This window comes from Streptomyces sp. BK79 (genome assembly GCF_044142145.1).
Taxonomy (GTDB): Bacteria; Actinomycetota; Actinomycetes; order Streptomycetales; family Streptomycetaceae; genus Streptomyces.
Window position 1 is genome coordinate 57,525 of record NZ_JBHVOC010000008.1, and the last position, 112,293, is coordinate 169,817.

A 112,293-nucleotide genomic window follows, 5' to 3' on the forward strand; every position below is an offset into this window, starting at 1 on the left:
ACGGGGCTCACCGCCGCCGCGGGCGACACGTTCGCCAAGAAGATCAGCGCCCGGGCCGAAACCAAGGCCGGCGAGGCCGTCGGCAAGGTGCGGATCCGCTTCACCGTCCTCGGCGACACGGACGCCACCTTCACCGGCGGCGACAAGTTCGCCGCGGTCACCACCAACGCCTCCGGCGTGGCCGTCGCGCCCGCGCTGGTCGCGGGTGAGAAGACCGGGGCGTTCACCGTCCGCGCCACCGTCGTCGGCCGCACCGTCCCGGGCCTCGACTACCGGGCCACCGTCACCGAGCGCGTCGCCGACACCCTGGCCCGCACCGGCGACACCGCCCTGACGTGCGCACCGGGCGGCGAGTTCGCCGGCCAGGTCGAGGTGAAGGCCACCTACAAGGGCGCCGCGGCCGGCAAGGTCGCCGTCACGGCCACGCTCACCAAGTCGGCGCTCGACGCGAGCGCGAACGACAAGGGCCCCTACTTCAAGGGCGCCGACGGCACGCCCGTCCGCACCCTCAGCGGCCTGAAGACCGACGCCAAGGGCCTGCTGACGCTGCCGAAGCTGTACGCCGACGACACCACCGGCACGTTCGTGCTCCGCCTCACCACCGCCGGTGGCGCCACCCTCGCCGTCCAGCTGAAGGTGGCCGCGGCGGAACCCGCGCCGAGCCCGTCCACCGAGTCGCCCGCCGCCTCGCCCAGCCCCTCCACGGAGCCGTCGACCGAGCCGGACGCGTAGTCCGCGTCCGCTGCCCGTACGACCGAGGGGCCCTCCGCCGCGGCGGAGGGCCCCTCGACGCCTTCCCGGACGTCCGTCACCTGGCGAGCCGCGCCTTCGTGTGCCGCGTCGGCTCCGCCGTGGCCGGGTCCTCGGGCCACGGGTGCTTCGGATACCGGCCGCGCAGCTCCGCCCGTACGCCCTTGTAGCCGTCCCTCCAGAACGAGGCCAGATCCGCGGTGACCGCGGCGGGGCGGCCCGCGGGGGAGAGGAGATGCACGAGGAGCGGCACCCCGGCGACCTCCGGCGAGCGCTGCAACCCGAACATCTCCTGCAGCTTCACCGCGAGGACGGGCTGCGCGGGGTCCTCGTAGTCGATCCGGATCCTGGACCCACTGGGCACGGTGATCCGCTCCGGCGCCAGCTCGTCGAACCGCGCCGCCTCACCACCGGCCCAGGGCAGCAGCCGCGCCAGCGCCTGCCCCGCATCGATCCGGGACAGGTCGGCCCGGCGCCGGGCCCGGCTCAGCTCGGGCTCCAGCCACTCGTCCACGCGCGCGTGCAGCGCGTCGTCACAGACGTCGGGCCAGGGATCCCCGAGGTGCCGCCGCAGAAAGGCGAGCCGCCTGCGCAGCACCAGAGCCTCGTCCGACCAGCGCAGCAGCCCCAGCCCTTCCCGCCGCAGCCCCTCCACCAGCGCGTCCCGTACGAGCCCGGGATCGGCGTCGGCGAGGGGCCGCACGGTGAGTTCCACCGCCCCGAGCCGTTCGACGCGCCGCGCCACCACGTCACCGTCGCCCCAGCGCACCTCGTCCCGCTCCTCCAGCAGCGCCCCCGCCGCGAGCCGGGCCGTCGCCTCGTCGACGACCGCCCCGAGCCGCACGCGCGCGTGCCCCTTGCCCACGGGCCGGTCGGCCACGGCGACCGCGATCCACGGCGCCCCGCGCAGCGCGGACGCCTCCGCCGGCTCCGCCCGGGTCCCGGAGGCCATCAGATATGAACCGCCGTCCTTCCTGGCCAGCCGCTCCGGAAAGGCCAGCGAGGCCACCAGCCCGGCGAGACGGTCGTCCGTGACGTCCCGCGCCACCCGTCCGGCCCCCTCCACGGCGGCCTCCAGCCGGCGCACCTCGGCCCGCCACCGCGCCCCGTACGCGTCACCCCCGCGCCGCGCGGCCCGCAGCGCCGCCACCAGATCGTCCCCGTACTCCCGCGGCGGCTCCTCACTGAGGAGGGCCACCACTTCGGCCGCCCCGCCGTGCACGCCCGCCGCGTCGAGCAGCGCCCGCCCCAGCCGGGGGTGCAGGCCCAGGCGGGCCAGTCGTGCGCCCCGCTCGGTGGCCCGTCCGGTGTCGTCCACCGCGCCCACGGCCGTCAGGACCGACCGGGCCGCCGCCATGGCCCCGCCCGGCGGCGGATCGAGCAGCGCCAGCCCGGAGGCGTCCGGATCGCCCCAGCAGGCCGTCTGGAGCGCGAACGCCGTCAGGTCGGCCACCTTGATCTCCGGTGCCGGGAACAGCGGCAGACGGGCGTCCTCCGCCTCCGTCCAGCAGCGGTACACCGTGCCCGGCGCCTCACGCCCCGCCCGGCCGGCCCGCTGCCGTGCCGCCGCCCGGGACGCGCGCACCGTCGTCAGGGCGCTCAGCCCCCGCGCGTGATCCACCCGCGGCTCCCGCGCCAGCCCCGCGTCCACCACCACCCGCACGCCCGGCACCGTCAGCGACGACTCGGCCACCGAGGTCGCCAGCACCACCCGGCGCCGCGCCCCCGGGGACAGCACCGCGTCCTGCACCGCCGCCGGCGCCCGCCCGTGCACCTGGAGCACCTCGACGTCCCCCAGGTCCCCGAGCCGCCCGGCGACCCGGGAGATCTCGCCGACGCCCGGCAGGAAACACAGCACGTCCCCGTCCCGCTCGGCCAGCGCCCGCCGCACCACCGAGGCCACGTGGGCCAGCAGCTCCGGATCGACCCGCATCCCGTGCGGCGGCCGCACCGGACGCGCCGGCGGCGCCCACACCACCTCCACGGGGTACGACACGCCGCTCGCCTCGACGACCGGCGCCCCGCCCAGCAGCCGGGACCACCCCTCCGCGTCCGTCGTCGCCGACGCGGCCACCAGCCGGAGGTCGGGCCGCAGCGCCTGGCGCACGTCCCACAGGAACGCCGCCGTCGTGTCCGCGTCCAGATGCCGCTCGTGGCACTCGTCGAGCACGGCCACGTCGACACCCGTCAGCTCCTGGTCCCGCTGGAGCCGCTGGAGCAGCACACCGGTGGTGACGACCTCCACGCGCGTGTGCCGTCCGACCACCCGCTCACCGCGCACCGTGTACCCGACGCTCGCGCCGGGCCTCTCGCCCAGCAGCCACGCCATCCGCCGCGCCGCCGCCCGCGCCGCGATCCGCCGCGGCTCGGCCACGACCACGCGCCGCGCGGGGCCCTCGCCCAGCAGCCCGGCCAGCGCGAGCGGCACCAGCGTCGTCTTGCCGGTGCCGGGCGGCGCGACCAGCACCGCGGTGCCGTGCCCGGCCAGGGCGTCGTGCAGCGCGGGCATCGCACCGCGTACGGGCAGGGCGTCCAGGGCGTCGTAACGGATCACGCCCCCAGTGTCGTACGCCGGGGGAAAGGCCCTTCACGCGCGCGTGCGCACCCATGGGAGGACGAGGAGCCGTGGGCTCAGTCGCGCTCGCAGACGAAGATCGCCGTACCGGGGACGAGATGCCCGCGCAGCGGCGACCAGCCGCCCCACTCGGAGGTGTTCCAGTCCGGCCACTCCGGCTCCACCAGGTCCACCAGCCGGAACCCCGACGTCACGACGTCCCGGACGCGGTCGCCGAGCGTCCTGTGGTGCTCGACGTACACCGCGCGGCCGTCGTCGTCCTGCTCGACGTACGGCGTGCGGTCGAAGTAGGAGGAGGTCACCGTCAGCCCCTCCGGGCCCGGCTCGTCCGGGAAGGCCCAGCGCAGCGGATGCGTCACGGAGAAGACGAAGCGGCCCCCGGGCCGCAGCACCCGGCGCACCTCCCGCAGCACCTGCCTCGGATCGGCGACGAAGGGCAGCGCCCCGTACGCCGAGCAGGCCAGGTCGAAGGAGCCGTCCGCGAACGGCAGCACGGCGGCGTCGGCACAGACCAGGGGGAAGGGGGAACCGATGCGCAGCGCGTGCTGGAGCTGGCGGTGCGAGAGGTCCAGCGCCACGGGACGGGCACCCTGGGCGGTCAGCCAGCGCGAGCACTGGGCGGCGCCGGCGCCGATCTCCAGGACGTCTTTGCCCTTGAGGTCCTCCGGCGGGCCGAGCAGCTCGGCCTCCACCTCGTCCAGGCCCTCGGGACACCACACGAAGCGGTCGTCGCCGAGGAAGGTGCCGTGCTCGGTCTGGTACTCGTCCGCGTTGCGGTCCCACCAGCCACGGTTGGCGCGGGCGCTCTCCGTGACGCCGGCGGCACGCCGGGTGGCCTCCGGTTCGGCCGCTTCGGCCTCGGACGTTACGGGCTCTTGGATGGCCGGCTCCCTCGTACTAGTCTGCGGTGCTTCCGCGCCGCCCGCCCCGCGTGTCGCACAAGGGCGTCCAGGAGGTCCATGTGGCCTTGGAGGACGGCTTTTGTGCCGGGTATGCGGCGTTCTGCCCCGGGTGGGCGGCTTCGCGCATTGACCCTGCCCGGCTGCCCCCGTATGCTACAAGTTGCGCTGCGGGCCTGCGCACCTCAGACGTAGCAGGTCGCGCTCGCATCTGTTGTATGTCCCCTCGGTTCTCGAGGCGTCACCAGCATTTTTCGGTGGCGCTTACTTGGCTGTCCGGCTTCTGCAGAGCGAAACGGGCTCCCGGCGTAAGCAGTACCTACGACTTCAATGTCCGTACCGGAGCCCTTTCCCACATGACGAGCAGCACCGAGACCACCGCCACCACCCCGCAGGTAGCGGTCAACGACATCGGTAACGAGGAAGCCTTCCTCGCCGCGATCGACGAGACGATCAAGTACTTCAACGACGGCGACATCGTCGACGGCGTCATCGTGAAGGTCGACCGGGACGAGGTCCTGCTCGACATCGGTTACAAGACCGAAGGCGTTATCCCGAGCCGCGAGCTCTCCATCAAGCACGACGTCGACCCCAACGAGGTCGTCGCCGTCGGTGACGAGATCGAGGCCCTTGTTCTCCAGAAGGAGGACAAGGAAGGCCGCCTGATCCTCTCGAAGAAGCGCGCCCAGTACGAGCGTGCCTGGGGCACCATCGAGAAGATCAAGGAAGAGGACGGGATCGTCACCGGTACCGTCATCGAGGTCGTCAAGGGTGGTCTCATCCTCGACATCGGCCTCCGTGGCTTCCTCCCGGCTTCCCTGGTGGAGATGCGCCGCGTCCGCGACCTCCAGCCCTACGTGGGCAAGGAGCTCGAGGCCAAGATCATCGAGCTGGACAAGAACCGCAACAACGTGGTCCTGTCCCGCCGTGCCTGGCTGGAGCAGACCCAGTCCGAGGTCCGCCAGACCTTCCTCACCACCCTCCAGAAGGGCCAGGTGCGGTCCGGCGTCGTCTCCTCGATCGTCAACTTCGGTGCCTTCGTGGACCTGGGTGGCGTCGACGGTCTGGTCCACGTCTCCGAGCTCTCCTGGAAGCACATCGACCACCCGTCCGAGGTTGTCGAGGTCGGCCAGGAAGTCACCGTCGAGGTCCTCGACGTGGACATGGACCGCGAGCGCGTCTCCCTGTCGCTGAAGGCGACCCAGGAAGACCCGTGGCAGCAGTTCGCCCGCACCCACCAGATCGGCCAGGTCGTGCCCGGCAAGGTCACGAAGCTGGTGCCGTTCGGTGCGTTCGTCCGCGTGGACGAGGGCATCGAGGGTCTGGTCCACATCTCCGAGCTGGCCGAGCGCCACGTGGAGATCCCGGAGCAGGTCGTCCAGGTCAACGACGAGATCTTCGTCAAGGTCATCGACATCGACCTCGAGCGCCGCCGCATCAGCCTCTCGCTGAAGCAGGCCAACGAAGCCTTCGGTGCCGACCCGTCGACGGTCGAGTTCGACCCGACCCTGTACGGCATGGCCGCGTCGTACGACGACCAGGGCAACTACATCTACCCCGAGGGCTTCGACCCCGAGACCAACGACTGGCTCGAGGGCTACGAGACCCAGCGCGAGGCGTGGGAGACCCAGTACGCCGAGGCGCAGCAGCGCTTCGAGCAGCACCAGGCGCAGGTCATCAAGTCCCGCGAGGCGGACGAGAAGGCCGCTGCCGAGGGTGTCGACACCGCGGGTGCGGCTCAGGCCGCGTCCGGCGGCGGTGGCGGCGGCGGCTCGTACTCCTCCGAGGGCGGCGACAACTCCGGCGCCCTGGCGTCGGACGAGGCGCTGGCCGCGCTGCGCGAGAAGCTGGCCGGCGGCCAGAGCTGATCGCACGCTGAGCTGAAGCTCCTCATCGAGCGGTAGCTCGTGAACCGAGGGCCCGCATCCCTTCCCTGGGGTGCGGGCCCTCGGCGTGTCCGCCGCCGCGGACGGGAATGACCGCGCCCGTACCCGCGTTGTCCAGTAGGAACACGAGGAGGGGAGCGGTCACTGTGCTTGATCCGCAGGGTTTGTACGCATGGGAGCCGAAGGGCCTGGCAGTCGTCGACATGGCACTCGCCCAGGAGTCGGCCGGACTGGTCATGCTCTACCACTTCGACGGATACATCGACGCCGGTGAGACCGGCGACCAGATCGTCGAGCAGGTGCTCGAGTCGCTTCCCCACCAGGTCGTCGCCCGCTTCGACCACGACCGGCTCGTGGACTACCGCGCGCGCCGGCCGCTGCTGACCTTCAAGCGGGACACCTGGACGGACTACGAGGAACCCACCATCGAGGTGCGGGTCGTCCAGGACGCCACCGGGGCGCCCTTCCTGCTGCTGTCGGGCCCCGAGCCGGACGTCGAGTGGGAGCGGTTCGCCGCGGCCGTCCGGCAGATCGTGGAGCGGCTCGGCGTGCGCCTGTCGGTCAACTTCCACGGCATCCCCATGGGCGTCCCGCACACCCGCCCGGTCGGCATCACCCCGCACGGCACCCGCACCGACCTCGTGCCGGGCCACCCCAGCCCCTTCGAGGAGGCCCAGGTCCCCGGCAGCGCCGAGGCCCTCGTCGAGTACCGGCTCATGCAGGCCGGACACGAGGTGCTGGGCGTCGCCGCGCACGTGCCGCACTACATCGCCCGTTCCCCGTACCCGGACGCGGCGCTGACCGTCCTGGAGGCGATCACCGGGGCGACCGGTCTGGTCCTGCCGGGCATCGCGCACTCCCTGCGCACGGACGCCCACCGCACCCAGACCGAGATCGACCGGCAGATCCAGGAGGGCGACGAGGAGCTCACCGCCCTCGTCCAGGGCCTGGAGCACCAGTACGACGCCGCCGCGGGCGCCGAGACCCGCGGCAACATGCTCGCCGAGCCCGTCGAGATCCCGTCGGCGGACGAGATCGGCCGCGAGTTCGAACGCTTCCTGGCGGAGCGGGAGGGCGAAGGCTGATCCGGTAATCTGGCGGATGACCGTGCCCCACCTGTCCCACCTGTCCCCGCCGTGGCGGGGATGCTCCGGTGGGCCCGACCGGCGGGATCGGAGTCGGTAAGTTGCTCCCCGCACCTGCGGGGATCGGTGAGATGGAGGCGCGGTCGTGCTGTCCGTGGGCCTGACCGGCGGGATCGGCGCCGGCAAGAGCGAGGTGTCGCGGCTGCTCGTCGGGCACGGCGCCGTACTGATCGACGCGGACCGGATCGCGCGCGAGGTCGTCGAGCCGGGCACCGAAGGGCTCGCCGCCGTCGTGGCGGCGTTCGGCGAGGACGTGCTCGCCGAGGACGGTGGCCTGGACCGGCCGAAGCTCGGCTCGATCGTGTTCTCCGACCCGGAGAAGCTGGCCGTGCTGAACGCGATCGTGCACCCCTTGGTCGGCGCCCGCACCCGCGCTCTCGAAGAGGCCGCGGCCGAGGACGCCGTCGTCGTCCACGACGTCCCCCTGCTCACGGAGAACGGCCTGGCCTCCCTGTACGACGTCGTGGTCGTGGTCGACGCCGACCCGGCCACCCAGCTCGACCGGCTCGTACGGCTGCGCGGCATGACCGAACAGGACGCCCGCGCGCGCATGGCCGCCCAGGCGACCCGCGAGCAGCGCCGGGAGATCGCGGATGTGGTCATCGACAACGACGTACCGCTGGAGGAACTGCGGCGCCGCGTCGACGAGGTGTGGGACGAGTTGAGCCGTAGGGCGCACGCGCCGCGCTGAGCGCCCCGGTCACACCCTGGCGGCTCCGGTCCGCCCCCGCGACCCCAGGAATCCCCAGGAATCCCCAGGAATAGCGTTCCCCGCGCGGGCGTTGATCCGTTCCAGCGAGGGAAGGACTCTGCCGTGCCCGAGACCAGCGGTCCGACCGGACGTACTCCGGAGACGGACGTCATCGACTTCCGCGCCGCCGAGCAACTGCTCGCGGCGCGAGACCCACGGGGCGCGGTGAAGCTGCTCGACCAGGTCATCGGCGCCCACCCGGAGAACACGGCCGCGCGGCTGCTGCGGGCGCGTGCCTTCTTCGCGGCGGCGCAGCTGAGACCGGCCGAGCTGGAGTTCACCATCGTCCTGGAGCGCGAGCCGGACAACGCCTTCGCGCACTTCGCGCTGGCCCGCACCTACGAGCGCCGGGGGTGCCCGGAGCAGGCCCGGCGCCACTTCCGGCTGGCCGCGGCCCTGGACCCGAACCCGGAGTACCTGCAGCAGGCGCGGTTCGAGTCCTGACGGACGGGCGGACCGCTGACGGGCCGGGTACGGACCGTCGAGGGCTGCCGGGCAATCCCCGAGGGCTCAGGACTCAGGGCTCAGGCAGGGCTCAGGGCCTCGGGGGCCGGTACGGCGGGACGTCCGGTCCCGGCTGGTAGTGCGGGCCCTGGCGGATGTGCCGGACGATCACGGCCAGGTCGGCCATGACGACGAGCCACAGCACTCCGCACGCGACCGCCCAGCCGGGTCGCCCGGCGAGCGCGAAGGCCACCGTTCCGAAGACGGCCCACACCAGTCCCCACACGCTCAGCCAGAAACGCGTGCGCAGCGCACTGCGCGCGGTGGCCGGTTCACTTCCGGTACGCATCGGATCACCACTCCTATGGAAAACGTACTCCGGGAGACGACGGGGAAGAAGCGCCGAGGGACACGCTGAGGGAAACGCCGAGGGGAGACGACACGTGCTGCCGGACGCCGGTGATCTGCCCGACGTGCTGCTCGACCTGGCGGTGCCGCACGAGGACATCAACCCGCTGGTGCGGCTGCTCAGCGGCGTGACCCGGGACGCCGGCACGACGCGGCTGCTGGAGGAATGCGTCCGGGAACTGACGCGAGACCTCGGGGAGGCGGGCGCGAACGCGGACGGCGTGCGGCGCTTCGGGGAGCGGCTGGCCGAGGGCCCGAAGAAGCTGGGCGGCTACTTCGCCGCGTTCGTGTTCGTCGCCGCGCTGCCGTACACACGGGCGTACCACCAGGAGCGCGGCATCCCCGCCGAGGTCACCCGGCGCACCCTCGCCGACCTGGGCCGGAACATGGCGAGCCACCGCCGGCGGTACGGCACCGGCGGGGTCCGGGCCCCGCGGTGGCTGGTGCACCACTTCCGGGGCGAGCTGTACCAGCTGGGGCGGCTGCAGTTCGAACGGGCCGCGGTCGGTCAGCGCACGGCACCCGCGCTGCGGTCGGCCGGACTCGACGCCGTGCCGGGCGAACCCTGCCTGAACCTGCACGTCCCGGACTACCGGGGGCCGCTGACGCCGGCCGCCTGTGACCGTTCGCTGGCGCTCGCCCGGGAGTTCTTCCGCCGGCACTTCCCCGAGGAGCCCTACCGCGCCGCGGTGTGCCACTCCTGGCTCCTCGACCCGCAGCTCAAGAGGTATCTGGCCGCGGACTCCCACATCGTCCGGTTCCAGGAGCGCTTCCGGGTGGCCCGCGAGGACGCCGAGCCGGCCGACGCGGAACCCGTCCGCTTCGTCTTCGGCAACCCGGAGCTGTCGGTGGAGGAACTGCCGCGACGCACCTCCCTGGAGCGGGCCGTCGGGGACCATCTGCGGGCGGGGGGTCACTGGTACATCGGGAACGGGTGGCTGCCCTTCTGACGCGCACGGCGCCTGGAGGGGCGGCGGGGCATTCAGGGCGGTGAGTCACTCGGACGGGTGAACCGATGCCGGACGGGAACGGGTGTGCGGGGACGGCCCGTTGGACGGGCATGGAGCTGAGAATGCGAGAAGGACACCAGGGGACGGGACCGGGGCCCATCACCCCGGACGGCTGCGCGGTCGAGCTCTACTCGCGGCTGCCCGCCGGTGCCGAGCCGGGCATCGTCGCCGCCGCCGTGCCCGAGGGCGCGCGCGTCCTGGAGCTGGGCAGTGGCGTGGGGCGCATGACGCATCCGCTGGTGGAGCGGGGTTTCGCGGTCACCGCGGTGGACGAGTCCGCCGAAATGCTGGAGCACGTGCGCGGGGCGCGCACGATACGCAGCCCGATCGAGGACCTGGACCTCGGCGAGCGCTTCGACGCGGTGCTCCTGGCGTCGTTCCTCGTGCACGCCGGGGACGTCGAGGTGAGACGGGGACTGCTGCGCACCTGCGCCCGGCATGTCGCGGAGGACGGCTGCGTACTGATCCAGCGGGAAGGAGCGGACTACCACACGAACCTGCCGCGCGAGCGGATCGATCCCGCCGGTTTCACCGTGCGGATCCTGTCGTCGGAGCCGGTCGGGGACGGAGTCCACTCGGTCCGCGCCGTGTACGAGTTCCCGGACGCGGTCTGGACCCAGACCTTCCGCGCCCGGCCGCTGACCGAGGCCCAGTTCGAGGAGGCGCTGGGGGAGGCGGGACTCCGGGTGGACCGGTATCTGACCGACGACGGGACCTGGGTGAGAGCCGTCCCCGTGCCGTAGAAAAAGGGGCCGGTGCGGCGATGAGTTACGGGGCGGCCTGCGGTCTGAACACCTGACCGCAGCACGGAACGTCCAGCTCAGGAGACCTGCATGTCCGAGACCATCGCGTCCACCGCACCGGCCACGACCGTCACCGCCGCGACCCCGGCCACGCCGGCCCGTGGGCGTGGCGCACGGATCGCCCTGCGTGTCGTCCAGGTGCTCCTGGCGCTCTTCTTCGCCGTCGCGAGCGCCGGACCCAAGCTCGTCGGACACGCCTCGGCCGCCGACGTCTTCGCCGAGATGGGCTGGGGCGCCACGGGTATGTACGCCATCGGCGTCCTGGAGCTGGCCGGGGCGATCGCGCTGCTGGTCCCGGTGCTCCAGTCGGTCGCGGCGGCGGCCCTGAGCGCGCTGATGGTGGGCGCGTTCGTCGTCCAGCTCACCTACTTCGACGGAGAGCAGGCCGCCACACCGCTCATCCTGCTGGTGCCGCTCCTGCTCATCGCCCGGGCCCGCCGCGCGCACAACGAGGACCTGCTCCGACGGGTTCGAGGCCGGCGCGGCTGATCAGCGACCGGGCGGGTGCCGGCCCGTCAAGGCCGCTGCTCGGCGTCCCGCCGGGCGCGGCTCAGCCCCTCCAGGCCACGCAGGCGCTCCAGCTCGCGTCGGTCGCGCTTGGTCGGGCGGCCGGCGCCTCGGTCCCGGATGCCGGCCGGGGCGACGGCCTCCCGGGGCGGGGGCGGCGGGGAGTTGTCCTGGTAGCACTGGGCGGCGATCGGGGCGCCGACGCGCTTGCGGATCAGCCGCTTCACGACGACGACGCGTTCCCGGCCCTCGTGCCGCAGGCGCACCTCGTCGCCGACGCGCAGCGAGTAGGCGGGCTTCACGCGCTCGCCGTTCACCCGGACATGGCCGCCGCGGCAGGCGGTCGCGCCGAGAGAGCGGGTCTTGATGAGGCGGACGGCCCAGATCCAGCTGTCCACGCGCACACTCTCGCCGCTCTTCGGTCCGGCCGCTTCGGCGGCGGCGATCGCGGCAGCGGTCTTCGGGTCGGGGGCCGGGTCCGAGGCCGGGTCCGGCGCCGGGGACCGGTTCGCGGAAGCGGCGCCGTCGGCCTCGCCGTCTTCGCCTTCGCCGACCGCACCGCCGCCCGCGCCGGGCTCCCGCGCGGGCGCCTTCCGGCCGCCTTCACGGACGCTCACCCGGTCGGTCGTCGCCCCCGCCTCCGCCGCAGCCCTCGTCCCGGCGGCGTCCTGTGCGTCGCCCGCCCCGCTGTTCCCGTCCTCGTCGTGCTCGCAAGCCATGCCTCGACCTTAACCGTCCGGCGCGGTGAGGTGGGCGGCTATTTCCGGGGCCCAGGGCGCCCCACCGGAGCCGGTCCGACCGAAGGCCGGGACCGGGCCGGGGCCGGGCCGAGGACTGGCGTCAGGGCAGACCGAGGGGCCGGTGGTGTCGCCAGGGGGCGACGGCCCCGCGTTCCCTCACTTCCGGGCAGTGGTCCTACGGTGGGTGCATGAACACCGGTGGCCTCCCCGTACTCGACCGACGGATCGCGGGCTGCCGGGCCTGTCCACGGCTGGTCGACTGGCGGGAAGAGGTGGCCCGCACCAAGCGGGCGGCCTTCGCCGACTGGACGTACTGGGGCCGGCCGGTGCCCGGTTTCGGACCGCCGGACGCGCGTCTGCTCATCGTGGGGCTCGCCCCCGCCGCGCACGGCGGCAACCGCACCGGGCGGATGTTCACCGGCGACCGCTCCGGGGACGTGCTCTTCCAGGCGCTGTACGACGTGGGCCTGGCGTCGCAGCCCACCGCGGTCTCCGCCGACGACGGCCTGGAACTCCACGGCGTGCGCGTCACCTCCCCCGTGCACTGCGCCCCGCCCGCCAACAAGCCCACCCCCGCCGAGCGCGACACCTGCCGGCCCTGGCTCGTCCAGGAACTCGGGCTGCTGCGGCCGACGCTGCGGGCCGTGGTCGTGCTGGGCGCCTTCGGCTGGCAGGCCGCGCTGCCGGCGTTCTCCGAGGCGGGCTGGACCGTCCCCCGGCCCCGTCCCGTCTTCGCGCACGGCGGCCGCGTGTCGCTCGACGCCACCGAGGGCACCGGGACCGGCCTGCACCTCTTCGGCTGCTTCCACGTCAGCCAGCGCAACACGTTCACCGGCCGGCTCACCTCCGAGATGCTCCGGGACGTACTGAGCACGGCGGCCGAGTCGGCCGGGCTGCGGCCCGGGACGTAGGCCATAACCGGGTGAGGGGCGCGAGCCGACGGCGCTACGGTGCCTGGATGGGCCTGTATCCGGAGATCGAACCGTACGACCACGGCATGCTCGACGTCGGTGACGGCAACCGCGTCCACTGGGAGACCAGCGGGAACCCGCGCGGCAAGCCCGCGGTGGTCCTGCACGGCGGGCCGGGCTCCCGCACGAGTCCGAACCTCAGACGGTACTTCGACCCGGCCGCGTACCGGATCGTGCTGCTCGACCAGCGCGGAGCCGGCCGCTCGACGCCGCCGGCGAGCGACCACGGCACCGACATGAGCGTCAACACGACGGCGCACCTCATGGCGGACCTGGAGCGGCTGCGCGCACACCTGGGCATCGAAAGGTGGCTGGTGTGGGGCGTGTCGTGGGGGTCGGTACTGGGACTCCGGTACGCCCAGACCCACCCCGGGGTGGTGTCCGAGCTGGTGCTCACCGGAGTCGCGACCGGCTCCGACGCCGAAGTGGCCCTCCTGACCCGCGGCCTGGGAAAGATCTTTCCCGAGGCGTACGCCCGCTTCCTCGCCGGGCTGCCGGCGGACGAGCTGGGCGGCAACCCGGCCGCCGCGTACAACCGGCTGCTGGAGTCGCCCGACGCCGCGGTCCGCGAACGGGCCGCACGCGCCTGGACCGACTGGGAGACGGCGACGATCCCCGCGCCTCCCCGCTCGGTGGCCCGGTTCGAGGACCCGGACTTCCGCTTCGGGTTCGCGCGCACCGTCACCCACTACTGGGGCAACGACCACTTCCTCGGTGACGGCAACGACGAGGGCGTGGTCCTCAGGGACGCACACCTGCTGAAAGGCATCCCCGGCACCCTGGTGCAGGGCAGCCTCGACTTCGGCAACCTCCTCGGCATCGTCTGGCGGCTCCACCACGCCTGGCCGGACAGCGACCTGGTGATCGTGGACGAGGCCGGACACGACGCCGGCGCGATCGGTGACGACGCCCTGGTGGCGGCGACCGACAGGTACGCCCGCACCGAAGCGTGACCCCGTCCCCTCGTACGGCGGCCGGACCACTGCCCGCCCTCCCGTGCTACGGCCGCCACACGTACCGCACGTCCGGCTCCCGCTCCTCGTTGCGGGCGCCGTCCGTCCACTCCACGGCGGTGAAACCGTGCCGTTCGTAGAAGCGGTGGGCGGGCGCGTTGACCTGGAAGGTCCACAGCGACAGTCCTTCAGGGACGCGTCGCTTGGCCAGCGCGACGAACCGGTCGCCGATGCCGTGCCCACGCCGCTCCGGGACGAGGTACAACTGCGACAGCTCCCCCTCCTCCAGCACCATCACGCCGACGACCTCGCCGCCCGGCGCCTGAGCGACCCATGCCTCGCGCAGGGGCACCACCACGTGGCGGAAGTAGTCCCGGACCTCTTCGTCGGTCCGGGGCCGGATCACGGAAGGCAGCGCGGCGTCGAAGGAACGCAGCCAGACGTCGGCGGCGGCGCGGGCGTCCTTCGCCGTCGCGCGCCGCAGGACGACCGGCGCGTCCTCTTCCTCGCTCACGGACGCGTCTCGTCCGGCACGGCCGCCGTCGCCGTGATCTCCACCAACTGGCCCGGGTACCCGAGGCAACTCACCCCGAGCAGCGTCGACGCATGCGGGCCGGCGCTGAGTCCGGACGCCTCGACCACGCTCCACACGGCGGACAGCGCGGCGGTCTCGTCGCTCACCACGTACACATCGGTCGACAGCACGTGCCGCAACTCGCTCCCGACGGCGCGCAACTGCTCCGTGAGGTTCGCGATCACCTGCTCGGCCTGGCGGACCGGATCTCCCTCACCGACCAGCTTCCCCTCCGCGTCGAGGGGGACGGACCCGGCCAGGAAGGCGAGCCTGGTCCCGGCCTCGACGACCGAGGCATGCGAGTAGACGGGCGGCGGGAAGAGTCCGGGCACGGTGACGCGCTGGATCACGAGGGCTCCTGGGGAGGCGAACGGTCGACCTCCCGATCCTCCGTTCCCCGGCCCCCCGCCGCACCCGAGTTTCCCCTCAGCCCTCCGCCCCGCAGCTCCCCGCCCCGCAGCCCTCCGCCCCTTCCCTCCCCGCCCCACCAGTCTCCGCTTCGCTCGGTGATCCGCGCCCGCAACTCCCGCCTCCTGCGCCGAGCGGACGTCCGCACCGCCAGGGACCGCCGCGCGGCGGCCGCCGACGCGGCCCGGAACGCCGCGCCGCGCTCCACCGCCTCGACCCGCTCGACGGCGTACAGACGAGTCGGCGGCGCGGCGCGGACGTACGGATGCGAACGCAGCAGATCGGGCTCGCCGAGGAGCCGGCGGACCATCTCCACCGTCCAGCCCCTGGCCCGCAGCCCGGCCGCCGACACATGCGTGCGCCTCGGCTCCCGCTCGGTCCCGCCGGGCGCCCGCGGCCCGGCGACCGCGCGCTGCCTCCCGACCGGCCCCGGACCTCCCGCGTCCCGCTCCCACGACGTCATCACGACCTCCCCCGTCATTACGCTCAGTGACGACTTCATTGATAACGCGCGCCACTGACAATCGCCTCGTGCCGAGGCCCCGTTCGCGCGTACCCTTCCGGCGTCCGCCCACCACCCCCACGCGTCAGGAGCCCTCAGCAGTGCCCTCCCTCACGGACCAGGACTTCCTCGACAGCACCGCCGACCGGCTCGCCGCCCTGCCCGCGGTCCGTGCGGTCGCCCTCGGCGGCTCACGGGCCCAGGGAACCCACCGTCCCGACAGCGACTGGGATCTGGCGGTCTATTACCGCGGCGCCTTCGACCCGGACGACGTCCGTGCCCTCGGCTGGCCGGGGGAGGTCTCCGAGATCGGCGCCTGGGGCGGCGGCGTCTTCAACGGCGGCGCGTGGCTGACGGTCGACGGACGCAGGGTCGACCTGCACTACCGCGACCTCGACGTGGTGGAGCGCGAGGTGGCCCAGGCGCGCGAGGGACGGTTCGGCGTCGAACCGCTGATGTTCCACCTCGCCGGAATCCCGACGTACCTGGTGGTCGCGGAACTCGCGATCAACCGGGTGCTGCGCGGCGCCCTGCCCCGCCCCGCCTACCCGGCGGCCCTCCGCACCGCCGCCCCCGAGCGTTGGTACGGCTCGGCCACCGCCACCCTCGCCTACGCCAAGGCCGGGCACGCCCCCAAGGGCGCCGTCACCCAGGTCGCCGGGGCGATCGCCGTAGCGGCGACCCAGACGGCACACGCGGTGCTGGCGGCACGGGGGGAGTGGGTCACCAACGAGAAGGGGATGCTCCGACGGGCGGGGCTGGACGGGCCGGACGGGATCGACGGGCTCTTGGCGGGTCTGGCACCGGGACCGGAGGCACTGACGCGGTCGGTCACCGACGCCGAGGCACTCCTGCGCGCGGCCGTGGAGGAGAGCCGGAGGCACTGAAGCGGCGCCCTGCCGCGCACGCCGCCGGTCTCGCAGGCCGCCGGTCTCGCAGGCCGCCTGCCTCGCACGCCTCCGGCCTCACACGTCTGGATCGCGCGGATGAGGAACGCGCTGTTCCGGCCTGCTGTCACCTCGCCGAAACACGCCCGTCCCCGCTCCTTCGACAACACCCCTTAACGTGGGAAGCGCACCGCACCCCCACAGCCCGGCCACCGTCGCCCGAAGGCTCACCCCCGCCCTCGACCGGACGACAGGAGCCCGCGTCACGTGTCCCGCCCCGCCCACCTCGCCCGCCGCGCCGGCCTCCCTCTCCCGCCCTGGCTCGCCCACGCCCTGCGTGCCCAGCGCGGACCCGTGCCCTGGAGCGCGGTGACCCGGGGCGCGTTGGCCGGCGGACCGCTGCTGTGCGCCGCCCTGCTCGCCGGCCGGGCCTCCCTGGGAGTCGTCGCCGCCATCGCCGCGATGCTGGCCGGCATCAACGACCGGCCGGGCAGCCGCCGTACCTCCGTGCGGCGGATCGGCGTACCCGCGCTCGCGGGCGCCGCCGGACTGCTCGTCGGGACGTACGCCGGACAGCATCTCGGTGCCGTGCCGCTGACCTTGGTGCTGACCGGGCTCGGGCTGATCGCCGGCGGGGTCAGCGCCGCCGGCACCGTGGCGTCCGGGGCGGGGACGCAGTTGCTGGTCGCCACCGCCGTCGGGGCCGGGATGCCGTTGCCCGACCCCGGGTGGCAGAGGGGCCTGGCCTTCCTCGCCGGTGCGGGATGGCTGCTCGCGCTGCGTCTGGCCCTGCCCACGCCCGGTTCGCTGACCGGGGACTCCCGCCTCGACTTCCGCTTCGACGGGGAGCGGGCCGCCGTCGCCGACGTGTACGACGCCGTCGCGGCGCTCCTGGACGCGGCCGGCACCGAGCACGCCGTCGTCCGCCGGGCCGCGCTCACCGCCGCCCTCGACCACGCGCAGGACGCGCTCGCCGGGCCCCGGCTGCGGCGCTGCGCCTCGTCGGCGGCCGAACGGCGGCTGCACGCCCAGTACGCCGCCGCCCTGCCCCTCGGCGAGGCCGCGACCGCGCTCGCCTGGGCGGGGAAGGCCGTCCCCGCGCGCGCGGCCGAGGGGCCCCGACGGCTGGCCGCGGCCGTCCGCGGCGGCGTTCCCGCGGGACCCCTGCCCGCGCCCTCCCGCACGGAGCCCGCCCTGCGCGCGCTCGACGACGCCCTCCTGCACGCGGCGGAGGCATTCGACCGGGGCGGGGGCCGGGACCTGCACACCCGAGGGCGGACGGTCGTCTCCCTGGCCCGCACCGCGCTCGGCGCCGGCGGACGGGAGTACGGGCTGCGCGTCGGCCTGTGCTTCGGCGCCAGTGCCGCCGTCGCCCAGGTGCTGCACCACGGGCACTGGCACGGGTCCCACGCGCACTGGTACTGGCTGCCGGCCACCGCCGTCTTCCTCGTGAAACCCGACCTCGGCCCGCTCGTGTCCCGGGTCCTGTGCAGGGCGGCCGGGACCGTCCTCGGGGCGCTCCTGTTCGCCGGCTTCGCGGCCGTGCTGCCCCGGCCGGAAGGGCTCGTCGTGCTCGTCGCCGTGTGCGGTGCGCTGGTGCCGGTCGCCGCGCGGCACTTCGCCGCCCAGACCGCGGTCGTCACCGTCCTCGTCCTCGCCCTGGTCATGGTGGGCGGCGAACCCCAGGCCTCCGCCAGCCGTATCGGGGAGACGCTCCTGGCCTGCGCGATCGTGCTGGTCGTCGGGCACCTGCCGGTGCCGGGGCAGCGGGGCGGCGGGGTCCGCGCCCGGATCGACGCCGCCGACGCCGCGGCACACGCCTACCTCGCCCACGTACTGAACGGGTCCGAGGACCGCGCCGCCCGCTGGAGGCTGCGCCGCGAGGCCTACCGCACCCTCGCCGAGGCCCGCGCCGCCAGCGCCCTGGCAGGCGCCGAACTGCCCGCCCTCGCCCGGTACTCCGCGGGCGCGGACGAGGTCGCCGGAGTCCTCGAACGGCTCGTCGACACCACCACGGCGTGCGCCGTGCACCTCGACGACTCCGGCCGGCTCACGCCCCGCCACACCGAACGGCTCGCCGCGCTGCGGGAGGAACTCGCGCAGCGCCGCGCACGCGTGGGCCGGCACCGTACGTTGGCGGGATGACTCCTTCTTCCCCCGAGAAGCCCACGGAGCGGCCCGCCGACCTCGTCATCACCGGCTGCACCGTCCTCGTGCACGACGACGGGGAACGGATCGGTTTCGAGGAGGACGCCGCCGTCGTCGTACGGGACGGAGCCGTCGCCGCGGTGACGTCGGCCGCCGCCGTGGAGGACCTCGCCGCCGCCGACCGCATCGACGCGCGCGGACAGGTCGCGCTGCCCGGCCTGATCAACTGCCACACGCACGCGCCGATGGTCGCCCTGCGGGGGCTCGCCGAGGACCTGCCCACCGAGGAGTGGTTCAACGACGTCGTCTGGCCCGTCGAGTCCAACCTCACCGAGCGGGACGTGGAACTGGGCGCCCGGCTCGCCTGCGCCGAGATGATCCGCGCGGGCGTGACGTGTTTCGCGGACCACTACTTCGCCATGGACACGGTCGCCGACGTGGTCGCCGCATGCGGGATGCGGGCGCTGCTGGGGCAGGCGTACTTCTCCTCGCAGGGCCCCGAAGGGCGCCGGGCTTCGCTGGAGTTCGCGCTCCGGCACCGCGACAGCGCGGGCGGCCGGATCACGACCGCCCTCGCCCCGCACGCGCCCTACACCGTGACCGAGGCCGACCTCGCCGCCACCGCCCGGCTCGCCCGCGACCACGGGCTGCCCGTGCACCTCCACGCCGCCGAGAACCGCGAGCAGACCGACACCAGCCTCGCCCGGCACGGGGCCACGCCGATCGGGATCCTGGAGCGCACCGGCGTCCTCGACACCGACGTGCTCATCGCCCACGGCACCGGCATCACCGAGGACGATCTGCCGCTCCTCGCGCGCGCGGGCGGTCGTACGGCCGTGGCGACCGCGCCCCGCGGCTACCTCAAGTTCGCCTGGCCCACCACCACGCCCGTGCGCGCCCTGCGCGACATCGGCATCCCCGTGGGGCTCGCCACCGACGGGGCGGCCTCCAACAACTCCCTCGACGTGTGGGAGTCGATGGCGCTCACGTCCCTGATCCAGAAGTCGGCTGAGGGCGACCCCCGCTGGCTCACCTCCCGCCAGGCCCTGCACCACGCCACGCTGCAGAGCGCCCGCGCGGTCGGCCTGGGGGACACGGTCGGCCGCATCGCGCCCGGGCGCCGGGCCGACCTCGTCCTCGTCGACCTCACGGGGCCGCACACCCAGCCCGTGCACGACCTCGCCGCGACCCTCGTGCACAGCGCGCGGTCCGCCGACGTACGCACGACGATCGTCGACGGGCGGGTCCTCATGCGGGACCGCGAACTGCTCACCCTCGACGTCCCCGCGGTGGTGCGGGAGCTGGGGGAGCGGCTGCCCGGCCTGACGGACCGCGGACACGGTCGGCGCATCCAGCGGTACGACACCTGAACGCCCAGGTCAGCGGCTTTGTGGCGCCCTTCTGGAAAAAATCTTGCCGAGCCGCGATGAGTTCCGCTCCCCCTGGCGGTCACCACCCGCGAGGGACCGTGCTGTGTCGCACAGGAGGAGCTGGATCGCATGTCGTTGCCCGAGATCGTCACCCGCGCGGACTGGCGCGCGGCGCGCGAGGCGCTGCTCGTCAAGGAGAAGGCGGCCACCCGCGCGCGTGACGCGCTCAACGCCGAGCGCCGCGGGCTGCCGATGGTGGAGGTCGACAAGGAGTACCTGTTCGAGGGCGGCGACGGCAAGGCCACGCTGCTCGATCTCTTCGAGGGACGCGATCAGCTCGTCGTTTACCACTTCATGTTCGCCCCCGAGTGGGACGCGGGCTGCCGCAGCTGCTCCGCCTTCCTCGACCAGATAGGGCACCTCGCGCACCTGAGGGCACGCGGCACGTCGTTCGCCGCCGTCTCCCGGGCGCCCTACCCGAAGATCCTCCCGTTCAAGGCGCGGATGGGCTGGACGCTGCCCTGGTACTCGTCGTACGTCAGCGACTTCAACACCGACTTCGAGGTGACCCTCGAACACGAGGGCGAGCTGGTGGAGCGGCCGGGGCTCAGCTGCTTCCTGCGCGACCGCGACCGGGTCTTCCACACCTACTCGACGTACGAGCGCGGCCTCGACGGGCTCGGCTCGACCACCAGCCTGCTCGACCTGACCGCCCTCGGCCGGCAGGAGCCGTGGGAGAAACCGGAGGGACGCGCGTCGGCCCTGGGGGCCCCTGCGGGAAGTGAGCGGATCCGTTATCACGACGAGTACGAGTACTGACACGGTCCGTGGCGAACAGGTCCGAACGGGCGAGGCGAAGCTCACCCTTTGCGGTGAACGAGTGTCAACTATGTCTCAGTACCACCACCGCGCGAGGCTTTGGCTCCATGGTTGGCGTTTAACTCTACGAGTGCAGCGCTACATGGAGGTGCAGGGTGAACGGGCGAACGGTGCTCGAACGCTTTCCCGCCGGCGGACCGCGTGGATCCTGGCCGGCGGAGGAGTTCGCCAACGCGCGGCGTCTGGAGGGCCTGCCCGCCGAGGTCGTCATGGACCTCGCCACGGACATGTTCCTGGTCGTCGTCCGCGCCGGTGACGCAGCGGGTGACGCGGCCGCCTGACCCGCGGACCGCGTCCTGTCAGCCCGTCTTCGGGGCGGGCACCGGCGCCCCGGCGAACTGCTCCGCCTGCAGGGAGTACAGCTCCGCGTAGACGCCGCCGGTGGCCAGCAGCTCGTCCGGAGTCCCGGACTCCACGAGCCGGCCCTGGTCGAGGACGTGCACCAGGTCGGCGTGGCGCACGGACGCCAGCCGGTGGGTGATCAGCACGACGGTCTGCCCGCTGCCGGCCAGGGCCCGGATCTTCTCGAACACCTCCAGCTCGGCGCGGGCGTCCAGGGCCGCCGTCGGCTCGTCCACGATGAGGATGCGGCCCTGCCGGTACGCCGCGCGGGCGATCCCGATGCGCTGCCACTGGCCGCCGGACAGCTCGTGGCCGCCGCTGAAGTTGCGGGCCAGCAGCGTGTCCAGGCCGCGCGGGAGGTCCGCGACCACCTCCTCGGCCCCCGCCTCGGCGACCGCGTCGGCCACGCGGTCGTCGCCGAGCGGTAGCGAGGAGCGGCCCACCGCGACGTTCACCCGCGCGGTGAACGGCCAGCGCTTGAAGTCCTGCGCCACCATGGCGACGCGTTCGGCGAGCGCGTGCCGGTCCGCCGTCGCCGCGTCCACGCCGTCCCAGGTGATCCGGCCCCGGTCCGGCGTGTACAGCCCGGCGAGCAGTTTGACCAGGGTCGTCTTGCCCGAGCCGTTCTCGCCGACGAGCGCCACGATGCGGCCCAGCGGCAGCGAGAGCGTCACGTCGTCGAGCGCGGGACGGGCGGCGTCACCCGGGTAGCGGAACGTGACGTTCTCGAACCGGATCTCCTTCGGGTCCCGCGGCAGCGCGACACCGCCCGCGGGAATGGCCCGGCCCGCGGCCTCCACGTGCAGACGCTGCAGGTCACCGACGAACAGGGCCTCCTCGTGGAGCGCGTTCATCTCCACGACGAGGGTGCCCAGACTCTGCGAGCCGGTGCGGATCGCGATGACGGCCGTACCCGCCACCGACAGGGCCATCGCGCCGCCCAGGAGCAGCCCGCCGAGCGTCGCGTACGTCGCCGCCGTCGCCAGCCCCGTCCAGGCCGCCGCGATCAGTCCCGTACGGGCCGCCAGCCGGGCCAGCCTGGCCTGTTCCGCCTCGGCGGTCTCCGACATCGCGCGAAAGTGCCGCAGGAGGAAGGGGCTCACTCCGTGCACCCGGATCTCGGGGGCCGCGGCGGGCTCGATGAGCAGACTGCCCAGCAGCCGCCCCGCGCGCTCGTGCTGCACCCAGGCGTGGAACGACTCGTACCGGCGACGGGCGAGGGTCAGCGCGCTCCAGGCGCTCGGCAGGGTCATCGTCACCAGTAGCGGCAGCAGCGCCGGGTGCAGCACGGTCAGGACCCCGGCCGCGGCGATCAGCGAGATCAGCGCGTTCACCACGCGCGTGCCGTACATGATCATGCGTCGTGCGGAGGCGGCGCCGTACTGGGCGGTGTCCAGGAGCTTGTGGAAGGCGTGGTCCTCGATCGCCGACAGCTCCACGGCCGCCGCCCGCTCCAGGTACCGCTCGGTGGCCACCCGCTCCACCTTGGGTTCCAGCCGCCCGGTCGCGTACGTCGAGGCCGCCCGCAGCAGGGCGGCGACGAGCATCACGACGGCCACGGTGACCAGTGCCGGGACGGCACCGCGCAGGCGTTCCCCGATCGGCCCGGCGGCCATCAGTCCGGCCAGCACACTGTTCACCGCGAGGAGACTGACGGCCTGCGCCAGGCCCCTGCCCACCTCGGCCGCCAGGACGGTCCGGGCGGCCCGCGGGTCGGCCTGCCGGGCGAGCCGGAGGCTGGACGCCAGCAGGGACGGCAGCCGGGTCAGCATCGCCCGGAAGCCCAGCTCCAGGAAAGCGTCGGCGTGCTGGTTCCAGCCCATGTCGTAACGCAGCGGGCCGCCGAACAGCAGCCGTTCCGACTCAGACACCCCCGCCGGTTCCGTGCCGTCCGTGCCGTCCTTCCTGCGCACCGTCTGCCTCCCCCGCTCGTGGACGGACGGCCACTATCACCGGGGAGGGGTGCCCGCGGGCAGGGCGCGGGCGGGGGAGGGCGGAGCGCGCCGGTGCACGCGCGGCCGGAGCAGGCCGCGAGGGGGCGCGCGGGGTGGCGCCGGGGAGCGGGACGGGCCGGAGGGCGCTCGGGCGCCTACGCCTGCCACCGAACCTACGCGTTCACCGCGCCTACGCGTTCACCTGGCGTGACCACGTCGGTGTCGTGTTCGTCAGCCGGCACAGGGCCAGGTAGAGGGGGATGGGCGGGGTGTAGGGGACCGTGCCGTCCGGACGGTGGATGAGGCCGGGCACGCCCGGGGTGTCCGGGACGACCGCGCCGGTGGCGTAGCGCGCGGGCGCGGGCCATTCCAGGGCGTAGTCGGAGTCGGACGGGACGATCCACCACCAGTGCGCGTCATCGGCGTACACGCACCCCACGCGTGGCAGCCGGGGCAGGACGAGGGGGCCGAAGCGGGCGGGTACCGCCACCGCGTCGCAGCCCAGCGGCGCCGTCATGCCGTCCGGTACGGGCAGCCGCCGGGGCGTCCCCGGGGAGCGCAGTCCGCGTTGGAGGCGGACCAGGGTGTCCAGGCCGAGCGGCCGGATGCCGGACGCGGCGCTCATGGTCATGCGGTCCCCGTTCCACGGCGCGCCGGGAGGTGGCGTCCCTCCGCCTCGCCGTCGTCGTCCGTGTCGTCGGCGGGGCCGGGCTTCGGACGGGCGCCCCAGCCCAGGTCGTTGCGGGGTTCCGAGGGATCGCGCGGGGCGTCCGCCTTGCGCGGCAGCTCGGCCCAGACCAGTAGTCCGGGGCCGTGCTCGTGGGCGCCCCAGGCGTCGCACAGGGCGTCCACGAGGAGCAGCCCCCTGCCGTGCTCGTCGTCGGGCTGCTGATCGGCCGCCGGATGTGGCTGACCAGGGGCGCACCCCTCGTCCCGCACGGCTATGCGGACCAGTTCGGCCCCGTCGTGCAGCTCGCACACTATGTGTCTGCTCGCCGTGTGCACGATCGCGTTGGTCACCAGCTCGGAGACGACCAGAGCCGCGGTGTCGCAGGTGTCCTCGCACACCGACCAGCCGTTCAGCCGGGCGCGGGTCAGGCGTCTCGCCTGCGCGGGCGAACCCGGATGTGCGGCCAGCTCGAAACGGAACCGGCGCTCGGCGGCGGCAGCCCCCGCGGGGCCGGCTCCCATGGCGGCACCGAGGCCCAGGGAGCCCGCGGTGGCGTCTGTTCCTAAGGGCGCGGACGGAATCACGCTTGCCACTATCGCCCCGCCGTGAACACTTGGCAAGTGTCACTCTGAAAAATGCAGAGTGCTGTGTGACGGTCTGGACGGCCGTGGCACACTGCTCGCAACAGCACGTCGAGCGGCGCCACTTCAGATCACCGGAGGCCTGCACAGGCTTTCGAACGGGTCTTCGAATGGCGCCGCCGGGCTGTCCGCACATGGACGCTTCGGCATGTACAGGTCTCTCCAGGAGGTGGGCGGTGAGCGAGCCTCGGTCCGCGCCGACGGTCGGCCAGGTCGTTCTCGGCCGGCGCCTGCTGGACCTTCGGGAACGCGCCGGTCTCAAGCGGGAGGAGGCCGCCCGCATCCTGCGTGTCGCTCCCGCGACGGTCCGACGGATGGAGATGGCGGAGGTCGCCCTCAAGATCCCTTACCTCCAGCTCCTGCTGAAGGCGTACGGCATCGACGACGAGGAGGCCGAGGCCTTCGTCCGGCTCGCCGAGGACGCCAACAGGCCCGGATGGTGGCAGCGCTTCCACGACATCCTGCCGAGCTGGTTCTCCATGTACGTCAGCCTGGAGGGCGCGGCGGCCCTGATCCGCTCCTACGAGCCCCACTTCGTCCCCGGGCTCCTGCAGACCGAGGACTACGCGCGGGGTGTGCTCCGCTCGGGCGCCATCGGGCAGACCCGGCCCGACGACATCGAGCGCCACGTCGATCTGCGCATGCGACGCCAGGAACTGCTCACCCGCGAGGACGCGCCCCGGCTGTGGGTCGTGATGGACGAGACCGCGCTGCGGCGCCCCGTCGGGGGCCCGGAGGTGATGCGTGCCCAGATCGACAGGCTGCTCGACGCCACGAAGCTGTCCAATGTGACGCTCCAGATCGCCCCGTTCTCCAACGGGCCGCATCCCGGCACGTACGGGCCCTTCGTGCTGTTCCGATTCGCCATGCCGGAACTGCCGGACATGGTCTACAGCGAGTACCTGACCGGCGCCGTCTACCTCGACGCGCGCCCCGAGGTGGCGACCCACCTCGAGGTCATGGACCGCATGGCGGCGCAGGCCGCCACGGCACATCGCACGAAGGAGATCCTCCGGGATCTCCGCAAGGAGCTGTGAATGAATCGCATCGAGCCCCAGCGCTCGCCACGGACCCGCGGTGAGCGGATCTACAACGGCATGCCCGCCCGTGACCTGGGCAACGAGGGCTGGCACAAGCCGTGGAGCGGCGGGAACGGGGGCAATTGCCTGGAGGCGATGAAGCTCGCCGACGGCCGGATCGCGGTGCGTCAGTCCACCGACCCCGACGGTCCGGCCCTGATCTACACCTCCGCCGAGATGACCGCCTTCATCGAGGGAGCGAAGGCGGGAGAGGCGGACTTCCTGCTGTCCTGAGCCGCGCACTGCCTTGATGTTTGTTCTTAAGCTGCTTGAGCTGTCTGACACCTGGTCGATCACTGCCCATCGGAAAGAACTCAACACCTCGGGGCCCGGCCGAGTGGCCGTCACCCGGTCAGGCCGTCATCGGCCGGTCGTACGGGCCGACCGGTGACGGCAGCCGCGTACCGCCGCCGGACAGATGGCGGTCGACGGCCGCCGCCACCGCCCGCCCCTCCGCGATCGCCCACACGATGAGCGACTGCCCGCGCGCCGCGTCCCCGGCGGCGAACACCCCGGGGACGTTGGTCGCGAAGCCCCGGTCCCGGGCGAGTGTGCCCCGCGGCTCCAGCGCCAGCCCCAGCCTGTCGATCAGCCCGTCCCTCCGGTCCGGCCCGCTGAAGCCCAGCGCGAGAAGGACCAGGTCGGCGGGGAGGGACCGCGCGGTGCCGGGCAGCGGACGGCGCCCGGCGTCCACCCCGACCAGGTGCAGCGACCGCACATGCCCGTCCGCGTCGCCGGTGAGGCGCAGCGTGGACGCCGCGAAGAGCCGCGCGTCCGCGTCGGCCGCGGGCGCGGACCGCAGGTCACGTGCCTCCTCGTGCGCGGCCGAGAGCCGGTACAGCCGCGGATACGTCGGCCACGGCTCGGCCTCCTCGTCCCGCTCCGCACCCGGCCGCGCGTAGATGTCCAGCTGGGTCACGGACGCGGCCCCCTCCCGTACCGCGGTGCCGAGACAGTCCGCGCCCGTGTCGCCACCCCCGACGATGACGACGTGCTTCCCGGCGGCGGACAGCGGGGAGCGCTCCATGTCGCCCTCGCACACCCGGTTGGCCAGTGGCAGGTACTCCATCGCCTGATGGACCCCGGCCAGCTCCCGGCCCGGCACGGCCAGTTCGCGCCACGCGGTCGCGCCGGTGGCGACCACCACCGCGTCGTAGCGGGCGCGCAGCCCGGCGGCGTCCACGTCCCGCCCCACCGTCACCGACGTGCGGAACCTCGTCCCCTCGGCCCGCATCTGGTCGACGCGCCGCTCCAGGTGGCGCTTCTCCATCTTGAACTCGGGGATGCCGTACCGCATCAGCCCGCCGACCCGGTCGTCCCGCTCGTAGACGGCGACCGTGTGCCCGGCCCGGGTCAACTGCTGTGCCGCCGCGAGCCCGGTGGGCCCCGAGCCGATCACCGCCACCGTCCTCCCGGACAGCCGCTCCGGCGGGCACGGCGGGGTGAGCCCCTCCTCCCACGCCCGGTCCGCGATCGCGCACTCGACATTCTTGATGGTGACGGCCGGCTGGTTGATGGCGAGCACACAGCCCGCCTCGCACGGCGCGGGACACAACCGGCCGGTGAACTCCGGGAAGTTGTTCGTGGCGTGCAGCCGCTCGCTCGCCGCCCGCCAGTCCGACCGGGCGACCAGGTCGTTCCAGTCCGGGATCAGGTTGCCGAGTGGGCAGGCCTCGTGGCAGAAGGGGACGCCGCAGTCCATGCAGCGGTCGGCCTGCGCGCCGACGATCGGCAGCAGCGCCCCCGGGACGTACACCTCGTCCCAGTCCCGGACCCGCTCCTCGGCCGGCCTGCGGGGCCACTCCTCGCGGGGTGTGGTGAGGAAACCCTTGGGATCGGCCATGGCCGTCGTCCTTGCGTGGGGAGTGACTGGCCGGGCGTCGGCGGGCGGCGCTCTTCCGGTCACGATACGTCCCCCCGGTCCCGCGCGCAGGGCGCCGGACGGGTCCTCTCCCGGGTGCCGCGGGCCCGGCGGTGCCGGCCCTCCCGGGCAGGGCCCGGCCGTTCCCGTCAGGTGAGGGCGAGCAGGTACGCCAGCGCCGCCGCGGCCGAGGCGACCGTGCGGACGTGGTTCCACGCCGTCCACTCGCGCACGTACGCGGGCCACCGCCCGGCCGCCTCGGCGGTGCCCGGCTCCAGCCGGAGCAACGCGGTGTTGCGCGGCACATTGGCGGCCGCCGTCACCCCGAACGACCCGAACAGGTACAGGGCGCTGCCCAGCAGCAGTTCCACCGCGGCCCCCTCCGGCCACAGCACGAACGTCACCACGGCGATCACCGCGGCCAGCACCGCCGTGCCGAGGAACACGAGCATGAAGGCCGGCCGCACCGCGGCCGTGTTGACCGCGTTCATCGCCGCGACACCCTGCGCGGGCGGCAGCGAGGCCAGCCCTCGCATGACGAACGTCGAGAACGCACAGAAGGCGCCCGCCGTCAGACCGGTCCCGAGCACGCCCAGCACCGTCAGCACGAAGTACGGTCCGTCGATCACGTCCAGTCAGCTCCCACCCGTCGAGTCGATGCCCGCCCGGCACCATCGGCCGTCGACCAGCCCGAGTCAACCCTCGTACGGGCACGGTGACCATGGCCGATCGGCGCGGACGCATACGCGAGCGTCCAGACGAGCGGCCCGGAGGGCGGCTGAGTGGGCGGTCGGGAGGATGGCTGAGAGGGGGGTCGGGAGGATGGCTGGAAGGGGGGTCGGGAGGGATGTCCAGGGGGATGCCCGGGGGGATGTCCGGAGTGCGTTCTGACGGCTGACGCATCATGGTCGGGTGCGACTGGAAGCGATCACCTGGGAGAGGCTCGGCGACCGGCTCGCCGAGCGCCTGCTCGACGTCGAGCCCGCCGACGGCGGTGCCCGGCCGCGCGTCGCCCTCGACGGCGCCCCGGCAGCCCGCCCCGGAGACCTCGCCGAGCGGGTCCGCGAAGCGCTGCGCGTACGCGGCCGCCCCTCCCTCGTCGTCGGCACCGAGGGCTTCCTGCGCCCCGCCTCGCTCCGCCTGGAGTACGGGCACCATGACGTCGAGTCCTATTACGGCGGCTGGTACGACACCGGCGCCCTCTGGCGCGAGGTCTTCGACCCGCTCGGGCCCGAAGGCGACGGGCGGGTCCTGCCCGACCTGTGGGACCCGGTCGCCGACCGCGCCACCCGCAGCCCCTACGTCCACCTCCCGCCCGGCGGTGTGCTGCTGCTGCACGGGCCCTTCCTGCTGCGCCACTGGTTCCCCCTCGATCTGAGCGTCCACCTCCTCCTCGGGCCGGGCGCCCTGCGCCGCCGCACCCCCGAGAGCGACCACTGGACCCTGCCCGCCTTCGAGCGCTACGAGGAGGAGACCGACCCCTCCCGCACCGCCGACGTCCTGGTCCGTGCCGACGATCCACGGCATCCGGCGTGGAACGGCTGATCCGCCCGCTGGACGACACGATCGGCCGTGACGTGACGTGACGTGACGTGACGTGACGTGACGTGACGTGACGTGCCGTGACGTGCGGGAGCCCGTGTCGGCGTGCGCGTGAGAGTGCGGCCTTCTCGGCCTCGCGCCCCCGGCCGTCCGTCCTCAGAGCCAGCCGTTACGCCTGAAACCCCGGTGCAGTGCCAGACAGGCGAGCGCTATCACGCCGATCACCAAGCCGTAGCCGTACCGCCAGCGCAGTTCCGGCATGTGGTCGAAGTTCATGCCGTACACCCCGCAGACCATCGTGGGCACGGCGATGATCGCGGCCCAGGCGGTGATCTTCCGCATGTCCTCGTTCTGCGCGACCGTCACGCGGGCGAGGTGCGCCTGGAGGATGGAGTTGAGCAGTTCGTCGAACGCCGCGAGCTGCTCCGTGGCCCGCAGCAGATGATCGGCGACGTCACGGAAGTAGGCCTGTATCTCCGGCTCGACCACGCGGGTCGGCCGCGTCGCCAGCTCCTCCAGGGGCCGGCCGAGCGGTACCACGGCCCGCCGCAGCTCGAGGAGTTCACGCTTGAGCTGGTAGATCCGCCCCGGATCGACCCGCGCGCCGTGCTCGGCGAACACCTCCGTCTCCACGTGGTCGATGTCCGACTGGACCGACTCGATCACGCTCAGGAAGTCGTCCACGACGTGGTCCGCGATCGCGTGCAGGACCGCCGACGGCCCCTTGCGGAGCTGAGCGGGATCGGACTCGAGTCCTTCCCGCAGCGGCCCCAGCGAGCCGTGCCGCCCGTGGCGCACGGTGATCACGAAGTCCTGGCCGACGAACACCATGATCTCGCCGGTGCTCACCACCTCGCTCGTGGCCGTGAGCTCCTCGTGCTCCACGTAGCAGACCGTCTTGAACACCGCGAACAGCGTCTCGCCGTACCGCTCCACCTTCGGACGCTGATGGGCCTCGATCGCGTCCTCGACCGCCAGCGGATGGAGGTCGAAGAGCTCCGCGACACCCGAGAACTCCTGATCCGTCGGCTCGTGCAGACCGAGCCAGACGAAACCGGTTCCCCGCTCGCGCATCCGCCTGATCGCACTGATCGGATCACCGCCCTCGGGAGTGCGGACGCCGTCCCGGTAGGTCACGCAGTTCACCACCGAGGAACCCAGCGGGGAGCGGGCGGGGTGGCTCAGGTCCACGCGGGGGCGCCGCCGGGCCAGCCGTGCCACCCTGCGCAGGCCGCCGGCCCTTCCCAGGTCGGTGACCTTCCGTAGATTCCCTGCCATCGTCATCCGTGTCTCCCCCGAGTGAGTCCTCTCGCGCCGTGCTTCTCGCGCCCTGGCGTGCCAGTCTGCCAGTCCGGCGGGAAGGGCGGGCAAGCCTGTGGGTAGCGAGCGTTCCGCTTGGTTCCCGCCGGTGGACGGTCCGTTCGGACCGCCCACCGGCGGCCCCGGAGCGTCGACCACTTCCGGCAAGCCGGACAACTGGGATGATCGCGGCATGACGCGAACCGACGGATACCTCCTCGACAACCAGCGGACCGAGGCGGCGGAGCGCTTCGAGGCCTTCGCCGCCCTCTTCGACCCCACGACGTTCCGGCATCTGCAGACACTCGGCGTCGGGCCCGGCTGGCGCTGCTGGGAGGTCGGAGCCGGAGGCACGTCCGTGGTGTCCTGGCTGGCCAAGAGGGTGGGGCCGACCGGAAAGGTCCTCGCGACCGACATCGACACCTCGCGGGTCGCCCCGGCCGGCCGGCCTCCGGTCGAGGTGCGGGTGCACGACGTGGGCGAGGAGGAGCCGCCGGGGGACGGCTTCGACCTCGTGCACGCCCGGCTGGTCCTCGTCCATGTCCCGGACCGGGAAAGGGCGCTGCGGTCGATGGTCAGGGCCCTGCGTCCGGGCGGCCGCCTCCTGGTCGAGGACGCCGACCCCGCGCTGCAGCCCCTGCTCTGCCCCGACGAGCACGGTCCCGAGCAGCAGCTGGCCAACCGGCTCCGGCACGGCTTCCGCCAGTTGCTGACCCGTCGCGGCGCCGACCTCACCTACGGCCGACGGCTCCCTCGGCTGCTCCGGGAGGCGGGGCTGCGCCGAGTGGAGGCCGATGCCTACTTCCCGGTCACCTCACCCGCGTGCGCCGCTCTCGAGTCCGCGACGGTACGTCAGGTCCGCGACCAGCTGGTCGCCGCCGGGGTGGCCACCCACGAGGACATCGACCGTCACCTCGCGAACGTCGCGTCCGGGGACATGGACCTCGCCACCGCTCCGATGATCTCGGCGTGGGGCCGCAAGGCGTAGGCGGCGGGGCCGGGGCCGGCACCCGCGCCCCACCACCCGGGGACCACGGCCCGGGGGCCCACTGCCCGAAGGCCCGCGCCCTCCCCGCACCTCCCGTCACACCCCCGACTCCCCGCCTCTCGCCCCTCTCCGCGCTGCGCCTCCTGGGCCGGCCCTCGTACCTCCCGCCCCTCGTACCTCCCGCCCCTCGTACCTCCCGGCCCTCGTACTTCCCAGCCCTCGCCCCTCGGCCCCCGGCCCAGGCCGTCAGTCAGCCGGCCGCGCCGGACTCCCCGGCGGTCTCGCGCCCACCTGTCCGACCGCCGTGGCCCCCGCCCGGCAGCCCGCGGCCGCCGCCTCCTCGGGCCGCGCGCCCCTGAGCGACGCGGCGAGAAACGCTCCGGTGAAGGCGTCACCGGCGCCGGTGCTGTCCCGCGGCGACGCCGAGGCGGCGGGGACACGCGCGCGGACGGTTCCGGAGCGGGCCACCAGGGCTCCCGAGGCCCCCTGCTTGACGATCACCAGCGGCACGTGCCGGCTCAGCTTCACCGCCGCGTCCGCCGCGTCGGGCAGCCCGGTGAGCAGGCACGCCTCGTCACGGCTGGGCAGCAGGACGTCCACCCCCTCGACCAGATCCAGGAAACGGTCGACGCCCAGTCCGGCGAGGAACCCCGCCGACGCCGGGTCCAGGCTGACCGGCACCCCACGCGCGCGGGCCGCGGCCAGGGCGACCCGCACCAGGGCGCGGCTCGGTTCCGAGAACAGGAGATAGCCCGACAGGTGGAGTCGGGCGACGCCGTCGAGCAGCGTGTCCGACCAGTCGGCGGGCCCGATCCGCAGCGACGCCCCGCTGTCGGTCAGGAACGTCCGTTCGGCCGAGTCGCCCGTGTCGACCAGGCAGATCACCGTCCCCGTCGGCGCCTGAGCGTCGACGGCCAGGAAGGGGCGCACGCCGTGGGCCACCAGTTCGCGCTCGTGCCAGGCCGCCGCGTCGGCGCCCACCCGCCCCAGCAGCCGTACGTCCCCGCACCCGCCGTACGCGGCCCAGCAGGCCACGTTGGCGCCCGCCCCGCCGGGCAGCCGGCGGATCGAGGCGGCCGTGTCCGTGCCGACGGCCAGCGGCCCCCGGTGCCGGGCGACGACGTCCGTGATGACGTCTCCGACGACCAGCAGCGCACCGTCCGGCCCCGCGGTCATGCCTCGGCCCAGGCCGCCGCGACGCGTGCCGCCAGCCGTACGTTCCCGCGCACCGCCGCCAGATTGGCTGTCAGCGAGGCGCCGTCGGTGTGCCGCACCAGGTGGTCGAGCAGGAACGGCGTCACGGCCTGGCCCGTGACGCCCTCCTCCTCGCACGCGTGCAGCGCGTCGGCCAGTACGCGCGCGTGCAGCGCGGGATCGAGCTGCTCCTCCTCGGGGACGGGGTTGGCCAGCACCAGCGCGGACGGCGGTCCGTCGAGCGTGTCCTGGGCCCGCATGACCGCCGCCACCTGCTCCGGGGTGGTCAGGGTCCAGTCCACCGGATGTCCCGAGTCGGTGAGGTAGAAGCCGGGGAAGCGGTCCGTCCCGTACCCGGCCACCGCGACGCCCAGTGTCTCCAGCCGTTGCAGGGTCGCCGGCACGTCCAGGAGGGACTTCACGCCCGCGCAGACCACCGTGATCCGGGTGCGGGCCAGCAGACCGAGATCGGCCGACTCGTCCTGCGTCACGGTCCACTCCCGGTGCACGCCGCCGAGCCCGCCGGTCGCGAACACCCGGACGCCTGCCAGCGCCGCCAGGCGAGCGGTCGCCGACACGGTGGTGGCGCCGCTCGCTCCGGTCGCCACGGCGAGCGGCAGATCCCGGTGTCCCAGCTTGCGGATGCCGTCCTCGTTCGCGACGCGCTCCAGCTGCTCCTTGTCCAGGCCGACGTGAGGGCGCCCGTCCAGCACGGCGATCGTCGCCGGTACGGCGCCCTCCCGCCGTACCGCCTCCTCCAGCTCCCGCGCCACGTGCAGATTGCGCGGGCGCGGCAGGCCGTGCGCGATGATCGTGGACTCCAGGGCCACCACCGGGCGACGCGCCTCGACCGCCGTCCGTACCTCTTCCGACATCACCAGCGTCACGCGTGTGCCTCCTGTCCGTCGGTTCTCCCTCATCTCTGGCGGGCGCGGGAGCGGGCCAAACCCTCCGCGGGCCCGGGACCGCGCCGGACGGGCAGGAGAGCCGTGCCGGGCACGGGGGCGACCCGGGCCGTACGTGCGGGAGACGCGCGCCCGGGATGTCCGGACCGCCTCTTGCGGCCCTTGCGGCGGACCCCGAGCCTGAGACACATGACGATCAACACGGCACGCCTCGACCACGTCGTCCTCTGGGTGCGCGACCCGCTCGCCGCTGCCGACTTCTACGAGAAGACCCTGGGGACGGAGCCCCTGAGGGTCACGGAGTACGCCGCGGGAACCGTGAGCTTCCCCTCCGTGCGCCTCAACGAGGAGACCATCCTCGACCTCGCGCCGTACACCCTGGCCGAACGCATGCGGATGGTCCCCGGCGCCGAAGGCAGTGCGGGCCACCCCGTGAACCACGTCTGCCTGTCGCTGTCGCCGCACGACTTCGACGCCCTGCGCAGCCGCCTCCAGGAGCGGGGCGTCCCGGTCTCGGAACTCTCGTACGACGCCTACGGGGCACGCGGTATGGCCCGGCGCAGCTTCTACTTCGCCGACCCGGACGGCAACATCTTCGAGGCGCGGCACTACGAGTAGCCCCTCGCCGCCCCGGGGCGGCCGGACCGTCAGAACAGCGGCTCGGGCAGCACGCCCTCCAGTGCGAGCAGCCGCCGCTTGGTGTCCACGCCGCCCCCGAAACCCCCGATGCCACCGTCGCTCTCGACGACCCGGTGGCACGGCACCACGACCGGCAGCGGATTGGCGCCCATGGCCATGCCCACCGCCTGGGCGCCGCCCGGCCGGCCCACCCGGTCGGCGAGGTCGCCGTAGCCGACAACAGAGCCGTAGGGGACGCCGGTGGCCAGCTCACGCAGCACCTCACGGTTGAATCCGGAGATCAGCGACCAGTCCAGGGGCAGGTCGAAGGCGCGGCGCCCGCCCGTGAAATACGCCCTCACCTGCCGTATCGCCTCGGTCAGCAAGGGGGAGCGGGGTGCCTCGACGGGCTCGCTGCCCAGCCGCTCCCGGAGCCTCGCGAGCGCGCGGTCCCGTGCGGTGTCGGTGGCGTGGAACACGACGTTGACCAGGCCGTCGCGGGTGGCGGCCAGCAGGAGCGGACCGATGTCGGTGCCGACGACGGTCCACACGACCCGCTGCTCGTACTGCCCATGGCTGTCCATGCGTCCACGGTACGGCGGGCCACTGACAACGCCCGGACGGGCGGCGGAGGCGGTCACCTCCGCCGCCGTCCCGGCGTCACGGGGTCACCGGCCGGACGAGTCCTCGTCCTCGTCCTCGTCGTCCACGGCGTCCCGCACCACGTCGGGCTTGTTGGTGATGATGCCGTCGACCTCGTACCCGGCGACCCGACGGGCGGTGTCCGCGTCGTCGACCGTCCAGGTGAGGACCTCCATCGGCCTGCCGTGCGGCCCTTCGAAGGCGTGGACGGAGGAGACGTAGCTCAGGGAGAGGGAGCCGTGCGAGGGATTGATCTGGTCGGTGAACTCGGCGTACTCGGGCAGGTCCGAAACGGGGGGCGTGCCGAGGAAACCGGTCTTGACGGCCGGCTTGAGCGCGTGCACGGTCCGGATGCTGTCCGCGCTGAAGCTCTGCACCACCAGCCGGCCCGCCACATGGCGCCGGTCGAGCCAGCCCTCGTTGGCGAGCACCTTGAGGGTCTCCTGCTCGATGCCCGGGTACAGCTGCGGGTTCTTCAGCTCCAGCAGCAGTTTCTGGTGGTTGTGCTCCACGCGGTCCACGTACTGCTCCAGCGTCGGCACGCGCGCGCCCGCGTACTCGGAGCCGAACCAACTCCCCGCGTCCAGCCTCGCGATCTCCGCGGCGGTGAAGTCCTTCACCTTCCAGGGCGACCGGTCGGGGAAGACCTCTTCCACATCGGTCGTGCGCCGCAGGCTGTCGTCGTGGAGGACGACGAGTTCGCCGTCCCTGGTGCGCTGGACGTCGTTCTCGACCCAGCGGATGCCCAGCTCGGCCGCCTTGTCGACGGCGGCCAGCGTGTTCTCCGGCGCGTACCCGGAAGCGCCCCTGTGGGCGACGACCGTGGGTCCGTCGTCGTCGGCGTCCTGGGCGTGGGAGAGCGGCGTCAGCAGGGCGACCCCCAGGAGCGCGGTGGTCGTGACGGCAACTGCGCGCGCGTGCATGCGTACTCCTCGCGTCGAGCGATCACGGACAGCACCACTGTGACACCGGAGAGTCAACAGAACAGGGGTGCAGAATGGCCACGAGCTGAATGGAGTTGCTCAACTCCGCTCACGGGGGCCGCACAAGTGGGGCAGGTCCGTGATTCTTTGCCGGAGAATCGTTCGACCATTCCGGTGGGCGTCATACTCTCTGCCTCGACCCTGACCGTTCGCGCGGTGCTGGGAGGGGGTGCACATCAGGAAATTCCGGGACGTAACCGGGGCGCAAGAAGGCGGAAGGGCAGCCGCAGATGCAAGGCACGGTCGACGGATTCAGCTACGGACTCGTCACACCAGTGGTGGCCTACCTCATGGCCAGCCTCGGTGGCGCGCTCGGGCTGCGCTGCGCCACCAGGACCCTGCGGGTCGCCCGCTCCTGGCGCCCGGGGTGGCTGGCCCTCGGCTCCGCGGCGATCGGCTCCGGCATCTGGACGATGCACTTCATCGCGATGATGGGGTTCACGGTCGAGCACACCCCCATCCGCTACGACTGGCTGATGACCTTCGCCAGCCTGGCCGTCGCCATCCTCATGGTGGGCATCGGGATCTTCATCGTCGGCTACCGGGGCGCCCGGGGAACGGCGCTGTTCACCGGCGGCACCATCACCGGCCTGGGCATCGCCTCCATGCACTACCTGGGCATGGCCGGCATGCGCCTGGACGGGCAGCTGACGTACAACACGTTCACGGTGTCCGTGTCCGTCGTCATCGCCATGGCCGCCGCCACCGCCGCCCTGTGGGCGGCCGGACAGGACCGGGGCTTCCTGTGGAGCGTGGGCGCCAGCCTGGTCATGGGACTCGCCGTCACCGGCATGCACTACACGGGCATGGCCGCCCTCGACGTCCACGTCCACGGCACGTCCGAACCCGCCTCGGGGGGCTCGCCCGCCGAACTGCTCGCCCCCATGCTCATCGGCCCCCTCGCCTTCCTGCTCCTCGCCGGAGTCGTGGTCATGTTCGACCCGCTGATGATCGCGGGGAAGCCCGCCGACGCCCTCGCCGAGCGGAAGCCGGGCGTCCCCGCCCACACCGCGGCCCCGCGCTCGGTCCGCCACCCGGCACATCCCCCCGCGCACCACACGCGCCGCCCGCTCGTGCGCAGGCGCTCCCGCACCCCGCAGAACCGCTGATCCGGACCCGTTGTCAGTGCGGGGTCGTACGGTGGAACCCATGCGGCCCGTTTCCCAGATCGAACGCACGGTGGCGCCCTTCGAGGTCGTCAGTCCCTACCAGCCGAACGGCGACCAGCCGGCGGCCATCGCCGAGCTCGCCCGGCGTGTCGAAGCCGGCGAGAAGGACGTCGTCCTGCTCGGCGCGACCGGCACCGGCAAGTCCGCCACCACCGCGTGGATGATCGAGAAGCTCCAGCGCCCCACCCTCGTGATGGCGCCGAACAAGACCCTGGCCGCCCAGCTGGCGAACGAGTTCCGCGAACTCCTGCCGAACAACGCCGTCGAGTACTTCGTCTCGTACTACGACTACTACCAGCCCGAGGCGTACGTCCCGCAGTCGGACACCTACATCGAGAAGGACTCCTCGATCAACGAGGAGGTGGAGCGGCTGCGCCACTCCGCGACCAACTCGCTGCTCACCCGCCGCGACGTCGTCGTGGTCGCCTCCGTCTCCTGCATCTACGGCCTCGGCACCCCGCAGGAGTACGTGGACCGCATGGTCCCCCTGAGGGTCGGCGAGGAGCACGACCGGGACGAGCTGCTGCGCCGCTTCGTGGACATCCAGTACACGCGCAACGACATGGCCTTCACCCGGGGCACCTTCCGCGTGCGCGGCGACACCATCGAGATCTTCCCGGTCTACGAGGAGCTCGCCGTCCGCATCGAGATGTTCGGCGACGAGATCGAGGCCCTGTCCACCCTCCACCCGGTCACCGGCGAGATCATCAGCGACGACCAGCAGCTGTACGTCTTCCCGGCCTCCCACTACGTCGCGGGCCCCGAGCGCCTGGAGCGGGCGGTCAACGACATCGAGAAGGAGCTGACCGAGCGGCTGGCCGAGCTGGAGAAGCAGGGCAAGCTCCTGGAGGCGCAGCGGCTGCGCATGCGCACCACGTACGACATCGAGATGCTCCGCCAGATCGGCTCCTGCTCCGGCGTGGAGAACTACTCGATGCACTTCGACGGCCGCTCGCCCGGCTCGCCGCCGAACACGCTGCTGGACTACTTCCCGGACGACTTCCTGCTCGTCATCGACGAGTCGCACGTCACCGTCCCCCAGATCGGCGCCATGTACGAGGGCGACGCCTCCCGCAAGCGCACCCTGGTCGACCACGGCTTCCGGCTGCCGTCCGCCCTCGACAACCGCCCGCTGAAGTGGGAGGAGTTCCAGGAGCGCATCGGGCAGACCGTGTACCTGTCGGCGACCCCGGGCACCTACGAGCTCTCCCGGTCGGACGGTGCCGTCGAGCAGATCATCCGCCCCACCGGACTCGTCGACCCCGAGGTCGTGGTAAAGCCCACCGAGGGCCAGATCGACGACCTGGTGCACGAGATCCGCAAGCGGACCGAGAAGGACGAGCGCGTCCTGGTCACCACGCTCACCAAGAAGATGGCCGAGGACCTCACGGACTACTTCGTGGAGCTCGGCATCCAGGTCCGCTACCTGCACAGCGACGTCGACACCCTGCGCCGCGTCGAGCTGCTGCGCGAGCTGCGCGCCGGTGAGTACGACGTCCTGGTCGGCATCAACCTGCTCCGGGAGGGCCTCGACCTCCCCGAGGTCTCCCTCGTGGCGATCCTCGACGCCGACAAGGAGGGCTTCCTGCGCTCCGGCACCTCCCTGATCCAGACCATCGGCCGCGCGGCGCGCAACGTCTCCGGCCAGGTCCACATGTACGCCGACCGGATCACGCCGGCGATGGAGAAGGCCATCGACGAGACCAACCGCCGCCGTGAGAAGCAGGTCGCCTTCAACAAGGCGAACGGCATCGACCCCCAGCCGCTCCGCAAGAAGATCAACGACATCGTGGCGCAGATCGCCCGCGAGGACATCGACACGGAGCAGTTGCTCGGCTCGGGCTACCGCCAGTCGAAGGACGGCAAGGGCGCGAAGGCTCCCGTGCCCGCCCTCGGCGGTCAGTCCGCGGCAGGCGCCAAGGCCCCCAGGCGCAAGGGCAAGGAGTCGGTGCCGACCGACCGGCCCGCGGCGGAGCTGGCCGGGCAGATCGAGGACCTCACCACCCGCATGCGGGCGGCCGCCGCGGACCTCCAGTTCGAGATCGCCGCCCGGCTGCGCGACGAGGTCTCCGAGATGAAGAAGGAGCTGCGCCAGATGAAGGAGGCCGGCCTGGCCTGACGGCCCACCCGGGCACGCGCTGTGTTGCAAGACCGACACAAAGTGCGGACCGGGGTACGGCACTGTCAGTGCCCCTGCGTAGGGTTCGGGACAACCGCGGGCGCCGCGGCAACAGGGGACAGCTCGAGAGGGGAACTGCGCGTGACCGTCAACATGACCAAGGGTCAGGCCATCAGTCTGCAGAAGGACGACGGCGGCAGCCTGACGTCGGTGCGCATGGGTCTCGGCTGGCAGGCAGCTCCCCGGCGGGGCCTGTTCGGGTCGCGTACGCGCGAGATCGACCTCGACGCCTCCGCCGTCCTGTTCGCGGACAAGCAGCCCGTCGACGTGGTCTTCTTCCGTCACCTGGTGAGCGACGACGGCTCGGTGCGGCACACCGGGGACAACCTCGTCGGCGGTGTCGGCCAGGGCGGCGACGACGAGGCGATCCTCGTGGACCTGCAGCGCGTCCCGGTCCACATCGACCAGATCGTCTTCACGGTGAACTCCTTCACGGGCCAGACCTTCCAGGAAGTGCAGAACGCGTTCTGCCGCCTGGTCGACGAGACCAACGGCCAGGAGCTCGCCCGCTACACGCTGGCCGGCGGCGGTGCCTACACGGCCCAGATCATGGCGAAGGTGCACCGGGTGGGCCAGGGCTGGTCGATGACGGCCCTGGGGTCCCCGGCCAACGGCCGCACCTTCCAGGACCTGATGCCGGCGATCCTGCCGGTCCTGTAGCAGGCCGGCGCAGACCGTCCCCCTGGGGGAGCAGGGCGGGCGAGCGCCGCACGCACGACACGGCACAGTGACGCACGACTGACACAGGGGGAAGGCGATGACGGCCGAGCTGACGCGGGGACAGAACCACCCGCTTCCCCGGGCCCGTCTGGAGGTCCGGGTCTCGGCCGGTACGCCGGTCGTGGCCGGAGCCACACTCGGCGACGAGGACGGGACGATTCACGGCGACGAGTGGGTGGCCCACCCGGGCACCCCCACCCTGCCCGGTGTCGAGGTCTCCCGGCAGGCGGCCGCCGACCACCGCCTCGCGGTCGACCTGGACGCCGTGCCGGACGCCGTGCACCGCGTCAGTGTGCTGCTGGCCCTGCCCGTCGGCGGGACCGGCCCGGCGCGCTTCGGGGCCGTCGCCGCTCCGTTCGTCGCCGTCACGGATCTCGACGGCGACGAGGTCGCCAGCTACACGATCACCGGTCTGGAGGCCGAGTCCGCCGTCGTCGCGCTGGAGCTGTACCGGCGGCAGGGCGCCTGGAAGGTGCGCGCCGTCGGCCAGGGCTACGCCGGGGGTCTGCCCGAGCTCCTCGCCGACCAGAAGCTGCCCGGGGCCCACCAGCTCGCCGGCCGCATCCAGGAGGCGGTGGCCGCCGGGCTGGCCCGTTCGGTGCCGGCGCCCCCGGCACGCACGGCCGAGGGCGACCGTTCCCGGCAGGCGGCCACCTCCGCGCACGGCCCGGACCTCGGCCCCGCCGCGTCCCACGGTGCCACCGGGCCCGTACCGCCGGTGTCCCCGTACGACACCCAGGGCGCGACCGGTGCCCAGACGTCCGGGATACCGGGAGAGCACGGGGGGCAGCCGCCGTATGCCGGCGCGCCGGGGGACTCGGCCACCGCCGGGCAGCCTTCCGCGCACACCGGCGGCGGCCCGGTCGACTACAGCCACCCCCGCCGGCAGACCGCGGCTCCGCCTCCGCCCCCGCCGGCCGCGCCCCCGGCCGCGCCCGGGCAGCCCGCCCGCCCCGTCGCGGGCGACGCCACCGGCTGGTCCATGGACGAGCGGCTCTACAACCAGGTGTGGGGCATGTTCGAGGACCTGGCCCGCACCACGGCCGCGTACCGCAGCGCCGTCGACTTCGCCGACTCGCGCATGGACAAGGAGCTCGACCAGGTCCTGTCCGACCCACGCAGCCGGATCGGCGGTCAGGGAGACGCGGCCCGGGAAGCGGCCCGCGCCCGGCACGGCGAGCTGGTGTCCCGTGCCAGGGAAGCCCTCGACCGTGACCTCGCGCAGCTCGCCGAAGAGGCCGAGGTCGTCGAGCCCGCCCTGCCCGCGGCCTACGCCCGCTGGGACAGCCCCGTCTGGCACGCCTACCGCGTACCCATGGAGATCCCCATGGCGCTGCGGCTGGGCGACCTCCATCTGCCCGAGGCGGACGGCATACGCATCCCGATGCTGGTCAGGCTGCCGCTGGAGCGCGGCCTGTGGATCGACAGCGGGCGTTCCCCCTCGCTCGACGGTTCGTTCGCCGACGCCCATGACATGCGGAGGCTGGGCCTGGAGACCGCGGTCGCGCACGCCGCCCGGCTGCTCGCCGTCTACCCGGCGGGCGAGTTCACCGTGCACGTCATCGATCCGGCCGGATCGGGGACGCGGGCGCTGGCGCCCCTGGTGCAGACGGGAGTGCTCGCCGCGCCGCCCGCTCTGGGAGCCGGCGGAGCGGCGGACGTGCTGGCCCGCCTCACCCAGCGCGTCGACCTGGTGCAGATGGCGTTGCGCGCGGGCGCTCCCGACGCGCTGCCGCCCGGTGTCGACACCTCCCAGCAGCTCCTGATCGTCAACGACTTCCCGCACGGTTTCGACGACCGGGCGGTGACCCAGCTGCGCTACCTCGCGGACGAGGGGCCGGCCGTCGGTGTCCACCTGATGATGGTCGCCGACCGCGAGGACTCCGCCGGGTACGGGCCGCTGCTCGACCCGCTGTGGCGCTCCCTGCTGCGGCTGACTCCGGAGGCCGACGACCACCTCGCCGACCCGTGGGTGGGGCATGCCTGGACGTACGAGCCGTCGCTGGTGCCGGCCGGCAGCCAGGTGCTCCAGCAGGTGCTGACCCAGGTCGCCGAGGCCCGCCGTTCGTGGCGACGGTGAGCGTCTCCGAGCTGGCCTTTTGAGCTTAATTTGCGAATCTCTTTACCATCCCTTGGGGAATGGGTTACAGTCGTTCGTACGGAGGGGAGTACTCCCTGTCTGTGCGGCGTACCCGTCAATACGGATCAGGCCAGATCCCGGGGCGTCGGCCCGTGGGCTCCGAACGCGTCACGCGTCCCGGACCCGGGTGGAAGAGACCTCCGGCAGCGACGACGCTGACATCTGCCGTGTGACGTACTGCCGGAGGCGTACTAGTGGAAGTTTCCCTGACCCTGTGGGTCCTGACCGTGGCGGGCCTTGCCCTGCTGATCGGGGCCGACTTCTTCATCGGCCGCAAGCCGCACGACGTATCGATCAAGGAAGCCGGGATCTGGACGGCGGTCTGGATCGCCCTCGCGGGCCTCTTCGGAGTCGGCCTGCTCGTCTTCGGCGGCGGCCAGCCCGCCGGCGAGTTCTTCGCGGGCTTCATCACCGAGAAGTCCCTGAGCGTGGACAACCTCTTCGTCTTCATCCTGATCATGGCGAAGTTCGCGGTCCCCTCGCAGTACCAGCAGCGCGTGCTCCTCATCGGTGTCCTGATAGCCCTGGTGCTCAGGGCCATCTTCATCGCGGCGGGAGCCGCGATCATCGCCAACTTCGCCTGGGTCTTCTACATCTTCGGCGCCTTCCTCATCTACACCGCCTGGAAGCTCATCCAGGAGGCCAGGGCCGACGAGGGCGACGAGGAGTTCGAGGAGAACAAGCTCCTCAAGGCCGCCGAGCGCCGCTTCGGTGTCGCCGACCGGTACCACGGCACCAAGCTGTGGATCGAGGAGAACGGCAAGCGCATCATGACCCCGATGCTGGTCGTGATGCTCGCGATCGGCACCACCGACGTGCTCTTCGCCCTCGACTCCATCCCGGCGATCTTCGGCCTGACCCAGGACCCGTACATCGTGTTCACGGCCAACGCGTTCGCCCTGATGGGTCTGCGCCAGCTGTACTTCCTCCTCGGCGGTCTGCTGAAGAAGCTGGTGCACCTCTCCTACGGCCTGTCGGTCATCCTGGGCTTCATCGGCGTCAAGCTGGTGCTGCACGCCCTGCACGAGTCCGGGGTCCACGTCCCCGAGATCAGCATTCCGGTCTCGCTCGGCGTGATCTGCTCGGTCCTGATCGTCACCACGATCACCAGCCTCCGGGCCTCCAAGAAGCAGGCCGCGGCCGAGGCGGCCGACGGCAGCGACGACGCCCGGAAGGACAGCGTCGAGGCCTGACCCCGCGCACCGGCCGCCGGTCGGACGCAGGTGACCACCGGGAGCGGCGGGCGGCGAGTAGCCGCCCGCCGCTCCCCGCGTCGTGGCCGGGGCGGACAGCCGCGCCCCGAGTCTGCGAGGAGGCGACGGCGGGCGTTCCCCGGTCCGCACGACAGGGCATGCGGGGCCCGCCCCCCTCTGCGACGATCGCCGCATGATCACTCGTCCCAGGGAGCTCGTCGCACAGTGGACGACCGTGACGCCCGTGGTCGCGATCGTGCTGCTGGTCCTCACCTGGGGCCGCGATCTGCCCGGGGCGCTCGTCGCCGTCCTGACGGTCGTCCTGGCGGCGTCCGTACTGGCCGCGGTGCACCACGCCGAGGTGGTCGCCCACCGGGTCGGGGAACCGTTCGGGTCCCTCGTCCTGGCCGTCGCCGTCACGGTGATCGAGGTCGCGCTCATCGTGACCCTGATGGCGGACGGCGGGGACAAGAGCGCCACCCTCGCCAGGGACACGGTCTTCGCCGCCGTGATGATCACCTGCAACGGCGTTGTCGGCCTCAGCCTCCTGGTCGCCTCCCTGCGGCACGGCATCGCCGTGTTCAACCCGGAGGGCACCGGCGCCGCCCTCGCGACGGTCGCGACGCTGGCCACGCTCAGCCTGGTGCTGCCGACGTTCACCACCAGCGCGCCCGGACCGGAGTTCTCCACCGTCCAGCTGACCTTCGCGGCGCTCTCCTCGCTCATCCTCTACGGCTTGTTCATCGCGACCCTGACCGTGCGGCACCGCGACTACTTCCTGCCGATCACCCGGCACGGCGAGGTGGTCACCGTGGAGGACCACGCCCACGCGCCGTCCGCCCGCACGGCCCTGCTCAGCCTGGTCCTGCTCGGCCTGGCCCTGGTCGGCGTGGTCGGCCTGGCGAAAGGGGTGTCGCCCACCATCGAGGACGGCGTGGCGGCGGCCGGCCTGCACCACGCCGTCGTCGGCGTCGTCATCGCCCTGCTGGTCCTGCTGCCCGAGACCATCGCCGCGCTGCGCTCCGCGCGCCGGGACCGGGTGCAGACCAGTCTGAACCTCGCGCTCGGCTCGGCGATGGCCAGCATCGGCCTGACCATCCCGGCCGTGGCCCTTGCCTCCGTGTGGCTCTCCGGACCGCTGCTCCTGGGCCTCGGCGCCACCCACATGGTGCTGCTCGCCCTGACCGTGGTGGTGGCCTCGCTGACGGTCGTGCCGGGCCGTGCCACGCCCTTGCAGGGCGGCGTCCACCTGGTGCTGTTCGCGGCCTACCTGGAACTCGCCGTCAATCCGTAGGGCCGCCGATCCGTGGGGCCTGGGGCGGACGGGGCCGGCGTCCCACCGCGCGGAGGCGGTCAGTAGGTGACAGTGATGCGCCGGGCGGGTCCGTCGACCCGGACGGTGCCCCCGTACGGGACGACCACCTGCGGATCGGTGTGGCCGAAGTCCACGTCGAAGACGATCACCGCGTCGGGGGCGTAGTCCCGCATGGCCCGCAACACGGCCTCACGCTGCTCCGTCGCGTACCGGACACCCTCCTCCGGGCTGGTGGGACGCTCGAGGGACCACGTCTTCGGGCGGGCCATCAGCAGCGCGGAGAAGCGGTGCAGCAGGCCGCGTTCACCCATGGCGCGCAGCATGCGGAAGACCTCGACGGCGCCCGGCATCTCCTCGGAGGTCTCCAGGAGCAGCACGCCGCCGTCGTACTCCGAGAGATCCCGCGCGATCTCTCGGCCGGCCGTCACCAGCCGGTCGAGGATCTCCAGACAGCCGCCCCAGGCGCGCCCCTCGACCACGCGGTCGGCGTTCACCCAGGACCAGCCCGCCCCGGGCCGCATCCGGGGCTCCTCGTCGAAGGTCGCGGGGTCGGCCCAGTCACGGTCGACGTCGTTCCACCGCTCGGCGGGCCGCAGTTCGTAGGGGCCCGAGGTGAAGAGGGCCGCGCGCAGGGAGTCGGAGGTCCGCGGGTTCATGGCGCCGGGACGCCCCAGTTCGACCATGACGCTCGCGCCGTGGTAGCCGACGATGCCCGTGTTGTACAGGTAGGCGAGCAGGTTCGTGTTGTCGCTCATGCCGAAGAACGGCTTGGGACCGGCTCGTATCAGTTCCCGGTCCAGCAGGGGCAGCACCGTGATCTGGTCGTCGCCGCCGATCGACGCGATGACTGCCTTGATCGTGGGATCGGCGAACGCCGCGTGGAGGTCGGCGGCCCGCTCCTCGGGGCTCGAACCCATCTTCCGGGTGGCCGGGTACTCGACGGGCTCCAGCCCGTACTCCTCGCGCAGCCGCTCCAGGCCCAACTCGTAGGGGCGCGGGAAGAGTCCGGGCAGGCCGGCGGAGGGGGACAGCACCGCGACACGGTCGCCGGGCGAGGGCTTGGGAGGGTAGGCGAGCGTCGTCATGGACGGAGGGTAGGGCCGGCCGGGGCGTCGGCGCACCGTGATAGACCGGGGACCGAGCAGCGGTCGCGCAAGAGCCGCCGCACCCCGAACGGACCGGAGGAACCGTGCCCCGCACCCTGGCCAACGCCCCCATCATGATCCTCAACGGCCCCAACCTGAACCTGCTGGGCCAGCGTCAGCCGGAGATCTACGGCTCCGACACCCTGGCGGACGTGGAGGCCCTGTGCGTGAAGGCGGCCCAGGCCCACGGCGGCACGGTGGACTTCCGGCAGTCCAACCACGAGGGTGAACTGGTCGACTGGATCCACGAGGCCCGGCTGAACCACTGCGGGATCGTGATCAACCCCGCCGCCTACTCGCACACGTCCGTCGCCGTCCTGGACGCGCTCAACACCTGCGACGGGCTGCCGGTGGTGGAGGTCCACATCTCCAACATCCACCAGCGCGAGCCGTTCCGGCACCACTCCTACGTCTCGCAGCGCGCCGACGGGGTGATCGCGGGGTGCGGTGTGCAGGGGTACGTGTTCGCCGTGGAGCGGATCGCGTCGCTGACCGGGGAGGGGCGGGCCACGGCCTGAGCGAGCGGGGCCGCCGGCCGAGGGCGGGACCGTCGGCCCGCGGCGGGACCCGCGGAGCGGGCGGCCCGTGCCGCGCCGGATCCGTCGTCCCCGCGTCGGACAGGGCAGGCCCTGGGAAACTCGGGCCCCTTGGGGGGCGCTGTCCGCGCCCGACCACGCCCCAGGCGCTCCTGGCGCGCCCGACCACGCCCCGGCACGTGCGCCGGGGCGCCCGGCGTTCACCAGCCGCGTGCGCGCCACTCCGGCAGGTGCGGCCGCTCCGCGCCGAGGCTGGTGTCGTTGCCGTGCCCCGGATAGACCCACGTCTCGTCCGGCAGCGCCCCGAAGATCTTGGTCTCCACGTCGTGGATCAGGCTCGCGAACGCCTGGGGATCCTGATGGGTGTTGCCGACACCGCCCGGGAAGAGACAGTCACCCGTGAACACGTGCGGATGCCCGTGCGGGTCGTCGTACACCAGGGCGATGGAGCCCGGCGTGTGCCCGACCAGGTGGCGCGCGGTGAGTTCCACCTGGCCGACCCGGATCGTGTCGCCGTCGTCGACCGGGACGTCGGTCGGCACGGGGATGCCCTCGGCGTCGAGCCGCCCGGCGTGGGTGCGGGCCCCGGTGGCCGCGACGACCTCGGCGAGCGCCTGCCAGTGGTCGCCGTGCCGGTGGGTGGTGACGACGGACGCGATGCCGTCGGCGCCGATCATGCCGAGCAGCGTGTGCGCGTCGTTGGCGGCGTCGATCAGCAGCTGCTCGTCGGTGGCCCGGCAGCGCAGCAGATAGGCGTTGTTGTCCATCGGGCCGACCGCGACCTTGGTGATCATCAGGTCCTTGAGCTCGTGCACGTCGGCGGGCCCGCCGACCCTGACCTCTCCGCTGTACGTCATGTCGGCCAGCCTAGCGCCGGGAGGGGGCCCGCAGACCGCCTCCCGGCGGGCTACAGCGGCGGAAGCCCGGGCAGCGGGCCGCCCTCCACCGCCAGCGCGGAGCCCGGGCGGCGTCCGGCCAGCCAGCCGAGCAGGTCGGCCGGGGAGCCGGTGACGGTCACCTCGGGCCGGTCCGCCTCCCGGCCCGTGCGCCACGCGCGCGTGCCGTCCGTGAGCCGGGTGGGCGGCACGTCCGGGTGACCGGCGAACCGGGCGGCGAGGAACTCGGTCTCCCGCGCGGTGAACTCCGCCGGGAGATCCTCCAGCTCGTACCCGATGCCGAGGTCCACGTGGTGCAGTTCCACCTCGATCCAGCGCCGGAACGGCACCCGGGACGCCGAGTCCGTGATCCCGTTGCGCAGCTCCACCGTGCGCGACCAGTCCCCGGGCGCGGCCCAGGCGGCCTGGAGCCGGGCCGCGCTGTCGCGCACGTCGGCGAGCTGGACGTCCAGCGGGCGCGGGGCGTCCCGCTCGATGTCGGCGTCCCGGGCCTCGGCGGAGACGTACATGGGGCGTCCCTCGAAGACGTTCACAAGGGCGTCCGCGTTGCGGGCCAGGTGGGCGAGGACGTGGCCGCGAGTCCAGCCGGGAAGCCGTGACGACTCCGTCACGGACGCGTTGTCCAGTTTCCCGACAGCGGTGAGCAGCCGCTCGGTCGCGTCACGTACAGACGCCAGGTCATGCGCGTGATCAATCATGGTGCTGACCCTAGTCCGCGTCACACCTTCGGGTGAAGCGATTGGGCGACCCCCGCAAATCGAATGCACGTGCTATATGGTCGGAAGCGGCGTCGGGCATGCTGGGGAGTCGGGGTTTGTTGACAACCGGTGAATCCGACCGGCGTTGTCAGTGGCTCCCCCTAGTCTGAGAAAGACGGGGGCCCCGCCCCTGTCACTTCTCTCAAGAAAGGTGCGGACCGGCGTGGCCGACCGTCTCATCGTCCGTGGCGCGCGCGAGCACAATCTGAAGAACGTCTCGCTCGACCTGCCTCGCGACTCGCTCATCGTCTTCACGGGCCTGTCCGGGTCGGGCAAGTCCTCCCTGGCCTTCGACACCATCTTCGCCGAGGGCCAGCGGCGCTACGTGGAGTCGCTCTCGTCGTACGCCCGGCAGTTCCTCGGCCAGATGGACAAGCCGGACGTCGACTTCATCGAGGGTCTCTCCCCGGCGGTCTCCATCGACCAGAAGTCGACCTCCCGCAACCCGCGCTCCACGGTCGGCACCATCACCGAGGTCTACGACTACCTGCGCCTGCTCTTCGCCCGCATCGGCAAGCCGCACTGCCCGGAGTGCTCCCGGCCGATCACGCGCCAGTCGCCCCAGGCCATCGTCGACCGGGTCCTGGAGCTGCCGGAGGGAAGCCGCTTCCAGGTGCTGTCGCCGCTGGTGCGCGAGCGCAAGGGAGAGTTCGTCGACCTCTTCTCCGACCTCCAGACCAAGGGCTACTCCCGCGCGCGGGTGGACGGCGAGACCATCCAGCTGTCCACCCCGCCCACCCTGAAGAAGCAGGAGAAGCACACCATCGAGGTGGTCGTCGACCGCCTCACGGTGAAGGACAGCGCCAAGCGGCGCCTCACCGACTCCGTGGAGACCGCGCTCGGCCTCTCCGGCGGCATGGTCGTGCTCGACTTCGTCGACCTCCCCGAGGACGACCCCGAGCGCGAGCGGATGTACTCCGAGCACCTCTACTGCCCGTACGACGACCTGTCCTTCGAGGAGCTGGAGCCCCGCTCCTTCTCCTTCAACTCGCCCTTCGGCGCCTGCCCCGACTGCTCCGGCATCGGCACCCGCATGGAGGTCGACCCGGAGCTGATCGTCCCCGACGAGGACAAGTCCCTCGACGAGGGCGCCATCCACCCCTGGTCGCACGGACACACCAAGGACTACTTCGGCCGCCTCATCGGTGCCCTCGCGGACGCCCTGGGCTTCCGGACGGACATCCCCTTCGCGGGCCTGCCGCTGCGCGCCCGCAAGGCCCTGCTGAACGGCCACAAGACCCAGGTCGAGGTCCGCTACCGCAACCGGTACGGGCGCGAGCGCCGGTACACCACGGCCTTCGAAGGCGCCATCCCCTTCGTCAAGCGCCGGCACAGCGAGGCCGAGAGCGACGCCAGCCGCGAGCGCTTCGAGGGCTACATGCGCGAAGTGCCCTGCCCCACCTGTGAGGGCACGCGTCTCAAGCCGCTCGTCCTCGCGGTCACGGTCATGGGCAAGTCGATCGCCGAGGTGTCGGCGATGTCCATCAGCGACTGCGCCGACTTCCTGGGCGAGCTGAAGCTCAGCGCCCGCGACAAGAAGATCGCCGAGCGCGTGCTCAAGGAGGTCAACGAGCGGCTGCGCTTCCTGGTCGACGTCGGCCTGGACTACCTCTCGCTCAACCGGGCGGCCGGCACCCTCTCCGGCGGCGAGGCCCAGCGCATCCGCCTGGCCACCCAGATCGGCTCCGGACTCGTCGGCGTGCTGTACGTCCTCGACGAGCCGTCCATCGGGCTGCACCAGCGGGACAACCACCGGCTGATCGAGACCCTCGTCCGCCTCCGCGACATGGGCAACACGCTGATCGTCGTCGAGCACGACGAGGACACCATCAAGGTGGCCGACTGGATCGTCGACATCGGCCCCGGCGCCGGCGAACACGGCGGCGAGGTCGTGCACAGCGGCTCCGTCAAGGAGCTGCTCGACAACGCCGAGTCGCAGACCGGCCTGTACCTGTCCGGCAAGAAGGCCATCCCGCTGCCCGACATCCGGCGCCCGCTCGACCCGTCCCGCCGGCTCACCGTGCACGGCGCCCGGGAGAACAACCTCCAGGACATCGACGTGTCCTTCCCGCTGGGCGTGTTCACGGCGGTCACCGGCGTCTCCGGCTCCGGCAAGTCGACCCTGGTCAACGACATCCTGTACACGCACCTGGCCCGCGAGCTGAACGGCGCCCGGAGCGTTCCCGGCCGGCACACGCGCGTGGACGGCGACGACCTCGTCGACAAGGTCGTCCACGTCGACCAGTCGCCCATCGGCCGCACCCCGCGGTCCAACCCGGCGACGTACACCGGAGTCTTCGACCACATCCGCAAGCTGTTCGCCGAGACGACCGAGGCGAAGGTCCGGGGCTACCTGCCCGGCCGGTTCTCCTTCAACGTCAAGGGCGGCCGCTGCGAGAACTGCGCGGGCGACGGCACGATCAAGATCGAGATGAACTTCCTCCCGGACGTCTACGTCCCGTGCGAGGTCTGCCACGGCGCCCGGTACAACCGGGAGACCCTGGAGGTCCACTACAAGGGCAAGTCCATCGCCGACGTCCTGAACATGCCGATCGAGGAGGCGACCGACTTCTTCGAGGCGGTCCCCGCGATCTCCCGGCACATGAAGACGCTCAAGGACGTCGGGCTCGGCTATGTCCGGCTCGGCCAGTCCGCGACCACCCTGTCCGGCGGTGAGGCCCAGCGGGTGAAGCTGGCCAGCGAGCTGCAGCGCCGTTCCACCGGCCGTACGGTCTACGTCCTGGACGAGCCGACCACGGGTCTGCACTTCGAGGACATCAGCAAGCTGCTGACGGTCCTGTCCGGCCTGGTCGACAAGGGCAACACGGTCATCGTCATCGAGCACAACCTCGACGTGATCAAGACCGCCGACTGGGTCGTCGACATGGGCCCCGAGGGTGGTGCCGGCGGTGGCCTCGTGGTCGCCGAAGGCACGCCCGAGCAGGTCGCAGCCGTGCCCGCCAGCCACACCGGCAAGTTTCTGCGGGACATCCTCGGCGCCGACCGGATCAGCGACGCCGCCCCGGTGAAGGCGCCGCGCAGGGCGGCGAAGACGGTGGCGGCCAAGGCCCCCGCCAAGAAGACCGCCACCAAGGCGGTCTCCGGCACGGCGGCGAAGAAGACCGCCACCAAGACGGCCACCAAGACCGCGCAGAAGACCGCCACCAAGACCGCGAAGAAGACCACGCGGACGAGCAAGGCCTGAGGTCCCCGCGCCGGACACACCGACGCGCCGGTGCCCACGGACGATCCCGTGGGCACCGGCGCGTCGCCGTTCGCGCACTCCGCGCGCTCAGGCACCCGCCGGTTCCACGAACTGCATGTCGAGCTGGATCTTCACGACCTCTCCGAGCAGCCCCGGAGCGAAGTCCAGACCGAACTCACTGCGCCGGATCTCACCCGACGCCTCGAACCCGGCGTGCCGGCCGTCGCCGCCGGGCATGGCTCCCAGCCCGCCGAACTCCACGGCGAGCGACACCGGGCGGGTCACGTCACCGATGGTCAGCTCGCCCTCCATGGTCCAGTCCTCACCCTCGCCCGACACCCGGGTCGAACGGAAGGTCATCGTCGGCCGCTTCGCCACGTCGAGCAGGTCGGAGGCGCGTACGTGCGCGTCCCGGTCGGCGTTGCCGGTGTCGATGGACGCCAGGTCGATCGTCGCGGACACCCGCACGTCCTCGATCCGCTCGCCCACGAACAGACCGGCCCGCACACCGCTGAAGCGCCCCCGCACCTTGGCGATGCCGAGGTGGCGGATGGTGAAGTTCACGGCGGAGTGGAACGGGTCCAGCGTCCACTCGCCGGGGCCGAGCGGAAGGGCGGGACCGGTCGCGGCGGCGGGTGCGGCTGCGGGCGCGGCTGCGGCTGTGCCGACGGTGGTGGCCGTGGTGGCGGCTGTGGTGGCTGTGGTGGCGGTGTCATTCGTCATGTCCTCCACCCTGGGCGCGCCGCGCCCGTACAGGGAGACCGCCTCGAGCGTGGTAGTCGCAGGGCCACCCTCCGGCCCGCCCGTGTTGGTACGTTCCAGACGTGAGCGACAACGAGTTGGGCACGTACCTGCGGACCTGGCGTGAGTCCGTCACCCCCGCCGAGGTGGGGCTCCCCGCGGGCCCCCGCCGCCGCACCCCGGGTCTGCGCCGCGCCGAACTGGCCACGCTCGCCGGCGTCAGCGTCGAGTACCTGACCCGGCTGGAGCAGGGGCGCGACCGCAACCCGTCCGTCCAGGTCCTCGGCGCTCTCGCCGACGCGCTGCACCTGTCGCTGCGGGACCGGACGCTGCTGCGCCGCCTGACGAAGGAGGCCGACGGCGGCGACCCGCTGCTGTGCGCCGCCGCCCCGCCGCTCAGCAGGACCGCGCGCCCCACCGTGCGGGCCGTACTGGAACGGCTGGAGCCCGCCCCCGCCGTGGTGCTGAACTGGATCGGTGACGTCCTCGCCCACACCGGCGGCTACGCGCGGCTGACCGGCCCGATCGGGCTGCTCGACGAGGAGCGGCCCAACCTGCTCCGGTACCTGTTCACCGACGAGCGCGCCCGCGCCGCCTACCCCGACTGGGACCGTGTGGCCGACGACCTGGTCGCCCAGCTCCGGCACGAGGCCCCGCTGCGCGATCCGAACGTGACCGAACTGGCCGACGAGCTGACGGTGACGGCGGGGGCCCCCTTCGCCGACCGGTTCGCCGACCTCGGCACGGCCCCGCGACGCGTCGGCACCCAGCGGGTCGAGCACCCGCAGGCCGGACCGCTGCGGCTGCTGCACGAGACGCTCGTGCTCCCCGAGGAGGGCCAGCGCCTCGTCGTGCACCTGCCCGCGGACGATGCCACGGCCGCCGCCCTTGACCGCCTCGACGGCCGCCGCCCCGGCGGTCTGCGGGCCGTACGGTCGGCCGGCTGAGCACCTGGAGGGCGGGCCGGTCCGGTGACGGTCAGGCCACCTCGTGGGCGAACGGCGGCTCCGCCCCCGCGCGCGAGCAGGTGACCGCCGCCGCGCGGGCGGCGAAGCCGAGCAGTGACGCCCAGCCTTCCGCGCCCAGGGCGGCCACCGCCGCGTCGCCGAGTGCGCCGCGGGCCGCGAGGCCGTGCAGCAGTGCCGCGTTCACCGTGTCGCCCGCGCCGATCGTGTCCACCACCTCGACCCGCTCGCCGGGCACGGTGTACTCGGCCCCGTCGCGGGTGAACGCCGTCAGCCCCGCGCCGCCCCGGGTGACCACGACGGCCGCCGGGCCCGCCGCCAGCCACTCCCGGGGCGTGCCGCCGAGCCACTCGGCGTCCTCGGCGGACAGCTTCAGCAGCGACACCGAGGGCAGCCAGCTCCTGAACCGGGCGCGGTAGGCGTCCGGGTCCGGGATCAGCCCGGCGCGGATGTTCGGGTCCAGCGCCGTGAAGACGCCCCGCGCCGCCGTCCGGCGCAGCAGCTCCTCGTACGCGCTCGCGCCCGGTTCCAGGACCAGGGAGCAGGTCCCGAAGGACACCGCGCGGGTGCCGGACGGGAGCGCGGTGGGCACCGAGAACAGCCGGTCCGCCGTCCCGTCCACGTAGAAGGAGTACGCGGCGGAACCGTCCGCGTCCACCGAGGCCACGGCGAGGGTCGTGGGCTCGGCCCCGCGCTGGACGGGTGAGACGTCCACGCCCGTCTCGCGCAGCCGGTCCAGCAGCGCCTCGCCGAAGGCGTCGGACGACACCCGGGAGCAGAAGGCGGTGGGGGAGCCGAGCCGGCCCAGCGCGACGGCCGTGTTGTACGGCCCGCCGCCGAGCGCCGGCCGCAGCGCGGCGAGGGCGCCCGTGCCCTGCGGTACCAGGTCGATGAGTGCCTCACCGGCGACGACGATCACGGGAGTGTCCTTTCGTGAGCCTTTGCGGGGGCCCGCTCGGGGCAGCCGCACGAGGTGCGGTGGACGAAGGCGCAGGGCAGCCGCACGGTCCGCGCGGGCCGGTCCGGCACGGCGAGGCGGTCCAGCAGCAGGCGGACGGCTCGCGCGCCCAGCTCCCTGCTGGGCTGCGCCACGGCCGTGAGCCGGGGGGAGAAGAGGTCCGCCCAGGCGAAGTCGTCGAAACAGCACAGCGCGAGGTCGTCGGGCACGGACAGACCGTGCTCCCGCAGGGCCCGCAGCGCGCCGATGGTCATCGCGTTGTTGGCGGTGACCAGCGCGGTGGGCGGCACCGCCAGGGACAGCAGGGCGTCGGTGGCCCGTTCGCCGCCTGCCGCCTCGGAGTCGCCGTGCACCAGGAGCCGTTCGTCATGGGGCAGCCCGGCGGCGGCCAGGCCGTGCCGGTACCCGGTGATCCGTTCGCGCGTCGTGCTGAGCCCCGGCCGGCCCGCGACCAGGCCGATCCTGCGGTGGCCGAGCCCGGCGAGATGCGTGACCAGCAGGGCCGTCGGCTCGGCGCCCTCGGCACCGACCTGGTCGAAGCGCGGAGCGCCCGCGCCCTCCGGGATGTCCACGGCCCGGTCGAGGAACACGGTCGGCACACGGTGGCGGCCGAGATAGGCGACGAGCTCGCGCGGGTCGGCGGAGGGCGCGACGATCAGGCCGTCCACCCGCCGCTCGTGCAGCATCCGGACGACCTCGCGCTCGTGTCCGGGGTCGTCGTGCGGGTCGGCGATGAGCAGGCCGTAGCCGCTTTCCAGGGCGGCGGACTCGACGCCCTGGAGGATCTCCGTGAAGTAAGGGTTGCTGATGGCCGACACCGCCAGCCCGATGGAGCGCGTGCGCGAGGTCACCAGGGAGCGGGCGAGGGTGTTCGGGGTGTAACCGAGTTCCTCGACGGCGTCCAGCACCGCCTGGCGGGTGTGCGGCAGCACGGGACGGGTGTCGTTGAGCACGTGCGAGACGGTCGCCACGGAGACCCCGGCGCTCCGCGCCACATCGGCCATGGTCGCCATCGGCGGCTCCTTCCGCGTGCTCTCGCGCTCCGGGGGCTCCGGGGCTCCGGGGTGCTCCGGGCGTTCCGGGTCTTCCGCGCGTCACCGGCCGGGACCGTACCGCATCCGGGGCAGGCGCGTAAACGCTTGCGCAAGCGTTTACGTCCTCTCCCCGCGTCCTCCCCTCCGCGACCTCCCCGAGCCCTCGCCTCCGCGCGACCCACCGCGCGGAGGGGCTCCGGTCGCCGGATATCGTCGCCCCGTACACACCTTGACCAGTGGAGACACCATGCCCGGCCGTCCCGCCCCGAGCCGCCGTACCGTCCTGCGCTCGGCGGCCCTCACCCCCGTCGCCGGACTCGGTCTGGCCGCCTGCTCACCGGGCGACGACGGCGCCGCCCCGGCCAGGCCGACCGCGCCCGTCGACCTGGGAACGGACGGCGAGGTCGCCAAGGGCGCGACCAAGCTCTACCGGGACCAGAACGTGGTGGTCAGCCGGAGTGACGACGGCACCCTGAAGGCGTTCAGCACGGTCTGCACGCACGCGGGGTGCCCCATCAGGAAGCTGGAGGGGACGAAGCTGGTCTGCCCCTGTCACGGCAGCGAGTTCGACGCCCGGACCGGCGAGGTGCTGCACGCCCCCGCGACCGTGCCCCTCATCGAACTGCCGGTCGAGGTGAAGCAGGGCCGGATCGTCGCGAGCCCCGGCACCTGACCGGCCCTGCCCCACGCCGCACCTGACCCGGCCCTGCCCCACGCCGTACCTGACCGGCCCCGCCTCACCGCGCCCGGCTCGGAACCCGTCCGGTCCGGGGCGGCCGCGGGCGTCCGCTCACTCCCAGTCCCACCCGATCCCCAGCATCCCGGACCGCACCCGCGGTTCCACGAGGTGCACCGAGCGGTGCCGGTCGCTGAGGGCCAGCTCCTGCCGGCCGCCGCGCGGTGCCGCCGGCGAGTGCTGGGTGAACCGGTGGCAGCGCACCGGCAGGGCCGCGGCGTCGAACCGCACCTGGAGCGCGTACTGCCCGCCCGCCGAGGCGAACCCGCGCACGTACTCGCGGGACACCCCGGCGGTGCCGTCCTCGACGCCGTAGCGGAAGAGATACGTGTCGCCGGCCGTCAGCCGCGTGTCGAAGAGCAGCTCGGTCACGAGCACACCGGTGTCGTGGTGGGTGCGGACCCGGCCCGTACGGCAGTTCTCCAGCGCGTGGACGGTCATCCGCGCGGGAGCGCAGCCCGGTTCGCCGTGGTGGACGGCGACGAAGCGGTCCACGCCGTCGCGGTGGGCGCGGACGATGTGCTGCGACTCGCGGGCGGCCAGCTCACGGCCCGGCCCGATCCGGACGCGTTCGTGGTGTCCGAGGGCGTGGAGTCCGCCGTCCGGCGACGAATGGTCCAGCTCGGCCAGCAGCCGGTCCAGCACACCGGAGGCCGCCATGAAGGAGCGGTAGGAGCGCGCCGCGGGCCCCTGGTCGGGGATGCCCTCGCCGGCCTCGGCGAGCAGGCGGATCAGCGACTCCTCGGGCAGCTGGAGTATCTCCTCCAGGGCCCGCACCGCCCGCAGCGACTCCGGACGCTGCGGACGCCGGGCACCCTGCTGCCAGTAGCTCAGACTCGTGACGCCCACCTTCACACCGTGGCGCGACAGGTGGTGCTGCACGCGCTGCAGCGGCAGGCCGCGAGCGGCGATCGCGGCACGCAGGGCCACGTGGAAGGGACCACCGCGCAGGGCCGAGTCGAGTTCCGCGGTGACGACGTCCAGGTGCTGGGTGGCGTGCGGCATGCAGGGGCCTCTCTGTGAAGGACACGACGGCTGGTCAGACCGTCGACGTGGATCGACCGGGGCCGCCCCCCGGTCGCGGCACAGGGGTCTTCACATCCGTACGCCGCGCTTCTGGGCCCCGAGTCCCCCCGCATTGAAGCGTGTTGATCTAGTCCCGACAACACCTGAAGCCCTACTGCGACACGCTCCTGGCCGAGAACACACCGGCCCGGCGTCCCGAGGGCACCCGGCGTGACCGCCCGGCCCCGCACCGTCTCCTCCCGCCCCGGGGCGGGGGCCGCCCACGGCCCGCCGGAGTGTCGGTCCCCGCCAGTAGGGTGTGAGTCATGGCCGACCCCTCCAGCTACCGCCCCAGGCCGGGAGAGATCCCGGACTCCCCGGGGGTGTACAGGTTCCGTGACGAGCACCGCCGGGTGATCTACGTCGGAAAGGCGAAGAGCCTGCGCCAGCGCCTGGCGAACTACTTCCAGGACCTGGCGAACCTGCACCCCCGCACCCGCACGATGGTCACCACGGCCGCGTCCGTGGAGTGGACGGTGGTGTCCACGGAGGTCGAGGCGCTCCAGCTGGAGTACTCCTGGATCAAGGAGTACGACCCCCGGTTCAACGTCAAGTACCGCGACGACAAGAGCTACCCGTACCTCGCGGTGACGATGAACGAGGAGTTCCCGCGCGTGCAGGTGATGCGCGGACACAAGAAGAAGGGCGTGCGGTACTTCGGGCCGTACGGGCACGCCTGGGCGATCCGCGACACGGTCGACCTCCTGCTGCGCGTCTTCCCGGTGCGCACCTGCTCCGCCGGAGTCTTCAAGAACGCCGCCCGTACCGGCCGCCCCTGCCTGCTCGGCTACATCGGCAAGTGCTCGGCGCCCTGCGTGGAGCGGATCTCCGCCGAGGACCACCGGGAGCTGGCCGAGGAGTTCTGCGACTTCATGGCCGGCCGCACCGGCACGTACCTGCGCCGTCTGGAGCGGCGGATGGCCGACGCGGCCGAGGAGATGGAGTACGAGCGGGCGGCGCGCCTGCGCGACGACATCGGGGCCCTGAAGAAGGCCATGGAGAAGAGCGCGGTCGTGCTGGCCGACGCCACCGACGCCGACCTGATCGCGGTCGCCGAGGACGAGCTGGAGGCGGCCGTCCAGATCTTCCACGTGCGCGGCGGACGCGTGCGCGGCCAGCGCGGCTGGGTCACGGACAAGGTGGAGGAGATCACCACCGGCGCCCTCGTCGAGCACGCCCTCCAGCAGTTGTACGGGGAGGAGACCGGGGACGCCGTGCCCAAAGAGGTGCTGGTCCCGGCCCTGCCCGATCCCGTGGAGCCCGTCCAGCAGTGGCTGACCGACCGCCGCGGGTCGGGTGTCTCGCTGCGCATCCCGCAGCGCGGCGACAAGAAGGCGCTGATGGAGACCGTCCAGCGCAACGCCCAGCAGGCGCTCGTCCTGCACAAGACCAAGCGTGCCTCCGACCTGACGACGCGCTCGCGTGCCCTGGAGGAGATCGCCGACGCCCTCGGCCTGGACAGCGCCCCGCTGCGGATCGAGTGCTACGACATCTCGCACCTCCAGGGCGACGACGTCGTGGCCTCGATGGTCGTCTTCGAGGACGGACTGGCCCGGAAGAGCGAATACCGGCGGTTCCAGATCAAGGGCTTCCGTGGACAGGACGACGTCCGTTCCATGCACGAGGTCATCACGCGCCGCTTCCGCCGCTACCTCGCCGAGAAGGAGAGGACCGGCGAGTGGGCGGACGGCGAGGAACGGACCTCCCCGACCGGTGCCACCGGGACCGGCCCGTCCGCCCCGGACAGCCAGGTCGCCATGGACGGCCGGGCCGCGACGGACGGCCCGGCCGCCGAGGACGGTGAGTTCCTCATCGAGGGTCCCGCCCTCAAGGACGACGACGGCCGCCCCAAGCGCTTCGCCTACCCGCCCCAGCTCGTCGTCGTGGACGGCGGCCGGCCGCAGGTCGCGGCGGCCCAGCGGGCGCTGGACGAGCTGGGCATCGACGACATCGCCGTCTGCGGCCTCGCCAAGCGCCTGGAGGAGGTGTGGCTGCCCGGGGACGACGACCCGGTCGTCCTGCCCCGCACCAGCGAGGGCCTGTACCTGCTCCAGCGGGTCCGCGACGAGGCCCACCGCTTCGCGATCACCTACCAGCGCGCCAAGCGGTCCAAGCGCTTCCGCGCCGGCCCGCTGGACGACGTGCCGGGTCTCGGGGAGACCCGCAAGCAGGCGCTGATCAAGCACTTCGGTTCCGTGAAGAAGCTGCGGTCGGCGACGATCGACCAGATCTGCGAGGTACCCGGCATAGGCCGCAAGACGGCGGAGACCGTGGCCGTGGCCCTCGCCGGGGCCACCCCGGCCGCACCCGCCGTGAACACGGCGACCGGAGAGATCATGGATGACGAGGACGGGGCACCCGAGACGACGGCGGATGCCCCGGGGGAGCCCGTGACCGCGGGCACCCCGGACGAACGACGGGGGCAGGAGACATGACCGAGCACGAGGCACAGCCCACAGCGGGACGAGAACAGGCCCACGGCACGGCCGGCCAGGACTCGGGCGCGCAGGCGGCCGGCCCGGAGCGGCGCCAGAACGACGGAGCACAGGTGAGTACGGGCAAGGAAACAGCCGGGGCGCACGAGGCGGCCATCCCCGAGCTGGTGATCATCTCCGGCATGTCCGGGGCCGGCCGCTCGACGGCCGCCAAGTGTCTGGAGGACCTCGGCTGGTTCGTCGTCGACAACCTCCCGCCCGCGCTGATCCCCACCATGGTGGAGCTCGGCGCCCGCTCGCAGGGCAACGTGGCGCGGATCGCGGTCGTCGTCGACGTCCGCGGCCGGCGCTTCTTCGACAACCTGCGCGAGTCCCTCGCGGACCTCGACTCGCGCGGCGTCACCCGGCGGATCGTCTTCCTGGAGTCCTCCGACGAGGCGCTGGTGCGCCGTTTCGAGTCGGTGCGCCGCCCGCACCCCCTCCAGGGCGACGGCCGCATCGTCGACGGCATCGCCGCCGAACGGGAACTGCTGCGCGAGCTGCGCGGCGACGCCGACCTGGTGATCGACACCTCCAGCCTCAACGTGCACGAGCTGCGCGCCAAGATGGACGCCCAGTTCGCCGGCGACGAGGAGCCCGAGCTGCGGGCCACCGTCATGTCCTTCGGCTTCAAGTACGGCCTGCCGGTCGACGCCGACCTGGTCGTCGACATGCGCTTCCTGCCCAATCCGCACTGGGTGCCCGAGCTGCGCCCGTTCACCGGCCTGAACGAGGAGGTGTCCTCCTACGTCCTGAACCAGCCCGGGGCCAAGGAGTTCCTCGACCGGTACACCGAACTGCTCCAGATGATCGCCGCGGGTTACCGTCGGGAGGGCAAGCGCTATGTGACCGTCGCCGTCGGCTGCACCGGCGGCAAGCACCGGTCCGTGGCCATGTCGGAGAAGCTCGCCGCCCGGCTCGCCGCCGAGGGCGTGGAGACGGTGGTCGTCCACCGGGACATGGGACGGGAATGACAGGACGTACTCCGCGGCTGAGCAGGCTGCGCCGGGTGGTGCCCGAGGGACGCGGCGGCAGGCCCGCCGAGGCCCGGGCCGCCCGGCCCGAACAGGCGCGCGGTGCCAGGCCGCGCCGCCGGGGTGCCCAGCCCAAGGTCGTCGCCCTCGGCGGCGGCATGGGTCTGTCCGCCTCGCTCGCCGCACTGCGCCGGATCACCGGCGACCTCACCGCCGTCGTCACCGTGGCCGACGACGGCGGCTCCAGCGGGCGCCTGCGCGACGAGCTGGGCGTCCTGCCGCCCGGCGACCTGCGCAAGGCGCTTGCCGCGCTGTGCGGCGACGACGACTGGGGCCAGACCTGGGCCCGCGTCATCCAGCACCGCTTCCAGTCCCAGGGCGACCTGCACGAGCACGCCGTCGGCAACCTGCTGATCGTCGCCCTGTGGGAGCAGCTCGGGGACCACGTCCAGGCCCTCGACCTGGTCGGCAAGCTGCTCGGCGCGCACGGGCGGGTGCTGCCCATGTCGGCGGTGCCGCTGGAGCTGCAGGCCCTGGTCCGGGGCCACGACCCGGACCGGCCCGACGAGGTGGACACGGTGCGCGGTCAGGCCACCGTGGCGCTCACGCCCGGCGAGGTGCAGTCCGTGCACCTGGTGCCGAACGACCCGCCGGCCGTCCCCGAGGCGGTCGACGCCGTCCTGGACGCGGACTGGGTGGTGCTCGGCCCCGGCTCCTGGTTCTCCTCCGTCATCCCGCACCTGCTCGTGCCCGACCTGCTGGACGCGCTGGTCGAGACGAAGGCCCGCCGGGTGCTCTCGCTGAACCTCGCCCCCCAGCCCGGAGAAACCGAGGGCTTCTCCCCGCAGCGTCATTTGGAGGTTTTGGGACGACACGCCCCTAAACTCGCCCTGGACGTGGTGCTGGCCGACGAGGCCGCCGTGCCCGACCGTGACTCGCTCACCGATGCCGCGAAACGGTTCGGCGCCGCGGTCGAGCTGGCTCCGGTCGCCCGGGCCGACGGGACCCCGAGGCACGACCCGGAGCAGCTGGCCGCCGCGTACGACCGTATTTTTCGGATGCATGGAAGGATCGGCCCATGGCGATGACGGCAGCGGTGAAGGACGAGATCTCCCGGCTCCCCGTCACCCGGACCTGCTGCAGAAAGGCGGAGGTCTCCGCCGTTCTGCGGTTCGCCGGCGGCCTTCACCTGGTGAGCGGGCGCATCGTGATCGAGGCGGAGCTGGACACCGCGATGGCGGCCCGCCGCCTCAAGCGGGACATCCTGGAGATCTTCGGGCACAGCTCCGAGCTGATCGTGATGGCACCGGGCGGGCTGCGCCGCGGATCGCGTTACGTCGTTCGGGTGGTCGCGGGCGGTGACCAGCTGGCCCGGCAGACCGGCCTGGTGGACGGCCGGGGCCGGCCCATCCGGGGACTGCCGCCGCAGGTGGTCTCGGGGGCCACCTGCGACGCCGAGGCGGCCTGGCGCGGGGCCTTCCTCGCGCACGGCTCGCTGACCGAGCCCGGCCGCTCCTCCTCCCTGGAGGTGACCTGCCCGGGTCCGGAGGCCGCGCTCGCCCTGGTCGGCGCCGCCCGCCGGCTGTCGATCGCCGCCAAGGCCCGTGAGGTGCGGGGCGTGGACCGGGTCGTCGTCCGCGACGGCGACGCGATCGGCGCGCTGCTCACCCGGCTCGGCGCCCACGAGTCGGTGCTGGCCTGGGAGGAGCGGCGGATGCGCCGCGAGGTCCGGGCGACCGCCAACCGCCTCGCCAACTTCGACGACGCCAACCTGCGCCGCTCGGCCCGCGCGGCCGTCGCCGCCGGCGCCCGGGTCCAGCGGGCCCTGGAGATCCTCGCCGACGACGTGCCCGAGCACCTCGCGGCCGCGGGCCGGCTGCGCATGGAGCACAAGCAGGCATCCCTGGAGGAGCTGGGCGCGCTCGCCGACCCGCCGCTGACCAAGGACGCGGTCGCCGGCCGCATCCGCCGTCTGCTCGCGATGGCCGACAAGCGGGCCTCGGACCTCGGCATCCCGGGCACGGACGCCAACCTCAGCGAGGAGCTGGCCGACAACCTCGTCGGCTGACCGAGCACCGCCTGCCGAACGCGCCTCGCCCCACCACTCCTCGCCCTCCCGCGCGAGAACCGCCAATAAGCCGGTGCCGGAGCCCACTTGGGTGACCGGCGCCGGCTTCCGCGTGTCCTTGCGGCGCTCTTGACTCGATCATGAGCTGTCATGAGCCTGGCATCTGTTCGCTGCTGTGGCGAACCCAGGCCTGTCGGACAGGCCCCATCTAGGGGGGTTCATGAGACGAAGAGCGAGATCGATCCTCGCCGTCGGCGCACTCCTGCTCGGCGGAGCGGGCTTCGCGCCCGTCGCCCAGGCACGACCCGCCGAATCCGCGACCGCGGACACGGACGAGGTGAAGGTCTTCCGCGCCGACGTGACCCAGGAGCAGGTACCCCTGCTGCTGTCCGCCGGCCAGGACGGCCACGAACTCGGTGAGCGCGTCCCCGACCGGGGCACCGCCACCGTCGAGGTCTACCTCACCGACCAGCAGGCCCGGAAGCTGGAGAAACAGGGCGTCGACCTCACCGAGCACACCCTGTCCACCCGGGCCGAGAAGCGCGTCGAGGCGGCCGCCGACGGCGTGTTCCGGCCGTACAGCGGCGACGGCGGACTCAAGGAGGAGATCCTCAGGACCGCACAGGCCAACCCCCGTCTCACCAAGGTCGTCTCCATCGGCAGGACGGTGAACGGCCAGGACATCCTGGCGCTCAAGCTCACCAAGAACGCCAAGAAGACGAAGGACGGCGCCAAACCCGCCGTCCTCTACCTGTCCAACCAGCACGCGCGCGAGTGGATCACCCCGGAGATGACCCGGCGGCTGATGCACCACTACCTGGACAAGTACGACGAGGACCGGCGGATCAAGAAGCTGGTCGACTCGACCGAACTGTGGTTCGTCCTGTCGGCCAACCCCGACGGGTACGACTACACGTTCGAGGACACCGACAACCGCCTGTGGCGCAAGAACCTGCGCGACAACAACGGCGACGGCGCCATCGGCACCGGCGACGGCGTCGACCTCAACCGCAACTTCGCCTACAAGTGGGGCTACGACGACGAGGGCTCGTCCCCCAACCCCACCAGCCAGACCTACCGGGGCGCCGGACCCAACTCCGAGCCCGAGACCAAGGCCCTGGACGCCTTCCAGAAGCGGATCGGGTTCACGTACGGCATCAACTACCACTCCGCCGCCGAACTGCTCCTCTACGGGGTCGGCTGGCAGGTGGCCACGAACACCCCGGACGACGTCCTCTACAAGGCGCTCGCCGGGACGCCGGAGAACTCCGCGATCCCCGGGTACCACCCGCAGGTCTCCTCGGAGCTGTACACCACCAACGGCGAGGCGGACGGCCACGCGGCCAACGTCAATGGCATGGCGATGTTCACCCCGGAGATGTCGACCTGCCAGACCATCTCCGAGCAGGACCCCGACGACGAGTGGAACGCGGGCGACTGCCAGTCGGGCTTCAACTTCCCCGACGACGAGAAGCTGATCCAGCAGGAGTTCGCGAAGAACATCCCCTTCGCGCTCTCCGTCGCCGAGTCCGCGTCGCACCCCGACCGGCCGTCCTCCGCGGTCGGCCTGGAGGCCGCCGACTTCACCCCGGCCCCCTTCACCACGTCCTACTCGCGCGGCGCCGACCAGGAGGTCTCCGTCGTCGCACGCAAGTCGGTGCGCGACAAGGAGCTGAAGTACCGCGTCAACGGCGGGCGTGTCCACGACATGGCCCTGAAGCCCTGGCGGGGCGGTGAGCGGTACGGCGGTGAGGACAACCTCTACTTCGACGAGTACCGCGCCGAGGTCAAGGACGGCGACCGCGGCGACAAGGTCGAGGTCTGGTTCACCGGAGAGACGAAGAACGGGAAGCGGACCGAGAGCGAGCACTTCACCTACACGATCGCCGAGCGGCCCCGCGCCGACGTCCTCGTCGTCGCCGAGGAGGGCGCGAAGGCCACGCAGGCCCAGACCTACGTGGACGCCCTGAAGGCCAACGGCAGGCGCGCGGCCGTCTGGGACGTCGCCACCCAGGGCGCGCCCGACGCGCTCGGCGTCCTCGCCCACTTCGACACCGTCGTCCACCACACCGGCGCCGCGGTCCCCGGCAACGCCACACAGCTCCAGCTGCGCGCCTTCCTCAACGAGGGCGGCCGGCTGATCGAGGCCGGCGAGCGGGCCGGCGGCAGCGTCGACCTCGGCGGCGGCAACCCGTCCGACGACTTCAGCCAGTACTACCTGGGCGCCTACACCCGCACCTCGTCCCCCGGCGCCACCGGCTTCACCGGCTCCGGAAAGCTCACCGGCACCGCCGGCGCGCTCGGCGCCGCGCCCGGCAACCCGCTGGACGCCGCCGGGACCTACAGCGTCACCTCGGACGAGCTGCCCACCGACACCTACCCGCAGTTCGCGAGCGAGGGCGCCGGGAAGTTCGCCGGCACGGTCAACCCGTACGGGCCCTACGCGGGCCAGGGGATGGCCGCCGCGGTCCACACCGACGACGCCTACAAGCGCCTCACCCGCACCGTCGACCTCACCGGTGTCACCGCCGCCGACCGCCCCACGCTCCGCACCCAGCTGCTCTGGGACACCGAGCGCGGGTACGACCACGCCCTGGTCGAGGCGCACACCACCGGCGCCGACGACTGGACCACGCTCCCCGAGGCGGGTGGCGCGACCGGCACCGCCGTACCGTCCGAGTGCGCGGCCGGCTTCTACGTCGGCGAGCACCCCTGGCTGGAGCACTACCTCACCCCGTCCGACGACGGCTGCACCGCGACCGGCACGACCGGGCAGTGGAACAGCCTCACCGGCTCCTCCGCGGGCTGGCGGCAGGTCGCGTTCGACCTGAGCGCCTACGCCGGCAAGTCCGTCGAGGTGTCGATCGCCTACGTCACCGACCCGGGCAGCGGCGGGCGCGGCGTCCTCGCCGACGAGGCCTCGCTGGTCGTCGGCGGCACGGCGACGCAGACCGAGGGCTTCGAGACCTCGCTCGGCGCCTGGCGGGTGGCCGGGCCGCCCGCGGGCAGCCCCGCCGTGCTGAAGGACTGGACCCGCACCGGGACCCTGTTCCAGACCTACGGCGCGGTCACCACGGACGACACCGTCCTGCTGGGCTTCGGCCTGGAGCACCTCACCGAACCGGCCGCCCGGACGGCCCTGCTCCGACAGGCGCTGCGTGCCCTGGACGAGTGAAATCCGGGACGCGGGGGACTGGCACGGTGTAACGAAATCGGGTGATCGGTCCCCCGTAGCCCGGGGCGGTCCGTACCCCTACTGACGGGTACGGACCGCCCTGCCGGGTATGGGGCGTCTCGATGTCACCCCTCAGGCCCCGGAGAGGTAGGGTCGGTGGTGGTCGGGGACATCCCAAATACAGCTCGCCGGCACATCGGGCCGGCGTACCAACGAGGAGATCGGTTCGTGACGATCCGCGTAGGCATCAACGGCTTTGGCCGCATCGGTCGTAACTACTTCCGCGCGCTGCTGGAGCAGGGTGCAGACATCGAGATCGTGGCTGTCAACGACCTGGGTGACACCGCGACCACCGCCCATCTGCTGAAGTACGACACCATCCTCGGGCGCCTCCCGTACGAGGTCTCGCACACCGAGGACACCATCACCGTCGGCGACAAGACCCTCAAGGTCCTCGCCGAGCGCAACCCCGCCGACATCCCGTGGGGCGAGCTGGGTGTCGACATCGTCATCGAGTCGACCGGCATCTTCACCAAGAAGGCCGACGCCGAGAAGCACATCGCGGGCGGCGCGAAGAAGGTCCTCATCTCGGCCCCGGCCAAGGACGAGGACGTCACCATCGTGATGGGCGTCAACCAGGACAAGTACGACGCGGCCAACCACCACGTCATCTCCAACGCCTCCTGCACCACCAACTGCGTGGCGCCGATGGCCAAGGTCCTCGACGAGAACTTCGGCATCGTCAAGGGCCTGATGACGACGGTGCACGCGTACACGAACGACCAGCGCATCCTGGACTTCCCGCACAAGGACCTGCGCCGCGCCCGTGCCGCCGCGGAGAACATCATCCCGACCACCACGGGTGCCGCCAAGGCCACCGCGCTGGTCCTCCCGCAGCTCAAGGGAAAGCTGGACGGCATCGCCATGCGCGTCCCGGTCCCGACCGGCTCGGTCACCGACCTCGTCCTGGAGCTGGGCCGCGAGGTGACCAAGGAAGAGGTCAACGCCGCCTTCCAGAAGGCCGCCGAGGGCGAGCTGAAGGGCATCCTGGAGTACACCGAGGACCCGATCGTCTCCTCGGACATCGTCAACGCCCCGGCGTCCTGCACCTTCGACTCGTCCCTGACCATGGTCCAGGACGGCAAGAACGTGAAGGTCATCGGCTGGTACGACAACGAGTGGGGCTACTCCAACCGCCTCGTCGACCTCACGGTCTTCGTCGGCAACCAGCTCTGACCGGCCGCAGCCGACCGGAGCAGGCACCTCGCATGTGACACCAGGGCTCGGGCAGCGCAAGGCCGCGCTGTCCGGGCCCTGCGTCGCGTCCGCAGCGACCCGCCCTCGTAGGATCACGAGCGATCCGAGAATCCAGGAGCCCTCTTGAAGACGATCGACGAACTGCTCTCCGAAGGCGTCGCGGGCAAGCGCGTCTTCGTCCGCGCCGACCTGAACGTGCCGCTGGACGGCACCACCATCACCGACGACGGCCGTATCCGCGCCGTGGTGCCCACCGTCAAGGCCCTGGCCGACGCGGGCGCGCGCGTGATCGTCGCCTCGCACCTGGGCCGCCCCAAGGGCGCCCCGGACCCGGCCTTCTCCCTCGCCCCGGCCGCGGCCCGCCTCGGTGAGCTGCTCGGCGCCGACGTCGCCTTCGCCGACGACACGGTCGGCACCTCCGCCGAGACCGTCGTGTCCGGCCTCGCCGACGGCCGGGTGGCCGTCATCGAGAACCTGCGCTTCAACGCCGGCGAGACCAGCAAGGACGACGCCGAGCGCGCCGCCTTCGCCGACAAGCTGGCCGGCCTCGCGGACGTCTACGTCGGCGACGGCTTCGGCGCGGTGCACCGCAAGCACGCTTCCGTCTTCGACCTGCCGAAGCGGCTGCCGCACTACGCCGGCTACCTCATCGCCACCGAGGTCGGCGTCCTGAAGAAGCTCACCGACGACGTGCAGCGCCCCTACGTGGTCGCCCTCGGCGGTGCCAAGGTCTCCGACAAGCTCGCCGTCATCGACCAGCTGCTCGGCAAGGCCGACCGGCTCCTCATCGGCGGCGGCATGGCGTACACCTTCCTCAAGGCCCAGGGCCACGAGGTCGGCATCTCGCTCCTCCAGGAGGACCAGATCCCGGTCGTCAAGGAGTACATGGAGCGTGCCGAGAAGAACGGCGTCGAGCTGGTCCTCCCGGTCGACGTGCTGGTCTCGTCCGAGTTCCCGGACCTGAAGACCAAGGCCCCGGCCCACCCCGCCACCGTCGCGGCGGACGCCATCCCGGCCGACCAGGAGGGTCTGGACATCGGTCCCGAGACCCGCAAGCTGTACGCCTCGAAGCTCGCCGACGCTGCCACCGTCTTCTGGAACGGCCCGATGGGCGTCTTCGAGCACCCCGACTACGCCGAGGGCACCAAAGCGGTCGCCCAGGCCCTCGTCGACGCCCCGGGCTTCACCGTGGTCGGCGGCGGCGACTCCGCCGCGGCCGTGCGGACGCTCGGCTTCGACGAGAACGCATTCGGCCACATCTCGACCGGCGGCGGCGCCTCCCTCGAATACCTCGAGGGCAAGACGCTCCCCGGCCTCGCCGCACTGGAGGACTGACCCCGTATGACCACTCGCACGCCGCTGATGGCGGGCAACTGGAAGATGAACCTCAACCACCTCGAGGCCATCGCCCACGTCCAGAAGCTCGCCTTCGCCCTCGCGGACAAGGACTACGACGCCGTCGAGGTCGCCGTCCTCGTCCCCTTCACCGACCTGCGCTCGGTGCAGACCCTGGTCGAGCACGACAAGCTGAAGATCAAGTACGGTGCCCAGGACGTCTCCGCCCACGACGGCGGTGCCTACACCGGCGAGATCTCCGGCCCGATGCTGGCCAAGCTCCGCTGCACCTACGTCGCGATCGGCCACTCCGAGCGCCGGCAGTACCACGCCGAGACCGACGAACTGGTGAACGCCAAGGTCAAGGCCGCCTACAAGCACGGCCTGACCCCGATCCTGTGCGTCGGCGAGGAGCTGGACGTCCGTGAGGCGGGCAACCACGTCGCCCACACCCTCGCCCAGGTCGAGGGCGGTCTCAAGGACCTCCCGGCCGAGCAGGCCGAGACGATCGTGATCGCCTACGAGCCCGTGTGGGCCATCGGCACCGGCAAGGTGTGCGGCGCCGAGGACGCCCAGGAGGTCTGCGCGGCCATCCGCGGCAAGCTCGCCGAGCTGTACTCCCAGGAGCTGGCCGACAAGGTCCGCATCCAGTACGGCGGCTCGGTCAAGTCCGGCAACGTCGCCGAGATCATGTCGCAGGCCGACATCGACGGTGCACTGGTCGGCGGTGCCTCGCTGGACTCGGACGAGTTCGTCAAGATCGTCCGCTTCCGCGACCAGTAGGCCCGCGGGCCCGCCGTCCGGCAGATCGGCCGGTGAGTATGCCGTAGCGGCGATACGTCGTACCCTTGCGGGGGCATGGTGGCCTGCTGTCACCGTGCCCCCGTCGTTCATCCGAATCCGAGGAAGTTGGTCCAGCCGTGGTTTTGGGGTTCTCGATCGCCCTGATCGTCTTCAGCCTGCTGCTGATGCTGCTGGTGCTGATGCACAAGGGGAAGGGCGGCGGCCTCTCCGACATGTTCGGGGGCGGCATGCAGTCGTCCGTCGGCGGCTCCTCGGTCGCCGAGCGCAACCTCGACCGGATCACCGTGGTGGTCGGTCTGCTCTGGTTCGCGTGCATCATGGTGCTCGGCCTGCTGATGAAGGCGAACAACTGACCCACCCCGCACTCGAGCACGTAAAGCCCCATGTCCGGTACGCGCCCCACGGCGCCGCCTATCATGGGGCTTGCGTCTTGTCGTTTGGGCTTGTAACTCCAATCACTGGACGCGCGTTGGGCCTTACGTAGACTGAGGCGCTCGCAGCGAAGCGAAACGCCGACTCGCTTCGCGGCACCATCACGCAGGGAGTTACGACCGTGGCAAGTGGCAACGCGATCCGGGGAAGCCGGGTCGGGGCGGGGCCGATGGGCGAGGCCGAGCGCGGCGAGTCCGCGCCGCGTCTGCGCATCTCCTTCTGGTGCTCCAACGGACACGAGACGCAGCCGAGCTTCGCGAGCGACGCACAGGTCCCGGAGACCTGGGACTGCCCGCGCTGCGGCTTCCCCGCCGGACAGGACCGGGACAATCCGCCGGACCCGCCGCGCACCGAGCCCTACAAGACCCACCTGGCCTATGTGCGCGAACGCCGCAGCGACGCGGACGGCGAGGCCATCCTCGCCGAGGCGCTGGCCAAACTGCGGGGCGAGATCTAGCCCGAGATCCAGCCCCCACGGTCGGTCTTCTTCCGCACCGCTCCATAAGGTTGGACCAGCCGGGACAGCTGGGACACCTGAGGAAGAAGGCTGAAGACCGACATGAACGCAGACGGCCGTACCAGGCTCCACCAGAGGGCCGAATGGACCGCGCTGGCCAAGCACCGCGAGGAGCTCGGCGAGGTGCGGCTGCGCGAGCTGTTCGCCGCCGACCCGTCGCGCGGCACCGACCGCACGCTGCGGGTGGGAGACCTGTACGTCGACTACTCCAAGCACCTCGTCACCGACGACACCCTGCGGCTGCTGCGGGAACTGGCCGCCGCCACCGACGTGTTCGGGCTGCGTGACGCCATGTTCCGCGGCGAGAAGATCAACACCACCGAGGACCGCGCGGTGCTGCACACCGCGCTGCGCGCCCCGAGGGGCGCGGTGATCGAGGTCGACGGTGAGAACGTCGTGCCCAAGGTGCACGCCGTGCTCGACAGGATGGCCGCCTTCGCCGACCGGGTCCGCTCGGGGGAGTGGCAGGGCCACACCGGCAAGCGCATCCGCAACGTGGTCAACATCGGCATCGGCGGCTCCGACCTCGGCCCGGCGATGGCCTACGAGGCGCTGCGCGCCTTCACCGACCGCGAGCTGACGGTCCGGTTCGTCTCCAACGTCGACGGCGCCGACCTGCACGAGGCGGTCCGGGACCTGGAACCGGCCGAGACGCTGTTCATCGTGGCGTCCAAGACGTTCACCACCATCGAGACGATCACGAACGCGACCTCGGCGCGCTCCTGGCTGCTGGACGGCCTGAGCGGCGATGAGAAGGCGGTCGCCAAGCACTTCGTCGCCCTGTCGACCAACGCCGAGAAGGTCGCCGGCTTCGGCATCGACACGGCCAACATGTTCGAGTTCTGGGACTGGGTCGGCGGACGCTACTCGTACGACTCGGCGATCGGGCTCTCCCTGATGATCGCCATCGGCCCGGACCGCTTCCGGGAGATGCTCGACGGCTTCCGCATCGTCGACGAGCACTTCCGCACCGCGCCCGCCGAGGCCAACGTGCCCTTGCTGATGGGCCTGTTGGGCATCTGGTACGGCAACTTCCACGACGCGCAGTCGCACGCGGTGCTGCCGTACAGCCACTACCTGTCGAAGTTCACCGCCTACCTCCAGCAGCTCGACATGGAGTCCAACGGCAAGTACGTCGCCCGTGACGGGCGCGAGGTGCAGTGGCAGACCGGGCCGGTGGTGTGGGGCACGCCGGGGACGAACGGCCAGCACGCGTATTACCAGTTGATCCACCAGGGCACCAAGCTGATCCCGGCGGACTTCATCGGCTTCGCCCGGCCGGCCGCCGAGCTGAGCGACGGGCTGAAGGCCCAGCACGACCTGCTGATGGCCAACTTCTTCGCGCAGACCCAGGCCCTCGCCTTCGGCAAGACGCCGGACGAGGTGCGGGCCGAGGGCGTGCCGGAGGACCTGGTCGCGCACAAGACGTTCCCGGGCAACCACCCGACGACCACGATCCTCGCCCACGAGCTGACGCCGTCGGTGCTCGGCCAGCTCGTCGCGCTCTACGAGCACAAGGTGTTCGTGCAGGGCGCGGTGTGGGGCATCGACTCGTTCGACCAGTGGGGCGTGGAGCTGGGGAAGGTGCTCGCCAAGCGGGTCGAGCCCGCGCTGACCGGGGACGGCGAGGTGTCCGGGCTGGACTCCTCCACCGGGGCGCTGGTCGCCGCGTACCGGGAGCTGCGCGGGCGGTAGCAGGGGAAAGGGCGGCGGGGGCGGTGAGGGTTCTCGCCCTCACCGCCCCCGCCGCCCCTCCCGTCCTCGAACGCCGGGCGGCCGGTCAGGCCGACGCCGGTGGGTACAGCGACCTCGGCAGCCGCGAGGCCGCCGCCGCGTCCAGGAGCCACAGCGTGCGGGCGCGGCCCTGCGCCCCCGCTGCCGGGGCCTGGATCTCGCCCGCGCCCGAGAGGGCCATCGCGACCGCGTTCGCCTTGTCCTCACCCGCCGCGAGCAGCCACACCTCGCGGGCCGTGCGGATGGCCGGCAGGGTCAGGGAGACGCGGGTGGGCGGCGGCTTGGGGGAGCCGTGGACGCCGATCACCGTGCGCTCCGTCTCCCGTACGCCCGGGTGCTCCGGGAAGAGGGACGCCACGTGCGTGTCCGGGCCGACGCCCAGGAGGAGGACGTCGAAGGACGGGACGGCGGCGTGGTTCTCCGGGACGGACGCCTCGGCCAGCTCCCGCGCGTACGCCGCCGCGGCGGCCTCCACGTCCGAGCCGTGCGGGCCGTCCGACGCCGGCATCGCGTGCACCCGCTTCGGGTCCAGCGGCACCGAGTCAAGCAGCGCCCGACGCGCCTGGGTGACGTTGCGCTCCGGGTCGCCCTCCGGGAGGTAGCGCTCGTCGCCCCACCACAGGTCCAGGCGGGACCAGTCGATGGCGTCCCGGGCCGGGGATCCGGCGATCGCGGTCAGCAGCCCGTTGCCGTTGCGGCCGCCGGTGAGGACCACCGACGCGCTGCCCCGGGAGGCCTGCGCGTCCACGATCTTCGTGATCAGCCGCGCCGCCGCGGCCTCGGCCATCAGCTCCTTGTCGCGGTGCACGACCAGCTGGGGAGTACTCACTTCGCCGCCGCCTTCTTCACGGGTGCCTTCTTGCGCGTCGCGTCCTTCGCGGGCGCCTTCGCGGCCGTCTCGACGGGAGCGGGGACGGCGACCGCCCCGTTCCCGTCCCCGTCACCGTCGCCGGAGCCCCCTTCGGCCGGGGCGGCGCCCGGCGCGTTCAGCCGGTCCACCCCGTACCGCAGCGCCGAGGCGTACGTGTCGTCCGGGTCGAGGCGCCGCAGTTCCTCCGCGATCAGCTCGGCCGTCTCACGGCGCTTGAGCGCGACCGCCCGTGACGGCTGGCCCTTGATGGACAGCGTCGCGAGCGAACCGTCGGCCCGGTCCAGGACGACCGGGCCGCAGTCGGTGTCCATCCGGACCGCGGTCAGACCGGGACCGGCGGACGCGGTGCGCTGGACCGGCACGTCCAGCCGGTCCGCCAGCCACATGGCCAGCAGCTCGCAGCTCGGGTTGTACTCCTCGCCCTCCACCTCGACCGACCGCACCTCGCAGTCGACCTGGTCCAGGGCCGCCGCCAGCATCGAGCGCCACGGCGTGATCCGGGTCCAGGACAGGTCGGTGTCGCCCGGGGCGTACGCGTCGGCACGGGCCGTCAGTTCCCGGATCGGCTCCTCGCAGGCGTAGGTGTCGGTGACCCGGCGCTGGGCCAGGGCGCCCAGCGGGTCCCCGGCCGGGTCCAGCGGCGCGTTCACCGGCCACCACACCACCACCGGGGCGTCCGGCAGCAGCAGCGGCAGGACCACCGACTGGGCGTGGTCGACGACGTCGCCGTACAGCCGCAGCACGATCGTCTCGCCGGTGCCCGCGTCGGTGCCGAGGCGGACCTCGGCGTCCAGGCGGGACTTCGTGCGGTCCCGGGGCGAGCGGGAGACGCGCTTGATGACGACGAGCGTGCGCGAGGGGTGCTCGTGCGCGGCGTCGCTCGCGGCCTTCAGCGCGTCGTAGGCGTTCTCCTCGTCGGTGACGATGACCAGGGTGAGCACCATGCCGATGGCCGGCGTGCCGATGGCCCGGCGGCCCAGCACCAGCGCCTTGTTGATCTTGCTGGCCGTGGTGTCCGTGAGGTCTGTCTTCATGGCCGGCGCCAGCTCCGTCCGTCTCGCTCGAGCATGTCGTCCGCCTCGACGGGCCCCCAGGTGCCGGCCGGGTACCGGGCCGGGGTGCCGTGCTGGTCCCAGTACTCCTCGATCGGGTCGAGGATCTTCCAGGACAGCTCGACCTCCTCGGTGCGCGGGAACAGGTTCGCGTCGCCGAGCAGCACGTCGAGGATGAGGCGCTCGTACGCCTCCGGGCTGGACTCCGTGAAGGACTCGCCGTAGGCGAAGTCCATGGACACGTCCCGGATCTCCATCGACGTGCCCGGCACCTTGGAGCCGAAGCGGACGGTGACGCCCTCGTCGGGCTGGACGCGGATGACGATCGCGTTCGAGCCGAGTTCCTCGGTGGCCGTCGTGTCGAAGGGGGAGTGCGGGGCGCGCTGGAAGACGACCGCGATCTCCGTGACCCGGCGGCCCAGGCGCTTGCCGGTGCGCAGGTAGAAGGGGACGCCCGCCCAGCGGCGGTTGTCGATGCCGACCTTGATCGCGGCGTAGGTGTCGGTCTTCGACTTCGGGTCGATGCCGTCCTCGTCGAGGTAGCCGATGACCTTCGCGCCGCCCTGCCAGCCGGCCGCGTACTGGGCGTGCACGGTGTCCCGGCCCAGGTCCTTGGGGAGGCGGACCGCGCCGAGCACCTTGGTCTTCTCCGCGGCCAGCGCGTCCGCGTCGAAGGACGAGGGCTCCTCCATCGCGGTGAGCGCCAGCAACTGGAGCAGGTGGTTCTGGATGACGTCACGGGCCGCGCCGATGCCGTCGTAGTAGCCGGCCCGGCCGCCGATGCCGATGTCCTCGGCCATCGTGATCTGCACGTGGTCCACGTAGGACCGGTTCCAGATCGGCTCGAACATCTGGTTGGCGAAACGCAGCGCCAGGATGTTCTGGACGGTCTCCTTGCCCAGGTAGTGGTCGATGCGGAAGACCTGGTCCGGGGCGAAGACCTCGTGGACGATCGCGTTGAGTTCCTCGGCCGACTTCAGATCGTGCCCGAAGGGCTTCTCGATCACCGCGCGGCGCCAGGAGCCGCTCGACTGGTCGGCCAGCTGGTGCTTCTTCAGCTGCTGGATGACCACGGGGAAGGACTTCGGCGGCACCGACAGGTAGAAGGCGAAGTTGCCGCCCGTGCCCTGCGCCTTGTCCAGCTCCTCGATGGTGCCGCGCAGCCGCTCGAACGCCTCGTCGTCGTCGAAGGTGCCCTGGACGAAGCGCATGCCCTGGCTGAGCTGCTGCCAGACCTCCTCGCGGAACGGCGTACGGGAGTGCTCCTTGACGGCGTCGTGCACGACCTGGGCGAAGTCCTCGTGCTCCCAGTCGCGGCGGGCGAACCCGACGAGCGAGAAGCCCGGCGGCAGCAGACCCCGGTTGGCGAGGTCGTATACGGCGGGCATGAGCTTCTTGCGGGACAGATCGCCGGTGACGCCGAAAATGACCAGACCCGACGGCCCCGCGATACGCGGGAGCCGTCGGTCTGCGGGGTCACGCAGCGGATTGCTGCTTGACAATTTTTAGCCCTCCGAGGGAGCGAGGCGCTTGAGCTCCGCCTCCGTCGACTTGAGCAGGTCGTTCCAGGACGCCTCGAACTTCTCGACGCCCTCGTCCTCCAGGAGCTGGACCACCTCGTCGTAGGAGATCCCGAGCTTCTCGACCGCGTCGAGGTCGGCGCGGGCCTTCTCGTAGGTGCCGGCGACGGTGTCACCGGTGATCTCGCCGTGGTCCTCGGTGGCGAACAGCGTCGCCTCCGGCATGGTGTTCACCGTGTTGGGCGCCACCAGGTCGGTGACGTACATGGTGTCGCTGTACGCCTTGTCCTTGACGCCGGTCGACGCCCACAGCGGGCGCTGCTTGTTGGCGCCGGCCTTCTCCAGGGCGGCCCAGCGGTCGGAGGAGAAGACCTCCTCGTACGCCTGGTAGGCGAGGCGGGCGTTGGCGACGGCGGCCTTGCCGCGCAGCGCCTTGGCCTCGTCGGTGCCCAGCGCGTCGATCCGCTTGTCGATCTCGGTGTCCACACGGGACACGAAGAAGGACGCCACCGAGTGGATCTGCGAGAGGTCCAGGCCGCGCTCCTTGGCCTTCTCCAGGCCGGTCAGGAAGGCGTCCATGACCTTGCGGTAGCGCTCCAGCGAGAAGATCAGCGTGACGTTGACGCTGATGCCCAGGCCGATGGTCTCGGCGATCGCCGGGATGCCGGCCTCGGTCGCCGGGATCTTGATGAGCGTGTTGGGCCGGTCCACCAGCCAGGCCAGCTGCTTGGCCTCGGCGACCGTCGCGTGGGTGTTGTGCGCGAGGCGCGGGTCGACCTCGATGGAGACCCGGCCGTCCTTGCCGCCCGTGTTGTCGAAGACGGGGCGCAGGATGTCGGCGGCGTCCCGGACGTCCGCCGTGGTGATCATGCGGATGGCCTCTTCCACCGTGACCCGGCGGACGGCGAGGTCGGCGAGCTGCTGGTCGTAGCCGTCGCCCTCGGAGATCGCCTTCTGGAAGATCGACGGGTTGGTGGTGACGCCCACGACGTGCTGCTGGTCGATCAGCTCGGCGAGGTTGCCGGACGTGATCCGCTTGCGCGACAGGTCGTCCAGCCAGATCGCGACGCCTTCATCGGAGAGGCGCTTGAGTGCGTCTGTCATGGAAAATGCATCTCCTACGTGTCGTGTGTGAGCGTCAGCGCTGGGCTGCGGCGATCGATTCCCGCGCCTGGGCGGCCACGTTCTCGGCAGTGAAGCCGAACTCGCGGAAGAGCACCTTGCCGTCCGCCGAAGCACCGAAGTGCTCCAGGGAAACGATGCGGCCGGCGTCCCCCACGTACTTGTGCCAGGTCAGTCCGATCCCGGCCTCGACCGCGACACGGGCCTTCACGGACGGGGGCAGCACGCTGTCCCGGTACCCCTGGTCCTGCTGCTCGAACCACTCGACGGACGGCATCGACACCACGCGGGTCGGTACGCCGTCGGCCTGGAGCGCCTCGCGGGCCTCCACGGCCACGTGCACCTCGGAACCGGTGGCGATGAGGATCACCTGGGCGTCGCCGCCCTCCGCCTCGAACAGGACGTAGCCGCCCTTGGCCGCGTCCTCGTTCGGCTCGTACGTCGGCACGCCCTGGCGGGTCAGCGCCAGACCGTGCGGCTGGCCCTTGCCGAACTCCTTCGTCCAGCGGCGCAGGATCTCGCGCCAGGCGATGGCGGTCTCGTTGGCGTCGGCAGGACGGACCACGTTCAGACCCGGGATGGCGCGCAGCGAGGCGAGGTGCTCGACCGGCTGGTGGGTCGGGCCGTCCTCGCCCAGGCCGATGGAGTCGTGCGTCCACACGTACGTCACCGGCAGGTGCATCAGGGCCGACAGGCGCACGGCGTTGCGCATGTAGTCGGAGAAGACCAGGAACGTTCCGCCGTAGATGCGCGTGTTGCCGTGCAGCGCGATGCCGTTCATCTCCGCGGCCATCGCGTGCTCGCGGATGCCGAAGTGGATGGTGCGGCCGTACGGGTCCGCCTCGGGCAGCGGGTTGCCCGCCGGGAGGAAGGACGACGTCTTGTCGATCGTGGTGTTGTTCGAGCCGGCCAGGTCGGCCGAGCCGCCCCACAGCTCGGGGATCACCGCGCCGAGCGCCTGGAGCACCTTGCCGGAGGCGGCACGCGTGGCGACGCCCTTGCCCGCCTCGAAGACCGGGATCTTCTCCTCCCAGCCCTTGGGCAGCTCGCCCTTGGCGACGCGCTCGTACTCGGCGGCGCGCTCCGGGTTGTTGTCCCGCCACTGCTGGTAGGACTTCTCCCACACCGCGCGGGCGGCCCGGCCCTTCTCCAGCGCCTTGCGGGTGTGCTCGATGACCTCGTCGGAGACCTCGAAGGTCTTCTCCGGGTCGAAGCCCAGGACCCGCTTGGTCGCGGCGACCTCGTCGTCGCCGAGCGCCGAGCCGTGCGCGGCCTCGGTGTTCTGCGCGTTGGGGGCGGGCCAGGCGATGATCGAGCGCATCGCGATGAAGGAGGGGCGGTCGGTGACCTTCTTCGCCGCCTCGATCGCGTCGTAGAGCGCGTTCGGGTCCAGGTCGCCGTCCGGCTTCGGGGCGACGCGCTGCACGTGCCAGCCGTAGGCCTCGTACCGCTTGCAGGTGTCCTCGGAGACGGCGGTCTCGGTGTCGCCCTCGATCGAGATGTGGTTGTCGTCCCACAGCAGGACCAGGTTGCCGAGCTTCTGGTGGCCCGCGAGGGAGGACGCCTCGGCGGAGATGCCCTCCTGGAGGCAGCCGTCACCGGCGATGCAGTAGATGAAGTGGTCGAACGGGGAGGTGCCCTCGGGGGCCTCCGGGTCGAACAGGCCGCGCTCGTAGCGGGCGGCCATCGCCATGCCCACCGCGTTGGCGACGCCCTGGCCGAGCGGGCCAGTCGTCGTCTCGACGCCGGTGGTGTGCCCGTACTCCGGGTGGCCGGGGGTCTTGGAACCCCACGTCCGGAAGGACTCCAGGTCCGCCAGCTCCAGGCCGAAGCCGGCCAGGTAGAGCTGGGTGTAGAGGGTCAGGGACGAGTGGCCGGCGGACAGCACGAAACGGTCGCGCCCGACCCAGTCGGCGTCGGCGGGGTCGTGCCGCATCACCTTCTGGAAGAGGGTGTAGGCGGCGGGCGCCAGGCTCATCGCCGTACCCGGATGGCCGTTGCCAACCTTCTGTACGGCATCGGCGGCCAGGACGCGGGCGGTGTCCACGGCCCGCTGGTCCAGTTCGGTCCACTCGAGGTCTGTGGTGGTCGGCTTGGTGCTCACCCTGAGTCAGGGCTCCTCTCCACATGTCGGATGCCGGTGCACGTGGCGCCCACCGGCTGCCGGCGCGTCCTGAGTCGGCCGGCCGTTGTTGAGCCTACCCCCGTAAGTACGTGCGTTTTTCCCCTGGAAACCAGACTGCCGGGACTCTTCCGGATCCGCCTGCCGACTGGGCGAAACCGCATTCGGCAAGTGAATACGGAGCCGCTCATCTGACCGCTCAATCGACTCTCCGAACGCACGTCGGAGCACCCTTCCCAACACGACCCCACCCCCGCGAAGGCCGAGGTATGGGCAACGTCTAAAGTGGCGTGGTACGCGCGAGCCTTTACCGCCACTTCACACGGTCGGGCTCGCTGGGATGTCTCTGTCAGGGGTGTGCGTGACGGCCGTTGAATCCCGTCCTGCGGGGGTTATCGGGACGAGCCAGAGCCCGAGTCACCGGCCGTTCGGGGCCCGTGTCAAGGCGTTCGTGGCGCTGACCAAGCCGCGGATCATCGAGCTTCTGCTGATCACCACCGTTCCGGTGATGTTCCTGGCCGAACAGGGTGTTCCGGATCTGAGGCTGGTGCTGCTGACCTGCGTCGGCGGCTACCTGTCCGCGGGCGGCGCCAACGCGCTGAACATGTACATCGACCGCGACATCGACGCGCTGATGGACCGCACCTCGCAGCGCCCCCTGGTCACCGGCATGGTCAGCCCGCGCGAATGCCTCGCCTTCGGCATCACCCTGGCGATCGTCTCGACGCTCCTGTTCGGCCTCACGGTCAACTGGCTGTCGGCCTGGCTCTCGCTCGGCGCGCTCCTCTTCTACGTCGTCGTCTACACGATGATCCTCAAGCGCCGCACCTCGCAGAACATCGTCTGGGGCGGCATCGCCGGCTGCCTGCCGGTGCTCATCGGCTGGTCGGCCGTGACGAACTCGATGTCCTGGGCGCCGGTCATCCTCTTCGCAGTCATGTTCTTCTGGACGCCGCCGCACTACTGGCCGCTGTCCATGAAGGTCAAGGAGGACTACGCGCGCGTCGGCGTGCCGATGCTCCCGGTCGTCGCTTCCAACAAGGTCGTCGCCCGGCAGATCGTCGTCTACAGCTGGGTGATGGTCGCCGTGTCGCTGCTGCTGACGCCGCTCGGCTACACCGGCTGGTTCTACACGGCGGTCGCCCTGCTGGCCGGCGGCATGTGGCTGTGGGAGGCGCACGGGCTGCAGAACCGCGCCAAGGCCGAGGTCACGGGCGCCAAGCTCAAGGAGATGCGGCTGTTCCACTGGTCGATCACCTACGTGTCGGTGCTCTTCCTGGCGATCGCGGTGGACCCCTTCCTGCGCTGAGTCCCGCTTCAGACGGCTCCGACGGGCGGGGTGCGTGGTCAAGGCCACGCACCCCGCCCGTCGCCGTTCGATCTACCCGTCGGTAGCATCCTGGGCATGGCAGACACGCAGCAGGTTGAGACGAAGCCCGACCGCTGGGCCGAGCGCCGGGTGGCCCGGATGGCCGGACGGATCGAGGCGTTCTCCAAGGCACACGGCGGCGCCGAGGGCCAGGTGGCCTACCTCGGTGAGCGCGGCGCCCGGATCGTGCTCGTCGGCGCGGACGGCGCCTGGGGCGACCTGGTCGCACGCTCTTACGAGAGCGCCCGGCAGGCCGTGGAGAAGTCCGGGATCACCGTCCACGAGGACTTCGACGGCGAGTTCGCGGCCAAGGTGAAGACCGGCCGCTACGAGTGGTCGCGCATGGCGGGCATCCAGGTGGGCGGCCCGAGCAACACCTGAGCCCGGGTTCACCCGTTAGGACCGTAGGAGGCCGCACGGCGCCCGAGCCGTCCGGCACACGGTCCCACACGGGGAGTCCGGATGATCGAAACGCCGTCCCTGGTGGACCAGTACTGCCACGGCGTCCTGAGAACGGAGCTGGGCCTCGGCACCTTCGAGGCCCAGCTGGCCCGCACCGAGGGTCCGCCCGCACCGGGCACCACCCTCTTCGACACCCAGACCGGCTTCGCGGTACGCCGCTGGTGCCCGCCCCTGCTCGGCCTGGAACCGCACTGCCCGCCCGCCCGCTATCTGGCCCGGCGCCGCGAGCTGGGCGTCCTGGAGGCCGACCGCCGGCTGCTGCGCGGCAGCGGCATCACCACCTACCTGGTCGACGCCGGCCTGCCCGGCGACCTCACCGGACCCGACGAGATGGCCTCCGCCGCGGCCGCCGACGCCCACGAGATCGTGCGCCTGGAACTGCTGGCCGAGCAGGTCGCCGACACCTCCGGCACCGTCGAGTCCTTCCTCGCCAACCTCGCCGAGGCCGTCCACGGCGCCGCCGCGCACGCGGTCGCCTTCACCTCCGTCGCGGGCGTACGGCACGGTCTGGCGCTGGCGCCCGAACCGCCCGGCCCGGGCGAGGTGCGCGGCGCCGCCGCCCGCTGGCTCACCGGGCGCGAGGTCGGCGGCGAGCTGAGCGACCCGGTCCTCCTGCGCCACCTGCTGTGGATCGCCGTCGCCTCGGGCCGGCCGCTCCAGCTGCACGCCGGGCTCGGGGAGCCGGGCCTGCGCATCGACCGCACCGATCCGGTGCTGCTCACGGACTTCGTGCGGGCCACCGCCGGGCTCGGCACCGACCTGGTCCTGCTGCACGGCTACCCGTACCACCGGCACGCCGCCCACCTCGCCGGCGTCTTCCCGCACGTCTACGCCGACTCGGGCGCTGCCCTGGTGCGCACCGGCGCCCGCGCGGCGACGGTCCTCGCGGAGATCCTGGAGCTGGCGCCCTTCGGCAAGATCCTGTTCTCCAGCGGCGCCCAGGGCCTGCCCGAGCTGCACGTGGTCGCCGCCCGCCTGTTCCGCGAGGCCCTCGGCCGGGTGCTGGGCACCTGGGTGGCCGAGGGGGCGTGGTCCCTGGGGGACGCGCAGCGGGTGGCGGGGATGATCGCGTCGGGGAACGCGGGGCGGGTCTACGGGCTGGAGCAGGTCCCGGCGGGTCCCGCCGGGAACGTGAGCCCGCTCAGGCCCGTGTGAGTGTCGCCTCCGCCGCCGGACCGGGCACGCCGGCCGGCTCCTCCGGCCGCTCGCGCAGCGCCAGCAGCACCCTGAGCGTGGCGATCCACACCAGGCAGGAGCCGAACATGTGCAGGCCGACCAGGATCTCGGGGAGGTCGGTGAAGTACTGCACGTAGCCGACGGCACCCTGGGCGAGCAGCACCAGGAACAGGTCGCGGGTGCGGGAGAGCGGGGCCCTGGGCGCGTCGACCGCCTTCAGCACGAACCACAGGGCGAACGCCAGCGTCACCACGACCCACGCCAGGACGGCGTGCGCCTTGCTCACCGTCTCCCAGTCGAGCGGCATCCGCTCGACCTCGCTGGAGTCGCCCGCGTGCGGGCCGGCGCCGGTCACCACGGTGCCGACCGCGATCAGCAGCACGGAGACGACGACCAGCGCCCACACCAGCTGCTGGACCGCCTTGCCGACCAGGGGGCGCGGTGCCGCGTCGCCCTCCCGGGTGCGCTGCCACATCACCGTGGCGACCGCGATCAGCGCGGTGGACAGCAGGAAGTGGGCCGCGACCGTGTACGGGTTGAGGCCGACGAGGACCACGATGCCGCCGAGGATCGCGTTGCCCATCACGATCCAGAACTGCGCCCAGCCCAGCCGCGTCAGGCTGCGCCGGAACGGCTTCTGCGAGCGCGCGGCGATGATCGCCCAGCCGACCGCCGCGCACAGCACGTACGTCAGCATGCGGTTGCCGAACTCGATGACGCCGTGGATGCCCATCTCGCTGGTGTTGGTCAACGAGTCGTCGGTGCACTTGGGCCAGGTCGGGCAGCCGAGGCCGGAACCGGTCAGGCGCACCGCGCCGCCGGTGACCACGATGACCACCGACATGACGAGTGCGGTCAGGGCCGCCCGCCGGACCGTCCGGGGATCCGGGGTCCAGCGCGCGGCGATGAAGGCGAGCGGGTTGCGCACGGCGGATGCGGCGTCGGCGGTGGTCACGTTTGGCACGCCGTCCATCGTAGGGGGCCGCTTGTGCACGCTTTCACGAGGGTCCCGTTCCGGGCATGTGTTCCTACTCCCAGCGGAAGAACTTCCCGGCCGCCGCGAGCCCGGCGACGGCCCATACGGCGAGGATCCCCAGGTCGCCCCAGGGCATCGAGGCACCGTGCTGGAGCACGTCCCGCAGCCCGTCCGACAGGGCGGAGATCGGCAGCAGCCCCAGCACGCTCCGCGCCGCGTCCGGGAACTCGTCCAGCGGCACGATCACCCCGCCGCCCACGAGCAGCAGCAGGAAGACCAGGTTGGCGGCGGCCAGCGTCGCCTCCGCCTTCAGCGTGCCCGCCATGAGCAGCCCGAGCCCGGAGAAGGCGGCCGTGCCGAGGACCAGGAGCAGCAGCACGGTGAACGGGTTGCCGTGCGGCGACCAGCCCAGCGCGAACGCGATCACCGTCAGCAGCACGATCTGGAGGACCTCGGTGACCAGGACGGACACCGTCTTGGCGGTCATCAGTCCCCAGCGCGGCAGCGGGGAGGCGGCGAGCCGCTTCAGCACCCCGTACCGCCGCTCGAAGCCGGTGGCGATGGCCTGCCCGGTGAACGCGGTCGACATCACGGCGAGCGCCAGGACGCCCGGGGCGAGGAAGTCCACGGCCTTCCCGGCGCCGGTGTCGATGATGTCGACGGTGCTGAACAGGACGAGCAGCAGCGTCGGGATGACCACCGTCAGCAGCAGCTGCTCGCCGTTGCGCAGCAGCATCCTGGTCTCCAGCGCCGCCTGGGCCGCGATCATCCGGCCGAGGGGCGCGGCACCGGGCTTCGGCGTGTACGTGCCGTCGGTCGTCGTCATGAGCGCAGTTCCTTGCCCGTCAGCTCCAAGAACACGTCCTCCAGGGTGTGCCGCTCCACCGAGATCCGGTCCGGCATCACCCCGTGCTGGGCGCACCAGGAGGTCACCGTGGCGAGCAGCTGGGGGTCGACCTTGCCGTTGACGCGGTAGGAGCCCGGTGTCAGCTCGGCGGCGGAGGAGTCCGCCGGCAGCGCCTTGAGCAGGGACGCGACGTCCAGTCCCGGGCGGCCGGAGAACCGCAGGGTGTTCTCGGCGCCGCCGCGGCACAGCTCCTCGGGGGAGCCCTGGGCGACGACCCGGCCTGCGTCGATGATGGCGACGTCGTCGGCCAGCTGCTCGGCCTCGTCCATGTGGTGGGTGGTGAGGATGACGGAGACCCCGTCGCCCCGCAGGTCCCGCACCAGGTCCCAGGTGGCGCGGCGGGCCTGCGGGTCCAGACCGGCGGTCGGCTCGTCCAGGAACACCAGCTCGGGGCGGCCGACCACGGCCATCGCGAGGGCGAGCCGCTGCTGCTGGCCGCCGGAGAGCCTGCGGTACGTCGTCCGGCCGCACGAGTCCAGGCCGAGCCGCTCGATGAGCGCGTCGACGTCGAGGGGGTGGGCGTGCAGCTTCGCCACGTGGCGCAGCATCTCGTCGGCGCGGGCGCCGGAGTAGACCCCGCCGGACTGCAGCATGACGCCGATGCGGGGACGCAGCTCGGCGCCCTGTCCCACCGGGTCGAGGCCCAGCACGCGCACCGTGCCGGAGTCCGGCCTCCGGTACCCCTCGCAGGTCTCGATCGTGGTCGTCTTGCCCGCCCCGTTGGGGCCGAGTACGGCGGTGACACCCGCCCGGGCCGCCAGGTCGAGGCCGTCCACCGCGGTCTTCGTGCCGTACCGCTTCACCAGGGCCTGGACCTGGACCACGGGCTCGCTTCGCATGGGTCACGAGTCTAGGTAGACGCGGGAGCAGCCGGGCGCGGGGGTGCGGGATCCCCTCCTCCGGGGTGGGGCGCGGGGGTGCTGAGGCGTCGGCGGAGGCGCGCGGGCGCGCGGAGCGGCGTACGGCGCGCGGGGACGGGCGTGCGCGTCGTGCGCGCTGCACGAGGTGACACTGCTGGGCGCGACGCGCGCGCCCACCGGCCGGGAGGGGGCGCCAGGCGCGCGGGGCCTCGCGGGCCGGCTGGGCACGGCCTGGCGGGCCGTGCGGGGCCTCGCGGGTCGGCTGGGCAGGCGGGTGCGGCCGTGCGGGCCGGGTGGGCTGTGCGGGGCCGGGCCGGGCGTGGGGGGTGCGGCGCGGGCAGGCCCGGGTGTCGTGCGGACCGCTCACGGGCCGTGTGCTCACGGGCCGCGTGCGGGGGTGCACGGTCGCCGGGGCGCGAGGGCCGGTGCGTGCCGTGTGGGCCCCGGGCGTGCCCCGGGGCCTGCGGGGACGGTGGCTGGTGGGCGGTGGTCGTGGTCCGTCCGCCGGGGTGCGAGCCGGCTGGGGCGGGGTGCTCGTGGTGGCTCGCGTGTCGTGCCGACCCTTTCCGGTGTGCCGGAGGCCGCCGGGCAGGGCGGGAGCCGAACCCGTCGGGGTCCCGCGGGCGCGGACGCGTTCGCCCCGTCAGTCGCGCGGGCGGTGCAGCGGCAGCCACCGTTCGGCGTAGGCGACCGCGTCCGCCAGCGGGAACAGGCGGGTGACGGCCGCGCCGACCCGACCGTGCACGACGGGCCGGTCCCGTTCGAAGTCGTGCCCCAGTTCGTCGAAGCGGTCCGAGGTGATCGACACCTCGGTCACCCGCTCCCATCCCACCGGCCCCGGCCGCCCCACCTCCACCAGAGGGGACGGGATGCGGTACTCGGCGAGGTGGAAGGCGGTGCACGCCTCGTAGCCGGCGCCGAGCAGCAGGACCCGGGCGTCCATCCGCTCCAGGGTCGCCAGCGGGCTGCGCTCGCCCAGCCGGCAGTCCCTCGCGTGCCCGGCGACCACCTCCCCGGCGCGCGGGCCCAGCGCGGCGAAGGAGGTCTGCGGATGGGCGCTGCGCAGGGCGCCCGGCCAGGTGCGCACGGTCTCGGGGATCACCCCGACCCCGCGCGAGGGCGTGACCAGCGGGTCGTAGGCGGGCATCGCCGCCCGGACGGTGTCCCACCACTCCTCGGGCACCGGCGGACTCTTCCACAGCGCCGGGTCCGAGAGGTCGCCGGTCTGGGTCGGGACCACCAGCGTGCCGTCCGGTCCGAGCACGTCGAGCAGTGCCTGGACGACCGCGACGGGCCCTCCGCAGACCCACCCGAGGGAGCTGAGGGAGGAGTGCACGAGGAGCGTGTCGTCGGACCGCACACCCAGCTCGCGCAGCCCGGCGGCGAGGGTGCCGCGGGTGACGAGTGGGCCGGTGGGAGGGGGTGTGGGCATGCCCGGGAGTGTCCCCCAGCCCGGTCCGGGACGCCACCGGATTGATCGATCAAAGATCGTTTCCGCAGGTCAGATTAGGTATACCTAAGTGACGCAGGGCACCACTCGATGATCCGGACGCGGCTTGCCCGGCTCCAAGGAATTACGCAACAATGGCGTTGTGAAAAACGTTGGCGAGGCTCCGCAGGAGGAACTCGCGACCGGTGAGCGGTCCACCCGCAACCGCGTCGCGCGCTCCATCCTGGACCACGGGCCGTCGACCGTCGCCGAACTCGCCGGGCGTCTGGGGCTCACCCAGGCCGCCGTCCGGCGTCACCTCGACGCGCTGGTCGCCGACGACGTGGTCGAAGCCCGTGAACAGCGGGTCTACGGCACGCGCACGCGCGGGCGGCCCGCCAAGGTCTTCGCGCTCACCGACTGCGGCCGGGACGCCTTCGACCAGTCGTACGACAAGCTGGCCGCCGACGCCCTGCGCTGGATCGCCGAGCAGGAGGGCGGGGAGAAGGCCATCGCCGCCTTCGCCCGGGCCCGGATCGCCGGCCAGGCGGGCGCGTACCGCAAGGCCGTCGAGTCGGCGCCTCCGGGCAAGCGCACGGAAGCGCTGGCCAAGGCCCTGAGCGCGGACGGGTACGCTGCTACCGCGCGGAGCGCGCCCCACCCCCAGCAGGGCGAGCAGCTGTGCCAGCACCACTGCCCGGTCGCCCACGTCGCCGAGCAGTTTCCGCAGCTGTGCGAGGCGGAGACGGAATTTTTCGCCGAGCTGCTCGGTACGCATGTGCAGCGGCTCGCGACCATCGCGCACGGCGACGGGGTCTGCACCACGTTCATTCCGAAGACCTCGCACGCGGCCGACACGGCGCACGCGTCCACGCACACCGATACCGATATCGCATCTGCAAGCACGGCCGGGAGGAACCCCGCATGACTCTCCCCACGGAGACTGCTCACCCTGAGCTCGAGGGCCTGGGCAAGTACGAATACGGCTGGGCCGACTCCGACACGGCCGGCGCCTCTGCCAAGCGCGGCATCAACGAGGACGTCGTCCGCGACATCTCCGCGAAGAAGAACGAGCCGGAGTGGATGACCAAGCTCCGCCTCAAGGGCCTGCGCCTCTTCGAGAAGAAGCCCATGCCGAACTGGGGCTCGGACCTCTCCGGCATCGACTTCGACAACATCAAGTACTTCGTGCGCTCCACGGAGAAGCAGGCGGAGTCCTGGGAGGACCTGCCCGAGGACATCAAGAACACGTACGACAAGCTCGGCATCCCCGAGGCGGAGAAGCAGCGCCTCGTCGCCGGTGTCGCGGCCCAGTACGAGTCCGAGGTCGTCTACCACCAGATCCGCGAGGACCTGGAGGAGCAGGGCGTCATCTTCCTCGACACCGACACGGCGCTGAAGGAGCACCCGGAGCTCTTCAAGGAGTACTTCGGGACCGTCATCCCCGTCGGTGACAACAAGTTCGCGTCGCTGAACAGCGCGGTGTGGTCCGGCGGCTCCTTCATCTACGTTCCCCCGGGCGTGCACGTCGAGATCCCGCTCCAGGCCTACTTCCGTATCAACACGGAGAACATGGGCCAGTTCGAGCGGACCCTGATCATCGTCGACGAGGGTGCCTACGTGCACTACGTCGAGGGCTGCACGGCTCCGATCTACAAGTCGGACTCCCTGCACAGCGCCGTGGTCGAGATCATCGTCAAGAAGAACGCCCGCTGCCGCTACACGACCATCCAGAACTGGTCGAACAACGTCTACAACCTGGTCACCAAGCGCGCCGTGGCGTACGAGGGCGCGACCATGGAGTGGATCGACGGCAACATCGGCTCCAAGGTGACGATGAAGTACCCGGCCGTCTACCTGATGGGCGAGCACGCCAAGGGCGAGACCCTGTCCATCGCCTTCGCGGGCGAGGGCCAGCACCAGGACGCCGGCTCCAAGATGGTCCACATGGCGCCGAACACGTCCTCCAACATCGTCTCGAAGTCCGTGGCGCGCGGCGGCGGCCGTACGTCGTACCGCGGTCTCGTCGAGATCGGCGAGGGCGCCCACGGCTCCAAGTCGAACGTGCTGTGCGACGCGCTGCTCGTCGACACCATCTCCCGCTCCGACACGTACCCCTACGTGGACGTCCGCGAGGACGACGTGTCCATGGGCCACGAGGCGACCGTCTCCAAGGTCTCCGAGGACCAGCTCTTCTACCTGATGAGCCGCGGTCTGAGCGAGTTCGAGGCGATGGCGATGATCGTGCGCGGCTTCGTCGAGCCGATCGCGAAGGAGCTGCCCATGGAGTACGCCCTCGAACTCAACCGGCTGATCGAGCTGCAGATGGAAGGCGCGGTCGGTTAAGAGCCGCCCCCGAAGCAGTCGCCAGATTTCTGACGTAGGAAGAGAGCAGACCGACAGCCATGGCTGAGGCTCAGAACATCCCCGTGGGGTCCACCACCGCGGGCCAGATCGCGGTGGCCGCCGAGTCGACCGTCGCCACCCGCATGAGCGCGCCCGCGTCCTTCGACGTGGCGGACTTCCCGGTCCCGCACGGCCGCGAGGAGGAGTGGCGGTTCACCCCGCTGGAGCGGCTGCGCGGCCTGCACGACGGCACCGCGGCCGCCTCCGGTGACGGCGTGAAGGTCGACATCGACGCCCCCGAGGGCGTCGTCGTCGAGACCGTCGGCCGGGACGACGCGCGCCTCGGCAGGGCCGGCACCCCGGTGGACCGGGTCGCCGCCCAGGCCTACTCGGCGTTCGAGAAGGCCGGTGTGATCACCGTCCCCAAGGAGACGGTCCTCACCGAGCCGATCCGCATCGCCGTGCACGGCCAGGGCGGCACCGCCTACGCCCACCAGGTCGTCGAGCTGGGCGCCTTCGCCGAGGCCGTGGTCGTCATCGACCACACCGGTGACGCCGTGCTCGCCGCCAACGTCGACTACGTCCTGGGCGACGGCGCCAAGCTGACCGTCGTCTCCGTCCAGGACTGGGACGACAAGGCCGTGCACGTCGGCCAGCACAACACGCTGGTCGGCCGGGACGCCACCTTCAAGTCCTTCGTGGTCACCTTCGGCGGCGACCTGGTGCGCCTGCACCCGCGCGTCGCCTACGCCGGCCCCGGCGGCGAGGCCGAGCTGTTCGGCCTGTACTTCACGGACGCCGGCCAGCACCAGGAGCACCGCCTCCTGGTCGACCACAACGTCCCGCACTGCAAGTCCAACGTCGTCTACAAGGGCGCGCTCCAGGGCGACGACGCGCACGCGGTCTGGATCGGCGACGTGCTCATCGAGGCCGCCGCCGAGGGCACCGACACCTACGAGATGAACCGCAACCTCGTCCTCACGGACGGCGCGCGGGTCGACTCGGTGCCGAACCTGGAGATCGAGACCGGCGAGATCGTCGGCGCCGGCCACGCCTCCGCGACCGGCCGCTTCGACGACGAGCAGCTCTTCTACCTGATGGCGCGCGGCATCCCCGAGATCGACGCCCGCCGCCTGGTGGTCCGCGGCTTCTTCGCCGAGCTGGTCCAGCAGATCGGTGTCCCGGACATCGAGGAGCGTCTGCTCACCAAGATCGACGAGGAGCTGGAGGCGTCGGTCGCATGACCTTCGTACGCGTCTGTGGGGCGGGCGAGCTGGAGGAGGACACCCCGAAGCGGGTGGAACTCGACGGCACGCCGATCTCCGTCGTGCGCACCGAGGGCGAGGTCTTCGCGATCCACGACATCTGCTCGCACGCGAACGTCTCGCTCGCCGAGGGCGAGGTCGACGACTGCCACATCGAGTGCTGGCTGCACGGCTCGCGCTTCGACCTCCGTTCCGGCAAGCCCGACAGTCTTCCGGCGACGCGCCCCGTCCCCGTATACCCCGTAAAGATCGAAGGGGACGACGTGCTCGTCTCCCTCACCCAGGAGTCCTGAGGCACCCATGGCAACGCTTGAAATCCGAGACCTGCACGTCACCGTCGAGGCCGACAACGCCACGAAGGAGATCCTCAAGGGCGTCGACCTCACCGTGAAGCAGGGCGAGACGCACGCCATCATGGGCCCCAACGGCTCCGGCAAGTCGACCCTCGCCTACTCCCTCGCGGGTCACCCCAAGTACACGATCACCGGCGGCACCGTCACCCTCGACGGCGAGGACGTCCTGGAGATGTCCGTCGACGAGCGCGCCCGCGCCGGCCTCTTCCTCGCCATGCAGTACCCGGTCGAGGTCCCCGGCGTCTCGGTCTCCAACTTCCTGCGCACCTCCGCCACCGCCGTCCGCGGCGAGGCCCCCAAGCTGCGCACCTGGGTGAAGGAGGTCAAGGAGGCCATGGAGCGCCTCAACATGGACCCCGCCTTCGCCGAGCGCAACGTCAACGAGGGCTTCTCCGGCGGTGAGAAGAAGCGCCACGAGATCCTCCAGCTGGAGCTGCTCAAGCCGAAGGTCGCGATCCTCGACGAGACCGACTCCGGCCTGGACGTCGACGCGCTGCGCGTCGTCTCCGAGGGCGTCAACCGCGTCCGCGAGACCGGTGAGGTCGGCACCCTGCTGATCACGCACTACACGCGCATCCTGCGCTACATCAAGCCCGACTTCGTCCACGTCTTCTCGGCCGGCCGCATCGTCGAGTCCGGCGGCGCGGAGCTGGCCGACAAGCTGGAGAACGAGGGCTACGAGGCTTACACGAAGGGTGGCGTATCCGCGTGACACAGCTGCCGGGCCTCCTCGACACCGAGGCGATCCGCAAGGACTTCCCCATCCTGGACCGCCAGGTCCACGACGGGCGCAAGCTCGTGTACCTGGACAACGCGGCGACCAGCCAGAAGCCGCGCCAGGTGCTGGACGCGCTCAGCGAGTACTACGAGCGGTACAACGCCAACGTCCACCGTGGCGTGCACGTCCTCGCCGAGGAGGCCACGGCGCTGTACGAGGGCGCGCGCGACAAGGTCGCGGAGTTCATCAACGCGCCCTCCCGCGACGAGGTGATCTTCACCAAGAACGCCTCGGAGTCCCTCAACCTCGTGGCCAACATGCTGGGCTGGGCCGACGAGCCCTACCGGGTGGACCACGAGACCGAGATCGTCATCACGGAGATGGAGCACCACTCCAACATCGTGCCGTGGCAGCTGCTCGCGCAGCGCACCGGCGCGAAGCTCCGCTGGTTCGGTCTGACGGACGACGGCCGCCTGGACCTGTCCAACATCGAGGAGGTCATCACGGAGAAGACGAAGATCGTCTCCTTCGTGCTGGTCTCCAACATCCTGGGCACCCAGAATCCGGTCGAGGCGATCGTGCGCCGCGCCCAGGAGGTCGGCGCGCTGGTCTGCGTCGACGCCTCCCAGGCCGCGCCGCACATGCCGCTGGACGTGCAGGCCCTCCAGGCCGACTTCGTGGCCTTCACCGGCCACAAGATGTGCGGTCCGACCGGCATCGGCGTCCTGTGGGGCCGCCAGGAGCTGCTGGAGGACCTCCCGCCGTTCCTCGGCGGCGGCGAGATGATCGAGACCGTCTCGATGCACTCCTCCACGTACGCCCCGGCCCCCCACAAGTTCGAGGCCGGTACGCCGCCGGTCGCGCAGGCGGTCGGCCTCGGCGCGGCGATCGACTATCTCGACTCGATCGGCATGGACAAGATCCTCGCCCACGAGCACGCGCTGACCGAGTACGCGGTCAAGCGTCTGCTGGAGGTCCCGGACCTGCGCATCATCGGCCCCACCACGGCCGAGGAGCGCGGCGCGGCGATCAGCTTCACGCTCGGCGACATCCACCCGCACGACGTGGGCCAGGTCCTCGACGAGCAGGGCATCGCGGTCCGGGTCGGCCACCACTGCGCCCGCCCCGTCTGCCTGCGCTACGGAATTCCTGCGACCACGCGAGCGTCGTTCTATCTGTACTCCACGCCGGGCGAGATCGACGCGCTGGTCGACGGCCTGGAGCACGTACGGAACTTCTTCGGCTGACGGGACGAGCGAAGAGCATGAAGCTGGACTCCATGTACCAGGAAGTCATCCTGGACCACTACAAGAACCCGCACGGGCGGGGCTTGCGGGATGGCGACGCCGAGGTCCACCACGTCAACCCGACATGCGGCGACGAGATCACCCTCCGCGTGAAGTACGACGGCACGACGGTCAGCGACGTCAGCTACGAGGGCCAGGGCTGCTCCATCAGCCAGGCGAGCGCCTCCGTGCTGAACGAGCTGCTGGTCGGCAAGGACCTGGCCCGGGCGCAGAAGATCCAGGAGACCTTCCTGGAGCTGATGCAGTCCAAGGGCCGGATCGAGCCGGACGACGCCATGGAGGAGGTCCTGGAGGACGCGGTCGCGTTCGCCGGGGTCTCGAAGTACCCGGCCCGGGTCAAGTGCGCCCTGCTGAGCTGGATGGCCTGGAAGGACGCGACGGCCCAGGCGCTGGACGGCGCCGACACCGAGAAGGAGACGACGGCATGAGCGAGACCGTGGAAATGAAGCCGGCCTCCGAGGAGGAGGTCCGCGAGGCCCTGCTGGACGTCGTCGACCCCGAGCTGGGCATCGACGTCGTCAACCTGGGCCTGATCTACGGCGTCCACATCGACGACGCCAACATCGCGACCATCGACATGACCCTGACGTCGGCGGCCTGTCCGCTGACCGACGTGATCGAGGACCAGGCCAAGTCCGCCACGGACGGCCTCGTCAGCGAGCTGCGCATCAACTGGGTCTGGATGCCGCCGTGGGGCCCGGACAAGATCACGGACGACGGCCGCGAGCAGCTGCGCGCGCTCGGCTTCAACGTCTGAGGCGCCCCTGGCGCACGAACGGCGGTACCCCTCGGGGTGCCGCCGTTCCGCTTGGGTACCGCCATTCCGCGCTTCCCGGGCGGTCCCGTTATGTACGCTCGTACACATGGGATATCTGCTCCTGGCCGGAGCCATCGCCGCCGAGGTCGCCGGGACCACCGCCATGAAGTACAGCGAGGGTTTCAGCAGGCTCGGCCCCTCCCTGCTGACCGCCCTCGCCTACGTGCTCTCCTTCGCGCTGCTCGCCCAGACCCTGAAGGTCCTCGCCGTCGGCACGGCGTACGCCATCTGGGCCGGCGTGGGCACCGCCGCCATCGCCGCGATCGGCGTGGCGTTCATGGGCGAGGGCATGACCGTCACCAAGGCCGCGGGCATCGCGCTGATCATCGTCGGCGTGGTCGTCCTGAACCTGGGCGGCGCGCACTGATGTCCCGGCGCCACGACCCCGGGCGGCGCCAGCGGCTCATCGACGCGGCGATCCGGGTCGTCGGCCGCAAGGGCATCGCGGGCCTCAGCCACCGCACCGTCGCCGCCGAGGCGGACGTGCCCCTGGGCTCCACGACGTACCACTTCGCGACCCTCGACGAACTGCTGGTCGCCGCCCTGCGCCAGGCGAACGAGGGCTTCGCCGAGGTGGTCGCCGCGCACCCGGCGCTCGCCGACCCCGGCACCGACCTGGCCGGCGAACTCGCCCGCGTCCTCGGCGAGTGGCTGGCCGGCGACCGCACCGGCGTCGAGCTGGAGTACGAGCTGTACCTCGCCGCCCTGCGCCGTCCCGCCCTGCGCCCCGTCGCGGCCGAGTGGGCCGAGGGCGTCGGCGCCGCCCTCGCCGGCCGCACCGATCCGCTCACGGCACGGGCGCTGGTCGCCGTGCTGGACGGGATCTGCCTCCAGGTGCTGCTGACGGACACGCCGTACGACGAGGGGTACGCGCGGGAGGTGCTGGCGCGGGTGATCCCTCCGGGCCCCTGACCTCGACGGGGGCGTCCGGGGACGCCGTACCGCCCGGCACGCGAGACGCCCGCGGGGCCGACTCGCTTCCAGCGGCGGCGGCCGGTTAGGTTGCCCTCATGACCGACACGACTGCTTCCCGCACCACCGGCGCCGTGGCCGCCGGCCTCGCCACGATCGCCGCCGACGGCACGGTTCTCGACACCTGGTTCCCGGCCCCCGAACTCGCCGCGGAGCCGGGCCCGTCCGGCACCGAGCGCCTCTCCGCCGAACAGGCCGCCGACCTCCTCGGCGGCGGCGCGACCGCGGCGATCGGCCCCGACGCCCGCCGCGGCGTCGAGGTGGTCGCGGTGCGTACGGTCATCGCCTCCCTGGAGGAGAAGCCGGTCGACACGCACGACGTCTACCTGCGCCTGCACCTGCTCTCCCACCGCCTGGTCAAGCCGCACGGCCAGAACCTGGACGGCATCTTCGCCCACCTCGCCAACGTCGCCTGGACCTCGCTGGGCCCGGTCGCCGTCGACGACGTCGAGAAGGTCCGCCTCAACGCCCGGGCCGAGGGCCTGCACCTCCAGGTGACCTCGATCGACAAGTTCCCGCGCATGACGGACTACGTCGCCCCCAAGGGCGTCCGCATCGCCGACGCCGACCGCGTCCGCCTCGGCGCGCACCTCTCCGAGGGCACCACCGTCATGCACGAGGGCTTCGTCAACTTCAACGCCGGCACGCTCGGCACCTCCATGGTCGAGGGCCGCATCTCCGCGGGCGTCATCGTCGGCGACGGCTCGGACATCGGCGGCGGCGCCTCCACCATGGGCACCCTCTCCGGCGGCGGCAACGTCATCATCTCCATCGGCGAGCGCTGCCTGGTCGGCGCCGAGGCGGGCGTCGGCATCGCGCTCGGCGACGAGTGCGTGGTCGAGGCCGGCCTCTACGTCACCGCCGGCACCCGCGTGACCATGCCCGACGGCCAGGTCGTCAAGGCCCGCGAACTCTCCGGCGCCTCGAACATCCTCTTCCGCCGCAACTCGGTCACGGGCACGGTCGAGGCCCGCCCGAACAACGCGGTGTGGGGCGGCCTGAACGAGATCCTGCACAGCCACAACTGATCACCGGCGCACGACGCAGAGCGCCCTCCCGGCAAGGCCCGCCCCGGGCCGGCCGGGAGGGCGCTCACCGTTTCGCGTGCCTTCGTGCGCCCCGTGCCCCGTGCGCCCCCCGCACGTACGGATGAGGGGCCGTGTCCTCCCGGTGGTCTTGGCGGATGAACGGGTGGACGCAGTGTCCGATCAGACGCCGATCAGACGAAACGAGGGCCTGGTATGACGAACGAGCGGGCGAGGACCGTGGCGCGTTGGCTGGCCGGGGCGGGCGCCGCGGCGCTGGTGTGCTGGGTCCCGGCGGGGAGCGCGCACGCCGACGAGACGACCACCGGTTCGCACAACGGCCCCCGGGTGGGCCTCCTCAACGTCAACGTCGGGCAGATCGACGACCCGGCGGAGGACGTCCTGGAACACACGCTGCTGCTCGGTGACGGCTACACCTGGAGCTGACCGGTCAGCTCCTCGTAGGCCGACAGCAGCGCGTCGGTCGTCCCCCGGTCCGCGCGCCGCAGCGGGGCGCGGACCGGGCCCGCGGGCAGCCCCAGCGCGCCGAGCAGTGCCTTGGCCGTGACCGTGCCGGGCAGTCCGGCCGCCATCATCGCCCCGACCAGCGGGACCGCCCGCCGCTGGAGCAGGGCGGCCCGCCCGGTGTCACCCGCGTCGAAGGCGTCGAGGACGGCCCGGAACAGTTCCGGTACGACGTTCGCGACCGTGCTGACGTAGCCCGCCGCGCCGATCGCGTAGAGGGGGAGGATCTGTTCGTCGCAGCCCGCGTAGTACGCCAGGGACGTCCGGGACATCACCTGCTGGGTGCCGAGGAGGTCGTACGAGCAGTCCTTGACGGCGACGATCCGCGGGTGCCCGGCGAGGCGGACCAGCGTGTCGGGTTCGACGCGGGTGCCGGTGCGGCCGGGGATGTCGTAGAGGGCGAGGGGCAGGCCGGAGGCGTCGGCGATCTCCCGGAAGTGTGCCTCCAGGGCGTCCTGCGGGGGCCTGCTGTAGTACGGGGCGACCACGAGCAGGCCGTCCGCGCCGGCCTGCTCCGCCGCCAGGGCCAGCTCCACCGTGTGCCGGGTGTCGGCGGTGCCCACCCCGGCGACGAGCCGCGCCCGGTCCCCGACCGCCTCCCGTACCGCCGTCACCAGCGCCGCCTTCTCGGCGTCCGTGGTGGTCGGCGACTCGCCCGTGGTGCCGGACAGCACCAGGCCGTCGCACCCCCGCGTCACCAGCCGGTCGGCGAGGCGCTGGGCGCCGTCGAGATCGAGCCCGCCGGCCTCGGTGAACGGCGTGATCATGGCGCACAGGGCGCGGCCGAACGGTGCGGGGGAGTGCTCTGTCGTCATGGGAGGAGTGTCGACGGGTTGATCGTGCAGCTCCACTTAATTCTTCTACGAGGTATCGATAAGCGATGCTGCGAGGTGGTGCGGTGTGGAGCGTGGGGGGTAGCGGCGGTCGGCCGGGGGTACCCGGGGTGCTCCCGAACCGAGAGGAGGCGGAACACCGTGACCGGGACCATGCACACCAGGCCGGTGCGCGACGAGCAGCACTCCGTGGGCGAACTCGTCGGTCAGGCCACCGAACAGCTCTCCCGGCTCGTGCGCCAGGAAGTGGCCCTCGCCAAGATGGAGCTGGCCGAGAAGGGCAAACGCGCCGGGCGCGGCGGCGGGATGCTCGGCGCCGCCGGTGCCGTCGCGTACGTCGGTCTGTTCGCCCTGGCCGGCACGGCCACCGCCGCGCTCTCGCTGGTGCTGCCCGTGTGGGCCGCGGCGCTCATCGTGACGGCGGTGCTCTTCGTGATCGCGGGCGTACTGGCCATGATGGGCCGCTCCCAGCTCCGCCGCGCCGTGCCGCCGAAGCCGGAGGAGACCATCGACAGCGTCCGGGCCGACGTGGACCAGATCAGGGAGAGGGCGCATCGATGACCGACGCGACGAGCGGTGACGGCACGAGGTCCGGCTCCACCGCGCAGCCGGTGGGCGGGGCCAAGGGGCCCGACGAGTTGCGGCAGCAGATCGAACAGACCCGCAGCCAGCTCGGCGACACCGTGGAGGAACTGGCGGGGAAGGCAGACGTGAAGGGCCGCGCCAAGGCCCGGGCCGCCGACCTCAGGGACAAGGCCGGCGCCATGACCGTGCAACTGCGCAGCTCCGCCGCGCAGGCCGGGCACGCCGTGCAGGACAGGACGAGCCGGGCCGGGCACGCCGTGCAGGACAAGGCGAGTCAGGCCGGGCACACCGTGCAGAGCAAGGCGAGTCAGGCCGGGCACACCGTGCAGGACAAAGCGGGCCGGGCCGGGCATCGCGAGGCGGACGGGTACGGCGTCGAGCGGGGCGGGCCGGGACGGGCGCGCGGGGCGGTCCGGGCGGGGCTCGCGCATCCGCGGGCGGTCCTGGTCGCCGGGGCGGCGGTCGGTGTCGTGGTCGCGGCGGGCGTGATGCGGCGCCGTCACCATCCCTGCTGAGCACGCCGCGGCAGGACGAGGGGTCTCGGGAACGGGGCCCTTTCGTCGTTCAGGTGACACGCGTTCATGCCGCGCGCCACGAGGGGGCTTGACCTCGACCTTGGTCGAGGTCGGAGGGTGGTGTTCACGCCCGATGCACCCGCATCCGGTGACCACCGAGTCCTGGAGGCCGGTATGACCCGCCGCACCGACGCCCACCCCGACCTCGTCCGCGCGGACGTCCGGGCCTCCTTCTTCAGCACCTGGCGGGTGGGCACCCCCGAGCGGCAGCGGCAGACCGTCGACGCCATCGCCCGCACCTGGGAACGCCGGCCCTGGCCCGCCGACGGCCTGCTGGGCTACCACGTCTACACCGGCCACGACGGCAGCACGCTGCTGCACCACTCGCAGTGGGCGAGCGAACAGGCGTACGAAGCCTTCGTGCTCGATCCGACAGCGGCTCCGCCGCGGGCCCAGCGGCAGGAACGCGTCGACGAGATCGACACCGCCGTGCCGGGCATCGAACGCCTCGGTCTCGGCAGGTACCGGCGCTACCGCGGCGCCACCCGGGAGGACGGGGCGACGCCCGCCCCGGGCTGCGTCGTGGTCGTCGACGTCGAGTTCGAGGGACCCGACCCCGACCGGCAGCGCGCCTGGGTGGACGCCGTCCTGGAGGCCCTGGCGAGCGAGCCGGAGCCGTACCCCGGCGGCATCTCCGCCCACTTCCACCTCAGTACCGACGGCACCCGCGTCCTCAACTACGCCGAGTGGGAGAGCGCCCAGGCCCACATCGACGCCCTCGCCGCACCGGGCGACGGCGTCGGCTCGGCGTCGGCGCGGTGGGAGCGGGTGCGGAACTGGCCGGGCCTGAAGAGCAGTACGGTCGACCGCTACGACCACGCCCTCGGCCTCGTGCCCCGCTGACCCGCCCCCACCGGGCGCCGGCTACGGACGGAACCGCAGCACCTGCGGGTCGTGGTCGCTGATCTGGTCGTGGAACTCGGCGTTGACGTGCACGCTGTCGTACGACAGGTGCCCGGCCCACCGGATCGACGGGCTGACCAGGATCTGGTCCAGGACCTGGCTGTTGCCCTGGTAGACGTACGAGTAGCGCTCGCCGCGCGGCAGCGACTTGACCGCCGACCACAGCGCGCCGCCGTCCTCCAGGAGGCGCGTGGTGGTCGAGAACTCGAAGTCGTTGATGTCGCCGAGGGCGATGACGTCCGCGTTCTGCTGGACGGCGAGGACGTCCTTGACGAAGGTGTTCACGGCCTTCGCCTGGAGGTGGCGCTGGGTCTCCGAGCCGCGCGACGGCGGCTGGTACTGCGCCGTCAGACCCTGGTCGCCGCCCTTGGAGTTGAAGTGGTTGGCGATCACCACGACCGTGCGGCCGCGGAAGACGAACTCGCCGGCCAGCGGCTTGCGGCTGTTCTCCCAGGCGGGGTTCGCCGGGTCCACGCGGCCGGGGGAGTGGGTGAGCGCCGCCTTGCCGCGCACCTTCGTCACCCCGGTCGCGGTGGTCGCGTCGCCGGCCCCGCGGTCGGTGAAGGAGACCCGCTCCGGGTTGAACAGGAACGCCTGGCGGATGTTGCCGCCGGGTTCCCCGCCGTCCGCCTTGTCGGCCGGGTCCACCGAACGCCACTCGTAGCGGGGGCCGCCGGCCGCGACGATCGCGTCGGTCAGCCTGCCGAGCGTCACGCCGGCGGTCACCGTGCCGTCGTCCGTGGCGCCGTTGTCGTCCTGGATCTCCTCCAGGGACACGATGTCGGGCGACGCGAGGTTGTGCGTGATCGCCTCCGCGTGCGCGGCGAAGGTGGCGTCGGACGGGTCGAGGTTCTCGACGTTGTACGTCGCCACCGCCAGCTCGCGGCCGCTCTGCGGGCGCGTCGACTCGCGCTCGGTGCCGCCGCGCTCCAGGGCGCCGACCTCGCTGGCGACCAGGGTGTAGCCGCCGTACTGGTTGTAGTCCAGCGGGCCCGCGGTGGTCCCGGCGAGGGTGTCGCCCACGTTCGCGTCGGGGAAGTCGGCCGGCTTGCCCAGGGACTGGATCTGGAGCCGGCCGGTGTTCTGGGAGTCGTAGGAGCCGTAGACGGTGCCGCCGCGGCGGTTGGCGTTCTCCCAGGGCTTCACCGTGACCCACAGCTCGGTGTACGGGTCGGAGGCGCCCACGACGCGGGCGTCGGCGACCCGGACGTTCATGCCCTCCAGGGACTCGTAGTGGTCCAGGGCGTACGTGGCGGGCCGGAGCGTGAGGCCGTTGACCGAGCCGTTCGCCGCCTCGTCGCCCTCGGGGGCGTAGGCGCGCGGCACGGAGCGGGCGGAGACGGTCGTCGCGGCCGGGACCTCGTTGCCGCTGGAGACGACGGTGAACGTCGGACGGGTGATCTCGGTCAGCGACTGGTTGCCGGAGGAGGTGCCCCCCGGGACGTACTCCGTCACCGTGCCGGAGACGGTGACCGCGTCACCGACGGCGACGCCCTTCGGGGTGGAGCCGGTGAAGACGAAGACGCCCTCGCTGGTGGCCGGGTCGGCGTCCGGCCGCGGATCCTGGATCCAGAAACCTCGGGAGGAGCCGTAGCCGCGCACGCCGGTGACGATTCCGGCCACGTCGGTGACCTGCTTGCCGGCGTACGGCGACAGCCGGGTGCTGCCCTGGATGTCGTGGACGCGCACCGAGTCGGCGTGCGCGGGCGAGGTGAGGACGACGGTGGACGTCACCGAACAGACGGCGGCGACGGTGAGCGCGGCGAGGCGCGCGGAGGACGTGCTGGCCAACGGGATCCCTCCGGGGACGTGACGGAGCGCCGGGACGAGGGTGGGACGCGGGACGCGAGGGGCCGCGGGCCCTCCAGGACCCGAGTGGAGCGGACCTGGGTGAACACTTGTCCCCCCGCCTTCTACGCGCGTCAATCTCCTGCCTGCCCGGGGGAGTTGTCAAGGTTTCGGCCATGTACGGCACCCGTCGGGGAGATGAACCGGGCGGCATGGGTGGAAACCCGTCTAGGCTGAGCGGCTGAGCCGTACGGCGTCCGGATGGCCGTACGGCGGTCACGGCGCGCGAGGAGAGAAACAGCCGATGTCAGACAGCTCCACCCTGCCGCCCGCACGGCTGCGTCCCGAAGCGGAGCTGGCCCGTGACGCGCTGTCCACCCCGCTGCTCGCCCGGGCCGCCCGGCTGGCCCGCTGGGCCGGACCGGACACCCGCGTCGACGCCGGCGGCGGACTCGTCGAGGAGCAACTGCCGGCGGCGGCCGGGGAACTGGGACTGACCGGCGACGACGCCGCGGCCTGTGCGAGCGAGGCGTGGCGGATCGCCGTGGACACCGGGCTCGTCGAGGTCACCGACGAGGAGGCGGGCACCGTCGCGGCCGGCGAGGACCTCGCCCTGCTCACCGGCGGCTCCCCGCGGGACGTGCTCGGGGTGTGGCTCACCGCCCTGGAGGCCGTGCTCGCCGACGCGAGCGTGCCCGACCTCGACGACCTGATCGACGCGATGGCCGAGGGCGGCGAGGTCGACCTGTCGACCCTGGACTGGGACCCGGAGGCCGAGGCGGAGTTCCTCGACGGCGTGCTCGGCAACCTCTACCTGCTCACCGTCGGTGAGGACGGGCCCGGCGACGGCCCGGTGCCGCTGCCCGCGCTCGCCGCGTCCGTCATCGTCCCCAGCGACATGGGCGAGCCCACCAACGACGTGCTGGAGCAGGTGTCCGACGCGATGATGCGGCTGGACGACCAGTTCCGGCTGCTGGAGCCCGTCGGCCTGGTCGCCTACCGGCCGGTGGACGAGGCCCTGATGGCCGACGGGGACGAGGAGCCCGCGGCGCCCGTCGACGAGACCGACGTCGCCCGGTACGGCATGGTGCGGCTCACCCCGCTCGGCCTGTACGGGCTGCGCGCCCGGCTCCTGGAGGCCGGGTTCGACGCGCCCGCCGTCGGCGACCTCGCCGACAAGGGCGCCGACGCGCTGCTCGACGGCACGGCGCCCTTCCCGCCGGCCGCGGCCCACGCCGAGACCGAGCTGTGGCTGGCCGGGCGGGGCCCGCTGGACGCGGCCCGCGAGCTGCTGGCGGCGGCGCGCGGCGCGGACACCGGCGCGCCCCTGCGCCGGCTGCGCTGCCAGCAGGCGCTGTCCCTGGTCGGCGCCGAGGCGGAGCCCGCGCTGCGGGAGGTCCTCGACGACGCCGAGCTGGGCGGCCTGGCCCGGGTCTGGCTGACCGAGCACGGCGCGCGGGACGTACCGGCACCGCCCCAGGAGATGGTCTTCTGGCTGACCATCGACACCGTGGCCGCCCAGCTCGCGGCCGAGGGCAACTCCGAGGAGCTGCGCGCCCTGGTGGAAGGGCTGGCCCGGCAGCACAGCGGGTTCTTCGACACCGCCTGGCGGGTCGACCACCCGGCCACGCCGGACGTCCTGGAGGCGATGGGGCGGCTGCACCCCGACAAGAAGGTCGCGAAGGAAGCCCGCAAGGCGGCGTTCAAGGCGCGCTCGCAGCAGGGCGGCTGACACGCGCGCCGGTCGCGGTCCGGTTCACACCGGTCGGCGGCCGGCGGGGCGGGCGGCGGTGCGCTCCCCGGTCTGCTCGCCGCACGGATTCACGCAACCCGGCAGGGAGAGGTCGCGCCCAGTTCAACCGCCGTTCAGGCGCGGGCGCAACCGTGTCGCCGAACCGAGGTCCGCCATCCTCCACGGCACGTCCACCGTCACAGGAGACACCATGTCGCTCACCCGCAGGGACTTCGCCGGCCGATCGGCGCTCACCGGCGCCGGAGTCGTGCTGGCGGGCAGCGTCGGCGCCCTCGCCACCGCCCCGAACGCCCTCGCGTCCACGGACACCGAGAGCGCGGGGGAGGAGCACGGGGAGCGAGGGCACGGACACGCGCACGACGGGGTCGGTTACGGGCCCCTGATCCCCGACCCGGACGGCATCCTCGCCCTGCCCGCCGGCTTCCGGTACGAGATCATCACGTACTGCGGCCGGACCAGGCTGGAGTCGGGCGAGTACACCCCCTCCAACCACGACGGCACCGCCACCTTCGAGGGACCGCGCGGCACCACGCTCCTCGTCAACAACCACGAACTCGGCGGCCACCGCGACGACTGGCCGCACCCCGTCCCCCTCACCGAGGGCCTCGTCTACGACCCCGCCGCGGCCGGCGGCTGCACGGTCGTCGAGGTCCGCCGCGGCGGCCACGTCGCCGAGTGGGTCGGCATCGCCGGCACCGCCACCAACTGCGCGGGCGGCAGCACCCCGTGGGGCACCTGGCTGACCTGCGAGGAGACCGAGGACAAGGCCGGCGAGGAGGGGATGACCAAGGACCACGGCTACGTCTTCGAGGTCGACCCCGAGGACCGCCGCGCCAACCGGGACCCCAAGCCCGTCAAGGCGCTGGGCCGCTACGCCCACGAGGCCGTCGTCGTCGACCCCAAGCGCGGCCACCTCTACCTCACCGAGGACGCCTCCCGTCCCAACGGCCTCCTCTACCGCTGGGTCCCGCCGGAGGGCTTCCGGCACGGCCGCGGCCGGTTGCGCACCCTCGCCGACGACGCCGGTGTCCTCCAGGCGTTCAAGTGCTTCGACTCCGGCGGCAGGTTCGTCGACGACCTCTCCCGCGCGACGAAGACCGGCACCGTCTACGGCGTCGACTGGATCGACGTACCCGACCGCGACGCGCGCACCGTCTCCGTGCGCAAGCAGTTCACCGACGGCCAGGTCACGCGGGCCCGCAAGCTGGAGGGCATGTGGTGGGCCGACGGCGGTGCCTACATCGTCTCCTCCTACGCCCGTGACGAGAGCCCCGGCCGCCCGCACGACGGCCAGGTCTGGTTCTACGACCCGAGGCGCCGCACCCTGACGCTGAAGGTCCTGCTCGGCGTCAACGTCGACCCCTCCGCCGACGGCGCCTTCGACGGCCCGGACAACATCACCGTCTCCCCGTACGGCGGCCTGGTCATCGCCGAGGACGGCGACGGCGTCCAGCACCTGTTCGGCGCCACCGACAGCGGGCGCACCTACCCCATCGCCCGCAACGATCTGAACGTCGGCTCCGAGCAGGAGCCGGAGTACAGCGAGTTCACCGGCGTCACCTTCTCGCCCGACGGAAAGACCCTCTACGCCAACATCCAGGACCCCGGCATCCTGCTGGCGATCACCGGGCCGTGGAAGCGGCAGAAGCGGCGGTAGTCGCGCCCTTGTCGGCGGCCGGTACTGACATCTAACATTTCAATTGTGGAGGCCATCCGACCCGTACCCCGCACCCTGCTCCGCGACCGCGCGCACGAGGTGATCCGGGACGCCATCGTCGCCGGGGAGATCGAGCCCGGCGCGATCGTGCGCGACGCCGACCTGGCGGAGCGGCTGGGGCTGTCCCGGGCCCCGGTGCGCGAGGCGTTCTCCCGGCTCGTGGACGAGGGGCTGCTGGAGAGCAAGCCGCAGAGCCACACCCGGGTCACCCCCGTCGTGGCCGCCGAGGTGCGGGACGCCGCCGCCGTCGTCGGCGCCATGCACGAACTGGTCACGCGGGTCGCCGTACCCCGGCTGGGGGAGGCGGACCTCGACGCGATGCGCGCGGCCAACGAGCGGTTCGCGGCGGCCGTCCACGCGGGCGACGTCGACGGTGCCCTGCGCGCCGACGACGAACTGCACCACGTCCTCGTCCGCGCCGCCGCCAACCGGGCCGCCGCCGCCACCGTCGCCCGCTACACCCCGCTCATCCGCCGCCTGGAGCGCCGCCGCTTCGGCGAGGGCGGCACCTGCCGGTCGGCCGGGCTGCACGACAGGCTCATCGAGGCCTGCGCGGCCGGTGACACGGACACGGCGCTGCGGGTGACGGCGGAGATCTGGCGCGGCCTCGAGGAACTCGCCGGCCCCGACTGATCCGGCCCGACCCAGGAGGACCCATGTCCCTTGCCTCGTACGCGCGTTACCCCCTGCTCCTCGGTCCCTCGCCGGTGCACCGGCTGGAGCGCCTCACCGCGCACCTCGGCGGGGCCGCGCTCTGGGCCAAGCGGGAAGACCTGAACTCCGGCATCGCCTACGGCGGCAACAAGACCCGCAAGCTGGAGTACCTGGTCGCCGACGCGCTCGCGCAGGGCTGCGACACCCTGGTCTCCATCGGCGGCGTGCAGTCCAACCACACTCGCCAGGTCGCCGCCGTCGCCGCCCGCGCCGGACTCAAGTGCGTATTGGTGCAGGAGAGCTGGGTCGACTGGCCCGACGCCGTGTACGACAAGGTCGGCAACATCCTGGTCTCCCGGCTCGCCGGGGCCGACGTGCGGCTGGTGCGGGCCGGGTTCGGCATCGGCTTCAAGGAGAGCTGGGAGCAGGCCCTCAGGGAGGTCGAGGACGCGGGCGGCAAGCCGTACGCCATTCCCGCCGGTGCCTCCGACCATCCGCTCGGCGGGCTCGGCTTCGCCGGCTGGGCCCACGAGGTCGCCGAGCAGGAACGGGAGCTGGGCGTCTTCTTCGACACCGTCGTCGTCTGCTCGGTGACCGGGTCGACGCAGGCCGGCATGGTCGCCGGGTTCCGCGCGCTGGAGGAGGCGGGCGGCCGGCCCCGACGGGTGATCGGCGTCGACGCGTCCGCCTCGCCCGCCCGCACCCGGGAGCAGATCGCCCGGATCGCGCACCGCACGGGACAGCTCATCGGCGTGACGAAGGAGCTGACGGAGGCGGACGTCGAACTGGACGAGCGGTATCACGCGGGCACGTACGGCATCCCCGACGAGACCACGCTCGCGGCGATGCGGCTCGCCGCCCGCACCGAGGGCATGATCACCGACCCGGTCTACGAGGGGAAGTCGATGGCGGGACTGGTCGACCTGGTCGGGCGCGGCGAGATCGGCGGCGACGCCACCGTGCTCTACGCCCACCTCGGCGGGCAGCCGGCGCTGAACGCGTACAGCGCGCTGTTCTAGCCACCGGGGCCGGGTGGGCGCGCGGTAAGGTGCGGCGAGCATCGTCTGTGGGCAGGGAGTAGTGGGATGGCGCAGGTCAGGCCCATGCGCGCGGACGCCCGCCGCAATCGTGAGCGGCTGCTCCAAGCCGCGGCGGTGGCCTTCGCCGAGCACGGGGAGGGCGCCTCCCTGGACGACATCGCCAAGCGCGCGGGCGTCGGGACCGGCACGCTCTACCGGCATTTTCCGACGCGGCAGGCGTTGCTGGAGGCCGCCTATCTCGGCCGGATCGAGGCGATCGCGGCACGCGCCGGTGTGATCGCGGCCGAGCGGGCGCCGGGCGAGGCGCTGGTGGAGTGGCTGAACGAACTCGCCGTCGGAATGATCGAGGTCCGCGGGATGAAGGCGCTGCTCGGCACCGCCGTCACGGCCGGCGGCTCGGCGGTGGACACGGCGTGCGGCGACTGCCTGCGGAGCGCGGCGCGGCGGCTGGTGCGGGCGGCGCGGGAGGAAGGGACGCTGCGGCGGGACGTGGAGCCGATCGAGGTGCTGCGGCTGGTCCACGGGGTGGCGACGGCGGCCGAGGCGGCCGACGGGACGGACGGCACGGACGGCCGGTCCGTGCGCCGGTATCTGGCGCTGGTGTGGGGCGGGTTGCGGGCGTGAGCCGCGGGCGGCGCGGGCGGCGGGGCGCACGGCACCGAGGAGGGGTGAGGGGCCGGGCCGGTGGGGCGCCCCGCCGTGCGGGAGCGCCCACCGGCCCGGGCGTCTACAGCGCCTTCGCCGCCGGCTTCACCATGCCCCGGACGGTGCGGGACTTGACGAACTCGCCCATCGCGGTCATCTCCCACTCGCCGGAGAACTGGCGGATCAGCTTCGCCATCATCACGCCGGTCTGCGGCTCGGCGCTGGTGAGGTCGAAGCGGACCAGCTCCTCGCCGCTCGCGGCGTCCATGAGACGGCAGTACGCCTTGGCGACCTCCGTGAACTTCTGGCCGGAGAACGAGTTGACCGTGAAGACCAGGCCGCTGACCTCCTGCGGGAGCCGGCCCAGGTCGACCGTGATCACCTCGTCGTCACCGCCGCCCTCGCCGGTGAGGTTGTCCCCGGAGTGCTTGACGGCGCCGCCGACGATGGACAGCTTGCCGAAGTAGCAGCTGTCGATGTGGTTGCGCTGCGGGCCGTAGGCGATCACCGAGGCGTCCAGGTCGATGTCCTTGCCGCGGTACGCGGGCTCCCAGCCGAGGCCCATCTTGACCTGGGAGAGCACCGGACGGCCGCCCTTGACGAGGGAGACGGTCTGGTTCTTCTGGAGGCTGACCCGGCCCTTGTCGAGGTTGATCTTCCCGGCGCCCGGGGCGGGGGCCGGCGGGGCGGCCGGGGCCGCGGGCGGGGCGGCGGGCATCGTGGGCGCGGCGGCGGGCGCCGGCGGCGGGGTGGCCGCCTGGGACCGCGGCGGCGCCGGCTGGGCGGCCGGGGCGGCGGGCTCCTCCACCGAGACGCCGAAGTCCGTCGCGATGCCGGCGAGGCCGTTGGCGTAGCCCTGGCCGACCGCGCGGGCCTTCCAGGCGCCGTTGCGCAGGTAGACCTCCACGATCACCAGCGCGGTCTCGGTGCCGAGCTGCGGGGGCGTGAAGGTGGCGAGGACGGAGTTGTCGTCGGCGTTGCGGATGGTGGCGGTCGGTTCGATGCCCTGGAAGGACTGCCCGGCGGCGTCCGGGCTGGCGGTGACGACGATCTTCTCGATGCCCGGCGGGACGGCGGTGGTGTCGACCACGATCGCGTCCGGGGCGGTGCCCCCGCCGGAGCGGTAGGTCACGCCCTGGCCGGTGGGCTGGTTGTAGAAGATGAAGTCGTCGTCGGAGCGCACCTTGCCGTCGGCGGTGAGCAGCAGGCCCGATACGTCGAGCCGCACGGGCGCGGCGACGTCCACCGTCACGCGGGCGGCGGCCAGGGGGATGTTCGAGCCGGGGGTCATAGCTGTCATGCCGGGTGAACGAGCGAGGGCGTTTTACCGTTCCCTTACCCGGGGGCCAATCAGGGGTCCGATCGGGCCGGGGGCCCGGGGACCGGGGTCCCGGACCCCCGAAGGGCTCACGGCACGACCACGATCTTCCGTCCCACGCCCGCCGCGAACTGCTCCAGCGCCTGCGGGTAGCGGTCCAGGGGGATGCGGTCGCTGATGAAGACGTCCGGGTCGAGGATGCCGCCCGCGAAGAGTTCCGCCGCGCGTTCGTAGCTGTGCAGGACCGCCATCGAGCCGGTGATGGTGATCTCCTGGTTGTAGATGCGGTACGGGTCGATCCGGACCCGGGTCGCGTAGTCGGCGACGCCGAACTGGAGGAACGTGCCCGCCTTGGCGACCCGGTCCAGTCCGTCCTGGATGGCCGCCGCGTTGCCGGTCGCGTCGATGACGAGGTCCCAGCCCTGCGGGCGGTCCAGCTCGTCCGGGGTCGCCGCCGAGCCCGAGACGCCGAGGCCGCGGGCGGTCTCCAGACGGGCCGGGTTGAGGTCGACCATGTCGACGCTGGCCGCTCCCGTCCGCTTGGCCAGCTCCAGCATCATCAGGCCCATCGTGCCGGAGCCGTAGATCAGGACGTGGGCGCCGAGGCGGGACCGGAGGACGTCGTAGCCGCGGACCGCGCAGGACAGGGGCTCGATCAGGGCCGCGTCCTGGGTGCGGACGTGCTCGGGGAGCTTCACGCAGTTCGCCACGGGGGCCACCGCGTACGTCGCCGCGCCGCCCGCCGTCGTCACGCCGATGGCCGCCCAGCGCTCGCAGAGGTTGTTGTGGCCGGTGCGGCAGTAGCGGCACTCGTGGCAATAGAGGGAGGGGTCGACGGCGACCCGGTCACCGACCGCAACCTCCGTGACCCGGGTGCCGACGCCGACCACCGCGCCGGCGAACTCGTGGCCCGGCACGATCGGGAGCTTGGGGGCGAACTCGCCCTGGAGGATGTGCAGGTCGGTGCCGCACAGGCCGCAGGCGGCGACCTCGACGACGACCTCGCGCGGCCCTGGCGTCGGGTCCGGGACCTCGGTGACGACGGCACGGCCCACGGACTCGATGACGGCGGCCTTCATTTCACGGCTCCCAACGACAGGCCCTGGACCAGTTTGTCCTGGGCGGCGAACCCCGCGGCGAGCACCGGCAGGGAGATGACGAGCGACGCGGCGCACACCTTGGCCAGGAACAGGCCCTGGCTGGTGATGAAGCCGGTCAGGAAGACGGGGGCGGTCTCGGCGACCACGCCCGTCAGCACCCGGGCGAAGAGCAGTTCGTTCCAGCTGAAGATGAAGCAGATCAGGGAGGTCGCGGCGATGCCGGGGAGGGCGATCGGGGCGACCACCCGGGCCAGGATCGTCGGCAGCCGCGCGCCGTCCACCCGGGCCGCCTCGATGATCGCGACCGGGACCTCGGCGAGGAAGGACTGCATCATCCACACCGCGATCGGCAGGTTCATGGAGGTGTAGAGGAGGACCAGCAGCCAGATGTTGTCCAGCAGGCCGGTGTTCTTGGCGAAGAGGTAGATCGGCAGCAGGCCCGCCACCACCGGCAGCATCTTGGTGGACAGGAAGAAGAACAGGACGTCCGTCCACTTCTTCACCGGGCGGATGGAGAGGGCGTACGCGGCGGGCAGGGCCAGTACCAGGACGAGCAGCGTCGACACGATCGACGCCACCGCCGAGTTGGCCAGCGCCGGCCAGGGGCTCGCGCCGCCGCCCGCGCCGAAGAACTCGCGGTAGCCGTCCAGGGTGAGGGAGGCCGCGAAGGACGGCGGGTTGGTGGCGGCGTCCTCCTCCGAGTGGAAGGAGGTCAGGGCCATCCAGGCGATGGGCAGGAAGAAGACGACTCCGGCCAGCCAGGCGACCAGGCCGAGGCCGGCCCCGGCCCCGCGGCGGGACCGTGCGGGCTTCGTGCCGGTGACGACGGGGCGTACGGCGGTGGCGGTCATGCGCGGCCGACCTCCTCGCGGAACAGGGACGACACCACACGCAAGGCGAAGGTGGCGATGACGATCGAGCCGATGACGACCAGGACGCCCGCGGCCGAGGCGAGGCCGTTCTCGTGGGCCTGGTAGAAGCTCTGGTAGACGGTGTAGGGCAGGTTGGCGGTGCCCAGGCCGCCGGACGTGATCGTGAAGACCGCGTCGAAGTTCTGCACGATGTAGATCGAGCCGAGCAGGGCACCCAGCTCCAGGTAGCGGCGCAGGTGGGGCAGGGTGAGGTGGACGAAGATCTGCCAGTCGCTCGCGCCGTCCACCCGGGCGGCCTCGATCTGCTGCTGGTCGCGGCTCTGGAGTCCGGCCAGCAGGATCAGCATCATGAAGGGCGTCCACTGCCACACCAGCGCGGCCTCGACCGCGAGCAGCGGGGTGTTGGAGATCCAGTCGGGCTGCGGGCCGCCGACGTAGTGCAACAGGCCGTTGAGCAGCCCGTATTCGGGGTTGTAGAGGACGTGTTTCCACAGCAGGGCCGCCGCCACCGGGACCACCAGGAACGGGGCGATCAGCATGGTGCGGACCACGCCCCGGCCCTTGAACCCGCGGTCCAGCAGCAGGGCGAGGGCCAGGCCGAGGACCAGGCTCGCCAGGACCACGGCCACCGTCAGCAGGATCGTCGTCCACACCGACTTGCGCAGGTCCGGGTCGCCGAGGACGTCGCCGTAGTTGCTGAAGCCCGTGAAGTGGCGGGCGTCCGGATAGAGGGAGTTCCAGTCGAAGAAGGAGATCACCAGGGTCGCCACGAAGGGCAACTGGGTGACCGCGATCATGAAGATCAGGGCGGGCAGGAGCGGGGCCCGGGTGGCCCAGGCCCGCAGCCTGGGGGAGGGCGGGCGGACGGGGGCGCGTACGTGGTCGGGGGCGGCCGAGGGGGCCGTGGTCGTGGCGGTCATCGTCCCTCGTACTCCTCGGAGATCTTCTCGGCGAGCTGCTGGGACTTCTTCAGGGCCTGTCCGACGGACTGGCGTCCGGCGATGGCCGCGCTGATCTCCTGGGAGACCTTGGTCCCGAGGTCGGTGAACTCGGGGATGCCGACGAACTGGATGCCGGGCGCGGGGCGGGGCTGCACGCCGGGATCGTTCGGCCTGGCGCCCTCGATGGCCTCCCGGGTCATCTCCTGGAAGGCGGCGGCCTCCTCGACGTAGGCCGGGTTCTCGTACGTGGAGGCGCGCTTGCCGGCCGGGACGTTCGACCAGCCGATCTCGTCGCCGACGAGCTGCTCGTACTCCTTGCCGGACGCCCAGGAGACGAACTTCCAGGCCTTGTCGGCGTTGCGGGAGGCCTTCTGGATGCCCCAGGCCCAGGTGTAGAGCCAGCCGGAGGACTCGGTCCGCTCCACGGGGGCCGGGGCGTAGCCGACCTTGCCCCGGACCGGGGACTCGGCCGAGTCCAGGGAGCCGGCCGCGGAGGTGGCGTCGTACCACATGGCGACCTTGCCCTGCGTCATGTTGTTCAGGCACTCGGCGAAGCCGGACTGGGCGGCGCCGGACTGGCCGTGCTCGCGGACCAGGCCGACATAGAACTTCGTCGCCTTCTCCCACTCCGGCGAGTCGAGCCGGGCCTGCCAGTCCTGGTCGAACCAGGTGCCGCCGAAGGTGTTCACGACCGTCGTCAGCGGGGCCATCAGCTCGCCCCAGCCGGGCAGGCCGCGCAGGCAGATGCCCTTCATGCCGGGTTCCGCGCCGTCGAGCCGCTCGGCGAGGTCGGCGACCTGGGTCCAGGTGGGGTGCTCGGGCATGGTCAGGCCCTCTTTCGCGAACACGTCCTTGCGGTACATCAGGAAGGACGACTCGCCGTAGAAGGGCTGGCCGTAGAGCTTGCCGTCGTCGCCGGTGAGGGACTCGCGCATCGGCCCCAGGACGTCCTTCTCGTCGTACGCGGGGTCCTCGGCGACGTAGGGGTCCATGGGGCGCAGCCACTCGTTGCGGGCGTAGATCGGTATCTCGTAGTTGGAGAGGGTGGCGACGTCGTACTGGCCCGCCTGGTTGGCGAAGTCCTGGCTGATCTTGTCGCGGACGTCGTTCTCCGGCAGGACGGTGAAGTTCACCTTGATGCCGGTCTCCTCGGTGAAGTGGTCGGCGGTGAGCTTCTGCAGCTCCACCATCTGCGGGTTGTTGACCATGAGGACGTTGAGGGAGTCGCCGCCTGATCCGGCCCCGCCCGCCCCGACCCAGCAGCCGGAGAGCAGCGGGGCGAGCAGCGTCCCTGCGGCGGCCGTGGCGAGCGTGGCTCGCGGCCTCCGTCGGCTCTGGGTTCGCATGGATCGCTCCTGAACTTATGGGGAGGAATAGGGAGGAATAGGGAGATAGAGGGCGGAAGAAGGCGTGGGGTGCCGCGGGAGGGGACGCGAGCAGGCTTCGGGGGCCGGCTTCGTGGGTCTCGGTCAGACGCGGATGACCTGGGGTCCCAGCAGCGAGTAGCGGTGGGCCTCGGCCGTGGGCAGCAGGGTGCTGGTGACGATCGCCTCCAGGGCGCCGACCTCGGCGAACCGGCAGAAGCTGACCGCCCCGAACTTGGTGTGCGTGCCCGCGAAGACGGTGCGGCGGGCGGCGCGGATCGCCTGGGCCTTGACCTCGCTGACGGCCGGGTCGGGGGTGGTGAGGCCGTGTTCGCGGGAGATGCCGTTGGCGCCGATGTAGGCGAGGTCGATGACGAAGCCGGACAGCATCTTCGTCGTCCAGTGATCGACGGTGGCGAGCGTGCCCGGGCGGACCCGGCCGCCGAGCAGCAGGACGGAGGTGTCGCCGGCCTCGGCGAGCGCGCCGGCGACCGGCAGGGACGCGGTGACCACGGTCAGCGGCCGGTCCCGGGGGAGGGCCTCGGCGATGAGCTGGGGGGTGAAGCCCTCGTCGACGAAGACCGTCTCGGCGTCGCCGAGCAGCTCGGCCGCGGCGGCGGCGACCCGGCGCTTCTCGGGCACGTGGCTGGTGGCGCGGAAGGCGAGCGTCGTCTCGAACCCGGCGCTCTCCACGGGGTAGGCGCCGCCGTGGGTGCGGCGGACCAGGCCGTGGTCCTCCAGGGCGCGCAGGTCACGCCGTACGGTCTCCTTGGCGACGCCCAGGTCGGCCGCGAGGGCGGTGACGTCGACGGAGCCGGTGGCGCGGGCGACCCGCACGATCTCGTGCCGGCGCTCCTCCGCCGTCTTCGTGCCCATGCCGAACACCCGCCCCACCGCCTCGTCGCCGTGTCCCTGCCCGTTCGGGCCCGGAAGGTCCTTGGGGGAAGTTCTACAGCGGCCGTGCGGCACTGACCAGGCCTGTTGCCCGGGCGATGCTGCCCGTTCCTGCCCGCTTCGGCCGCCGGGTGCCCGTCCGGGACCTGGCAGGCAGCGGGAGGAGGGGTGGGAACGGGCGGCACGGGTGCCCGCATGCCGAGGCGGGCGGGCCCGTTCGGTGCCCGCCCGCCTCGATGGCCGACCGGTTCCGGTCAGTACGGCCAGATCGGGGGGTCGGTGACGAAGTGGCCGCCCAGGCGGGCGTGCGCCGGGTCGTCCGGGTCGAGGTCGCCCTGTTCGGCGATCAGCTTCTCGGCGTACGGCTCGGAGTCGTCGCACGGCTCGTAACCGAGGGCTCGCGCGGAGGTGAGGTCCCACCACAGGCGGGTGTTGGCGGAGGAGCCGTGGACGACGGTGTGCCCGACGCCCTCGGCGGTCAGGGCGGCGTGGAAGAGGCGGGCGCCGTCGGCGGGGCTCATCCACACCGAGAGCATGCGCACGCTGGTCGGCTCCGGGAAGCAGGAGCCGATGCGGACCGAGACGGTCTCCAGGCCGTGCTTGTCCCAGTAGAACTGCGCGAGGTCCTCGCCGAAGGACTTGGACAGGCCGTAGAAGGTGTCCGGGCGGCGCGGGGTGTCGATCGGGATGAGCGGGTCGTCGCCCCGCGGGCGCGGGGTGTAGCCGACGGCGTGGTTGGAGGAGGCGAAGACGATGCGTCCCACGCCCTCCTCGCGGGCGGCCTCGTAGACGTTGTACGTGCCCTCGATGTTGGCCTTCAGGATCTTCTCGAACGGGGCTTCCAGGGAGATGCCGGCGAGGTGGATGATCGCGTCGACGCCCCGGACCGCCTCGCGCAGGGCCGCCCGGTCGGCGAGGTCGGCGACGATCGCGTCCGGCTCGCCCTCGATCGGGCGCAGGTCGAGCAGGCGCAGGTCGTAGCCGAAGGCGGGGAGCAGGTTCCGCATCAGGGTGCCGAGACCGCCGGCGGCGCCGGTGAGCAGGACGGTGCGGGGTGCGGGCATCCTCGGGACTCCTAGGTCTCCTGTGGGTCTGCGGCTGGTCTGCGGTGGGTCTGCGGCGGATCTGCCGGAACGGCGGCTGAAGCGACGGCTGAAGCGACGACGTCCCTGTGGGCGCCCGCCGTTCATATGCGTGGACACGCTAAAGAACCGGTGGTCACGCGTCAAGGGCCCGCATGCTTGACGGTGTTGGCGGGGCGGCTTAGCGTGGGCGCGTTCAGAA

106 protein-coding genes (1 of these 106 cut by a window edge) are annotated in these 112,293 nt (G+C 72.3%); 64 read left to right on the top strand and 42 right to left on the bottom strand.

The window, feature by feature from the left end; all coding sequences use genetic code 11:
• A protein-coding gene (locus ACFIF2_RS11885; protein ID WP_395572550.1) for a lytic transglycosylase domain-containing protein crosses the window boundary here: on the top strand, positions 1 to 732 show its 3' end. Its footprint begins 1,080 nt before the window's first position; 732 of the gene's 1,812 nt are visible here — the last part of the coding sequence; the start codon falls outside the window, past its left edge; the stop codon is at positions 730 to 732.
• Between the two features lie 76 nt (positions 733 to 808).
• On the opposite strand, the gene hrpB is transcribed toward ACFIF2_RS11885, so the two are convergent.
• Both hrpB and ACFIF2_RS11895 read right to left on the bottom strand, forming a co-directional pair.
• Complete coding sequence (gene hrpB, locus ACFIF2_RS11890; protein ID WP_395572551.1) at positions 809 to 3,304, bottom strand: ATP-dependent helicase HrpB; 2,496 nt, start codon at positions 3,302 to 3,304, stop codon at positions 809 to 811.
• Between the two features lie 77 nt (positions 3,305 to 3,381).
• Entirely contained in the window at positions 3,382 to 4,206 is an 825-nt protein-coding gene (locus tag ACFIF2_RS11895; RefSeq protein ID WP_395572741.1) for a class I SAM-dependent methyltransferase, read from the bottom strand.
• A gap of 374 nt (positions 4,207 to 4,580) precedes the next feature.
• Here ACFIF2_RS11895 and rpsA point away from each other — a divergent pair, with 374 nt between their 5' ends.
• The 4 genes from rpsA (at position 4,581) to ACFIF2_RS11915 (ending at position 8,450) form a co-directional block, all read left to right on the top strand.
• The gene (gene rpsA, locus ACFIF2_RS11900; protein WP_109031901.1) at positions 4,581 to 6,092 is read left to right on the top strand and encodes a 30S ribosomal protein S1; all 1,512 of its coding nucleotides are present in this window, start codon (positions 4,581 to 4,583) and stop codon (positions 6,090 to 6,092) included.
• Positions 6,093 to 6,256: 164 nt separating this feature from the next.
• Positions 6,257 to 7,195: a PAC2 family protein gene (locus tag ACFIF2_RS11905; RefSeq protein WP_395572552.1), complete on the top strand. Its 939-nt coding sequence runs from the start codon at positions 6,257 to 6,259 to the stop codon at positions 7,193 to 7,195.
• Positions 7,196 to 7,340: 145 nt separating this feature from the next.
• Positions 7,341 to 7,946: a dephospho-CoA kinase gene (gene coaE, locus ACFIF2_RS11910; RefSeq protein ID WP_395572553.1), complete on the top strand. Its 606-nt coding sequence runs from the start codon at positions 7,341 to 7,343 to the stop codon at positions 7,944 to 7,946.
• A 123-nt stretch (positions 7,947 to 8,069) separates the two neighbouring features.
• Positions 8,070 to 8,450 carry a tetratricopeptide repeat protein gene (locus ACFIF2_RS11915; RefSeq protein ID WP_395572554.1) on the top strand — a complete coding sequence of 127 codons (381 nt, stop codon included), beginning with the start codon at positions 8,070 to 8,072 and terminating at the stop codon, positions 8,448 to 8,450.
• A 91-nt stretch (positions 8,451 to 8,541) separates the two neighbouring features.
• On the opposite strand, the gene ACFIF2_RS11920 is transcribed toward ACFIF2_RS11915, so the two are convergent.
• Complete coding sequence (locus ACFIF2_RS11920) at positions 8,542 to 8,799, bottom strand: DUF6343 family protein (protein WP_395572555.1); 258 nt, start codon at positions 8,797 to 8,799, stop codon at positions 8,542 to 8,544.
• Positions 8,800 to 8,893: 94 nt separating this feature from the next.
• Here ACFIF2_RS11920 and ACFIF2_RS11925 point away from each other — a divergent pair, with 94 nt between their 5' ends.
• The 3 genes from ACFIF2_RS11925 to ACFIF2_RS11935 all read left to right on the top strand — a co-directional run bounded on the left by ACFIF2_RS11925 (position 8,894) and on the right by ACFIF2_RS11935 (position 11,160).
• On the top strand, positions 8,894 to 9,808 hold the full coding sequence (locus ACFIF2_RS11925) for an acyltransferase domain-containing protein (protein WP_395572556.1): 915 nt from the start codon (positions 8,894 to 8,896) through the stop codon (positions 9,806 to 9,808).
• 122 nt (positions 9,809 to 9,930) lie between these two features.
• Positions 9,931 to 10,611, top strand: coding sequence for a class I SAM-dependent methyltransferase (locus ACFIF2_RS11930; protein WP_395572557.1), 681 nt, complete (start codon positions 9,931 to 9,933; stop codon positions 10,609 to 10,611).
• Positions 10,612 to 10,701: 90 nt separating this feature from the next.
• Positions 10,702 to 11,160 (top strand): DoxX family protein, encoded by a 459-nt coding sequence (locus ACFIF2_RS11935; RefSeq protein ID WP_395572558.1) that lies wholly within the window; start codon positions 10,702 to 10,704, stop codon positions 11,158 to 11,160.
• Between the two features lie 26 nt (positions 11,161 to 11,186).
• Here ACFIF2_RS11935 and ACFIF2_RS11940 read toward each other — a convergent pair whose 3' ends face one another.
• Positions 11,187 to 11,897 carry an RNA-binding S4 domain-containing protein gene (locus ACFIF2_RS11940; RefSeq protein ID WP_395572559.1) on the bottom strand — a complete coding sequence of 237 codons (711 nt, stop codon included), beginning with the start codon at positions 11,895 to 11,897 and terminating at the stop codon, positions 11,187 to 11,189.
• A 209-nt stretch (positions 11,898 to 12,106) separates the two neighbouring features.
• Here ACFIF2_RS11940 and ACFIF2_RS11945 point away from each other — a divergent pair, with 209 nt between their 5' ends.
• Complete coding sequence (locus ACFIF2_RS11945) at positions 12,107 to 12,829, top strand: uracil-DNA glycosylase (protein ID WP_395572560.1); 723 nt, start codon at positions 12,107 to 12,109, stop codon at positions 12,827 to 12,829.
• A 47-nt stretch (positions 12,830 to 12,876) separates the two neighbouring features.
• Entirely contained in the window at positions 12,877 to 13,842 is a 966-nt protein-coding gene (gene pip / locus ACFIF2_RS11950) for a prolyl aminopeptidase (protein WP_395572561.1), read from the top strand.
• A gap of 46 nt (positions 13,843 to 13,888) precedes the next feature.
• On the opposite strand, the gene ACFIF2_RS11955 is transcribed toward pip, so the two are convergent.
• Genes ACFIF2_RS11955 through ACFIF2_RS11965 form a run of 3 tightly spaced genes read right to left on the bottom strand, consistent with a single transcriptional unit; the run spans position 13,889 to position 15,287 of the window.
• Positions 13,889 to 14,356 carry a GNAT family N-acetyltransferase gene (locus tag ACFIF2_RS11955; RefSeq protein WP_395572562.1) on the bottom strand — a complete coding sequence of 156 codons (468 nt, stop codon included), beginning with the start codon at positions 14,354 to 14,356 and terminating at the stop codon, positions 13,889 to 13,891.
• Complete coding sequence (locus tag ACFIF2_RS11960; RefSeq protein ID WP_395572563.1) at positions 14,353 to 14,766, bottom strand: RidA family protein; 414 nt, start codon at positions 14,764 to 14,766, stop codon at positions 14,353 to 14,355. Before ACFIF2_RS11960 ends, ACFIF2_RS11955 begins: the two co-directional genes overlap by 4 nt.
• Positions 14,763 to 15,287, bottom strand: coding sequence for a hypothetical protein (locus tag ACFIF2_RS11965; protein WP_395572564.1), 525 nt, complete (start codon positions 15,285 to 15,287; stop codon positions 14,763 to 14,765). The genes ACFIF2_RS11960 and ACFIF2_RS11965 overlap by 4 nt, the downstream gene beginning before the upstream one ends.
• Positions 15,288 to 15,427: 140 nt before the next feature.
• On the opposite strand from ACFIF2_RS11965, the gene ACFIF2_RS11970 reads away from it, so the two are divergent.
• From ACFIF2_RS11970 to ACFIF2_RS11990, 5 genes are all read left to right on the top strand, one after another.
• Positions 15,428 to 16,213: a nucleotidyltransferase domain-containing protein gene (locus tag ACFIF2_RS11970; protein WP_395572565.1), complete on the top strand. Its 786-nt coding sequence runs from the start codon at positions 15,428 to 15,430 to the stop codon at positions 16,211 to 16,213.
• Between the two features lie 267 nt (positions 16,214 to 16,480).
• A complete protein-coding gene (locus ACFIF2_RS11975) occupies positions 16,481 to 18,358 on the top strand; it encodes an FUSC family protein (protein WP_395572566.1) in 1,878 nt (625 codons plus the stop codon).
• Positions 18,355 to 19,731 carry an amidohydrolase gene (locus tag ACFIF2_RS11980; RefSeq protein ID WP_395572567.1) on the top strand — a complete coding sequence of 459 codons (1,377 nt, stop codon included), beginning with the start codon at positions 18,355 to 18,357 and terminating at the stop codon, positions 19,729 to 19,731. Before ACFIF2_RS11975 ends, ACFIF2_RS11980 begins: the two co-directional genes overlap by 4 nt.
• Positions 19,732 to 19,860: 129 nt before the next feature.
• Positions 19,861 to 20,550: a DUF899 domain-containing protein gene (locus ACFIF2_RS11985; RefSeq protein ID WP_395572568.1), complete on the top strand. Its 690-nt coding sequence runs from the start codon at positions 19,861 to 19,863 to the stop codon at positions 20,548 to 20,550.
• 155 nt (positions 20,551 to 20,705) lie between these two features.
• Positions 20,706 to 20,891 (top strand): hypothetical protein, encoded by a 186-nt coding sequence (locus ACFIF2_RS11990; RefSeq protein WP_395572569.1) that lies wholly within the window; start codon positions 20,706 to 20,708, stop codon positions 20,889 to 20,891.
• Positions 20,892 to 20,909: 18 nt separating this feature from the next.
• Here the strand turns inward: ACFIF2_RS11990 and ACFIF2_RS11995 are convergent, their stop codons facing one another.
• The 3 genes from ACFIF2_RS11995 to ACFIF2_RS12005 all read right to left on the bottom strand — a co-directional run bounded on the left by ACFIF2_RS11995 (position 20,910) and on the right by ACFIF2_RS12005 (position 24,149).
• Complete coding sequence (locus tag ACFIF2_RS11995; protein WP_395572742.1) at positions 20,910 to 22,775, bottom strand: ABC transporter ATP-binding protein; 1,866 nt, start codon at positions 22,773 to 22,775, stop codon at positions 20,910 to 20,912.
• A gap of 301 nt (positions 22,776 to 23,076) precedes the next feature.
• Entirely contained in the window at positions 23,077 to 23,517 is a 441-nt protein-coding gene (locus ACFIF2_RS12000) for a hypothetical protein (RefSeq protein ID WP_395572570.1), read from the bottom strand.
• A complete protein-coding gene (locus ACFIF2_RS12005) occupies positions 23,514 to 24,149 on the bottom strand; it encodes an ATP-binding protein (protein WP_395572571.1) in 636 nt (211 codons plus the stop codon). The genes ACFIF2_RS12000 and ACFIF2_RS12005 overlap by 4 nt, the downstream gene beginning before the upstream one ends.
• Before the next feature lie 224 nt (positions 24,150 to 24,373).
• On the opposite strand from ACFIF2_RS12005, the gene ACFIF2_RS12010 reads away from it, so the two are divergent.
• Together ACFIF2_RS12010 and ACFIF2_RS12015 are read left to right on the top strand one after the other, a co-directional pair.
• Positions 24,374 to 25,234 (top strand): helix-turn-helix transcriptional regulator, encoded by an 861-nt coding sequence (locus ACFIF2_RS12010; protein WP_395572572.1) that lies wholly within the window; start codon positions 24,374 to 24,376, stop codon positions 25,232 to 25,234.
• The gene (locus ACFIF2_RS12015) at positions 25,235 to 25,510 is read left to right on the top strand and encodes a DUF397 domain-containing protein (RefSeq protein ID WP_395572573.1); all 276 of its coding nucleotides are present in this window, start codon (positions 25,235 to 25,237) and stop codon (positions 25,508 to 25,510) included.
• Between the two features lie 118 nt (positions 25,511 to 25,628).
• Here the strand turns inward: ACFIF2_RS12015 and ACFIF2_RS12020 are convergent, their stop codons facing one another.
• Entirely contained in the window at positions 25,629 to 27,119 is a 1,491-nt protein-coding gene (locus ACFIF2_RS12020; RefSeq protein ID WP_395572574.1) for a glutamate synthase subunit beta, read from the bottom strand.
• 167 nt (positions 27,120 to 27,286) lie between these two features.
• Positions 27,287 to 27,766: a DUF1772 domain-containing protein gene (locus ACFIF2_RS12025; protein ID WP_395572575.1), complete on the bottom strand. Its 480-nt coding sequence runs from the start codon at positions 27,764 to 27,766 to the stop codon at positions 27,287 to 27,289.
• A gap of 283 nt (positions 27,767 to 28,049) precedes the next feature.
• Here ACFIF2_RS12025 and ACFIF2_RS12030 point away from each other — a divergent pair, with 283 nt between their 5' ends.
• Positions 28,050 to 28,682, top strand: coding sequence for a uridine kinase (locus ACFIF2_RS12030; RefSeq protein WP_395572576.1), 633 nt, complete (start codon positions 28,050 to 28,052; stop codon positions 28,680 to 28,682).
• 153 nt (positions 28,683 to 28,835) lie between these two features.
• On the opposite strand, the gene ACFIF2_RS12035 is transcribed toward ACFIF2_RS12030, so the two are convergent.
• A complete protein-coding gene (locus tag ACFIF2_RS12035) occupies positions 28,836 to 29,963 on the bottom strand; it encodes a magnesium and cobalt transport protein CorA (RefSeq protein ID WP_395572577.1) in 1,128 nt (375 codons plus the stop codon).
• A 208-nt stretch (positions 29,964 to 30,171) separates the two neighbouring features.
• Between ACFIF2_RS12035 and ACFIF2_RS12040 the strand changes: the two genes are divergently transcribed.
• Positions 30,172 to 30,966 (top strand): methyltransferase domain-containing protein, encoded by a 795-nt coding sequence (locus ACFIF2_RS12040; protein ID WP_395572578.1) that lies wholly within the window; start codon positions 30,172 to 30,174, stop codon positions 30,964 to 30,966.
• Between the two features lie 246 nt (positions 30,967 to 31,212).
• Here ACFIF2_RS12040 and ACFIF2_RS12045 read toward each other — a convergent pair whose 3' ends face one another.
• Together ACFIF2_RS12045 and ACFIF2_RS12050 are read right to left on the bottom strand one after the other, a co-directional pair.
• Positions 31,213 to 32,142 (bottom strand): carbohydrate kinase family protein, encoded by a 930-nt coding sequence (locus ACFIF2_RS12045; protein WP_395572579.1) that lies wholly within the window; start codon positions 32,140 to 32,142, stop codon positions 31,213 to 31,215.
• Complete coding sequence (locus ACFIF2_RS12050; RefSeq protein WP_395572580.1) at positions 32,139 to 33,047, bottom strand: pseudouridine-5'-phosphate glycosidase; 909 nt, start codon at positions 33,045 to 33,047, stop codon at positions 32,139 to 32,141. The genes ACFIF2_RS12045 and ACFIF2_RS12050 overlap by 4 nt, the downstream gene beginning before the upstream one ends.
• Positions 33,048 to 33,254: 207 nt before the next feature.
• On the opposite strand from ACFIF2_RS12050, the gene ACFIF2_RS12055 reads away from it, so the two are divergent.
• A complete protein-coding gene (locus ACFIF2_RS12055) occupies positions 33,255 to 33,683 on the top strand; it encodes a VOC family protein (protein WP_395572581.1) in 429 nt (142 codons plus the stop codon).
• 29 nt (positions 33,684 to 33,712) lie between these two features.
• Here the strand turns inward: ACFIF2_RS12055 and ACFIF2_RS12060 are convergent, their stop codons facing one another.
• Entirely contained in the window at positions 33,713 to 34,267 is a 555-nt protein-coding gene (locus tag ACFIF2_RS12060) for a methylated-DNA--[protein]-cysteine S-methyltransferase (protein WP_395572582.1), read from the bottom strand.
• A gap of 84 nt (positions 34,268 to 34,351) precedes the next feature.
• Positions 34,352 to 35,248 (bottom strand): glycerophosphodiester phosphodiesterase, encoded by an 897-nt coding sequence (locus ACFIF2_RS12065; protein WP_395572583.1) that lies wholly within the window; start codon positions 35,246 to 35,248, stop codon positions 34,352 to 34,354.
• A gap of 290 nt (positions 35,249 to 35,538) precedes the next feature.
• Here ACFIF2_RS12065 and ACFIF2_RS12070 point away from each other — a divergent pair, with 290 nt between their 5' ends.
• The 6 genes from ACFIF2_RS12070 (at position 35,539) to ACFIF2_RS12095 (ending at position 44,003) form a co-directional block, all read left to right on the top strand.
• Positions 35,539 to 36,417, top strand: coding sequence for an MHYT domain-containing protein (locus ACFIF2_RS12070; RefSeq protein WP_395572584.1), 879 nt, complete (start codon positions 35,539 to 35,541; stop codon positions 36,415 to 36,417).
• Between the two features lie 40 nt (positions 36,418 to 36,457).
• Positions 36,458 to 38,596, top strand: a complete 2,139-nt coding sequence (uvrB, locus tag ACFIF2_RS12075) for an excinuclease ABC subunit UvrB (protein WP_395572585.1) — start codon at positions 36,458 to 36,460, stop codon at positions 38,594 to 38,596.
• 141 nt (positions 38,597 to 38,737) lie between these two features.
• Positions 38,738 to 39,316: a TerD family protein gene (locus ACFIF2_RS12080; RefSeq protein ID WP_395572586.1), complete on the top strand. Its 579-nt coding sequence runs from the start codon at positions 38,738 to 38,740 to the stop codon at positions 39,314 to 39,316.
• 97 nt (positions 39,317 to 39,413) lie between these two features.
• On the top strand, positions 39,414 to 41,456 hold the full coding sequence (locus ACFIF2_RS12085) for a TerD family protein (protein ID WP_395572587.1): 2,043 nt from the start codon (positions 39,414 to 39,416) through the stop codon (positions 41,454 to 41,456).
• Positions 41,457 to 41,710: 254 nt separating this feature from the next.
• Positions 41,711 to 42,709: a TerC/Alx family metal homeostasis membrane protein gene (locus tag ACFIF2_RS12090; protein ID WP_395572588.1), complete on the top strand. Its 999-nt coding sequence runs from the start codon at positions 41,711 to 41,713 to the stop codon at positions 42,707 to 42,709.
• A 193-nt stretch (positions 42,710 to 42,902) separates the two neighbouring features.
• The gene (locus ACFIF2_RS12095) at positions 42,903 to 44,003 is read left to right on the top strand and encodes a calcium:proton antiporter (protein ID WP_395572589.1); all 1,101 of its coding nucleotides are present in this window, start codon (positions 42,903 to 42,905) and stop codon (positions 44,001 to 44,003) included.
• Between the two features lie 59 nt (positions 44,004 to 44,062).
• Here the strand turns inward: ACFIF2_RS12095 and ACFIF2_RS12100 are convergent, their stop codons facing one another.
• Entirely contained in the window at positions 44,063 to 45,109 is a 1,047-nt protein-coding gene (locus ACFIF2_RS12100; protein ID WP_395572590.1) for a S66 peptidase family protein, read from the bottom strand.
• 104 nt (positions 45,110 to 45,213) lie between these two features.
• Between ACFIF2_RS12100 and aroQ the strand changes: the two genes are divergently transcribed.
• Complete coding sequence (gene aroQ / locus ACFIF2_RS12105) at positions 45,214 to 45,687, top strand: type II 3-dehydroquinate dehydratase (RefSeq protein ID WP_395572591.1); 474 nt, start codon at positions 45,214 to 45,216, stop codon at positions 45,685 to 45,687.
• Positions 45,688 to 45,905: 218 nt separating this feature from the next.
• Here aroQ and ACFIF2_RS12110 read toward each other — a convergent pair whose 3' ends face one another.
• Complete coding sequence (locus ACFIF2_RS12110) at positions 45,906 to 46,562, bottom strand: MBL fold metallo-hydrolase (protein WP_395572592.1); 657 nt, start codon at positions 46,560 to 46,562, stop codon at positions 45,906 to 45,908.
• Positions 46,563 to 46,612: 50 nt separating this feature from the next.
• The gene (locus ACFIF2_RS12115; protein ID WP_395572593.1) at positions 46,613 to 47,299 is read right to left on the bottom strand and encodes a maleylpyruvate isomerase family mycothiol-dependent enzyme; all 687 of its coding nucleotides are present in this window, start codon (positions 47,297 to 47,299) and stop codon (positions 46,613 to 46,615) included.
• Between the two features lie 223 nt (positions 47,300 to 47,522).
• On the opposite strand from ACFIF2_RS12115, the gene uvrA reads away from it, so the two are divergent.
• Positions 47,523 to 50,564 carry an excinuclease ABC subunit UvrA gene (gene uvrA / locus ACFIF2_RS12120; protein ID WP_395572594.1) on the top strand — a complete coding sequence of 1,014 codons (3,042 nt, stop codon included), beginning with the start codon at positions 47,523 to 47,525 and terminating at the stop codon, positions 50,562 to 50,564.
• An 87-nt stretch (positions 50,565 to 50,651) separates the two neighbouring features.
• Here the strand turns inward: uvrA and ACFIF2_RS12125 are convergent, their stop codons facing one another.
• On the bottom strand, positions 50,652 to 51,287 hold the full coding sequence (locus ACFIF2_RS12125; RefSeq protein WP_395572595.1) for a YceI family protein: 636 nt from the start codon (positions 51,285 to 51,287) through the stop codon (positions 50,652 to 50,654).
• Positions 51,288 to 51,388: 101 nt separating this feature from the next.
• On the opposite strand from ACFIF2_RS12125, the gene ACFIF2_RS12130 reads away from it, so the two are divergent.
• Positions 51,389 to 52,252: a helix-turn-helix domain-containing protein gene (locus tag ACFIF2_RS12130; RefSeq protein ID WP_395572596.1), complete on the top strand. Its 864-nt coding sequence runs from the start codon at positions 51,389 to 51,391 to the stop codon at positions 52,250 to 52,252.
• Positions 52,253 to 52,283: 31 nt separating this feature from the next.
• Here the strand turns inward: ACFIF2_RS12130 and ACFIF2_RS12135 are convergent, their stop codons facing one another.
• Positions 52,284 to 53,189, bottom strand: coding sequence for a carbohydrate kinase (locus tag ACFIF2_RS12135; RefSeq protein ID WP_395572597.1), 906 nt, complete (start codon positions 53,187 to 53,189; stop codon positions 52,284 to 52,286).
• Entirely contained in the window at positions 53,186 to 54,241 is a 1,056-nt protein-coding gene (locus ACFIF2_RS12140) for a LacI family DNA-binding transcriptional regulator (protein ID WP_395572598.1), read from the bottom strand. Before ACFIF2_RS12140 ends, ACFIF2_RS12135 begins: the two co-directional genes overlap by 4 nt.
• A 268-nt stretch (positions 54,242 to 54,509) precedes the next feature.
• Here ACFIF2_RS12140 and ACFIF2_RS12145 point away from each other — a divergent pair, with 268 nt between their 5' ends.
• On the top strand, positions 54,510 to 54,935 hold the full coding sequence (locus ACFIF2_RS12145) for a Rieske 2Fe-2S domain-containing protein (protein WP_395572599.1): 426 nt from the start codon (positions 54,510 to 54,512) through the stop codon (positions 54,933 to 54,935).
• A 117-nt stretch (positions 54,936 to 55,052) separates the two neighbouring features.
• Here ACFIF2_RS12145 and ACFIF2_RS12150 read toward each other — a convergent pair whose 3' ends face one another.
• Positions 55,053 to 56,003, bottom strand: coding sequence for a hypothetical protein (locus ACFIF2_RS12150; RefSeq protein WP_395572600.1), 951 nt, complete (start codon positions 56,001 to 56,003; stop codon positions 55,053 to 55,055).
• A 326-nt stretch (positions 56,004 to 56,329) separates the two neighbouring features.
• Here ACFIF2_RS12150 and uvrC point away from each other — a divergent pair, with 326 nt between their 5' ends.
• The 11 genes from uvrC (at position 56,330) to pgi (ending at position 70,794) form a co-directional block, all read left to right on the top strand.
• On the top strand, positions 56,330 to 58,498 hold the full coding sequence (gene uvrC, locus ACFIF2_RS12155; protein WP_395572601.1) for an excinuclease ABC subunit UvrC: 2,169 nt from the start codon (positions 56,330 to 56,332) through the stop codon (positions 58,496 to 58,498).
• Entirely contained in the window at positions 58,495 to 59,511 is a 1,017-nt protein-coding gene (gene rapZ / locus ACFIF2_RS12160; RefSeq protein ID WP_395572602.1) for an RNase adapter RapZ, read from the top strand. Before uvrC ends, rapZ begins: the two co-directional genes overlap by 4 nt.
• Positions 59,508 to 60,599: a uridine diphosphate-N-acetylglucosamine-binding protein YvcK gene (yvcK, locus tag ACFIF2_RS12165; RefSeq protein WP_395572603.1), complete on the top strand. Its 1,092-nt coding sequence runs from the start codon at positions 59,508 to 59,510 to the stop codon at positions 60,597 to 60,599. The genes rapZ and yvcK overlap by 4 nt, the downstream gene beginning before the upstream one ends.
• Positions 60,590 to 61,579 carry a DNA-binding protein WhiA gene (gene whiA / locus ACFIF2_RS12170; RefSeq protein ID WP_395572604.1) on the top strand — a complete coding sequence of 330 codons (990 nt, stop codon included), beginning with the start codon at positions 60,590 to 60,592 and terminating at the stop codon, positions 61,577 to 61,579. The genes yvcK and whiA overlap by 10 nt, the downstream gene beginning before the upstream one ends.
• Before the next feature lie 220 nt (positions 61,580 to 61,799).
• Positions 61,800 to 64,754 (top strand): M14 family zinc carboxypeptidase, encoded by a 2,955-nt coding sequence (locus tag ACFIF2_RS12175; RefSeq protein WP_395572605.1) that lies wholly within the window; start codon positions 61,800 to 61,802, stop codon positions 64,752 to 64,754.
• 228 nt (positions 64,755 to 64,982) lie between these two features.
• Complete coding sequence (gene gap, locus ACFIF2_RS12180; RefSeq protein ID WP_395572606.1) at positions 64,983 to 65,990, top strand: type I glyceraldehyde-3-phosphate dehydrogenase; 1,008 nt, start codon at positions 64,983 to 64,985, stop codon at positions 65,988 to 65,990.
• A gap of 144 nt (positions 65,991 to 66,134) precedes the next feature.
• Complete coding sequence (locus ACFIF2_RS12185) at positions 66,135 to 67,346, top strand: phosphoglycerate kinase (protein ID WP_395572607.1); 1,212 nt, start codon at positions 66,135 to 66,137, stop codon at positions 67,344 to 67,346.
• 6 nt (positions 67,347 to 67,352) lie between these two features.
• On the top strand, positions 67,353 to 68,129 hold the full coding sequence (gene tpiA, locus ACFIF2_RS12190) for a triose-phosphate isomerase (RefSeq protein WP_272585258.1): 777 nt from the start codon (positions 67,353 to 67,355) through the stop codon (positions 68,127 to 68,129).
• Positions 68,130 to 68,266: 137 nt separating this feature from the next.
• Positions 68,267 to 68,503: a preprotein translocase subunit SecG gene (gene secG, locus ACFIF2_RS12195; protein WP_079160504.1), complete on the top strand. Its 237-nt coding sequence runs from the start codon at positions 68,267 to 68,269 to the stop codon at positions 68,501 to 68,503.
• A 200-nt stretch (positions 68,504 to 68,703) separates the two neighbouring features.
• On the top strand, positions 68,704 to 69,039 hold the full coding sequence (locus ACFIF2_RS12200; RefSeq protein ID WP_003976875.1) for an RNA polymerase-binding protein RbpA: 336 nt from the start codon (positions 68,704 to 68,706) through the stop codon (positions 69,037 to 69,039).
• A gap of 102 nt (positions 69,040 to 69,141) precedes the next feature.
• On the top strand, positions 69,142 to 70,794 hold the full coding sequence (gene pgi, locus ACFIF2_RS12205) for a glucose-6-phosphate isomerase (RefSeq protein WP_395572608.1): 1,653 nt from the start codon (positions 69,142 to 69,144) through the stop codon (positions 70,792 to 70,794).
• A gap of 85 nt (positions 70,795 to 70,879) precedes the next feature.
• Here the strand turns inward: pgi and pgl are convergent, their stop codons facing one another.
• From pgl to tkt, 5 genes are read right to left on the bottom strand one after another with little or no spacing between them, the layout of a single operon-like run.
• Positions 70,880 to 71,662 (bottom strand): 6-phosphogluconolactonase, encoded by a 783-nt coding sequence (pgl, locus tag ACFIF2_RS12210; protein WP_395572609.1) that lies wholly within the window; start codon positions 71,660 to 71,662, stop codon positions 70,880 to 70,882.
• Positions 71,659 to 72,738, bottom strand: a complete 1,080-nt coding sequence (opcA, locus tag ACFIF2_RS12215; protein ID WP_395572610.1) for a glucose-6-phosphate dehydrogenase assembly protein OpcA — start codon at positions 72,736 to 72,738, stop codon at positions 71,659 to 71,661. The genes pgl and opcA overlap by 4 nt, the downstream gene beginning before the upstream one ends.
• Positions 72,735 to 74,258, bottom strand: coding sequence for a glucose-6-phosphate dehydrogenase (gene zwf, locus ACFIF2_RS12220; protein ID WP_395572611.1), 1,524 nt, complete (start codon positions 74,256 to 74,258; stop codon positions 72,735 to 72,737). Before zwf ends, opcA begins: the two co-directional genes overlap by 4 nt.
• A 3-nt stretch (positions 74,259 to 74,261) precedes the next feature.
• Positions 74,262 to 75,380 (bottom strand): transaldolase, encoded by a 1,119-nt coding sequence (gene tal / locus ACFIF2_RS12225; protein ID WP_395572612.1) that lies wholly within the window; start codon positions 75,378 to 75,380, stop codon positions 74,262 to 74,264.
• A 34-nt stretch (positions 75,381 to 75,414) separates the two neighbouring features.
• On the bottom strand, positions 75,415 to 77,502 hold the full coding sequence (gene tkt / locus ACFIF2_RS12230; RefSeq protein WP_395572613.1) for a transketolase: 2,088 nt from the start codon (positions 77,500 to 77,502) through the stop codon (positions 75,415 to 75,417).
• Positions 77,503 to 77,875: 373 nt separating this feature from the next.
• Here tkt and ACFIF2_RS12235 point away from each other — a divergent pair, with 373 nt between their 5' ends.
• The 3 genes from ACFIF2_RS12235 to ACFIF2_RS12245 all read left to right on the top strand — a co-directional run bounded on the left by ACFIF2_RS12235 (position 77,876) and on the right by ACFIF2_RS12245 (position 80,506).
• Positions 77,876 to 78,829, top strand: a complete 954-nt coding sequence (locus ACFIF2_RS12235; protein WP_395572743.1) for a heme o synthase — start codon at positions 77,876 to 77,878, stop codon at positions 78,827 to 78,829.
• Between the two features lie 96 nt (positions 78,830 to 78,925).
• On the top strand, positions 78,926 to 79,270 hold the full coding sequence (locus ACFIF2_RS12240; RefSeq protein WP_395572614.1) for a hypothetical protein: 345 nt from the start codon (positions 78,926 to 78,928) through the stop codon (positions 79,268 to 79,270).
• Positions 79,271 to 79,351: 81 nt separating this feature from the next.
• Positions 79,352 to 80,506 (top strand): amidohydrolase family protein, encoded by a 1,155-nt coding sequence (locus ACFIF2_RS12245; protein WP_395572615.1) that lies wholly within the window; start codon positions 79,352 to 79,354, stop codon positions 80,504 to 80,506.
• On the opposite strand, the gene ACFIF2_RS12250 is transcribed toward ACFIF2_RS12245, so the two are convergent.
• From ACFIF2_RS12250 to ACFIF2_RS12265, 4 genes are all read right to left on the bottom strand, one after another.
• Positions 80,493 to 81,500, bottom strand: coding sequence for a heme A synthase (locus ACFIF2_RS12250; protein ID WP_395572616.1), 1,008 nt, complete (start codon positions 81,498 to 81,500; stop codon positions 80,493 to 80,495). The genes ACFIF2_RS12245 and ACFIF2_RS12250 overlap by 14 nt on opposite strands.
• A 55-nt stretch (positions 81,501 to 81,555) precedes the next feature.
• The gene (locus ACFIF2_RS12255; protein WP_395572617.1) at positions 81,556 to 82,329 is read right to left on the bottom strand and encodes an ABC transporter permease; all 774 of its coding nucleotides are present in this window, start codon (positions 82,327 to 82,329) and stop codon (positions 81,556 to 81,558) included.
• Positions 82,326 to 83,249: an ABC transporter ATP-binding protein gene (locus ACFIF2_RS12260; RefSeq protein ID WP_395572618.1), complete on the bottom strand. Its 924-nt coding sequence runs from the start codon at positions 83,247 to 83,249 to the stop codon at positions 82,326 to 82,328. The genes ACFIF2_RS12255 and ACFIF2_RS12260 overlap by 4 nt, the downstream gene beginning before the upstream one ends.
• A gap of 664 nt (positions 83,250 to 83,913) precedes the next feature.
• The gene (locus ACFIF2_RS12265; protein WP_395572619.1) at positions 83,914 to 84,702 is read right to left on the bottom strand and encodes an aminoglycoside N(3)-acetyltransferase; all 789 of its coding nucleotides are present in this window, start codon (positions 84,700 to 84,702) and stop codon (positions 83,914 to 83,916) included.
• A gap of 160 nt (positions 84,703 to 84,862) precedes the next feature.
• Here ACFIF2_RS12265 and ACFIF2_RS12270 point away from each other — a divergent pair, with 160 nt between their 5' ends.
• From ACFIF2_RS12270 to ACFIF2_RS12325, 12 genes are all read left to right on the top strand, one after another.
• Positions 84,863 to 85,627, top strand: a complete 765-nt coding sequence (locus tag ACFIF2_RS12270) for a helix-turn-helix transcriptional regulator (RefSeq protein ID WP_395572620.1) — start codon at positions 84,863 to 84,865, stop codon at positions 85,625 to 85,627.
• On the top strand, positions 85,624 to 87,045 hold the full coding sequence (gene sufB / locus ACFIF2_RS12275; RefSeq protein ID WP_384962865.1) for a Fe-S cluster assembly protein SufB: 1,422 nt from the start codon (positions 85,624 to 85,626) through the stop codon (positions 87,043 to 87,045). Before ACFIF2_RS12270 ends, sufB begins: the two co-directional genes overlap by 4 nt.
• Before the next feature lie 59 nt (positions 87,046 to 87,104).
• Positions 87,105 to 88,289, top strand: a complete 1,185-nt coding sequence (gene sufD / locus ACFIF2_RS12280; RefSeq protein ID WP_395572621.1) for a Fe-S cluster assembly protein SufD — start codon at positions 87,105 to 87,107, stop codon at positions 88,287 to 88,289.
• Positions 88,286 to 88,603, top strand: coding sequence for a non-heme iron oxygenase ferredoxin subunit (locus ACFIF2_RS12285; protein WP_073721582.1), 318 nt, complete (start codon positions 88,286 to 88,288; stop codon positions 88,601 to 88,603). Before sufD ends, ACFIF2_RS12285 begins: the two co-directional genes overlap by 4 nt.
• A gap of 7 nt (positions 88,604 to 88,610) precedes the next feature.
• Positions 88,611 to 89,375 (top strand): Fe-S cluster assembly ATPase SufC, encoded by a 765-nt coding sequence (gene sufC, locus ACFIF2_RS12290; RefSeq protein WP_053762339.1) that lies wholly within the window; start codon positions 88,611 to 88,613, stop codon positions 89,373 to 89,375.
• Positions 89,372 to 90,628, top strand: coding sequence for a cysteine desulfurase (locus ACFIF2_RS12295; protein ID WP_395572622.1), 1,257 nt, complete (start codon positions 89,372 to 89,374; stop codon positions 90,626 to 90,628). The genes sufC and ACFIF2_RS12295 overlap by 4 nt, the downstream gene beginning before the upstream one ends.
• A 17-nt stretch (positions 90,629 to 90,645) precedes the next feature.
• Entirely contained in the window at positions 90,646 to 91,116 is a 471-nt protein-coding gene (sufU, locus tag ACFIF2_RS12300) for a Fe-S cluster assembly sulfur transfer protein SufU (RefSeq protein ID WP_395572623.1), read from the top strand.
• Entirely contained in the window at positions 91,113 to 91,445 is a 333-nt protein-coding gene (locus ACFIF2_RS12305; RefSeq protein WP_073721574.1) for a metal-sulfur cluster assembly factor, read from the top strand. Before sufU ends, ACFIF2_RS12305 begins: the two co-directional genes overlap by 4 nt.
• A gap of 106 nt (positions 91,446 to 91,551) precedes the next feature.
• Positions 91,552 to 91,872 carry a DMT family transporter gene (locus ACFIF2_RS12310; RefSeq protein WP_395572624.1) on the top strand — a complete coding sequence of 107 codons (321 nt, stop codon included), beginning with the start codon at positions 91,552 to 91,554 and terminating at the stop codon, positions 91,870 to 91,872.
• Positions 91,872 to 92,417 carry a TetR/AcrR family transcriptional regulator gene (locus ACFIF2_RS12315; RefSeq protein ID WP_395572625.1) on the top strand — a complete coding sequence of 182 codons (546 nt, stop codon included), beginning with the start codon at positions 91,872 to 91,874 and terminating at the stop codon, positions 92,415 to 92,417. The genes ACFIF2_RS12310 and ACFIF2_RS12315 overlap by 1 nt, the downstream gene beginning before the upstream one ends.
• A gap of 98 nt (positions 92,418 to 92,515) precedes the next feature.
• Positions 92,516 to 93,505, top strand: a complete 990-nt coding sequence (gene dapD / locus ACFIF2_RS12320) for a 2,3,4,5-tetrahydropyridine-2,6-dicarboxylate N-succinyltransferase (protein WP_395572626.1) — start codon at positions 92,516 to 92,518, stop codon at positions 93,503 to 93,505.
• Positions 93,506 to 93,718: 213 nt separating this feature from the next.
• Entirely contained in the window at positions 93,719 to 93,949 is a 231-nt protein-coding gene (locus ACFIF2_RS12325) for a hypothetical protein (protein WP_395572627.1), read from the top strand.
• On the opposite strand, the gene dapA is transcribed toward ACFIF2_RS12325, so the two are convergent.
• The gene (dapA, locus tag ACFIF2_RS12330) at positions 93,934 to 94,842 is read right to left on the bottom strand and encodes a 4-hydroxy-tetrahydrodipicolinate synthase (protein WP_395572628.1); all 909 of its coding nucleotides are present in this window, start codon (positions 94,840 to 94,842) and stop codon (positions 93,934 to 93,936) included. The genes ACFIF2_RS12325 and dapA overlap by 16 nt on opposite strands.
• A gap of 159 nt (positions 94,843 to 95,001) precedes the next feature.
• Between dapA and ACFIF2_RS12335 the strand changes: the two genes are divergently transcribed.
• The 3 genes from ACFIF2_RS12335 (at position 95,002) to ACFIF2_RS12345 (ending at position 96,863) form a co-directional block, all read left to right on the top strand.
• A complete protein-coding gene (locus ACFIF2_RS12335; protein ID WP_395572629.1) occupies positions 95,002 to 95,421 on the top strand; it encodes a phage holin family protein in 420 nt (139 codons plus the stop codon).
• A complete protein-coding gene (locus ACFIF2_RS12340) occupies positions 95,418 to 95,960 on the top strand; it encodes a DUF3618 domain-containing protein (protein ID WP_395572630.1) in 543 nt (180 codons plus the stop codon). The genes ACFIF2_RS12335 and ACFIF2_RS12340 overlap by 4 nt, the downstream gene beginning before the upstream one ends.
• A 174-nt stretch (positions 95,961 to 96,134) precedes the next feature.
• A complete protein-coding gene (locus ACFIF2_RS12345) occupies positions 96,135 to 96,863 on the top strand; it encodes an antibiotic biosynthesis monooxygenase (RefSeq protein WP_395572631.1) in 729 nt (242 codons plus the stop codon).
• Positions 96,864 to 96,884: 21 nt separating this feature from the next.
• Here ACFIF2_RS12345 and ACFIF2_RS12350 read toward each other — a convergent pair whose 3' ends face one another.
• Positions 96,885 to 98,714, bottom strand: coding sequence for an endonuclease/exonuclease/phosphatase family protein (locus ACFIF2_RS12350; RefSeq protein WP_395572632.1), 1,830 nt, complete (start codon positions 98,712 to 98,714; stop codon positions 96,885 to 96,887).
• A gap of 301 nt (positions 98,715 to 99,015) precedes the next feature.
• Between ACFIF2_RS12350 and ACFIF2_RS12355 the strand changes: the two genes are divergently transcribed.
• The 5 genes from ACFIF2_RS12355 to ACFIF2_RS12375 all read left to right on the top strand — a co-directional run bounded on the left by ACFIF2_RS12355 (position 99,016) and on the right by ACFIF2_RS12375 (position 104,499).
• Positions 99,016 to 100,443, top strand: a complete 1,428-nt coding sequence (locus ACFIF2_RS12355; RefSeq protein ID WP_395572633.1) for a hypothetical protein — start codon at positions 99,016 to 99,018, stop codon at positions 100,441 to 100,443.
• Positions 100,444 to 100,654: 211 nt separating this feature from the next.
• On the top strand, positions 100,655 to 102,121 hold the full coding sequence (locus tag ACFIF2_RS12360) for a PhoX family protein (protein WP_395572634.1): 1,467 nt from the start codon (positions 100,655 to 100,657) through the stop codon (positions 102,119 to 102,121).
• Positions 102,122 to 102,166: 45 nt separating this feature from the next.
• On the top strand, positions 102,167 to 102,814 hold the full coding sequence (locus tag ACFIF2_RS12365) for a GntR family transcriptional regulator (protein WP_395572635.1): 648 nt from the start codon (positions 102,167 to 102,169) through the stop codon (positions 102,812 to 102,814).
• Positions 102,815 to 102,837: 23 nt separating this feature from the next.
• Positions 102,838 to 103,854: a 1-aminocyclopropane-1-carboxylate deaminase gene (locus ACFIF2_RS12370; RefSeq protein ID WP_395572636.1), complete on the top strand. Its 1,017-nt coding sequence runs from the start codon at positions 102,838 to 102,840 to the stop codon at positions 103,852 to 103,854.
• A 66-nt stretch (positions 103,855 to 103,920) separates the two neighbouring features.
• Positions 103,921 to 104,499 carry a TetR/AcrR family transcriptional regulator gene (locus ACFIF2_RS12375; RefSeq protein ID WP_395572637.1) on the top strand — a complete coding sequence of 193 codons (579 nt, stop codon included), beginning with the start codon at positions 103,921 to 103,923 and terminating at the stop codon, positions 104,497 to 104,499.
• A 103-nt stretch (positions 104,500 to 104,602) separates the two neighbouring features.
• Here the strand turns inward: ACFIF2_RS12375 and ACFIF2_RS12380 are convergent, their stop codons facing one another.
• The 7 genes from ACFIF2_RS12380 to ACFIF2_RS12410 all read right to left on the bottom strand — a co-directional run bounded on the left by ACFIF2_RS12380 (position 104,603) and on the right by ACFIF2_RS12410 (position 112,073).
• Complete coding sequence (locus tag ACFIF2_RS12380; RefSeq protein ID WP_395572744.1) at positions 104,603 to 105,811, bottom strand: TerD family protein; 1,209 nt, start codon at positions 105,809 to 105,811, stop codon at positions 104,603 to 104,605.
• A 116-nt stretch (positions 105,812 to 105,927) separates the two neighbouring features.
• Positions 105,928 to 106,917 (bottom strand): zinc-dependent alcohol dehydrogenase family protein, encoded by a 990-nt coding sequence (locus ACFIF2_RS12385; RefSeq protein ID WP_395572638.1) that lies wholly within the window; start codon positions 106,915 to 106,917, stop codon positions 105,928 to 105,930.
• Positions 106,914 to 107,789, bottom strand: coding sequence for a carbohydrate ABC transporter permease (locus ACFIF2_RS12390; protein ID WP_395572639.1), 876 nt, complete (start codon positions 107,787 to 107,789; stop codon positions 106,914 to 106,916). Before ACFIF2_RS12390 ends, ACFIF2_RS12385 begins: the two co-directional genes overlap by 4 nt.
• A complete protein-coding gene (locus tag ACFIF2_RS12395) occupies positions 107,786 to 108,730 on the bottom strand; it encodes a carbohydrate ABC transporter permease (RefSeq protein ID WP_395572640.1) in 945 nt (314 codons plus the stop codon). Before ACFIF2_RS12395 ends, ACFIF2_RS12390 begins: the two co-directional genes overlap by 4 nt.
• Positions 108,727 to 110,097, bottom strand: coding sequence for an ABC transporter substrate-binding protein (locus ACFIF2_RS12400; protein ID WP_395572641.1), 1,371 nt, complete (start codon positions 110,095 to 110,097; stop codon positions 108,727 to 108,729). The genes ACFIF2_RS12395 and ACFIF2_RS12400 overlap by 4 nt, the downstream gene beginning before the upstream one ends.
• Before the next feature lie 123 nt (positions 110,098 to 110,220).
• Positions 110,221 to 110,991, bottom strand: coding sequence for a DeoR/GlpR family DNA-binding transcription regulator (locus ACFIF2_RS12405; RefSeq protein ID WP_395572642.1), 771 nt, complete (start codon positions 110,989 to 110,991; stop codon positions 110,221 to 110,223).
• Positions 110,992 to 111,263: 272 nt separating this feature from the next.
• On the bottom strand, positions 111,264 to 112,073 hold the full coding sequence (locus ACFIF2_RS12410) for an NAD-dependent epimerase/dehydratase family protein (protein WP_395572643.1): 810 nt from the start codon (positions 112,071 to 112,073) through the stop codon (positions 111,264 to 111,266).
• Positions 112,074 to 112,293 lie beyond the last annotated feature (220 nt).

Excerpts from the sequence above, each read along its gene's own strand:
- rpsA (WP_109031901.1), top strand. The coding sequence starts at position 4,581 with ATGACGAGCAGCACCGAGACCACCGCCACCACCCCGCAGGTAGCGGTC.
- ACFIF2_RS11920 (WP_395572555.1), bottom strand. The coding sequence starts at position 8,799 with ATGCGTACCGGAAGTGAACCGGCCACCGCGCGCAGTGCGCTGCGCACG.
- ACFIF2_RS11930 (WP_395572557.1), top strand. The coding sequence starts at position 9,931 with ATGCGAGAAGGACACCAGGGGACGGGACCGGGGCCCATCACCCCGGAC.
- ACFIF2_RS11935 (WP_395572558.1), top strand. The coding sequence starts at position 10,702 with ATGTCCGAGACCATCGCGTCCACCGCACCGGCCACGACCGTCACCGCC.
- ACFIF2_RS11940 (WP_395572559.1), bottom strand. The coding sequence starts at position 11,897 with ATGGCTTGCGAGCACGACGAGGACGGGAACAGCGGGGCGGGCGACGCA.
- ACFIF2_RS11945 (WP_395572560.1), top strand. The coding sequence starts at position 12,107 with ATGAACACCGGTGGCCTCCCCGTACTCGACCGACGGATCGCGGGCTGC.
- pip (WP_395572561.1), top strand. The coding sequence starts at position 12,877 with ATGGGCCTGTATCCGGAGATCGAACCGTACGACCACGGCATGCTCGAC.
- ACFIF2_RS11965 (WP_395572564.1), bottom strand. The coding sequence starts at position 15,287 with ATGACGTCGTGGGAGCGGGACGCGGGAGGTCCGGGGCCGGTCGGGAGG.
- ACFIF2_RS11980 (WP_395572567.1), top strand. The coding sequence starts at position 18,355 with ATGACTCCTTCTTCCCCCGAGAAGCCCACGGAGCGGCCCGCCGACCTC.
- ACFIF2_RS11985 (WP_395572568.1), top strand. The coding sequence starts at position 19,861 with ATGTCGTTGCCCGAGATCGTCACCCGCGCGGACTGGCGCGCGGCGCGC.
- ACFIF2_RS11995 (WP_395572742.1), bottom strand. The coding sequence starts at position 22,775 with ATGGGCTGGAACCAGCACGCCGACGCTTTCCTGGAGCTGGGCTTCCGG.
- ACFIF2_RS12000 (WP_395572570.1), bottom strand. The coding sequence starts at position 23,517 with ATGACCATGAGCGCCGCGTCCGGCATCCGGCCGCTCGGCCTGGACACC.
- ACFIF2_RS12015 (WP_395572573.1), top strand. The coding sequence starts at position 25,235 with ATGAATCGCATCGAGCCCCAGCGCTCGCCACGGACCCGCGGTGAGCGG.
- ACFIF2_RS12020 (WP_395572574.1), bottom strand. The coding sequence starts at position 27,119 with ATGGCCGATCCCAAGGGTTTCCTCACCACACCCCGCGAGGAGTGGCCC.
- ACFIF2_RS12035 (WP_395572577.1), bottom strand. The coding sequence starts at position 29,963 with ATGACGATGGCAGGGAATCTACGGAAGGTCACCGACCTGGGAAGGGCC.
- ACFIF2_RS12040 (WP_395572578.1), top strand. The coding sequence starts at position 30,172 with ATGACGCGAACCGACGGATACCTCCTCGACAACCAGCGGACCGAGGCG.
- ACFIF2_RS12045 (WP_395572579.1), bottom strand. The coding sequence starts at position 32,142 with ATGACCGCGGGGCCGGACGGTGCGCTGCTGGTCGTCGGAGACGTCATC.
- ACFIF2_RS12055 (WP_395572581.1), top strand. The coding sequence starts at position 33,255 with ATGACGATCAACACGGCACGCCTCGACCACGTCGTCCTCTGGGTGCGC.
- ACFIF2_RS12060 (WP_395572582.1), bottom strand. The coding sequence starts at position 34,267 with ATGGACAGCCATGGGCAGTACGAGCAGCGGGTCGTGTGGACCGTCGTC.
- ACFIF2_RS12065 (WP_395572583.1), bottom strand. The coding sequence starts at position 35,248 with ATGCACGCGCGCGCAGTTGCCGTCACGACCACCGCGCTCCTGGGGGTC.
- ACFIF2_RS12070 (WP_395572584.1), top strand. The coding sequence starts at position 35,539 with ATGCAAGGCACGGTCGACGGATTCAGCTACGGACTCGTCACACCAGTG.
- uvrB (WP_395572585.1), top strand. The coding sequence starts at position 36,458 with ATGCGGCCCGTTTCCCAGATCGAACGCACGGTGGCGCCCTTCGAGGTC.
- ACFIF2_RS12085 (WP_395572587.1), top strand. The coding sequence starts at position 39,414 with ATGACGGCCGAGCTGACGCGGGGACAGAACCACCCGCTTCCCCGGGCC.
- ACFIF2_RS12095 (WP_395572589.1), top strand. The coding sequence starts at position 42,903 with ATGATCACTCGTCCCAGGGAGCTCGTCGCACAGTGGACGACCGTGACG.
- ACFIF2_RS12100 (WP_395572590.1), bottom strand. The coding sequence starts at position 45,109 with ATGACGACGCTCGCCTACCCTCCCAAGCCCTCGCCCGGCGACCGTGTC.
- ACFIF2_RS12110 (WP_395572592.1), bottom strand. The coding sequence starts at position 46,562 with ATGACGTACAGCGGAGAGGTCAGGGTCGGCGGGCCCGCCGACGTGCAC.
- ACFIF2_RS12115 (WP_395572593.1), bottom strand. The coding sequence starts at position 47,299 with ATGATTGATCACGCGCATGACCTGGCGTCTGTACGTGACGCGACCGAG.
- ACFIF2_RS12125 (WP_395572595.1), bottom strand. The coding sequence starts at position 51,287 with ATGACGAATGACACCGCCACCACAGCCACCACAGCCGCCACCACGGCC.
- ACFIF2_RS12140 (WP_395572598.1), bottom strand. The coding sequence starts at position 54,241 with ATGGCGACCATGGCCGATGTGGCGCGGAGCGCCGGGGTCTCCGTGGCG.
- ACFIF2_RS12145 (WP_395572599.1), top strand. The coding sequence starts at position 54,510 with ATGCCCGGCCGTCCCGCCCCGAGCCGCCGTACCGTCCTGCGCTCGGCG.
- ACFIF2_RS12150 (WP_395572600.1), bottom strand. The coding sequence starts at position 56,003 with ATGCCGCACGCCACCCAGCACCTGGACGTCGTCACCGCGGAACTCGAC.
- uvrC (WP_395572601.1), top strand. The coding sequence starts at position 56,330 with ATGGCCGACCCCTCCAGCTACCGCCCCAGGCCGGGAGAGATCCCGGAC.
- rapZ (WP_395572602.1), top strand. The coding sequence starts at position 58,495 with ATGACCGAGCACGAGGCACAGCCCACAGCGGGACGAGAACAGGCCCAC.
- yvcK (WP_395572603.1), top strand. The coding sequence starts at position 59,508 with ATGACAGGACGTACTCCGCGGCTGAGCAGGCTGCGCCGGGTGGTGCCC.
- whiA (WP_395572604.1), top strand. The coding sequence starts at position 60,590 with ATGGCGATGACGGCAGCGGTGAAGGACGAGATCTCCCGGCTCCCCGTC.
- ACFIF2_RS12175 (WP_395572605.1), top strand. The coding sequence starts at position 61,800 with ATGAGACGAAGAGCGAGATCGATCCTCGCCGTCGGCGCACTCCTGCTC.
- tpiA (WP_272585258.1), top strand. The coding sequence starts at position 67,353 with ATGACCACTCGCACGCCGCTGATGGCGGGCAACTGGAAGATGAACCTC.
- pgi (WP_395572608.1), top strand. The coding sequence starts at position 69,142 with ATGAACGCAGACGGCCGTACCAGGCTCCACCAGAGGGCCGAATGGACC.
- opcA (WP_395572610.1), bottom strand. The coding sequence starts at position 72,738 with ATGAAGACAGACCTCACGGACACCACGGCCAGCAAGATCAACAAGGCG.
- tal (WP_395572612.1), bottom strand. The coding sequence starts at position 75,380 with ATGACAGACGCACTCAAGCGCCTCTCCGATGAAGGCGTCGCGATCTGG.
- ACFIF2_RS12240 (WP_395572614.1), top strand. The coding sequence starts at position 78,926 with ATGGCAGACACGCAGCAGGTTGAGACGAAGCCCGACCGCTGGGCCGAG.
- ACFIF2_RS12245 (WP_395572615.1), top strand. The coding sequence starts at position 79,352 with ATGATCGAAACGCCGTCCCTGGTGGACCAGTACTGCCACGGCGTCCTG.
- ACFIF2_RS12250 (WP_395572616.1), bottom strand. The coding sequence starts at position 81,500 with ATGGACGGCGTGCCAAACGTGACCACCGCCGACGCCGCATCCGCCGTG.
- ACFIF2_RS12255 (WP_395572617.1), bottom strand. The coding sequence starts at position 82,329 with ATGACGACGACCGACGGCACGTACACGCCGAAGCCCGGTGCCGCGCCC.
- ACFIF2_RS12260 (WP_395572618.1), bottom strand. The coding sequence starts at position 83,249 with ATGCGAAGCGAGCCCGTGGTCCAGGTCCAGGCCCTGGTGAAGCGGTAC.
- ACFIF2_RS12265 (WP_395572619.1), bottom strand. The coding sequence starts at position 84,702 with ATGCCCACACCCCCTCCCACCGGCCCACTCGTCACCCGCGGCACCCTC.
- sufB (WP_384962865.1), top strand. The coding sequence starts at position 85,624 with ATGACTCTCCCCACGGAGACTGCTCACCCTGAGCTCGAGGGCCTGGGC.
- sufD (WP_395572621.1), top strand. The coding sequence starts at position 87,105 with ATGGCTGAGGCTCAGAACATCCCCGTGGGGTCCACCACCGCGGGCCAG.
- ACFIF2_RS12285 (WP_073721582.1), top strand. The coding sequence starts at position 88,286 with ATGACCTTCGTACGCGTCTGTGGGGCGGGCGAGCTGGAGGAGGACACC.
- sufC (WP_053762339.1), top strand. The coding sequence starts at position 88,611 with ATGGCAACGCTTGAAATCCGAGACCTGCACGTCACCGTCGAGGCCGAC.
- sufU (WP_395572623.1), top strand. The coding sequence starts at position 90,646 with ATGAAGCTGGACTCCATGTACCAGGAAGTCATCCTGGACCACTACAAG.
- ACFIF2_RS12305 (WP_073721574.1), top strand. The coding sequence starts at position 91,113 with ATGAGCGAGACCGTGGAAATGAAGCCGGCCTCCGAGGAGGAGGTCCGC.
- ACFIF2_RS12310 (WP_395572624.1), top strand. The coding sequence starts at position 91,552 with ATGGGATATCTGCTCCTGGCCGGAGCCATCGCCGCCGAGGTCGCCGGG.
- ACFIF2_RS12315 (WP_395572625.1), top strand. The coding sequence starts at position 91,872 with ATGTCCCGGCGCCACGACCCCGGGCGGCGCCAGCGGCTCATCGACGCG.
- dapD (WP_395572626.1), top strand. The coding sequence starts at position 92,516 with ATGACCGACACGACTGCTTCCCGCACCACCGGCGCCGTGGCCGCCGGC.
- ACFIF2_RS12325 (WP_395572627.1), top strand. The coding sequence starts at position 93,719 with ATGACGAACGAGCGGGCGAGGACCGTGGCGCGTTGGCTGGCCGGGGCG.
- dapA (WP_395572628.1), bottom strand. The coding sequence starts at position 94,842 with ATGACGACAGAGCACTCCCCCGCACCGTTCGGCCGCGCCCTGTGCGCC.
- ACFIF2_RS12340 (WP_395572630.1), top strand. The coding sequence starts at position 95,418 with ATGACCGACGCGACGAGCGGTGACGGCACGAGGTCCGGCTCCACCGCG.
- ACFIF2_RS12345 (WP_395572631.1), top strand. The coding sequence starts at position 96,135 with ATGACCCGCCGCACCGACGCCCACCCCGACCTCGTCCGCGCGGACGTC.
- ACFIF2_RS12355 (WP_395572633.1), top strand. The coding sequence starts at position 99,016 with ATGTCAGACAGCTCCACCCTGCCGCCCGCACGGCTGCGTCCCGAAGCG.
- ACFIF2_RS12360 (WP_395572634.1), top strand. The coding sequence starts at position 100,655 with ATGTCGCTCACCCGCAGGGACTTCGCCGGCCGATCGGCGCTCACCGGC.
- ACFIF2_RS12370 (WP_395572636.1), top strand. The coding sequence starts at position 102,838 with ATGTCCCTTGCCTCGTACGCGCGTTACCCCCTGCTCCTCGGTCCCTCG.
- ACFIF2_RS12375 (WP_395572637.1), top strand. The coding sequence starts at position 103,921 with ATGGCGCAGGTCAGGCCCATGCGCGCGGACGCCCGCCGCAATCGTGAG.
- ACFIF2_RS12380 (WP_395572744.1), bottom strand. The coding sequence starts at position 105,811 with ATGACCCCCGGCTCGAACATCCCCCTGGCCGCCGCCCGCGTGACGGTG.
- ACFIF2_RS12385 (WP_395572638.1), bottom strand. The coding sequence starts at position 106,917 with ATGAAGGCCGCCGTCATCGAGTCCGTGGGCCGTGCCGTCGTCACCGAG.
- ACFIF2_RS12390 (WP_395572639.1), bottom strand. The coding sequence starts at position 107,789 with ATGACCGCCACCGCCGTACGCCCCGTCGTCACCGGCACGAAGCCCGCA.
- ACFIF2_RS12395 (WP_395572640.1), bottom strand. The coding sequence starts at position 108,730 with ATGACCGCCACGACCACGGCCCCCTCGGCCGCCCCCGACCACGTACGC.
- ACFIF2_RS12400 (WP_395572641.1), bottom strand. The coding sequence starts at position 110,097 with ATGCGAACCCAGAGCCGACGGAGGCCGCGAGCCACGCTCGCCACGGCC.
- ACFIF2_RS12405 (WP_395572642.1), bottom strand. The coding sequence starts at position 110,991 with ATGGGCACGAAGACGGCGGAGGAGCGCCGGCACGAGATCGTGCGGGTC.
- ACFIF2_RS12410 (WP_395572643.1), bottom strand. The coding sequence starts at position 112,073 with ATGCCCGCACCCCGCACCGTCCTGCTCACCGGCGCCGCCGGCGGTCTC.